The organism is Serratia sp. UGAL515B_01 (genome assembly GCF_033095805.1).
Taxonomy (GTDB): domain Bacteria; phylum Pseudomonadota; class Gammaproteobacteria; order Enterobacterales; family Enterobacteriaceae; genus Chania.
Genome location: NZ_CP109901.1, coordinates 1,726,244 through 1,841,586, shown reverse-complemented (window position 1 = coordinate 1,841,586; position 115,343 = coordinate 1,726,244). Strand labels below are relative to the sequence as shown.

Below are 115,343 nucleotides of genomic sequence, written 5' to 3'. Positions count from 1 at the left end.
GGCTTCGATGAAACCGGGCAGCGTTATTGTTGATCTGGCTGCTCAGACCGGTGGTAACTGTGAACTGACGGTAGCCGATCGAATAACCGTGACTGACAACGGTGTAAAGATAATTGGTTATACTGACCTGCCGAGCCGCCTGCCGACACAGTCGTCACAGCTTTACGGTACCAATCTGGTTAACCTTCTGAAACTGTTGTCGAAAGAGAAAGACGGCGAAATCAATATCGATTTTGAAGACACCGTGATCCGTGGCGTGACCGTGGTACGTGATGGTGAGATCACTTGGCCAGCACCACCAATTCAGGTTTCTGCTCAGCCTCAGCAGGCGCAATCAACTGCACCAATCGAAAAAGTAGAAAAAAAACCAACATCGCCATGGGTGAAATACTGCCTAATCGCGTTGGCGATTGTGTTGTTTGGCTGGTTCGCCAACTCAGCACCGAAAGAGTTCCTTTCTCACTTTACGGTGTTCGCGCTGGCCTGTGTGGTAGGTTACTACGTGGTCTGGAATGTCAGTCATGCTTTGCATACGCCATTGATGTCGGTTACTAACGCGATCTCAGGAATTATTGTGGTTGGTGCCTTATTGCAGATCGGCCATGGCGGATGGGTGACGTTTTTCTCCTTTATCGCCGTGCTGATTGCCAGCATCAACATTTTTGGTGGATTCACCGTCACTCAGCGCATGCTGAAGATGTTCCGCAAAAACTAAGGGGTAGCAAAAATGTCTGGTGGATTAGTTACAGCAGCATACATTGTTGCCGCTATTTTGTTCATTTTCAGCCTGGCAGGGCTTTCGCGCCATGAAACATCTAAACAGGGTAACCTGTTCGGTGTTGCCGGGATGGCGATAGCGTTGATCGCCACCATCCTCGGGCCAGATTCAGGCAACGTGGGCTGGATTATTATTGCCATGATCATCGGCGGTACCATCGGTATTTATCTGGCGAAGAAAGTTGAAATGACCGAAATGCCAGAACTGGTGGCTGTGCTGCACAGCTTCGTGGGTTTGGCTGCTGTGTTAGTTGGCTTTAACAGTTATCTGGATCATGGGGCTGCCATGGAGCCGGTGATGGTGAGTATTCATCTTACCGAAGTATTCCTGGGGATCTTCATTGGTGCAGTAACCTTTACCGGTTCTATTGTTGCATTCGGCAAACTGCGCGGCATTATCTCTTCTAAACCGCTGATGTTGCCGCATCGTCATAAACTGAACCTGGCAGCGCTGGTTGTTTCCTTCCTATTGCTGATGATGTTTGTTCGTACCAACAGCGTTGGGTTGGAAGTATTCGCACTGCTGATCATGACCGTGATTGCGTTGATTTTCGGCTGGCATTTGGTTGCCTCTATCGGCGGGGCAGATATGCCAGTTGTGGTATCGATGCTTAACTCTTACTCAGGTTGGGCAGCGGCAGCGGCAGGCTTTATGTTGAGCAACGACCTGTTAATAGTAACCGGTGCCTTAGTGGGCTCTTCAGGTGCCATCCTGTCGTACATCATGTGTAAGGCAATGAACCGTTCCTTTATCAGTGTGATCGCCGGTGGTTTCGGTACTGATGGTTCTTCTACCGGTAATGCGGACGAGATGGGTGAATACCGTGAAACCACAGCGGAAGAAGTGGCTGAACAGTTGAAGAACTCAACTTCTGTTATTATCACTCCAGGCTATGGTATGGCGGTCGCACAGGCGCAATATCCGGTGGCGGAAATCACCGAGAAACTTCGCGCACGCGGTATCATAGTGCGTTTTGGTATTCACCCGGTTGCTGGGCGTTTGCCAGGCCATATGAACGTGCTGTTGGCGGAAGCCAAGGTACCTTATGATGTGGTGCTGGAAATGGATGAAATCAACGAAGATTTCCCAGACACCGATACCGTGTTGGTCATTGGTGCTAACGATACGGTAAACCCAGCTGCGCTGGAAGATCCGCGTAGCCCAATTGCCGGTATGCCAGTGTTGGAAGTGTGGAAAGCGCAAAACGTTATTGCTTTCAAACGCTCAATGAATACAGGTTATGCGGGGGTGCAGAATCCGTTGTTCTTTAAAGAAAACACCCAAATGCTGTTTGGCGATGCCAAAGAGAGTGTGGAAGCGATTTTACGAGCACTGTAATTCGCTACCGTAGTCATTAGTGGTGAAAGCACGGGTCGATGCAATGGTTCGTGCTTTTTTTTGCCTGAAAAACAGCCGGAGTACTGTTTCTAATACTTAATTTAACAAATTTTGTTCACTACTTAAGCATTTCGACACATCAGATCACCATACTGGGGCACAATGAGGTATCTTATATCCCGATTTCATCCATTTAACGGGATCCTAGACCACTATGATTATCAAACCTAAGGTTCGCGGTTTTATCTGCACCACCACTCATCCAGTGGGTTGCGAAGCCAATGTTCGTCGTCAGATTGCCTATACCAAAGCGCAGGGCAAGATTACCAATGGCCCTAAACGTGTGTTGGTGATCGGTGCATCTACCGGTTATGGTCTGGCTTCCCGAATTGCCACTGCGTTTGGTAGCAGTGCCGCTACCATCGGCGTGTTCTTCGAGAAAGCCGGCACCGAGAGCAAACCAGCCACTGCGGGTTGGTATAACTCAGCCGCCTTTGACAAGGCAGCAAAAGAAGAGGGGCTTTACGCGAAAAGCGTGAATGGCGACGCTTTTTCGAACGAATGCCGCGCCAAGGTCATTGAACTGATTAAAGCCGATTTAGGCCAAATCGATCTGGTAGTTTACTCACTCGCATCGCCAGTACGTAAAATGCCTGACACGGGTGAAGTGGTGCGCTCAGCGTTGAAACCTATTGGTGAGGTTTATACCACCACAGCAATTGATACCAATAAAGATCAAATCATCACCGCAACGGTTGAACCTGCAACTGAAGAAGAAATCCAGAACACTATCACCGTTATGGGCGGGCAGGATTGGGAACTTTGGATGTCAGCCTTGGAAGAATCCGGTGTGCTGGCTGAGGGTGCCAAGTCTGTCGCTTACTCCTACATTGGTACCGACCTTACTTGGCCAATCTACTGGCATGGTACGTTAGGCCGTGCCAAAGAAGATTTAGATCGTGCTGCAACGGCTATCCGTGGCGATTTGGTGGCTAAAGGTGGAACCGCTCATGTTGCTGTGTTGAAATCCGTTGTCACCCAAGCTTCTTCAGCGATCCCTGTTATGCCACTGTATATCTCTATGGCATTTAAGATCATGAAGGAAAAGGGTATTCATGAAGGGTGCATAGAACAGGTTTACCGATTAATGCGTAATCGTCTGTATAGCGATGATATGCCGCTGGATGATCATGCACGTATCCGGATGGACGATTGGGAATTGCGTGATGATGTGCAACAGGCCTGCCGCGATTTGTGGCCGTCAATCACTTCAGAAAATCTGAGCGAACTGACCGACTATACGGGCTATAAGCAAGAATTCTTGCGCTTGTTTGGTTTTGGTTTGGAAGAAGTTGATTACGATGCGGATGTTAACCCAGACGTACGCTTTGATGTTGTTGAACTCTGAGTTTATGCCATCAATCTGAGGGCCCTTTTGGGCCCTTTTTACTTTTAGGCTAAAGCCTCATCCAAAGAAGCTAATGCTACCCGGGTGGAAAGAGCATGCAAGGCAATGCCATGCAGCATTTCACTGACTGTCGTTGATGCATCAGTTAATACTGTCACTTTCTGGTAGTCGTCTGAACGTCGAGACAGCGCAGTATGGGTGACGCAATTCTGTGTCATCATGCCGCAAAGTATCAGCTCGTCTACACCCAATTGTTGCAATGTTTCATGCAGCTGTGTGGCTTCAAAACTGTCCGCAAAATGTTTAATGATTACAGGTGCATCTGGGGCAGCAGCCAAAATTTTAGCGTGGATTTTGACACCATCTGTCCCCTTGTTAAAGAAGGGAGCGATGCCCTGTTTAGGATCAGCTATATGTTGTACGTGAACAACAGGGATCCCCTTGGCTTTAGCCTTGCCGATTGCCTTCACGACAGCAGAAAGGGTGGTTTCGGTATTGGCTAATGGGAATGCCCCGCCTGGGAAATAATCGTTTTGTAAGTCGATAATAATCAGCGCTGGTTTACTCATGATCTATCCTCAGACATATCAAAAAAGGCAGCTATTTAGCCACCTTGTAAGATGCAGGGCTGTTATCAGCCGTAGCTATAATAAATCCTAATCATTGTGTTCGTCATTTACATCCAAAACGATCGGACAGTTGAATCCTTCAGGCTTAAGCGCCAGCAGGTCACATTTAAGGTGATCGATCACATGTTCTGCGGTATTACCGATAAACGCGGCGGAAATTCCCGTTCTGCCAAGCGTTCCCAATACTACAACTCCGGCTTTCAGGTGCTCAGCCAGATCTGGGATCACCTCTTCAGGAAGACCTTTTTCAACGTGTGTAAACTCTTCGCTGATATGGAATTTTTGCCTTAACGCTTTCATGGCAATCAAATGCTGTCCACGGATTGCATCGTTATAGACACTGGGGTCGAAATCAGGTAACTCGATGGCGATATTGATAGGTGTAACCGGATAGGCACTGACCAGATGAACTTCGGTCTGATCGACGTTTTGTGCCAGTTCCAGGCTTTCCTTTACCAATCTAAGGTTAAGCGGGTCGTGATAAGGTTCTTCACTGGAGAGGTTAACTGCCACTAACGCTTTTCCCCCCTCAGGCCAAGGCTGATCTTTTACCATCCAAACTGGGCAAGGACATTTCCGCAACAGGTGCCAATCGGTTGGTGTAAAAATCATCGACTCCAGTCTGTCGTGCTGATGGGCCATCTTCAATAATAAATCGTGATTGCCGCTCAAGACTTCTTGAATGATTGCCTCGTAAGGTCTGTTGTGCCACACCACCTTTATTTCGATGGGGACACCGTCGGCAAGATAGAAACGACATTGTTCATTGATCCACGCTACGCGTTGGCTAATCACGCCTTGCCGCATTGCTGTCCTCTCATCGGGGGAAAGGAGGGTGGTCATTTCGTAAGAGAAGTCATAAATAGGAAGGAAGGCTTTAATACGCCCACCGTTCCGCTTGACCAGATAAACCGCACGGCGGAGTGCCGGTTGGTCGTCCTGATTAGGGTCAATAGCCACCAGAAGATTCTGATACATCGCCATAAGGCCTCCATACAGCTGTAGCTCAACAGCTTGCTCAATTACAGAGTAACCCAACATTGAAAAAGAGAACAGCGACAGAGAAGTCACGGGCCAAAAATTTCAGAAAATTGTTAGCCCAAAGGAAGATCAAGAACTTACTGAAACGTTAATCCGCGCTGCTCCAGCCAGTTGTGACAATGCGTCTGCATTTTCGATGGTAATATATTTACCTTTAACGCTGAGGATTTCACTTTTCTGAAAGCGGCCCAGAAGCCTGCTGATGGTTTCAACCGTGAGTCCAAGGTAGTTACCGATATCGCCACGAGTCATGGTCAAACGGAATTCACGTGGCGAAAAACCGCGTTCAGCAAAACGGCGAGACAGGTTATACACGAATGCGGCGAGCCGCTCTTCAGCATTTTTCTTCGAGAGTAACAGGATCATATCCTGGTCGCCTTTGATTTCACCACTCATCAAACGCATGATTTGTTGACGCAGATTGGGCATTTTACCTGAAAGGTCGTCTAACGTTTCAAAAGGGATCTCGCATACCATTGAGGTTTCTAACGCTTGAGCAAAGCTCGGATGCTTCAACCCGCCAATAGCGTCAAAACCAACCAAATCACCAGCTAAATGGAACCCGGTAATTTGTTCATCACCTTGTTCGGTGATGGTGTAACTTTTGATGGTTCCAGAGCGGATCGCGTACAATGACTTGAGTTCGTCGCCTGCTTTGAACAGCGTCTGGCCTTTCTGAATTGGCTTTTTCCTTTCGATGATGTTATCAAGCTGGTCGAGCTCATGTGTGTTGAGAGTAAAAGGAATACACAGTTGGCTGATGCTACAGTCTTGGCAATGGATTGCACACCCACCAGACTGGATTCGACGAATCACGCGTTTTTCCGGGATCATAGATTACGCTCATGCAGTAATTGATATGAGTCAATTTTAACATCTTTTGCGCTGGGTTATAAGTAGAGTGATACCCAGATTAGTGACATTATGTGTAAATTTCACACTACATTACCGCTGATTATGCTGAAATTTCACGATTTACAATCAAAATAATTCGAGAAAGCCAGTTTAAGTTGAACAATCCAGCATATGTTTAATACGTGATATTTTTTTATCAATTATTAGCCATTTAATAGTGAGGTACACTGTCATAGTCGCAATGTTCGTCGCTAGTTTCCGAAGAGCCTATAATAGATGCGGTGGGAACTGCTATGTTTGCAAAAAACCTTCGTGTTTGAGCAGCCAGTGCTTACGTTCAACACCACCCGCATAGCCAGTAAGAGCACCTTGTGAACCAATCACTCGGTGGCAGGGGACGACGATACTGATAGGGTTAGAGCCATTAGCCATACCAACTGCACGTGCAGCTGTTGGCCGCCCAATACGCCTGGCCAATTCCCCATAAGTGATAATTTCTCCACAAGGGATTTTCCGCAATTGTTGCCAGACGGTACGTTGGAACTCAGTACCTGCGGTCATCACTGGCACACTGTCGATAGCCGCCAGTTCACCTGAGAAGTAGCGTTGCACAATCTCCGTCAGGCCCCCTGGGTTGCTTTTTTCCTGTAACGTGAACGGGACTCTTCGATAGTGAGTGTTCAATAGTTTCATTAAACGAGTCTCATGATCTGTCCAGTCAAGTGCCCGCATATGCCCCGATTCGTCACCGATCAACACCAGCTCACCGATCGGCGTCGGCATACGGTCAATGAAAAAAGTCTGCATCTCGTTTACTCCTTGCGTTTAATGCAAAGATTATTACATGAAAAAGGAAGTTATGATGGCGGATTTCGGACATGAAGTCAGCTATGTCCTTGATGACTGAAATTGGTCGCCAACGGCACACGATTTCTAATAATATAAAGACGAGCATCGTTTTACGATTCATTGTAATCAACTGAAATAAAAGCATTTTATAATTAAACTTTCCTAAAAGAAAATCCGTTAACCATAACATTTGGCAGAAAACGCTGTTTTATCTATTTGGGCAGTCAACAGCAAAAGAGTGATAAATAATGCTGACAGGAATGGCCAAATAAACCAAGTGTTGGCTCGTCTATTCACAACGGTAGGAATGGAATTCCAGGTTAGGGAAGAAGTGTTGAGGCGGTGGGTGGCAGATGGTGCCCCTTGATTGCCAGTGTTGCCGTCGACAACACCAGAAGTGAAGGGGCACCACTTTGGTTACAACGTCAAAGCATCATAGTTTTTCCGGCGGTAATTGAACGCGGATAGTGCCCAGAGCACCACAAACAGGGCAATTGCAGCATAACCGACACTGCCCATGTTGCTGTTAAGGATCTCAACGCCACGCCAAAAATTTCCTTGCAGGTCCAGCTTATCGGCCAGCAAACCCAATCCTTCTAACCCACCGATCACTAGGGCTATTACCACGCTGGAAGCGGTGATGGTCATGTTGTAATACAGCTTGCGCACCGGTTTATTAAATGCCCAGCCGTAGGCACCAATCATCACAAAATTATCCAGCGAGTCGATCAATGCCATGCCGCTGGCAAACAGTAATGGGAAAACCATGATCGACCATACCGACATGCCTGACGTGGCACCTGCGGCAGAAATCCCCAGTAATCCTACCTCTGTGGCGGTATCAAAACCCAACCCAAACAAAAACCCGATCAGGTACATATGCCAGCTTTTATTCACCAGATTAAAAGCAAAACTGAACAGGCGGTTCATAACGCCGCCGGTGTTGTGGGTAATCAGCGCGATATCTTGTTCTATCAGTTTCTCACCGTGCTTGACCCGGCGAAAAGTGCGATAAACATCGCGGAAAATAAGCCAGTTGAGCAGTGCCATCACCAGCAGGAACAACGATGAGATTAACGTGCCCAGCGTTGAACCATACAGATGTAGCCACCCCATATGGTCACCAAAAGTCAGAGAGGTAGCGGCAATGGCAGCACAAGCCAAAATCACGATAGTGGAATGTCCCAGTGAAAAGAATGCCCCAACGGAGACCGGGCGTTGCCCTTGCTGCATCAGTTTGCGGGTGACGTTATCAATAGCGGCGATATGGTCAGCATCTACCGCATGGCGTAGGCCGTAGCCATAAGCCAATAAGGCCGCAGTGAGCAGGGCCGGATAGTGGCGAAAAGCCATAAAAGCCACCACCCAGGCGAGTAGATTCACCCCAATGAGCGCCCATAATAGCCAAAAGGCACGGGCTCGTGTCTGGAAAGATGCGCGGTTAATCATGCTAGATCCTGTCAGGGTTTAAAGTGGAATGTGCTTCACGTTGCGCGCAAGCAACAAGTGCCTGGCCAAAAGCCAGTCCACCATCGCCAGCAGGCAGTTTGTGTGGAAGCAATACATGCAGCGGGGCCAGATGGTGCTGCAAACGTTGACGCAACAAACGGTTGTGCATTACGCCACCGCTTAATGCAACATGATGAATGCTATATTGGTTGGCAAAGTGTTTTGCCAAGCGGGCAAACCCCGTTGCCAGCGCATCATGGAATGCCCAGGCCTGTTGCGAGGTGGGAGCTTTCCAGTTCAGCCACTGGTGCCAGAAGCGGGCTAAATCAAGTTGGTTGCCCTGCAACGGCAGAGTCACTGGGTGTGGACAAGGGCCGCTCTGCTGGGCAAGGACCTCAAGGCGGCAAGCGGCTTCGCCCTCCCAACTCTGCTGTTCAGGCGCACAGCCGAGCACGGCAGCCGCAGCGTCAAACAACCGACCGCAAGAAGAGGCCTGAGGGGCATTAATCCCCGCCGTAATAGCTTTCAATAGCGGCTGCCACGGGCGCGCCAAAAGTCCACTGGCCTGGGGATAGCTCTGCCAATCCGTGACGAAACGTGCAAAGTGTGCCAACTGATTACGCCAGGGTTGTGTTGCAGCCAGATCGCCACCGGGCAGTGCTACTGCCGGGAGCCCACCAAGGTGACGGCAACGGCGATAGTCGAACAGTAAACATTCTCCGCCCCACAGTGCACCGTCTTGACCATATCCGATGCCATCTAATGCAAGGCCGATAACCTCGCCCTCTTCCATTGGCCAGTCATGTTCGCCAAGACAGGCAGCCAAATGGGCATGATGATGCAAAACAGGTGTAGTCGGCAGCGATTGCCGTGCTGCCCATTGGTGGCTAACGTAGTCGGGATGAATGTCGGCAGCCAGGCGTTGAGGCTGGCAATGGTAGAGCTGGCTGAAATGATTTATGGCCTGTTGCCACTGTTGTTGCACATCCTCCCGCTCAAGATTACCAAAATGTGTACTAAGAATGGCCTGGTTGCCCTGAATCAGGCAAAAGGTATTCTTGCGATCGCCGCCGACCGCCAGCAATGGCGACTGTGGCGGGAAACCGGCGGGGAGCGGAAGAGCATCGGGAACAAAGCCACGTGCTCGGCGCAGCGTTTCATAACCATCCGGTAGCAGACGCACCAGCGAATCATCTGCACGTTGTAAAATTTCACGGTCGTGCAGCAGAAAGAGGTCAGCAATCCCCGCCAAATCTGCCAATACTTGGGTATTGTCCAATGCAGGGGCACAGCCAGCGGCATTGCCAGACGTCATCACCAGTGGGCGCTGTATGGCCTGCATCAACAGATGTTGCAGAGGGTTGGAGGCAAGCATTATTCCAACTTCATCCAACCCCGGAGCAACCGCTGGGCAAAAGGGGGAAGGTTGTTTCAGTGGTACCAGAACGATGGGGGCTGCAGGGGAGGTTAACAAAGCCTCTAACTGCTTTAGGTCGGTATTATAAGTGCATCGTGCCAGCCAACTGGCATTTGGCAGCATGACTGCCAGCGGTTTTCCGGGCCGCCGTTTGCGCACTCTCAAGCGTGCGATGGCCTGCGGGTTAGTCGCATCACAGGCGAGATGAAAACCACCGATGCCTTTTATGGCAACAACTTTACCCGATCTCATCGCTGCTAGCGCATGTTGTAGCGCTGCTTCTCCGCGAAAACGGACCGTATCTTCAGCCGTAACGCAGAACAGCTGCGGCCCACATACTTCACAAGCCACTGGCTGGGCATGAAAACGACGATCCCTTGCTGAATGGTACTCTTGGGCACAGTCAGGACAAAGATCGAAGGTTGCCATACTGGTTGCTGGGCGATCATAAGGCATGGTGCGGATAATCGTAAAACGCGGGCCACAATGGGTACAGTTGATAAATGGGTAGCGATAACGGCGATTTTCTGGATCATTCATTTCTTGCAGGCAATGCGGACAGGTGGCTGCATCCGGTATAACCTGTGTATCCATACTGCCAGAGCGGCTAGCACGGATACTGAACTCCGTCGGAGCCTGTAGCCAGGTAAACGCTTGTTGTTCGATAGATTCTATCTGCGCCAGAGGCGGAGCATGATGACGCAGAACGTGGAGGAAAAGGTCGGTATCTAGCGGCTTAACCAAGCGGATCTCAACCCCGGCACTGTCGTTCCATACTTCGCCGCACAGGTTGAGCTGTTCGGCCAACTGCCAGACGAACGGCCGAAAGCCGACCCCCTGTACTTTACCGCTGATCCGCAGTAGCAATCCTGAATGGGACATAGTTGATTACCTTCAGTGGTACCTAGGGCGCAGCAGATGCCGCGCCACTCGTTGCTGCTATACCAGGTCTTCTGCGGCACTGCGTAGGCGGGCTTTCATATCGCTATAGCTCTGTTGCGCATAGTTTTCTGCCCAGTTCTGATCGGCAATCGCTTCTACTTTCACTGCGCAGTACTTGGTTTCTGGTGTTTTGGAGATCGGGTCCAAGTTTTCCTGTGTCAGCTCATTACAAGCACCAATCCACCATTGGTAGGTCATATATACCGCCCCCTGATTAATGCGCTCGTTGTAGTTGGCACGGGTGATCACCTTGCCACGGCGTGAAGCAACCCATACCAGTTGCTGGTCAGCGATACCCAATGCGCTCGCGTCCTGCGGATTGATTTGTACAAAGCCGGGTTCATCCGCCAACGTTTGCAATGCTGCGCAGTTTCCGGTCATAGAACGGCACGAATAGTGTCCCACCTCACGCACGGTGCTCAAGATTAAGGGGTAGCTGGCATCAGGCACTTCAGCAGGTGGACGCCAGGCTGTGGCAAACAATTGCCCTTTACCGGAAGGGGTCGTGAACAAATTGTCCTGATACAAATAAGGTGTTCCTGGGCTTTCCAACGTGGTACACGGCCACTGTACATGCCCGAGTTCACCTATTTTTTCATAAGTTGCACCGTAAAATAGGGGGCACAGCTCGCGCATTTCGTCCCAAATCTGCTGATTGTTATCATAATGCATCGGATACCCCAACTCAGTGGCTATCAGGCAGATAATTTCCCAGTCACGTTTGACGTTATATTGCGGTTCAATGGCCTTTTCGAAACGTTGGAAGCCACGGTCGGCGCAAGAGAAGATGCCGCTATGTTCCCCCCAAGAGGTGGCGGGCAAGATCACGTCGGCCTTTTCAGCGGTTTTGGTCATAAAGATGTCCTGTACCACCACAAACTCAAGTTCGTCGAACGCGCTACGCACCATGCTCAAATCGGCCTCGGTTTGTAACGGATCTTCCCCCATGATGTAGTAGGCTTTGACTTTACCTTCATGAGCCAAGTGTGGTATTTCCGTGATGCGGTAACCTACCTCCGGGTCCATCTTGGCGGCATCAATTCCCCAAGCCTTCGCGAATTTGGCGCGTACATTAGCGTCAGTGACGGCCTGATAGCCAGGGAACTCGTTCGGCAGTACCCCCATATCACAGGCACCTTGAACGTTATTCTGCCCGCGCACCGGCCCTACACCCACGTTAGCTCGTCCAAGATTACCGGTGAGTAGAGCCAAACTGGCAATGCCTTTCACCACGTCCACCGCCTGACCAAACTGGGTGACGCCCATCCCCCACATAATGGTGGCGGAAGGGGCACTAGCGTATGTCCGCATTGCCTGACGGATTTGCTGTGCGCTGACGCCAGTCAAGTGTTCTACCGCTTCTGGTGCGTAATCGGCGAGCTGTTGACGATAAGCGTCGAAACCCTCGGTATATTTTGCAACGTAATCGCGGTCATACAGATTTTCTTCAATCAGCACATAAGCGAATGCATTGATCAGTGCCATGTTGCAGCCGTTGTTGATTTGCAAATGCTGATCGGCAATGCGCGCGGTCTCTATGCGGCGTGGATCGCAGACCACGATCTTCGCGCCTTTCTCTTTAGCTTTCAGCACCCGGCGAGCTACGATCGGGTGCGATTCTGCACAGTTATAGCCGATGATCAGCAGACATTTAGAGTTTTCAATATCACCAATCGAGTTGCTCATCGCACCATTGCCGAGCGTAGCCTTCAAACCGGCGACCGAAGGGCCGTGGCACACCCGGGCACAGCAGTCGATATTGTTGGTGCCGATCACCGCACGAGCGAATTTTTGCATCACATAGTTGGTTTCATTACCGGTACCGCGTGATGAACCAGTATGCATAATGGCGCCTGGCCCATATTTTTGTTTGATTTCTTTCAGCCGCAGTGCCGTATAACGAATGGCTTCATCCCAACTGACTGCCTCAAATTTTCCGCCTTTCTCTCGACGGATCAGTGGTTGACTCAGGCGAGGTGTGAGCAGTTTAGTGTCATTGAGAAAATCCCAGCCGTAATAACCTTTCAGACACAGTTCACCCTGATTGGTAACACCGTTAGCCGCTTCGGCACGGATGATTTTGCCGTTATTGACCACCAGTTTCATTTTGCAGCCTGCACCACAGTAAGGGCAGACAGTGGTAATTTTTTCCATCTTTTCAGTTCCTAAAACAGTGATGACATAGTGTCGAGCGCGGCACGGCGACGTTTCTCGGCGTTCATTTCCTGTAACATATTGCGGTCTACACAATGCAGTGCATTGGTAGGGCAGGTTTCCATACAGGCAGGACCGTTCTCACGGCCAATACAAAGATCGCATTTATGGGCTTCGGCTTTCTCTGAGACGTGACTTAGTGTTGCTCCATTCTGGCGGATGATTGGATGGGTGATTACCTCCATTGCACCGTAGGGACATGCCACAACGCAGGTTTTACAGCCGATGCAACATTCCTGTTTGACTAACACCATGTTATCAGTTCGGCTGATAGCGCCATTGGGACAGACGTTAGCACAAGGAGCATCTTCACATTGACGACACAGTACGGCAGTACTAACGTTTACGCCTTTGATCACATGAATACGGGGGGCGAAAGTCGCGGTGTTCAGTAGAGAAATATCCTGGTTCTCGCTGTGCGCCATGACGCAGGCAATCTCGCAGGTACGGCAGCCGATGCACTTTTTGGGGTCGGCGATAATAAACCGGTTCATTAATAACTCCTGGGTAAGCCGATTGTGACCATGTGTATGTTCTGCTTCTGGCTATACACAAAACGTGCCATAAAATAAAAAACCTATAAAAATAGATAGTTACGGTTTTTAATGGTGGCATATCGACACAGTCTCGACACAAGTGACGTTGCCAATGTCAGTCATTCGTCATTTTCAGTTGCGCAAACCCTCCCGTGCCTCCCCAACTATTCAGCCGCTGGTGCAAAGTACTAACAGCTTGCCGAACAGCTGCACTGAGTGGATAGTAAAATGCCACTACATCAGGCTGTATGCCGATAAAAGTAATCTCTGGCACGTCTGCTTGCAGTTGCTCAATCAGCACATTTAGCGGTAGGTTATGGGTCGTCATGATGAACATCTCGGCGATATCCTGTTGATCAATAATACGTATTTCCCCCGGGGTTAATCCCATATCGGTGGCATCAACGATCACCAATCGCTCAGGGCACAACGCGCGAATATGCCCGATGTCATTTTCTGGTACCGCACCACCATCGATAACCGTCCAGCCCGGCGGTGGTGCGCTAGCGCAAAGTTCTGCCAGCAAGGGACCGGCCCCGTCATCACCCATCATGCAATTGCCAACACACAACAGAACGTTAGTCATGGTGTCTCCGAACCATCAGGTAAACGGCAGGTTCGTTTTCGATGGATTGCAACAAGGCGATTAATCGTTGACTCCAGTCCTGTTGTTCGGGGAGCATCCGTGGAATGGCCTTGCTCAATGCAGTAGCCAGAAGATGGGTATGACTACTGTCGATACAGATCTCACCAAAACGCTCAATGCCCTCCAACTTGTGTCTGGCGTCACTGCCAGCAGGCAACTGACCGACCCAACGGCGAAAGCCTGCAAAAGGGCAACTGAGTTTGGCTTCTAGGCAGTCTATTACGCCCAAATGGTGGCCAATCGCCAAACTGTAATAGATCACCTCCTGGGCTTGCGGCGGCGCTTTCTTCTCCTGTACAAACTTGCGGCTCAGGGAATAAAACACCACGGTAGATGCATCAATACTCATAGCCTTAGCTCCCCTGTTTGCACACGACGATAAATCGCCAACAGATTGCCCATGATCTCGCTTAACCGCAGATCGTCCTGTTGTTGCAGGTAGTGGTTAACACGCTGTTCCAAAGAAACGGGATCTTCTGTTGTCAGCAACTGCATAAATTGATCAGCGATCTGGCGACCATAGCGGTAACCCGCCATACGGCGGGCCTCGCGATCTAACAAGACGCGCAGCGGCTGTGGCAGGGCAGGATGCAAGATCTCTGAGCCTTGTCCTTGGGTTTCATCATGCTGTTGGCCTTTGATTTTCTGCTCCAGCAGTCCTAGCGCCATAGCGAAACCGTAAAGCGTGGCGGCTGGCGTGGGTGGGCAACCGGGGATATACACATCAACTGGCACAATTTGGTCTGTGCCGCCCCACACGCAGTACAGATCGTGGAAGATACCCCCGCTATTACCACAGGCTCCATAAGAGATACAGATTTTGGGGTCGGGAGAGGCTTGCCAGGCACGGATCGCTGGGATGCGCATGGCACGCGTCACGGCCCCGGTAAACAACAAAATGTCGGCATGGCGTGGGGAGGGAACCACTTTGATACCAAAGCGTTCGGCATCAAATAATGGAGAGATGGCGGCAAAAATTTCAATCTCGCAGCCGTTACAGCCGCCGCAGTCCACCCGGTAAACATAAGCGGAGCGGCGAATGTCACGCAGCAGCGTGGTTTTCAATTTGGCGATGCTTTTGTCGAGGGTGATGGGTACCGGTAAGCCATTCTCATCCCTCGGGCCGATCAGTATTTGGTTCATCAGATAACCTCTCGAGTCAGGTGACGCCCAACATCAATGCTGTCAGCCTGTATCATGCTCTGTTGCTGCTTACAGGATGCGCAGGTTTCAAACCGCGCGCGTAAGGATGCACTTGCTGGCAGAGTGCCGCTTAACAGGGTGAGGGCATAATCAATTTCTTTTTGTGTGGCATAAGGCTTACCGCACTGACGACAATGACAGATGGCAAAATCCGCTTGCTGGTACAAATCTTCTTTGCGCCAGACTGCCAGTTCGAACTGTTGCGATAACCTGATCGCAGTGGTTGGACAAACCTCCTCACAACGGGCGCAGAAAATACAGCGACCAAGAAACAGCTGCCAACGCAGCGTACCTGAGGTGGTATCGGTGGTCATTGTCAGCGCATTGGAGGGGCAAGCATTGGTGCAGGCTCCACAGGCAATGCATTGCTGTGGGTGGTACTCGGGTTTACCGCGAAAATTTGGGTCAACCTCTAACGGTTGCGCCGGATAAGCCGTAGTGGCATGACCGGTTTTCAACACTTTCCTGATCAGTTTCAGCATGATGGGTTCCTGTTAAAACGGCTTGTTTTTCCGCTCGATACCATAGCGTTCTATCTCTTTGTACGGCACCACGATGGACTTGCGTTTGCGAACGTCGACAATGGTCATGCGATCGGTGCAGGAATAGCAGGGATCAAGGCTGCCGATAATCAACGGTGCGTCGGAAACGGTGTTGCCGCGCAGCATGTAACGCAGCGTGGGCCAATTGGCGTAGGTGGCTGCGCGGCAGCGCCAGCGGAACAGCTTCTGATTGTCGCCGGTCATGCTCCAGTGAATGTCATCGCCACGCGGTGCCTCGGCAAAACCCAGCGCAAAGCGGTGTGGAATATAGCGAAAACCTTCAACCACCAGCGGTCCCGTAGGCAGGTTTTGTAGGCCAAACTCGATGATATCGAGCGAGTTGAAGACTTCGTTAATGCGTACCTTCAGGCGGGAGTAAACGTCGCAGCCATCTTCAACACATCTCACTACCGGCAGTTTTGCGTAGCCGGCAAATGGGTGATCGAGCCGCGTATCGCGCCGATGACCGCTACCACGGATCATCGGACCAACATTGCTGTAATCGCGGGCTACCTGCGGTTCGAGGCGCCCAATCCCCACGCTACGCTGTTCGGTATTTGGTGTACCCAATAAGATGTCGACCAGATCGCGTAGTTCACTACGCATTCCAGCCGCCAGTTGTAGGGTCTGCAGCATGTCTTGTTTCAGAATATCGCGGCGGATGCCTCCAATCAGATTCATGCCATAGGTTTTGCGTGCCCCGGTCAATATTTCCGCCATCTTCATTGACTGTTCACGCACGCGGAAGAACTGCATGAAGCCCGAGTCAAAACCAACAAAGTGGCAGGCCAACCCTAGATTCAGCAGGTGGCTATGCAGACGCTCCACTTCAAGCAGGATCGAGCGGATCATCTGTGCGCGTTCTGGCACCTGAATGCCCATGGCATTTTCCACCGAGCTAGTGTAGGCCACGCTGTGGGTAAAACCACAGATGCCGCATACCCGGTCAGAAAGGAAGGTCACTTCGTTATAGCCCATACGGGTTTCTGCCAGTTTTTCCATGCCACGATGCACGTAAAACAAGCGGTAATCAGCATCGATAATGTCTTCACCATCAACGAAAAGACGAAAGTGCCCGGGTTCATCCGAGGTAATGTGCAGCGGGCCAATCGGCACCACATTGGCTTTGGCACCTGCCAAGCTCTCAAACGGATAGGTTTCCATATCGGTGGTCGGTGCTGGGCGTTGGCGATAATCCATAGCATCTTTGCGTAACGGATAGAGATCGTCTGGCCAGTCATCAGGCAGAACCAACCGCCGCTCATCCGGCAGACCTATTGGGCGCAAGCCATACATATCACGCACTTCGCGCTCGCCCCACACGGCGGCGGGAACGCGGGGGGTGACAGAGGGGAATTCCAGCGTCTGAGCATCCACCTCGGTGCGAACGGTGATCCAGCATTTGGTGCCTTGCTCCATCGACAGCACGTAATACAGCGCGTAATGACCACACAGCGTCCGCTCATCGTTACCAAATAGGACGGAGAGCCAGCCACCTTGTTGGTAATAGAGCCATTCCACTACCTCCGGCAACGCATTGAGTTTAACGGTGACGGTTAACTGATCGGCAGTTTGCCATTCGGCTGCCAGTACGGCGGCTGGAAACTGCAGCTGCAGCGCCGTCAAATAGTGTTGGCCAACTTGTTGATTAATCATTATTGCCTCTGTTATTTTTCAGCCGACAACCAGCCAGGAAACCAGTGCCAGAAAAGCTAACCCGAACCCGGCCCAGGTGGTATGTCCGGTTTTCAGGAAACGTAAACGTGCCACGCTGTTTTCGATAACGGCGATCAGCACCACTGCACAAAGCAGCTTCAGCAGTGCCATCACCAGCGCTATGACCAAGTGCAGCGTAGTTAAGGTCGTTGCTTGTCCCCAAGGAATGAAAACGCCGAGAAACAGTTGCAACACCACTAATTGTTTGAGGCTGATACCCCATTTCAGGATGCCAAGCGCCACGCCGGAATATTCCGTCAGCGGGCCTTCCTGCAACTCCTGTTCGGCTTCGGCCATATCGAACGGCAATTTGCCCATTTCAATAAAGGTGGCAAAGGCGCAGGCCAACGCTGCAAGCAGCAGCGGCAGCCAGGCAAGGTGCGGTAGGGTCAGTACGCCCTGGACCATCGCGCTCAACTGCGTGGAACCGGCAACCAGTGCCGTAACCCACAAACCGAGTAACAGGATTGGCTCAACCAGAATGCCGAGTACTGCCTCACGACTGGCTCCTATTGCAGTGAATGGACTGCCGGTGTCCAGTCCAGCAATAACGAACAGGAAGCGCACCACGGCAAACAGATAGATCAGCGTGATCAGATCGCCGATGGCGGGTAAGGGCGAGGCAACGATCAGCATGGGTAATGCACAGGCAATCGCCAGCAAGGTGCCAGTCAGCAGATAGGGCATCAGTTGGAACACTGTACCGGATGCCGCGGGTGCCAGATTCTGGCGTTTAAGCAGCTTGGCGATATCGCGGTATTCCTGTAGTAAGCCTGGGCCTCGGCGGCTGTGGATACGGGCACGCAACATACGGCTGATCCCGGAAAATAGCGGGGCTACCGCCAGCAGGATGACCGCTTGCAGCAGGCCAAATAGTGCGGTGGAATAAGTCATTGTCATCTCCTCAGGCAAAGGCCACAACGAGCAGCACCGCCAGCTCTAGCGCGGCAAAGCCACGGCAGAACGCCACAAATCCGTTACAGTGTAACGAATGATGCATATTTTTTGATGATAACCAGCGGCGCAGTTGATAGAACGGGGCGAACATCACGCGCAACGGCTGGGCAAAACCGCTAGCAGAGATCACCATTGTTGCTTCATGGCCATACCCACAGGCCCAGGCTTCCCCTTGTTGACGCTTAGGTTGGCGGTGAGCCTGATAACGCAACGCAATCAGCAGCGGCAGCAACGGCATCGCCAGTAATAACAGGGCGATCAGCGGCGTTGAAACCACGGCGTTGGACGTTAAAGGGGCCTGGTTCAAGGTGTTGGCAACCAGATCAGCAAACAAGGGGATAAGCCAAGGCGAGCCGATACCGCATACCAAACACAGCAGTGCAGGTAGCAGATGGCTAAAGGTTAACCAGGGATTGGCTGGAAAAGCGTTAGCCGCAGCTTCGCTGCGCGGTGCCCCCAGGCAGGTGACGCCAAACACTTTGCTAACGCACATCAGGGCCAATGCACCGGTAATCGCCAGTATCACCGCTAGCAGCGGACCGAACAGATGACCAACAAAGGTTGGTGCCACGCTGAGCTGGAACAATCCCTGATAGATCATCCATTCACTGGCAAAACCGTTCAATGGTGGTAAGGCGGCCATGGAAACCAGCCCGACAATCAGAGCCAGTCCAGTCCAAGGCATCAGCCGTGCCAGACCGCCCATTCTTTCCATATCTTTCAATCCAGTTTGATGTTCTATCGCGCCCGCAGCTAACAACAGCGCACTCTTGAATAAACTATGATTAAGCAGATGGAATAACCCGCCGATTAAACACAGTGCTGCCAACAGCGGGAGTTGCAGTGACAGACCTACCATTGCGCCGCCGATGCCTAGTAGAATGATGCCGATATTTTCTAGCGTGTGATAAGCCAGTAACCGCCGTAGGTCGTGCTCCATCAGCGCATACAGCCCCCCCAGAAAAGCGGTACAGGCAGCAAGAATCAGCACCAGCAGGCCCCACCACAGTGGCGGCGTTCCCAACAGATCCAAGCCAATTTTCGCTATACCAAACAGACCAACCTTCATTAACGCGGAGGAGAACAGCATTGCCGCCGATGCGGGCGCATGGCTATGGGATCCTGGTACCCAGGCGTGTAGCGGCATGATCCCGGCATAAATACCAAACCCCGCCAAAGTCAGCAGAAATACCGCTGTGCGCACTCCTTCGGGCAATACTGTGGCGCGGATCACGCTGAACTGTATGCTATGGCTATGGAAATAGACCAGCGCAAAAGCAACGATCAACAGCAAAGTCGCCAACCGCGTCAACAGGAAATAGCTCTGTCCAGTGCTCTGACTTTTACTGTCTGCCTTTTTAACGATCAGAAAATAGCTACACAGTGCTGCCAGCTCTAACAGCAAGAGCAGCGCCGCAGCATTATCGGCCATCACTGCGGCACTGAGTGCTGCTAACATCAAATTGGCCCATACCCCCATCCACCTATTGATCTGATTTTTCAGTGTGGGCAACCAGCCTGCGTGAAATAGCCCCGCACACAGTCCGCAGAGTGCGATCACTAGTAAAAGCAATGCGTCAAGAGCACGAATTTCCACTGCATAATTCAGCCATGGCAAGTGGGTGCTGCCCGGAGTCATAAATAACATCTGTAGTGCCGACAGCAGTGTTGCAACGGCACACAACGCTGTGCCCACGCCGAGCAACAGGTTGCAGCGTGGCGAAGATGCCAGCAACCAACTCAATAACGCGAACAGTAGATAACCGATGAATGCCAGCGAAAGTAGCAGCAACGGGTTGGAAAAAATGGCTGTCATAGTGGGCTAGATCCTTTGCTGGATTGTGGGGAACTCACCAGAGGCAGATCGGCATTAAGGGCCTGCATGGCGTTGCGCCTTTTCTGCTCACTGGCAAGCTGCATGTCACGATCGTTCACTAACCGAATAGCTTGTGTTGGACAAGTACGAATACAGGCCGGACCTTCGGCGCTGAAGGCACAAAGATCGCATTTGACCGCCACGGCGCGAACACCAGGATGGCAATCCAGGAACATACTGATGGGACGAGGCGCACTGGGAGCAGGCAATGCCAGCGCGGTATTGCAATCTGCAGGGATCGCCAGCGGCGTACTGCCACCAAAGCCAATTGCACCGAATGGGCAGGCAATCCCACAAAGTTTGCAACTGACGCACAGGCTCTCGTTGAGCACGATGGCATCATCCTGATGGCGGATTGCATTGACCGGACACACTTGAGCGCAAGGTGCATCTTCACACTGATGGCACATCACTGGCGTTGAAGCTTGGGCATTGCGTATTACTTGCAAACGCGGCATTGCCTGTAGACCCAGTAGTCGGTGTTCTGTCGAACAACTTGCCATGCAGGTATTACAACCAATACATAATTTAGGGTCCGCAATAATAAAGCGGTTCATGCACACTCCTTGCTTCGTCACTTTTGACGAAATCTGCAGTAAAAAATGACATTTCGACATTTGAGTATCAGTAATCAGACTGATAGGGTGATTTTTTTCAGGGCGTCATGAATAGCGTGGTCGTTATGTAAGGAGTCATACAGACATTGATAAATTACAGCGATCTTATCTAGGTAGTGGTCCAATACCGCCTGCATGTCGTGGCTATTGACTTCACCATCAATATTGCCATTTTCATCTAGCATGGCATGGGCGAAGGGGGCGAAGTTTTCAGCTTCGTGGGATTTGGCCAGATTAATGCTGTAGCAGATATCACGACTGTAAAAATCATCGCCAAGTTGGATGCGGACAATGAAGTAGTTAAATAAAAGAAAACGTAGATCGCCCTCTTGGCTATATGTAAATCTATGATTAATATTGATTTTACTTGTGGTGACGGCCTTGGTTAACGTCTTGTGATAGGTTTGCCATTGTGTCTTCAAGCAGTGGTTCATACTGGCAATGTAATCGGCTTGTCGGGTTACTTCATGGATTTTACTCATTATCGTCACTCGATATGGTTAATTTTACTGAATAAAGCATGAATCGTGCCAAAATGATTATCGAGTCACCGTTTCCTTTAAATTCAATTGATTTTGGGCTCTTTCAGCCCCTTCTCTTCCTCTGATAAAGATCTGTATTAATGTCGATGACATGACATTCAGCAAATATGTGATTTATGTCATTCGTTTTTGGCACTGTAATTGCAAGGTTATCTCTTTATGCCCGGATTCATTCAATACAGGTGGGTTTAATGCATGAAATAACGCTGTGTCAGCACGCGCTGGAGATCATGCAGCAGCATGCACAACAAAATTCTGCGCAACGTATTACGGCGGTGTGGTTGGAAATTGGTGCATTTTCCTGCGTGGAAGCGGAATCACTCAGGTTCTGCTTCGATATGGTATGCCGTGGCACTTTGGCAGAAGGCTGTGAATTGCATTTGCAGGAACAACAAGCGCAGTGCTGGTGCCATGACTGTCAGGCAGACGTTCAGTTGCTGGTCCCTCAAGTGTTGGTCTGCCCACACTGTTCCGGGCGCAACCTGCGGGTGATAGCTGATGACGGTATGCAAATAAAACGTCTTGAAATCGAATAATTGAAGGGGAATTAACATGTGCAGTACTTGCGGTTGTGCCCACGGTGAAGTGACGATTGAAAATGAGGTAAAAATCCCGTTTCGCCCACAGAGAAGCGTGCAGGGCAAACTGCATTATGGTTTGGGGATAGCGGGAACCCATGCGCCTGGCATCAGCCAACGTCGGATGCTGGAGATAGAAACCAGTGTACTCGACAAGAATGATCGTCTGGCAGCGCAAAACCGACGGCACTTTGCCCAGCAACGTATTTTGGCACTGAATCTGGTCTCCAGTCCCGGCTCTGGCAAAACCACCCTGTTAACCGAAACCCTGTTACGGCTGCGTGGTATGCGGGAATGTGCAGTGGTGGAGGGGGATCAGCAAACCAGTAATGATGCAGAACGCATTCGTGCTACCGGCGTGGCGGCGATACAGGTCAATACCGGTAAAGGTTGTCACCTTGATGCGCAAATGGTTCAGGATGCGGTGCAATGCCTGGCTTTAAAACCCAACAGCCTGCTGTTTATCGAGAACGTAGGTAATTTGGTTTGCCCAGCCAGTTTCGATCTGGGAGAGCGACATAAAGTTGCGGTGTTATCCGTTACCGAGGGGGAAGACAAACCACTGAAGTACCCGCATATGTTCGCCGCTGCCAATCTGATGTTACTCAACAAAATCGATCTGCTGCCGTATGTGAACTTTGATGTTGCTACCTGCATTGCCAATGCTCGCCAGGTAAATCCCACCATCGAAGTGATTACCCTGTCGGCAACCGGTGGCGAAGGGATGGAAGCCTGGCTGACATGGTTGGAGGAGCAGTTATGTGCATAGGCGTCCCCGGTCAGATTGTGGCATTGCATGAAGAGCAGCCTCAATACGCCTGGGCAGAGGTTTGCGGCGTGCAGCGTGAAGTGAATATTGCGCTGGTATGCCAAGCCAATCAACCCCTCGAAGCGCTGCTCGGTTGTTGGGTACTGATCCACGTCGGTTTTGCCATGAACCGCCTCGATCGCCAGGAGGCCGAGGAGATGTTGGCAGCGTTACAGGCTATGGGGGAAGTAGAGCCTGATGTTGCACTGTTTTTAGCAGGGGAAGGCAATCATGGAGTACGTTGATGAATTCCGCGATCCGCAACGTGTGAAATCACTATTACGGCATATTGTGCGACGTGCCGAACAGTTGCCGTTCAGTGCTGAACGGCCGCTGCAGATTATGGAGGTTTGTGGTGGTCATACCCATGCTATTTTTCGTTTTGGTTTGGATAAATTGCTACCGCCACAGATTGAGTTTATCCATGGGCCAGGTTGCCCAGTGTGTGTGTTGCCGATGGGGCGTATTGATGCTTGCAGCGAGATTGCCAAACATCCTGAAGTGATTTTCTGCACGTTTGGCGACGCACTCCGGGTGCCCGGCAAACAGGGTTCACTATTACAGGCCCGTGAACAGGGCGCGGATGTGCGCGTAGTGTATTCGCCGCTGGACGCTTTGACATTGGCTAAGCAAAACCCGCAGCGGCAGGTCGTATTTTTTGCACTGGGTTTTGAAACTACCATGCCGGTGACCGCGCTGACGTTACAACAGGCAAAGCGGGAGGGATTGCAAAACTTCAGCGTATTTTGTCAACACATTAGCCTGATGCCAACGCTGCGCAGTCTTCTACAACAGCCTGACGTATGTATTGATGGTTTTCTGGCTCCTGGCCATGTCAGCATGGTGATTGGTACTGCACCATACCTTTTTATCAATCAACAATACCGTAAGCCTCTGGTGGTGGCTGGTTTTGAACCATTGGATATTTTACAGGGGGTAATGATGCTGATTGAGCAGTGTTGCTGCCAACAGTACAAGATCGAGAATCAATACCGCCGCGTGGTAGCGGAACAGGGGAATTTATTGGCACAGCAGGCCATCAGTGAGGTGTTTGCTTTTGGCGGTGACAGTGAATGGCGTGGTTTGGGTATCATTATCGAGTCCGGTATCAGTTTAAAACCCGCCTATGAAAAATTTGACGCTGAACTGCGATTTCGTCCGCAACAGCACCAAACGATGGACCATCCTCAAGCCTGCTGTGGTCGTGTGTTAACGGGGCGCTGTAAACCTGCTGATTGCCCGCTGTTTGGCCGGATATGTACGCCACAAAATGCGTTTGGCGCATTAATGGTCTCTTCTGAAGGTGCCTGTGCTGCCTGGTATCAATACCGGCGTGAGATAGATGAGGTTTCGGCATGAATAAGGTGATCACTATGGCCCACGGTAGTGGCGGGGAGGCTATGCAGCAATTGCTGGAGGAGGTATTTCTGCCCGCATTTGCCAATCCGCAATTGAACCAACGGGAAGATCAGGCAAGGCTGGATTTGGCCGCTTTGGTACAGCAGGGTGATCGGCTGGCATTTACCACGGATAGTTACGTAATCGATCCGATTTTCTTTCCCGGCGGCGATATCGGTAAATTGGCGGTCTGCGGCACGGCTAACGATCTTGCCGTGAGCGGAGCATGCGCACGCTATCTATCCTGTGGTTTCATTTTAGAAGAGGGGTTACCAATGGCGGATTTGCAGCGGGTGGTGGCTTCAATGGCAAGCACTGCGCAACAGGCGGGTATTGCAATAGTGACTGGCGATACTAAGGTGGTACAACGCGGTGTCGCCGATAAAATGTTTATCAATACTGCCGGGCTCGGAGTGATCCCCACAAACGTCAAGTGGGCCGCCCAGAATATATGTGCTGGTGACGTGGTGATCGTCAGCGGTACGCTGGGCGATCATGGGGCCGCAATCCTGAACCTGCGCGAGAAGTTAGGCATGTCGCTGGATACGATCAGCGATTGCGCCGTGCTGGCACCGTTGATCGACCCCTTACGTACTATCCTTGGGGTACGTGCGCTTCGCGATGCCACTCGCGGGGGCGTGAATGCCGTACTGCACGAATTTGCCCAGGCTGCTGGCGTGGGGATTGATGTAGAAGAAAATCGCTTGCCTGTGACTTCGGCGGTACGTGGGATCTGCGAACTGCTTGGTTTGGAGGCCATTAACTTTGCCAATGAAGGCAAATTAGTGATTGTCACCGCGCCGGAGGCTGAACAGGAAGTACTTGCAGCCTTGCAAGCCCACCCTCTAGGAAGAGCGGCAGCGGTGATTGGCAAAGTAACCGCTGGGCGGCAGATAAGATTGCGGGGCGCTTATGGTATCAATCGGTTACTCGATTTACCCCATTCGGAGCCTTTGCCCCGCATTTGTTGACCCTGTTGGGAGAGAACGCTGTGCTCAGCGTTAAACTTTGTGAAGTTGAACAGTAGGCCTGTGTCTCTTAACTGCCCGTGGTATCGTCGCAAACTCACAAGTTCGTCATCAAGGCGGAGAGTGAAGGACAAAGTGGCCCTTTGTTCAGACCCGACAGCCTTGCTTTGCGCGCAAATGACCGCAAGCGGCTATCGCGTGCAGTTAGGGGGGCATGGCCTAAGACTCGCTACTCAGGCAAGTAATAAACCATGTCGAATCTACGCTTAGAAAAACAGGAATTACTCGAAGTTACCAGAATATTACTTAACCAGCACAGTTTCCACGATCTGTTACTGCAACTGCGTCAGGTATTACAGCGTTGGCAACTTGCTGAAGGTGTAGTGCTGGTATTGTTTGAGCCTAACAGTGAACGCGTCAGCCTATATGGGCTAGACGCCAGTCTACAATCGGTAGGCTATCAGGATGATACCCTGTTGGCGAATGGCCCAGTGAGCAGGCTCAAACATAGCACACTACCGCAGTGCTGGCAGGTAGATGATTTACAGGCACGTTACCCGCAAATCAGTATGTTGGCACTGTATTCATCCTTCTCTGAGTATTGCCTTATGCCGTTGTATGCAGGTGGTCAACTGATCGGCGGTTGCGAATTATTGCGCCGTAGAACACAGCCATTCGGTGATGCCTGCCTAGTGCAATTGCAGACGCTGATGGAACTGGTTGGATTAGCGGTAAAGCAGATTGCTTATCATGAAAAGGCTGAAAGAGAAAAGCGTCAATTGTGCCATGAGCGTGATGATTATCGTATTCTGGTGGACGTTACTAACGCCGTGCTATCTAAACTCAATTTGGATGACTTAATCGGTGAGATCTCAAAAGAAATTCACCATTTCTTCAAGATTGATGCCATCAGCATGGTGTTGTGCTGCGATAACTCAGAACAGGCGATGCTCTACTCTACGCATTATCTGAAGGGGCATATTGCTGAACGTCAACAGTACAGCATTGCTTTGGCAGGCACGCTATCGGAGCAGGTGATGAAAAGTGGTGAAATGCTGCTGGTAAATCTGAAACACTCCGATCCGTTGGGACATCAAGAGCGTCAGTTTTTCGAGCTTTGCCAAGAGCAAATCCAGATAGTGTGCATATTACCACTGATGTTCGGTAAAAAAACGCTGGGGGTGTTGAAGCTGGCGCAATGCCAACCGGATAACTTTAACGCTGTGAATCTTCGTGTACTGCAGCAAATCGCTGAGCGTATCGCTATTGCAGTCGATAATGCGTTGGCCTACCAAGAAATCAGTCGATTAAAAGAGAATTTGGTATACGAAAACCACTATTTGACCGAGCAAATTGACGGTAATAACCCAGATTTTAGCGAGATTGTTGGCCGCAGCGTGGTGATGTCGTCAGTACTCAAACAAGTAGAATTGGTGGCTAAAAGCGACTGTTCCGTGCTGATCCTCGGTGAAACAGGTACAGGTAAAGAGCTTATTGCTCGGGCCATCCATAATCTGAGCGATCGCCGCGATCAGCGTATGGTAAAAATGAACTGTGCAGTGATGCCTGCGGGGCTGCTGGAAAGCGATCTGTTTGGTCATGAAAAGGGGGCATTTACCGGTGCGACTAACCAACGCATGGGGCGTTTTGAGTTGGCAGACAAAGGTACGTTGTTCCTGGATGAAGTGGGGGAAATCCCCATTGAGCTACAGCCAAAGCTGTTGCGGGTATTGCAAGAACGCGAGTTTGAACGGGTAGGGGGCAATAAACTGATCTCGGTGGATGTGCGCATGATTGCTGCTACCAATCGGGATTTGCAGCAAATGGTCCTCGACCGTGAATTCCGTAGCGATCTGTTTTATCGGCTAAATGTTTTCCCCATATTCATTCCCCCTCTGCGTGAACGGCCAGAGGACATCCCACATTTGGTGAAATTCCTGACCTACAAGATTGCCCGCCGCATGAAACGTACTATCAACAGCATTCCAGCAGAAACGCTGCGTACTCTAAGCCGGATGCCGTGGCCGGGAAATGTACGTGAATTAGAAAATGTAATTGAGCGTGCGGTGTTATTAACCCGGGGAACGGTGCTCAATCTGCAACTTACCGAGTTGCAATATTCGCTGTCATCTACGGTATTGTCCCCACCGACTGTTGAACCGTTCCAACAGGGAGAGAACGAGCAACAGCGGATTATGCGCGTATTGAAGGAAACCAATGGCGTTGTGGCAGGCCCGTACGGTGCGGCCCAGCGTCTAGGACTTAAGCGCACCACTCTGTTATCAAAAATGAAAAAACTGGGTATATCGACCAGGTAACCCACAACCTAAAACTCTGTGCTGAGGAATTACACTTAGCACAGAGTTTCACCATGGTAAAACATCAGGCTGGCATTACAGGAACTCACTAACTGTTTCAGGGCTGTGAAGATATTCAATATTAAACGCGTTTGTTTTTACTTTCTTACAAACTGCAATCCACTAAAAATTCCCTTCAGCGGTAGACTTAACTGATAAACAGTCAGTATAAAAACGCAGGGTTAACGTGGCTTATTCAACCAGGAAAAGTAGTAAAAATTATTCTACGATGCGCTTTGGCTGGGTATGCGCAGGAATACTGGTGTGTTTCCTATTACTGGTGTTCAGGGTTGGGTATTTGCAACTGATGGAAAATCAGCAATTGGCCGAGCAGGCCGCTCAACGTTCTATTCGTACTCAGGTGGTGCCAACTAACCGTGCAATGATTACCGACCGAAATGATGCGCCGCTGGCTGTGAGCGTTTCTTCCAAAGATATCGTACTGGATCCTAAACATATTCTCGATACTAACACGGATACCCGTGATGAACGCTGGCAGAGCATGGCCAATGTGTTGCAAGTACCACTGAGCGATATTCAACATCTCATCCAGTCTAATGCACGCAGACGCTTTGTGTATTTGGCACGTAAAGTGGAAGACGGAAACGCAGATTATATTAGGAAACTGCATCTGACTGGTGTTAGTACCGAGCAAGACTTCAGCCGCTTTTATCCAATGGGTCAGGATGCAGCGGGATTAATTGGTATTGTGGGGCAGGATAATCAGGGACTGGAAGGGATCGAGCTAGGATTCAACTCATTGTTGCAAGGCAAGAGCGGTCTGCGGGTTTACCAGAAAGATGGCAGTGGGGCGGTGATAAGTGTTATTAAACGTGTCGACCCTGTGCCACCACCTAACGTAACACTGAGCATCGATAAATTTATCCAGTACGTGCTGTTCTCTAAAATCCGAGATAGTGTGCTTGCCAATCAGGCCGACTCAGGTTGCGCTGTTGTGGTGAAGGTCAATACTGGTGAGATACTCGGTATGGCAAGTTACCCTTCTTTTAACCCGAACAACTATGGTAATACCCCTGCAAAAAATATCCATAATGTTTGCAGCAGTGACAGTTTTGAACCTGGCTCGACGATTAAACCTGTGGTTGTCATGGTCGGATTAGACCACAACATAATTCAGCCTGACACCGTGTTAGACACCACCCCTTATCGAGTGAACGGGCATCTTATCAAAGATGTAGGGCACTGGTCGAAATTGACCATCACCGGTGTGCTGCAAAAATCCAGTGATATTGCAGTTTCACATATTGCGTTGGCTATGCCTGCCAGCACATTACCCGCGGTATACCGCAGTTTCGGCCTTGGGCGGCCTACCACACTAGGCATTGGAAACGAAAGCAGTGGCTATCTACCTACCCATCGAGTCCGGTGGGCGGATATTGAACGAGCGACGTTCTCCTTTGGCTACGGTTTGCGTGTCACTCCCCTGCAAATGGCACGTGAATATGCCACAATCGGCTCTTTCGGTGTCTATCGTCCGCTTTCTATTACCAAAGTGACTCCACCTGTCGTGGGACAGCGGATTATGCCTGAAAACGTGGTAAAAACCGTCGTACATATGATGGAAAGCGATGCTTTGCCTGGTGGAAGTGGCCTCAGCGCCGCGGTTCCTGGTTACCGACTGGCAATCAAAACCGGTACTGCCGAGAAGATTGGGCCAAGTGGTAAATACGATGGGGGGTACATCAATTATACTGCCGGTGTGGCACCTGCCAGCAATCCGCAGGTCGCCCTGGTTGTGATGGTCAACAACCCCAAAGCGGGAAAACATTTTGGGGGCTCGGTAGCAGGTCCGACATTCGGTAAAATCATGGCGCAGGTACTTGAACATATGAATATCCTGCCTGATGCCCAACCACTTAAGGTGATGACAGCCGCGAAGAGTTGAGGCTTTTAGCGAGGGAAAATTTTGTTGAAACAGAACGCGACTCTCTCGCAGTAGAAGTAAAAACGTGAAATAGTCTTGGCCTGCAGTCAACTAATCTGAGGATAACAATGAATACTCTTGATGCCATTCAACAACGCCGTGCTACCAAACAGTTCGACCCTCAACACATAATGTCACTTGATGAAAAGAAAGCACTGCTCAATATTGCCCTGCAAAACGCACCAAGCGCATTTAATCTACAGCATTGGCGCCCGGTTCTGATTGAAGATCGCGCTCAACGCGAAAAGATCCGTCAAGCTGCCTGGGACCAGGCACAAGTTACCGATGCTTCAATGCTAATTGTGCTCTGTGGTGACCTGTCTAGCTGGCAGTCTCAGGCAAAAAATATCTGGGCAGCAGCGGCAGAACCAGTACAACAGTATTTATTGCCTGCTATCGAACAGTATTATCGTGATAAAGAACAGGTTCAGCGCGATGAAGTGATGCGCAGCAGTGGTATCTTTGCACAAACTCTGATGCTGGCGGCCAAGGCGCAAGGCTATGATTCCTGCCCAATGGATGGTTTTGACTTTGATGCCGTTGGCAAGATCATTAACAAACCGGCCCATTATCAGATTGCATTGATGGTGGCCATTGGCAAAGGTATCGGTGAACCTTACCCACGGATTGGCAAATTACCGTTTGATGAGATTGTGAAAATCGACCATTTTTAACCCGTTGGAGCAAGGCGGATATCCTCCGCCTTGCTCCAAGCCTTAGGCTGGCTTTTGCACCACCATCCGTAACTGTTCTACGCAGTTACGGCTCTGTTCGATAAGCTTACCAAACTCTTCGCTGTTAATTTCACTGTGGCTTAACCAACTGACTTTTTGTACTTCCCGATAGCGATAGTGGTAGCCTGAACTGTTTGGTTCTGCTTGCATATCGATATCGAACCACGGCGAGCGTATTTTGCAAGCGTGCGCGGGTTCAACGATTTTGCTGCCCGATAGTTGGATATCGTAGGAGAGGGTCTGAGGGTCATCTATGTAAAGATCCGCCAGTTGCCCTTCTCTGCGATATTTGGATAATTCATTCCATTGTTCGGCAAGATCATCGCGGCTATAAATATACTGGTTCCGAAGAATATCCAGTGCGCTCAGATCAATGAGGCTGGCAGTCACTCGGTAACTTGCAGGGAGAACGAACCGGCTTTCGTCGCGTTTCAGATGACATTCACTGACTTCGTTAGCAAAGTACTGACACAGACCCTTATCCGAACTGGTTCGCCCATGCAAGCGGTCGTTCGCGCTGAGCTGCATCAACGCTGAGTTAGACAGGTCTACGCTACCTGTAACTTTGGAGTTACCGTCTGCAGTAAATTGGTCTTTCTTAACAACATGGATTATGAGCGCTGGTTTTTCCAACGGAATATTGTCCTGCCGTACCTGCCCATCAGCACCCAGTACCAGTGCCCAACGTTGTTGGATGTCTGGCATAATGCGTCCGGGAGCAAAAGACGGGTTAGTTGGGTCTAGCCACCAGGTCTTACCATTCACTTCCGCCCGGACGATTACATGATTGGGAGCAGCAACACCAGGGATCAATAAGCTTGGTGCCACCTTGCCTCGTATAACTAGAGCCGGCTCCGCCTTGATACCGGAAGCGTTGAGCATGGCGCTTAAAAGTATCGCAAGATCCTTACAGTCCCCGTAGCCATGGCGTTCAATTTCTGCCAGGGAAAATGGAATATACCCACGTTCGCTAAGGCGCCAGTCCCCCAGATAACGGTAGTTATCGTAGATATATTGCATAAACGCTGTGACTTGCTCGGGGGCAGGCTTGTGCTTATTGATGGCAACTGCGGCCGCTGCACCTTTGGGTAGTGTGGCTGAGAGGATCTCGTTGTAACGTTTCGCCAAGAGGCCAAAGTTATCCTGAAGGTTAAGCGAGCTTCCCATTTCCACTCGGGGTGGGTTACGCAGATAGCCGTTGTTGGACTCATTGATATAGTTCAAATAGAACGGTGCAGCTTTGAGGCTGATTTTTACACTTTTTTTATCCGCGCTCTGCTCGATATGGTAGGTGTTCATTTGCTCGCTGCGCACAAAAATCGGGCGTTCTGCAATATACTCAGCATCAAAGCGATCGTAACGCACCGGTTCAGGACCAAAGGATAATACATAGTGGAAGTTAGGGCTGAAAGGCTTGGCGGAGATATGTGAACGCACAGTGTAGCTGATACGGCTACCAACACGTAGGTTAGGGAAGGCAAACGAAGTTTGTCGCTCGCGCAGAAAGCCTTGATCAGGATTGGGTGCCATTCGGGTGTCAATCTGCGACTTGTCGAGCGGCACTGGCTTCTCACCTGGTTGAGTCAGCTCAGCTTTTTCGACAACCATGCTGTCGTTTTCGGCGTAATTGAGATTGAGGCGCGAAAGCATCTCACGTCCACTTGGCTTGAGGATAGTGTATGTGTATCTGCTTACGCAGTCTGTACTATTATCCACATTGAATTTACAACGCAATTCAGTCTCGTTAGAGAGTGGTGCTTCGCTAACGGGTTGTAAGGAGGCAAAGAGTGGGGTTGAGACAAGGAGCATACTGCCAGTGAGTAAAGAGAGAGTGAAGGGGAAACGTAGCATTAAGGCCTCTCATTTATTTTTTTCAAAATAATCAATTTGATTGTTGACGATAATTATCCCTAGGCAAGTTGTAATCGATGATTCATTTAAATCCATTGACGGGATTTTGTCATGAAAAGATCAATTTTAAAAGCATAAAGTGCGTCTTTACAATATACTTTCCGCTATTAGTCACTTCCGGCTCAGATAAAGCAATTACAAGCCATCGTGAGTTGCTCCAAAAGTAAAAAGCCGGATAAACATTGTTTATCCGGCTTGAATTAAGTACGTTAATTGTTAGTAGTCAATGGCGTCACGAATAATCGGGCAAGTCATACAGTGGCCACCACCGCGCCCACGTCCCAGCTCGCTACCGACAATCTCGATAACTTCCACACCTTCTTTACGCAGTTGAGTGTTGGTTTTGGTATTACGGTCATACGCGAGAACCACACCAGGAGATAGGGCGACCATGTTATTACCGCTGTCCCATTGCTGACGTTCGGTATCGTAATCGTTACCCTCGGTTTCAACCACACGCAGTTTCTTCAGGTTTAACGCCCCAGCAATCGCTTCGACGAAGGTACCTTTGTCACGGCTGAGCTTCATGCCTGTTGGGCCATCGTCAGGACGCAGAGAGAACGTCTTGATCTGATTGACAATTGCCGGATAAAGCGTAACAACATCGCGATCGCAGAAGGTGAATACCGTATCAAGGTGCATAGCCGCACGCAGTTTCGGCATCGCGGCAATCATAACCCGCTCAACCCCGGAATGTTTATTGGAAAACAATGCCGCTGCCAACTGAGTAATCGCCTGATGAGAAGTACGTTCACTCATACCAATTAGCACAGTTTTGTTACCAATCGGCATTACATCGCCACCTTCTAAGGTTGCGGTACCGTGATGCACGGTTGGATCTCCCCACCAGACGTTGACATTGGCAGAGCCAAAGTCTGGATGGAATTTATAGATCGCTGTTGTCAGAATGGTTTCTTCGTGACGAGCTGGCCAGTACAGTGGGTTAAGGGTAACGCCACCGTAGATCCAACAGGTAGTATCACGGGTATATAAGGTATTCGGTAATGGTGGTAACAGGTATTCGGTAATGCCCACGGCTTCACGGATTAGCTTCAATTCCTCATTGTCGGCATAGCCTTCTTTCGCCAATTCATTGGTAGAAAGACCGCCAATCAGCACTTCAGCCAATGTGCGGGGGGCTAGTCCATCCAAAAAGCTGCGGGTTTCATTCAAAATACCCAACGACACTTCGTTAGGGACAATCTGTTGGTCTAGTATCCACTTTCTGGCTTCTGGAAGGGTTAGAGTTTCAGCCAGCAGATTGTGCATTTCGACCACATCAACGCCGTGTTCACGCATCTTGGTCATAAAGTCAAAATGGTCACGCTTAGCACGTTCTACCCAAAGCACATCGTCGAATAACAGTTCATCACAATTACTTGGTGTCAGCCTGTTATGTGCTTTGCCAGGAGCACAAACCATCACTTTATGTAATTTACCAACTTCTGAATGCACACCAAACTTCGTCTGTGTCTTTTTTTTAGTCGACATAATGTCTTGCCTCGATCAGATAGTAATAACGCCTGTTGCAATGTTGTAGATTGCAATAACTGCGGCGACCATGACGATAACAAAGAGCCCCATTTCAGCCGGGGTGAACATTTTTGCATGCTGTTCACGTTTGGCCATAATGTACAGCACTGTGCCTGGGCCATAGATAATGGCCGATAGCAGCAGATATTTCATTCCACCAGCGTAGATCATAAGTAGTGAATATAACGTAGCGATAACCGCAATGATCAGGTCTTTCTTGTGATCGGCCTTATCGGTTTCATAAGATTCCCCAGTCCATGCCAGTTTTAAGCCGTAGGCGCCAACCAGCAGATAGGGGATCAGCGTCAGTGAACTGGTCAACTCAAGCGCCAATTGGAAGGCGTATTGGCTAAACAGGGTCAGAATGAGAAAGACCTGAATAGTAATGTTGGTTAACCACACGGCTGAGGATGGCACTGAATTGCTGTTCTCAGTAGCAAACACTTTTGGCATGATTTCACTTTTTGCTGCAGAAAACAGCACCTCAGCGGCCAACAGTGACCAAGAGAGGTAAGCACCGAGTACTGAAACAATCAACCCCACACTGATGAAGATCGCACCCCAACGCCCGACAATGGCTTCAAGAACCCCAGCCATGGAAGGTTGTCTCAGAGCAGCCAAATCGGGACGTAACATTACGCCATATGACAACATGGTGATCAGCACTAACAGGCACAGTACGCCAATGAATCCCATTACCGTTGCGATACCAACGTGTTTGCGATCTTTGGCATAACGGGAATAGACGCTGGCACCTTCAATACCTAGGAACACAAACACTGTTACCAGCATGGTGCTGCGAACCTGACTGAACAGAGACTCCGGCTCAGCAGTTGGTACGATAGCCGCTGCGGCATGCCCAACATAGCCATAGTCGTTAAGATGAGACAAATCACCAACGCTTGCCGCGACGTGTGGTGCGCCCCAGAAGTTGAGTGCGAAAACATCAGCTTTGAAAGCAAAAATCAACACAATAACGAAGAGGATTATCGGCAGAATTTTAGCAACAGTGGCAATAGTATTGATAGCTGCCGCGCTTTTGACGCCACGTAGTAGCAGAATATGGAATCCCCACAGGATGACCGAAGCTACGATGACCGCAGAAACAGTATTCCCGTCGCCGAATACGGGAAAGAAGGCTCCAAGTGTGGATTTAATCAATACAAAATAAGAGACGTTACCAATGCAGGTACCAGCCCAAAACCCAAGAGCAGAGGCAAAACCAAGATATTGACCGAATCCTACTTTAGCATAGATAAAAACCCCAGAATCCAAATCGGGTTTTCTTTGAGCCAGAGTCTGGAACACAAAAGCCAGCATTAACATACCGCCGCCGGCAATGCACCAAGCGATGATGGCACCAAACCCCCCCGTTGCACGACCAAAAGTTGCCGGTAGAGAAAATATCCCGGCACCTATCATGGATCCCACGACCAACGCCGTGAGAGACCATAGGGACAATTTATTTGCTGATGAGCTCGTCATAATTTTCCTTACTGACCCTGAGTCAATTAAGTAATGTGTTATTAGGATCGAACGTAACTGACATACTTACGATTAAATCATAGACATAACCGTCGAATTTTCCTGTTGTGAAAAAAACGCTACAATCGATATCAGCATTGTCGCTTTCCCCCCCCCCAAATTCGCACTTTAAACAGAGTAAAAAACCAAATTAAAGGGATAAATCCAGAATTAATGCTTTTAAAGGGAGAAATAAAAATAGTATCTCAGTCTTTATGACCCCTAGGAAAAGCGGGAAATGGTCATATTCATCTCTTGACATATGGCTGAAGATAAAAAAATTTTAAAATCCAGAGGGTATTAATTCTGCTGTCATATCGCATCTGATGAGTGCATTGCATTACTTTGTGAGAAATGAAGGGGGGAGGAGGATGCAACAAGTTAAAGAACGGTAGTGTTAGTCAGCTTCAACTGCATTTTTATTAAAAAAAACCTGGTAATCATCAGGTGCAAGCATAATTTTGAATTGTGCAGTCGAGCGTGTTGTACTAAGGTTATTTTTATAAAAAACAGTAAGGTAAATTAAACTTTACTCTCTATGGGTGGTAGCAATGGCTAGCAATGTCAGTCAGAATGCATTAAAGAGTTTGAGTTGTTTTGCAGCTGTTACGTTCTTTTCAACAAGCCAGATATGTGCTTATGAATGCTTCCTGAATGCTAATACAATGAGCATTCTTTACTTTGTTTCTATAATATCTAAGCCATTGTTCTTTATAATTATTGGTTATATGGATGAGGTGGAGAAACTGACTAAAAGTGACATTGTCACGAAAATTAAATCTATTATTATGATAATGATATTCTGGAACATAGTGCTATCACTACTTAAAACACACTATATACAGCCAGGTTATATCTTACAAAATGGCATCCTCTTGAATATGGGGGTAATATATTTAATTTACCCTGTTATTCTAAAAGCCATCAAAAATTTAAAAGTAACTGCTGCCTTTTTTGCTGGGATTATCGCTATTATTGCGTTGCTAGACATATTTAGTCCACTTGATACTTCAGACGATCCACTTTTTATCTCTAGCTACTCATTTATCTGGGTTTGGGGAGGGTATTATATCATTGGTCACCTCTTGGGAGAGTCACTAGGCAGGAAGTTTACCAAGAAAATCAGTGTACTACTAGCAGCAAAGCTTATGGTTATCCCAATTGGGGTATCCATGTTTTTTTACGAACAATATTTATCAACAAATACACAAATTAGCGTCGCTGGTTGGTTTGTACTAGAACATTTACATTTGCTAGCCATGAGCTTAGCTCTGTTTATCTTGTTTGATAACATCAACATAAAGAGTGGGCTGATAACCCGTATTGTGGAGTTTATCAGCCCGGCAATGGTAGGAGTTTACATCGTTCACTACAGCGTCTTCTACATTATTACTACCCTGTATGATTTCAACAATACAACATTAAAGTTAACACTATTGGTTCTGGTGTTTATCGCTTCGGTATTGGTCTCACGACTCCTGTTATTAAACCGTTTCACGGCCAGAGTTATTTCATTTTGAGTCTGCCACAACTGGGGTAACCGGTATGCGTCGAATATTGATACCGGAAATCCCCAGAGCGAGAGTGAGCAGTGGTGCAGCAATATTGAACACGGCAAACGGCATGTAGGCCATAGTTGAAACCCCCAACACTGCAGCCATATAGGCACCACAAGAGTTCCAGGGGACCAGGGGAGAAGTAACAATACCCGCGTCGGAGACTGCCCTTGAGAGGTTTTCTGGCGCTAATCCTCGTTTAGCGAACTCAGCTTTGAACAGGCGGGTAGGTAGCAGCAAAGCAATGTACTGGTCACCTGCGGTAATGTTCAACCCTATTGCAGTGGCAACCACCGAAGTAAACAAACGGCCAATGGTTCTGGCACGAAGCAACAGCGGTGTAACCAATTTGTTGAGCAGGCCAAAGTCATCCACCATTATGCCGAAGGTGACGGCGCCAAGAATCAGCCAGATCGTCAGCAACATACTGTCCATCCCACCACGTGAGAGTAGGGCATCAATCTGTGCCAACCCTGAATTTTCCTGGAAACCGGTTGCCATAGCCAACCAGATTGCCTTAATGGCAACCAGAGGTGAAACAAGATCAGGCTCAGCAATAAAACGTTCAAGCACCTGCGACTGTAAAAATGGCGTCATAATACCTGCCAGTAAGGCTGAGCTCATGATCGCCAAAGCGGCAGGGACCTTGCAAACAGATAGTATCAATAAGAAAAGCAGAGGTAGCAGATTCCACGGTGTAATATGGAATAGTTCATTAAATCGCGTCAGTTCACTGTTGGTGACCGTATCATCAAAAGCGCTATGTTGGTTCATACCCAGTATAATGAAAGCAATCAGGGCGATGACTGCCGCTGGAATTGTACTCCAGAGTTGGGAGCGAATGTGCTTATAAAGTTCCACGCTATTCAGCTGTGCCGCCAGCACTGTGCTTTCTGACAGTGGAGAAATTTTGTCTCCAACATAGGCACCGGAAATAACTGCCCCTGCGGTGATCTCCGGAGATAGACCAAGCATGTTAGCCAACCCAACTAATCCAACCCCAAGAGTACCCGCTGTTGTCCAGGAACTGCCGATGCTAAGAGATACACCGATGCAGACTAGGAAAGAGATAGGATAGAACCAGTTAGGGCTAATCAACAGGATACCGTAATAGACCATGGTTGGAATGGTACCAGACATGTTCCAAGTACCAATTAATGCCCCAACAGAGAAAAGAATAAATATAGCACCAGATACGGTTGCAATACCTTTGCGGCCAGATTCAGATATTTCCTCCCAAGAATGGCCATTTTTCAAGATGATTATTGAGGTAACCATGGTACTTAAGATGACCCCGACCTGAAGAGGACCGTTGACGGCATTCAACCCAAATATAGCTACCGATGCCCCTACCAATACAATCAAGGTGACGATGGGGATCATGGCATCAAGATAACTCGGGGCTTTTACAGTACGCATTTTTTTATTATTAAGAGCCATATCTACTCCACCGACGGTTGTAACAAGAAGGTTGTTTGAAGCTCATAAGTAACACGCATACCTGCGTTAGCTACTGCGATAAGTATAGCTCGCTGTGCCATATCACAATGATTATTTGCAATATTACAGGCAAACCGGACGCTAGTTGTTACGCGTAATAACATAGGAACAGGTACGGCAGAGGCTGCGAGCGGTAGGTGATATTGGCAGATATCGCGAGCTAATCTATATGCGTGGTGCTATTGCTAAATACTGAATAAGGCTTTGCACCATTCATTAGCGCCTTAAACTTCTATAGAAAGAGGGTGGCATAGTGCCATACATAAATCAGGAAAAACATTGTTGGCAGTTTTCAACTCGTTATCGCAGAGTCTTCATGAACATGGTAACAAAAAAGAGAGAGGTTCATAAAAGGTAACAACTTGATTTTTCTAGCTAATGAAATCGTTTGTATATTTAACATAATATACATTATGCGCACTGAGGTGGCGGTACGTAGAATCTGAGGTTTTGTAGCCAGCTTCCGTTCTCTAACGTGGCAACGCCGACGCTTTGCTCTAGGTAGCCAGTTCTCAGGAACGGTTCCTATCCGCGACACGCATCCATTCCCCTAGAACGACCGCCATACAATGCTGACACAGATCAAGTTGAAGCTGGTGACCATCAGCAAAAGCCGATCCATAACCAGCCTTGCATTAGAATAATTTCTGCCGTTTCCGATAAACGCCGGCCCTCACTCTGCCGAAGCCCTCCAGCAACACCACCCACAATCACTAAGTTGCTACTCTAGCCTAAGTGGTGTCATGGTGAACTCCTTAATCTTCACGTTGGATGATGTATCTTCACACTGCCTTGCTTTAATTATATAATATAATTATTGAAAGTGTTATCGCGAACGTGGATTAGGATGGCAAAGAGAGCTCATGAATAACGCGATTATTGACCAAAAAAAAATGCGTGATGCCGCCAGTGCAGCCGCCGCTGTATTGCGTTCCTTGGCGAATGACGACAGGCTGCTGCTGCTGTGTCACCTCAGTCAGGGAGAAGCTTCCGTGGGGCAAATGGAAAGTGCTCTAGGGATTGGGCAACCGACATTATCACAGCAGTTGGGCGTCATGCGACGCCAGCAACTCGTGGCAACGCGCCGCGAGGGGAAACAAATTTTCTACCGCATTGATGATCCAAATGTGTTGATATTACTCAATACCCTCTATCAACTTTACTGTCCGAAAGATGACGCAGAAGGTGTTAACCATGACCATTAATCCGGTGCAATTCACCCCGCTCTTGAGTTTCTTCGGGGGAGTATTGATCGGCTGTGCAGCCTGGATATTGATCCTGTTCTGCGGACGTATTGCAGGGATCAGCGGCATAATCGGAGGAGTGCTCTCACGAAGCACACCTGATCGTGGCTGGCATCTGGCTTTTCTCGTGGGCATTATCATATCACCCCTCTTGTATGGTCTCGTCTACCCGCTTCCTGCGATCGAAGTTCCTACCTCTTGGCCTATCTTGATTATCGCCGGATTGTTAGTCGGGAGCGGCACCCGCTACGGTTCAGGGTGTACCAGCGGCCATGGAGTTTGCGGTCTATCGCGTTTATCTCCCCGTTCTCTGGTGGCCACACTGACGTTTATGGGTGTTGCTTTTATCACCGTCTGGTTGATGGGTTTGCGGATTTAGTCGAGTCGACTCGCACAGTAAATCGCTTAAGGAGGCATATATGAATCTGTTTTTTTCGCTGTTGGCAGGTGTGATATTTGGTGTTGGGTTACTGGTCAGCGGCATGGCAAACCCTGCCAAGGTGATTGGTTTTCTGGATATTACCCGCGTCTGGGACCCTTCACTGGCTTTTGTGATGGGGGGAGCCATTAGCGTGGGTTTCTTCGCTTTCCGCTCGGTGAAGCGACGCACCCACTCGGTGTGCGGTGGCACGATAAATCTGCCAACTAGCAGACAGGTCGATAAGCGCTTGATTGGGGGGGCTATCCTGTTTGGTATTGGCTGGGGGATGGCAGGCATTTGCCCTGGTCCTGGACTGGTATTACTCGGTGCTGGGGTGAACAAAGGTATCGTCTTTGTTGGCGCAATGGTCGCAGGCATGCTGCTTTTCGAACAGTTTGAGCATACCCGAACAAAGCATCGGGTACCGTAATACTGACCGAGAGGTTTTCAGCTACACATCAGGAAAGCAGCATGGTCATTTCGTTACTGTTAGGTTTATGTGTGGGGGCAGTGCTCGGCATTACAGGTGCCGGCGGCGGAATCTTTGCTATTCCCACCCTGGTGATGGGCATGGGATGGGCACCACAGCAGGCAGCGCCAGTGGCCTTGGTCGCCGTTGCCGGAAGTGCGGCTCTGGGCGCCATCGATGCATGGCGCAAGGGCCTGGTGCGCTACCGCGCCGCTATTGTGATAACACTGGCGGGCGTGCCCATGACGAGTGTTGGGTTATGGGTTGTCCAGCGTTCTTCCCCGACATTATCATATGTGGTAAATACTCTCAGTTTATACTCTAAAAATTCAAGTTGTAGGAACGCGAACAATCTTTTCGTTTCCAGAAGCTGGGTGAGCAGATGCAGCCAATGTGGATAACTTGAAGGATGACGAGTATATTGTGCTGTTATATAATCCTCCCCGAAGTGGTTGATGATATTACGGGGAGGATGCATCTAGGCGGATCTTTTTCGTTCATTAGTCATCCCATCTTGTGCTCATATAAGCTGCAACCAAGCCCATTGTGCTAACAAAAGCCAAGAACCCCATAAAAACCATCATGTTTCCCATAATTCTATCCTCTATATTTAAACGTAATCGATAACGACCTCTGTAGTTAAAAATACACTTAGAAAAGTGTCCATTATATTGATTTACCTCCATTGGTTATTGACGCCTGCCGAGCAGGACGCATTATATTCCCAGAACAATCTGGGCAATTTTGAAATAAATAATCAGGCCAGTACCATCAATAAAGGTAGCGATAAACGGTGCAGATACAACTGCCGGATCGATACCAGCTTTCTTTAGTAACATGGGAATAATGGAGGAGACAATCGCGCTCCAAATGGTAATCGCTACAAGTGTCAGGCTGACTACCAACGTAACATCCATCCCTACGCCCATGATCCAGGCACGTATCCAAGCAGCTATCCCGATAGTAATTGCAATGAGTAATGACGTACTCACCTCTTTACGGATCACTGCGCCTAGGTTACGCAAACTGACTTCGCCTAATGCCATTGCCCGCACCAGTGTTGAAGTGATCTGCGTACCGCTGTTGCCTCCGGTCCCAATCAGCAATGGGATAAAGAAGGCTAAGGCAATAGCCGCCTCCAGCTGCTCCTCAAATGCTTTTAGGACGTTGCCGGTATAAGCCTCTGCGACAAACAACATGAGCAACCAAACGACACGTTTACGCCATAATTCCCAAGGGCTGGTTTCCAGATAGGGTTTATCCAGTGGCAAACTGGCCCCTTGACGTTGTGCATCCTCGGTATATTCATCTGCGATCAAGCGAGCAATTTCTCTTTCACCCAATACACCCACCAAGGTTTTATTCACCACGACAGGTACAACATCCAGCCCTCCCCGACCTAATAAATGAGCGACGTCATTTCTATCATCTTCCGGTGATAGGTGAAGATAGTTGTGGTTCATCATCGACCCTAAAACTCTGTCACCGTCATTGCATTGCAGCAGCGTTTTTACCGACAACATACCCCGCAGATGATAATCGTCAGCAGTAATAAAAATTTGACTAGGTATCTCATCAGTTTTGAGTTGCGACAGGAAGTAATCTTTCGCTTCTTTAACAGAGATATTACCGGATACAGTGATGAAATCATCGCTCATGTAGCTGGCAATAGATGACTCTTCATGCGCAATTGCAGGGGTAACTGCCATCGCTGATGAGTATGGAAGTGATTTAATCATGTTAGTCCCTATTTTCTGTTTGACTTCAACAGTGAATCGCATAGGGGCGTTAACCAAAGAGGGAGTGCAGAAAGCCTATCTCCGCGTCCAGGTTTTAGCACTATACAACGTATCTGAAAAATTCAGAAGTTACCTTGGGCTACACCTTAATCCGATGAAGCCTGTCTTAACCTTGGGCATCTCTCGATGTCGTCAGATCAGTAACCTGTGTTTGTATAGGAGCCTCGCCAAACGAGATACTGCATGTATACTTCGCGGTCATTATAGGCATATCAACACGGATAACTTTCTAAAACGTTCATCTCGTTGAGGTTATATTTAAGAAAAGTCTTTTTGATCCTTCATTCCAAGCACAGCATTGCACTCCGTGGCTCCTGCTCCCCAGAACCGTCTTCTACCTTGTTGGCCTTGGGCCTTTCACACTGTAAGTACAACAGGCTCTAAAGTGATTTTTCTTTCAGTTGCCGCAGAAAAGGCATGCAGTAGACAAGTCACAGATTTGGCTTGTCATAGATAGACTCCTGAAGCAAAATTGTTTCCGGCCTCGAGCAGCCCAATTGAGGCAAACGCGTAGTTGATGTGAATACTATCCTTTAGGAATTTTCTGTTTTTTCAGTCGATTATTTCCAAATGATATTAAGACCTAGGAAAAACCGAGGGTAATTTACTCTAATACGAATCAATTTCACTATCATTCCTGATGTTATTGGATACAATCATGCAGCTTCTGTTTACCAGAAAATTTTTGCTTTCAATAAGGACGACGGTATGAAATTGAATGTCACTTCTCTTATCTCTTTTACCCTGCTTGCCTCATCAATGGCGCTGACTTTCTCAGCCAACGCTGCCGATAACGAACTTGGCCTGGTGGTTTACAACGCTCAACATGAAAATCTGGTGAAATCTTGGGTAGAGGGCTTTACCAAAGACACCGGCATTAAAGTGACTTTGCGTAACGGTGGTGATAGTGAGTTGGGTAACCAGTTGGTACAGGAAGGCAGTGCTTCACCTGCTGACGTTTTTCTGACTGAAAACTCGCCGGCAATGGTACTGGTTGACAATGCAAAGCTGTTAGCACCATTGAATGTAGATACCTCCGCACAGGTTGACCCTCAGTATCGTCCAGACCATGGACGTTGGACTGGTATTGCCGCGCGTTCTACCGTTTTCGTCTACAACCCGGCCAAAATCAGTGAAACCCAGTTACCCGAATCTTTGCTGGATCTGGCGAAACCTGAGTGGAAAGGCCGCTGGGCAGCCTCACCTTCAGGCGCTGATTTCCAGGCTATTGTCAGTGCATTGCTGGAGCTGAAAGGCGAACAAGCTACACGGGAATGGCTGAAAGCGATGAAAACCAATTTCACTGCCTATAAAGGTAACAGTACAGTGATGAAGGCAGTCAATGCTGGCCAGATCGACAGCGGCGTGATTTATCACTACTACCCATTTGTTGACAGTGCTAAGACGGGTGAAAACAGTAAAAATATCAAACTGCACTATTTCCAACAGCAGGACCCAGGTGCTTTTGTCAGCATATCTGGTGGAGGCGTGTTGGCATCCAGCAAGCATCCACAGCAGGCACAAGAGTTTATAAAATGGATCACTGGCAAACAGGGCCAAGAAATTTTGCGTACTAACACCGCTTTTGAATATGCCGTCGGTGTGGGAGCCGCCTCAAATCCTAAGCTGGTACCGCTGAAAGAGCTGAATGCTCCCAAGGTTGAACCCTCTAAGTTGAACAGCAAAAAAGTAGTCGAGCTAATGACCGAGGCTGGCCTGCTGTAAGGCAGATTGTAGGGTGAAAAGGTATTTTTCCGTCATGTCGAATCATTCTTTAGTTACTGCCCTTGCGGCACCAAGCAGATTGCATCAACAACAGCCCGGACTGTGGATTGTCATTTGCGCCCTGCTGCTGTCGTTGTTGGCGCTATTGCCGCTGGGATTTGTGATTAGTGTTGCCATCGACACCGGTTGGCAGACGGTTAAAACTTTAGTTTTTCGGCCTCGAGTCGGGGAATTGCTGACCAATACCCTGTTGCTGATGGTTTTCACCCTACCCCTTTGCGCATTACTTGGCGTAGCTTTGGCGTGGCTAACAGAACGCACCCAGTTGCCAGGCCGCCGTGTCTGGTCTATTTTAGCTACCGCGCCATTAGCGGTACCCGCATTTGTTCAAAGCTATGCCTGGATCAGTTTATGGCCCTCAATGAACGGTCTGGCTGCCGGGGTTTTTATCTCAGTAATTGCCTATTTCCCATTTATCTACTTACCCGTTTCTGCCGTTTTGCGCAGGCTTGACCCGGGGATCGAAGATGTGGCTACCTCACTGGGTACTCGTCCCCTTATGGTTTTTTTCCGTGTTGTTCTGCCTCAACTTAAACTGGCTATATGGGGGGGAAGTCTGCTGGTTGCGTTGCATTTGTTGGCAGAATACGGACTGTACGCCATGATCCGGTTTGATACCTTCACTACCGCTATTTTTGATCAATTCCAGTCCACCTTTAACGGCCCAGCCGCCAATATGCTGGCAGGGGTCTTGGTATTGTGTTGTTTGATGCTCTTGATGGTGGAGGCAGTCAGTCGCGGTCAGGCTCGATATGCACGTGTGGGTTCAGGAAGTGCCCGCAGAAGAACCCTGCATGCTCTTAGCCCGATAGTGAGTCTACTTTGCCAACTGCTTCCGCTGTGCTTGACCCTACTGGCATTAGGTGTACCGTTTGTTACGCTTACGCGCTGGTTGTATCTTGGGGGCGTTGATGTCTGGCACAACAACGACCTGTGGCCCGCTGTTTGGCAAACTCTGACGTTAGCTGCCAGTGGCGCTATCATTATTACTTTGTGTGCTATTCCAATGGCTTGGCTTTCGGTTCGCTATCCCACACGCTTTTACCGTGTACTAGAGGGATGCAATTACGTCACCAGCTCCTTGCCTGGCATTGTCGTTGCATTAGCCTTGGTCACCATCACTATCCATACATTCCGTCCAATATATCAGACAGAAATTACCCTGCTGTTGGCCTATCTGCTGATGTTTATGCCCAGAGCACTGGTTAATTTGCGTGCAGGAATTGCTCAGGCTCCGATTGAACTGGAAAACGTAGCTCGCAGTCTTGGGCGAACACCTTTTCAGGCGTTGTTGAGTACCACCTTACGGTTGGCTGCACCAGGAGCGGCAGCTGGTGCAGCGCTGGTATTTTTAGCGATTACCAACGAACTCACAGCAACTTTACTGCTCGCACCTACGGGCACCCGCACACTGGCAACGGGGTTCTGGGCACTGACCAGTGAAATCGATTATGTTGCCGCTGCACCTTACGCACTGATAATAGTGACATTGTCACTTCCATTAACCTGGCTTTTATATTCGCAATCTAAACGTACGGCAGGATTATGAGCACGCTTGAACTGCATAATATTAGTAAATCCTACAATGGCATTAAGGTGCTTGAAAATATTGACCTTTGCGTAGATGAAGGTAGCCGTACAGCGATTGTTGGTCCTTCCGGTTCTGGAAAAACAACGTTACTACGGATTATTGCGGGGTTCGAAGTCCCGGATCAAGGCCAGCTTTTCTTGCAGGGAAGCCCGTTGGTCAGCCATAAATTGTGGGTTCCTGCTCATCAACGAGGGATCGGATTTGTGCCGCAAGACGGTGCCCTGTTTCCTCACTTCGACGTCGCCGGCAATATTGGTTTCGGGTTAAAAGGCAGTAAACAACAAAAACAATACCGAATCGATACACTGATGGATATGGTCTCCTTGGACCGACGTTTGGCAACCCTATGGCCACACGAGTTGTCTGGAGGGCAACAACAACGTGTGGCATTGGCAAGAGCTCTATCACAACAGCCTAAGCTGATGCTGCTTGATGAACCGTTCTCTGCTTTGGATACCGGACTGCGTGCTGCAACACGAAAAGCCGTTGCCGAGCTACTGGCTGAAGCTAAAGTTGCATCCATTTTGGTCACCCACGATCAAGCCGAAGCACTGTCATTCGCCGATCAAGTTGCCGTAATGCGTTATGGGTCGTTGGCGCAAGTGGGAGACCCACAGGAACTGTATCTACGCCCGGTAGATGAACCTACAGCTACTTTCCTAGGAGAAACTTTAGTGCTGTCTGCCTATCTGGAACAGGGATGGGCGGACTGTGTTCTCGGGCGAGTGGCCGTTGACGATCCTCTGCGTAGTGGCCATGCGCGTATTATGTTACGCCCGGAACAGATCCAGATTGGACTCGTTCCGCAACCATCACAACGCCAAGCCATTGTGACCAGCATTGACTTTGCGGGGTTTGTTTCCACTCTCAGTCTGTTGATGGATAGCAGTCATGAAACCGTAGAGATTAAGGCTATCAGCAGAGGGACGATATATCCTGGAGCCAACGTCAGCCTCAATATTCTTGGTCAGGCACACATATTCAGCCGCTGAAGCACATGCTTCAACGGCAACTTCGGTCATGACGTGATTTTTTTGGCATCAGTAGGTAATTTACCACCGCCTCATCTACGCAACGGTTAATCCCGGTTAGTGCTAGCGTATGCCCGTCCCCCTCGCGGGTTATGAGTGGGCTGTTAAATGCAGCGGACATCTGGCGGGCATTTCGATAAGGCGTTATAGGATCATAACGTTGAGCAACAAACAGCAAGGGCGGTAACGCTGCGGCAGGAACCGGAACGTGGGGTTTATCCTTGCCTGGATAGGGCCAGAAATCGCAGGTATCAAGAGGATACTCATGTAAGAGTAGATAATTGGGAAATGAGGCGGCAGTATTGATTTGTTGGCTCTGCCTACGCAACATCTGCCTGTCAGCATTAGGTCTTGCCGTATCTGAACAGGTAATAACCATCCGTGCATCATCAGTGTAAGGGCTATAATTTTCGTCGATCAGTCCGGTTTCCTGATCGTCAGCTGTGCCAGAATCTATTTTGCGCAACGCATTGGCAAGTTCAGGCCAGCGTTCTCGCCATGGTAGTAAATTACGGGTCAGCGTCACTACATCCTCTGAAGAGATCTCATAGCCAGATTGTGTTACGAATGGTGCGCTATGCAATTTACGCAACATCGCATGGTAAGTCTGTACGGATTTATTGGATTCACGGGATAGTTGGCAAGAATGGTTTTTTTCACAATAATCAGAAAAATGCGTAAAGCTTTGCTGAAGGCCTCGTTGCTGATTGATGCGTTGTGTAAAATAATCGTCCGACAGATCGACGACGCCATCAAGCACCAAAGCACGGGTTTTCTTTGGAAAACGCTCAGCGTATAGCTCAGCAACTTTGGTACCATAAGAATAGGCTACGGCGGTCAGTTCGCGTTCACCTAATGCTTGACGGATGGTATCCAAATCATTGACCGCTTCGTGAGTGCCTATGTGTTGTACTACCTCTGCCCCTGTCTGTTTGATACACGCATCAACGATGTTACGTGCTTGCTGTTCAATTCCGGAAATATCGTTTTCATCCGGTAACAGGGTCTCTTCACTTCCCGTTTGCTGGCAAGATATTTTGGGAATTGATTGCCCCACTCCTCGCGGATCGTAACCAATAATGTCGTAAGACTTCTGTAATTTCAAAGCGGCCTCTTTTTCAGCAAGTTGCGGGTTGATCCCCGGCCGTCCAGGCCCACCTTGAATAATAACCACGCTACCTTTCCTTGGCCCTATGGCAGGCAATCTTGTTAGCGCCAGTCGTACACTATGTGTTGCCTGCTTGGCAGTCTTCTGATAGTTCAGCGGAGCTTCAACATAACCACATTGTAAAGAGGCTGGAGGTGGAACATCGTTGAACCAGTGCCGAAAGGGTGTGCTGCTACAAGGTTGCCATTCGATAGTGGTTTTGACTGGACTTGTTTTAACCAAATGCCTGGCATTGGCAGGCGTTTGTACCGCGACAGCCAGCAAAAGAATAATGCGGAATGCAGACATGACGAAGTCCTTTTAGCAAAAGGTATTATTATGATTTTAACTGTCTGACATTAAACAACTTACTAACGAAATGTGAAAGCGATAACACGATGGATTTACGCTAAGCGCGATGCCAAGAGACCGAGACGGTCTTCGCAAAATACTTCCAAACGCATCAGTATTAGCCTTATCTCTATGGGTTCGAGATCCGCCATATTGCTGAATCGTTAGGTGGCCCGGTGCAAGGAAGGCGTGAGAATATAAAATATGACTGCGCGGTTTACCACCTGCCAGCGATCACTGATTAAGTTTGCGGGTATATCAGAGCCACGTTAAAGTTGAGGCAGGGAAAAACAGTTGAGGAACAGGAACATGATTATTTTTGTCACGGGTGCTACCTCCGGATTTGGTGAAGCCATTGCCCGTAAGTTTGCGCGCGAAGGCCATCAGGTGATTGCCGCTGGTCGCCGGTTGGAGCGTCTGCAAGCTTTGCAGGCAGAGTTAGGTGAAGCACTGCATATTGTGCCTCTAGATGTTCGTAACCGCACTGCCATTCAACAGGCCATCGAAACGTTGCCAGCTTCGTTGCATAATATCGATGTTCTGGTCAACAATGCCGGTCTGGCGCTAGGCCTAGAGCCTGCTCATAAAGCTAATGTCGACGATTGGGAAACCATGATCGATACCAATACCAAAGGGCTGGTAAACATGACGCGCGCCTTACTGCCCGCAATGGTGGAACGCGATGTTGGCCATGTGATTAATATTGGTTCTACCGCTGCCAACTGGCCTTACGCCGGGGGGAACGTTTACGGTGCTACCAAGGCTTTCGTGAAGCAGTTTAGCTTGGGGTTACGCGCTGACCTACACGGCACCCACATTCGCGTCACCGATATCGAACCGGGTATGGTAGGCGGCACAGAATTCTCTAATGTACGATTCAAGGGCGATGACGGTAAAGTGGGTAAAACCTATCAAGGCGCCGATGCGCTTACGCCAGAAGATATTGCCGAGTCAGTATTTTGGGTAGCTAGCCTGCCGGTGCGTGTCAATATAAATACGCTGGAGATGATGCCGGTCTGTCAGTCTTTCGCTGGACTGAATATTTATCGCGAGTCCTAACCTGTTTGTTAGGCTGTGCATAATAGTGAACAGGTGGGGGTGATGACCGTTGAGCGCAGGGATGCGCGATACGAGCCCCAAGGAAGGGTTCACGGCGTGTCGCCGTTCCTCATCATTCCCACCTGCCGGCAGCATGATGTGTAGCGGTATTAAGGACACCTATTTAGGCTGTTCGCCAACCAGAAACAATGATCAGCATGCCCAGTAATGCTATACCCGCTCCTAACCAGTCCATTGAAGAAAGTCTCACGCCATCGACTATCCGTAGCCATAGCAAGGCAGTTGCCACATACACACCACCGTAGGCAGCATAGACACGCCCACTGGCTGCAGGATGTAGCGTCAGTAGCCAGACAAACATCATCAGGCTGGCGGCTGCGGGCAATAGTAACCAGATACTGCCGCTTTTCTTTAACCATAGATAAGGTAAAAAGCAGCCGACAATTTCAGCCAATGCAGTGGCAAAGAACAACAACGTAATTTTTAACATTACCGATACAATCTCTCTGTAAATTAAACGAATGTAGCTGCGTGCTGGCGTCTGGCAGGATCACGATGATATATTTGACCACATTAACAGCTGGTGCTGCTGAACAGGGCAACACTAATTTATTAGGGTGAAACAATGAAATTATCTTCTATTCAACAAGCGCTACGCAGGATGCTACCGGTTACTATGCTGATTTTCGCAGGAGCCTGGCAGGTCCCTCTGTTTGCGGCTACCTGTACCGAAGGCAGTACCTGTGTAACCGTTGATGGCAGTGGTGGCGCAGCAATGAGCAAAGAGCAAGCTCGCGAAAGTAAAGAACAGTGGGATGAGACCAAGTCTTTGCGTAAAAAGGTAAATACTCGCACTGAGAAAGAATTTGACAAGCAAGATCGGGCCATTGACGATGAAGAACAGTGTAATGACATTAATAACGTGAATGCTTATTGGGAACAAAGCACCCGCAAATGCATTGATCGCAAAACTGGGCACCGGATCAACTTGTAATCGATAAATAAGCTTAAACCATTCCCATTAAAGCTGCTATCTCAAATAAGGATTGAATGATGAAAAAAGCGCTTCTAGTAGGTGTTCTGTTTCTGACTGTCGCTCCACTGGCCGCTTTTGCCTCATGTGAGAGTGTGAAGACTGACATTACACAAAAAATTGTTAACAACGGCGTTCCAGAGTCTGGCTTTAAATTAGACATTGTGCCAAACGATAAGGCCAATCAAGCGGGTGGGCAGGTTGTTGGTCATTGCGAACAAGATACGCATAAAATTGTTTACACTCGCTTAAAACAATAGCGATGTAAATGTCATAGTAGCTCAATCCGTTACCAGTCAAGATACAAAAAACACGCAATAATCTGTTTGCGCGCGCGTCGCGGCGCGCCCTCCTCTGTTTATTTTTAACCTACGCCTTTTCAGCTTCTTCATCCTCGTTTTGTGGCCGATGACGTGCCGGGATCAGCATGGCTGCAGCCAGTGCAAACAACGATATCAATGCTGAAATCAGAAATACCCAGTGCAATGAAACGGCAACTTGCTCGGTAATATCCGTTAATATATTTGTCGGCATCGCTTTACGTACCGCAGGATCCATCAGTAATTGTAGAGGATCGTCAATTTGCGGCAAACGCATTTGCAGGTTGATATTAAGCGTTGCCCCCAGTATCGCAGTACCTATTGCTGAGCCTACCATTCTGGTAAATACCGTACAGGCTGTAGCTATACCTCGAATGCTGAAATGTGCCGCATTTTGTACCGAAACCAAAAACGTAGTGTTACATAACCCCATACCAGCCCCAACCATAAAGGCAGCCACTCGCCCCCACAACAGGCCACCAGAAGACTGCAATAGCAGCAAGATCAACCCGCCAACAACCAACAGCAACGCACCAAACAATGCAGTGGTACGATAAGAGGTCAACAGCATCAAACGACTACTCAGCGTGCTGGCCAACGGCCAGCCGATCGACATAAGTGCCAGTGTAGTACCTGCCTCAAGCGGAGTTCCCCCCTTAACAGCTTGAATAAAAGTTGGCACAAAGGCGCTGATGCCCATCATTGCTGCTCCTATGGCAATCCCGCCAATATTACCCGCCACGATCACGCGGTTTTGCCACAATGCCAGAGGAAATAATGGCTCAGGTGCGCGACGCTCCTGGCGAACCAACAGTATTAAGGAAATTAATGCCAAGGTTAGCAGTGGGATCACCCATATACCGAATATTTCTGCCTGTAACAGCGCAAGTAGCAAAGCAGCGACAAAAATCGTCAACCAGGCTGTACCTGCGAGATCTAATACGTGCTTGCAAACTTTTTGGTGAGCAGGCAAATAACGCCCTAGGAAAAGCATAGCTAGCAAACCAATCGGCAAATTTACCCAAAAAACCAATGCCCACGGCAGATGTTGCACAATAAATGCGCCAAGTAATGGGCCAATAATTGCGGAAAAACCCCAAACGCTGGAAATGTAGCCCATTACTTTTGGCCGTTCGGTTGAACTGTAAATATCGCCGATAATGGTGGTGGCAATTGGCATGATTGCTCCAGCGCCAAGGCCCTGAAGCAGGCGAAAACCGATCAACCAGTACATATTGTGCGAGAAACCGCACAAGATAGAACCAAGTAGAAACAAAGTAGCACCAAAGAAAAAAATGCGTTTTCGCCCATATAAATCTGCCAACCGTCCATATATAGGTATGGTGATAGCCTGTGCTAATAGGTAGACAGAGAATACCCACCCTAACAGAGAAAAACCGCCAAGATCGCCGATAATGGTTGGCATAGCCGTAGCCACAATGGTCGCTTCAACAGCAGACATAAACATTGCCAGCATACAGGCGGTTAAGATCAGAGGGCGGTGGGGAACTGGGGCATAAGAAACGTTATCGGTCATTAGGTTATCGAAAGCCATTTTCTTAAAATTTTACCAAGTATAACAGCCAGCTAATGCTCTGTGACTTGTCAAAATTTGTTCTTTGTTTATCTTGGGTTAGAAAGCATTATTCGACCAAATTGTGACATTGTCACATCTCACCTACCCCTGTATGTTTATATGCCCAGATAACAGAGGCGACAAATGTATCGTTGCACAATCATCGTCAACAATAATGCCGGTAAACCAGCATCGACACGTTGCAACTTATGTGCACGGAGCAAGGCGTGAGCGGTGAAGTTTGGTGGACCCAATAAGCGGCGAATAACGCAACAATGCGCGCAAATAGCTCCGGCCCAGCGGGTCGCATCCCACATGCTCGTTCTCTGCGTTGTTGGACTTGAACAGAGGCCCGGGCTTTTGGGTCTGCGACGGCACCACTGGCAATTTCTAGTACTTCATCAGGCTGGATATATCCAGATATTGTGCGAGTTCGCGCTGTTCAGCACGCGGCAGATAAGGGATTTCGCCTAATAATGGCGCTGGAATGCGCTGCTGTAAGACACTGATAGTCTCTGCATAATGAGGCATTCCAGGATTGATGCGGTTTGCCACCCAGCCCAATAATGGTAAGCCATCATTAATTATCGATTGCACAGTCAAGATCGCATGACTGACACAACCTAACTTGATACCCACCACCAAAATAATCGGTAACTGTTCTTGCACCACCCACTCTGCGTAGGGTCGGAGATCGTTCATCAGCACACGCCAACCATCGCTACCTTCAACCACGACAGTATCTGCCCTGCTAGCAAGATGTTCCAACCCTCGACTCATTAGACCATAGTCAATGTCTTGGGCGGTATTTGCATAGAACGTCTCATCCAGGCAGGTAATTGGATTTACTTCTTCGTATGACAACGGCAGTGTAGAAGATCCCTGCAAAACCAAAGCATCTCTATTCCGAATGCCTACACTGGTTTCCAAGCAACTCGCGGCAATAGGCTTATAGCCTGCAACTGAAAGACCTTGTGCGGCAAATGCCTGCAATAATCCGCGGGAAACAACGGTCTTACCCACGTCGGTATCCGTGCTTGTAACAAATAAACGTTTTAACATGAGTAAATCGCCCTGAGATACTTCATTAACAAAAGAACCGCTATTGAGTACAGCGAGAATGGTTAAACAAGGAAAAGTCTAGGGGATGCTAATTAGTAGCAGCTTGAGATAGCTCAATCTTTTGTCGCTAAATAATAAGAATTTCTGATATAAAGAGCTTATCTCCATCACATTGCCCGTTGCAGATGCACCAGTCAGACTGAGCACGTTGTTTAGATACATTTTGCCGCTTAACATTAAATCACTTGGGTAGAAATTAACCTTGCAGCAATTTTACTAATAACGAACCGTTATACAGCGCATCTTTGACCAATGCAGCACCCGGCATGGTACCGTGATTGAAAAACTGCGTAGGTTCAACTTTGACATTTTTACTGTAAGCAGGTAAGGATTGTTGTTGTATACAAGCGAAGATGGTCGGATGGAGAATTTCAGCAGCGCGATTAAGTGGTGAGCCAACCAATATTTTATCAGGATTAAAGATATTGACCATTATCGCCACAATGCGCCCGACGCTATGACCCACACCAAGAATGATATCCTTAGCTAATGGGTCTCCTGCCAAAGCCGCATCGCAAAGAGACTCTACAGTCAAAGGGGCATGATGTAACAGAGATGTCATAGTCCCTCCTAGTCGATGCTGAGCGATGTCTAGAATGTTTTCTATACTGGCAACCGTTTCCAAGCAGCCTTGATTACCGCAATAACAACGTTTACCAAAAGGATCCACTTGGGTGTGTCCTATTTCCACTACGCTGCTGCCAGCATGCAATACACGCCCATTGATGATGACACCAGCGCCGACATTTTGGTCAATCACGACCTGGATCACGTTCTGGCTACCACGTGATGCCCCATACAGGGCTTCGGCCATTGTCCAAGCACTGATGTCATGCTGTAAATAAACAGGCAGTCCTGTCAATTTTTCAAGTGTCGGTCCTAACGCCATCTTGTTCACCTTGTAAAATGGCATCTGGTGAACAACACCAGTAGAGGTATCAACCATACCGGGCAAGGTGATGGCGATTGCCGTTAATCGCTCTAGTTTACTTTGGTGGCGTATGAAGAAACGATCTATCTCGCCCAAAATGCGTTGCAGCAACGGTTCGGGATGTTCAGCCCCCAGTGGCAAGAGTTCTTCAACTACCATTTTGCTGCTGAGCTCGCGCAACGCTAATGTGATTGTACCGCGGCTGATACGGACAGATAGGTAGTGCCAGGCTTCGGTATCCAGCACCAAACCTACGGCTGGACGACCACGGCTGCCGACTTCTTGAAATTCAGTTTCTTTGACCAAGTGTGCGTCAAGCAATTCACGCACAATTTTGGTGATACTGGCAGGTGCAAGTTGTGCCTGCTTGGACAATTCAATACGGGAAATTGGCCCAAGGGAATCGATTAGACGATAAACTGCCCCTGCATTTGTCTGCTTGATTTGCTCAATATGCCCGGGTTGCCCTTCTGCGATCACAAACCTACTCCTAATATTTTTCACGTATCTAAATGAAGACTAAGGGTATCGTGAGTTTTTTGGAATTAAGCGTCAACTATTTGATTCATTATGTGATTCATAGCACAACCTAATGAATTGTCAGCCGAAAAAACATCAGATCCGTGCTTTTTTTGACGATGACTAATGTGTTGGTTGCAGCGTTCATAAAATTTTTAGTGATTGTGATAGATTTTTCTCGGAAAGAACCCCCTGAGAATATTAATGCTGGCAGGTCAATCAAGAGATACAGCCTAGACAAAAAGCCACCCTCTTCTTATCATCAGAGGCTTAAGATGATTTTTAGCCTCTCCCATCCGGTAAGGAAATACTGTGACAACCCCTTCGCGTTTTGCAGCTAGTGAACCGTCAGTACTCTCTGCAAATAGCGAGCCAAAGACGCAACGTTCAACGTTAAGTAAACTCCCCTATATCGAACGCGGTACTCCCCAATTCATGCGCGTCACGTTGGCTTTATTCTCTGCCGGGCTTGCGACATTTGCTCTACTTTACTGCGTACAACCTATATTGCCGGTTCTTTCTCAAGACTTTGGCATATCTCCAGCCGAAAGTAGCCTTTCTCTCTCTTTTTCCACCGGGCTGTTGGCCATTGGCTTGATGTTTACTGGCCCATTATCCGATGCGATTGGACGTAAATCGGTGATGGTAGTGGCTTTGTTGTTGGCAGCAATCTGCACACTAATATGTTCTTTCATGAGCAGTTGGCACGGTATATTGCTAATGCGGGCATTAATTGGACTTTCATTAAGTGGGGTTGCAGCGGTTGGCATGACCTATCTCAGTGAGGAGATCCATCCTAGTTTCGTTGCCTTTTCGATGGGGTTGTATATCAGTGGCAACTCAATTGGTGGAATGAGTGGACGCCTAGTGACGGGTGTAATCAGTGATTTTTTCTCTTGGCGGGTCTCGCTGGCAGTGATTGGGCTGTTTGCTCTGGCCGCTGCCTGTATGTTCTGGCGTATTCTTCCCGCCTCCAAACATTTTCGAGCCAGTTCATTGCGCCCGCGCACGTTGTTAATTAACTTCAAATTACACTGGCATGATAAGGGATTACCGCTGTTGTTTGCTGAAGGCTTCCTGCTAATGGGAAGTTTTGTCACTATGTTTAATTACATTGGTTACCGTTTACTAGATAGCCCTTACCAACTAAGCCAAGCGATTGTTGGTTTGTTATCGGTCGTTTACCTTACCGGCTCATATAGTTCGCCGAAGGCCGGTGCACTGACATCTCGGTTTGGTCGTGGCCCTGTATTGCAGGTTTCGATTCTTATTATGCTGATCGGGATACTTATAACCGCCTTGGCGCCACTATCAATAATTTTTTTAGGAATGATGTTATTTACCGCGGGTTTCTTTGCTTCACATTCGGTCGCCAGCAGTTGGATTGGTCGGCGAGCACGCCGAGCCAAGGGGCAGGCCTCCTCTCTTTATCTGTTCTGTTATTACGTTGGTTCTAGTGTTGCAGGTACATTAGGTGGTGTGTTCTGGCACATTATTGGCTGGAGCGGCGTAGTGTTCTTTATCAGCTTCATGTTGCTTTTAGCTCTACTCGTTGCCTATTTTTTGAAAAAACTCCCTGAAGCTATTAGCTTTTGACAATTTATCCTTATATACCGTAGATGGATTTTTCCCTATAAAGCTTTGCTTGCTGGGTATTAAAAATGATTCGGTGGCTGAAGTTTTCACTTTTTATTATTCTATAACAAATGTATGTTGTAACTAAAAATGAGGTGATTATGGATAGGTATGACCTTATTGGTCGAATGAACTTACGTTTTGCCGAATTAGAGCAGTTGCTTTCCTTACTCCACCAGCAAATTCAGCCACTACGTTTGCTGGCTGCTCGTGTATTCAGTCTGCCTGAAATCGAAAAAGGTCAGGAACACAACGCTGTCGAACAGATCCAAGTAGAACAACATGTTGGTCAGGCAGCTCGTGATTTAGCACTAGAGCATTATCAGCGGTTGTTTATCCACCATAGCCCACAACATGTCAGCAGCAAAGCGGCCGTCCGATTACCCGGCGTGATTTGTCTCGCCGTTGAGCAGACGGAGTATCTCGCTATACAGCAACTCATTGCACAGATAAATCGCCTGAAAGCAGAGTTGGAACAGATTATTACCATAGAATCAGGGCTGGCACCTGAACAGCGCTTTGACTTTGTACACAACCACTTGAGAGGGTTGATCACACTTAGCGCATATCGTTCGATCACCCTGCTCACCAACCCAGACTCCGTTCGCTTCGGCTGGGCAAACAAAAACATTATCAAGAATGTAAAACGCGACGATATTCTTGCTCAGTTGGAGAAAAGCATCAAAGCCGGGCGTTCTGTCCCACCATACAGTAGCGAACAGTGGGCCGAATTGGTGAGCAGAGAATGGAACGACATTAGCCGTTTGCCGCAAAATGCCGTGTTGAAAATCAAACGGCCGGTAAAAGTACAACCGATCGCTCGCGTGTGGTATCAGCCGCAACAGAAACAGGTACAACACCCCTGCCCATTGCCCTTGATCGCACTATGTCAGCAAGATTTTGGGGCGCAAGTACCCAAAATTGGTGATTTGCTCAATTACGATGCCACAAAAATCAAACACAAATACAAACCGGACGCAAAGCCTCTACGCTTGGTAGTAAAACGCCTTCATCTGTATCTAGGCTAGGCAGTCCCTTAGACTCTAAATAATTCGAATTACGGTCCAAAGTGATGATTTTGGACCGTAATCAAACCGCGTTCACAATCTTTAACTCATGAAAGGCATACTCATCAGCCGACAGTTACCGATAATATTGAAGTATGTTCATTTTTCCATACTGCCGACCATATCTTCTGGCCGCACCCACTCATCAAACTGTTGCTCCGTAAGGTAACCCAGCATTAAGGCCGAAGCTTTTAGCGTTATCCCTTCTTTGTGGGCCTTTTTGGCAATCTCAGCGGCTTTATCATAACCAATGTGAGTATTCAGCGCCGTCACCAGCATCAGAGATTCGTTGAGCAGTTGGCTGATGCGTTCGCGATTCGGTTCAATCCCAACAGCACAGTGCTCATTGAAACTACGCATGCCATCAGCCAATAGTCGCACCGACTGCAGATAATTGTGGATTACCATCGGGCGAAACACGTTCAATTCAAAATTACCGGATGCACCACCAATATTCACAGACACATCGTTACCTAACACCTGAGCACAAAGCATGGTCATTGCCTCACACTGTGTGGGGTTGACCTTCCCTGGCATAATTGAACTTCCAGGCTCGTTTTCCGGGATCGCGATTTCACCGATCCCACAGCGAGGGCCAGAGGCCAACCAACGTACATCATTGGCAATTTTCATCAACGAAGCAGCCAACCCTTTCAGTGCCCCGTGCCCATGCACCAGGGCGTCGCAGGTTGCCAGAGCTTCAAATTTGTTAGGTGCTGTAACGAAAGGCTGTGCTGTCAGTTCTGCCAACTTTTGGGCTACGCGTAAGGCATATTCTGGGTGAGTATTTAGCCCGGTACCGACCGCTGTTCCCCCCAATGCCAATTCACAGATATGCGCTAAGCTGTTTTCGATGTGCTTAAGATTATATTTCAGCATCGCAGCCCAGCCAGAAATCTCCTGGCCGAGTGTCAATGGCGTTGCATCCTGTAAATGCGTACGACCTATTTTGACAACATCGTGGAAAGCTTCAGCCTTAGCATTCATTGTGCTATGCAAATTCTTCAGTTCAGGGATCAGATGTTCACGCACAGCGATCACAGCTGCAACATGCATCGCAGTGGGGAAAACGTCGTTCGAGCTTTGGCTTTTGTTGACATCATCATTAGGATGTATTTTCCGCCCCTCCCCTCGCACACCACCCAATAATTCGCTAGCGCGGTTTGCCAATACCTCATTCATATTCATATTGGTCTGAGTACCAGAACCAGTTTGCCAAATAGACAGAGGAAACTCCCCAGAGTGTTTATCTGCCAACACTTCATCTGCTGCCTGAATAATAGCGCTCCCACGTTCGGCAGGCAGTAATCCCAAGTCCATATTGACACTGGCAGCCGCACGCTTGGTTAACGCCAACGCATGGATCAGTGTGCTGGGCATTTTCTCTGAAGAAATATGGAAGTGTTCTAACGAACGTTGCGTTTGCGCGCCCCAAAGCCGATTGCTAGGAACTTCAATGGGACCCATTGAGTCTTTTTCAATACGAATACCTGCCATCACAACCTCCTTTGCACAATCACTGAAAGTGAAGAAATACCAATGAGCAAAAACCCGTTGGTAAGCCCTTAGTATAGTGAGATAGTAATTATTCGCATTACCACTCTGAATTATGCGCATTTTTAGACATCGCGACTTGCATGTGCTTGCCTCGCATTGTTTACTTAGCGCAATTTTCTCGAGTAAGCAGGACATTAATCATGCAAAAAATGGTCAATACCATACAAAATTACGCATGGGGCAGTTTTGATGCGTTAACCCGACTTTATGACATTGCCAATCCAGCAGGTAAGCCTATGGCGGAGTTGTGGATGGGGGCACACCCTAAAAGCAGTTCACAAGTTGAGGATGCCGCAGGAAATCTGCAATCACTGCGTGACATGATTGATACAGACCAACCAAAACAGCTGGGTGCCAATGTAGCACAGCGTTTTGGTGAATTACCTTTCCTGTTTAAAGTACTGTGTGCGGAACAACCACTATCCATTCAAGTTCACCCAAGTAAAACCGCCGCCGAGTCAGGTTTTGCCAAAGAGAATGTCGCAGGTATTCCTCTGGATGCCGCTGAACGCAACTATAAAGATCCCAATCATAAACCGGAGCTGGTTTTTGCCTTGACGCCTTTTCTGGCTATGAATGGCTTCCGCGAGCTTTCAGATATCGTTTCTTTGCTGCAGCCTATTTCAGGTGCACATCATGATATCGCTACTTTTCTCCAACAACCCGATACCGCCCACCTAGCGACCCTATTTGCCAGTCTGCTGGGCATGAGCGGCGAGCAGAAGACCCGAGCCCTTGGTGTTTTAAAAGCCGCGTTAAACAATCAACATGGAGAGCCGTGGGAGACGATTCGTTTTATCGCCCGTTTTTATCCCGACGATAACGGATTGTTCTCTCCTCTGTTACTTAATGTTGTCAAACTGGCTCCCGGTGAAGCCATGTTCTTGTATGCCGAAACACCGCATGCTTACTTGAATGGCGTAGCGCTTGAAGTGATGGCTAACTCGGATAACGTATTGCGTGCTGGCTTAACGCCAAAATTCATTGATATTCCTGAGTTGCTTGCCAATCTGCAGTTTCGCCCGCAACCCGCGTCAGGCTTACTGACTCAGCCAGAAAAACGTGGCAATGAGTTGTTCTTCCCTATTCCCGTTGATGATTTCGCTTTCTCCTTACACGATCTTTCCGCTACGACTCAGCCACTCAACCAGAATAGTGCCGCTATCGTGTTCTGCGTAGACGGTGCTGCTACCCTGGAAAAACTGGGCCAACAGGTAACGCTAACACCCGGTGAATCCTGCTTTATTGCTGCCTTTGAGTCCCCAGTTAACGTGACTGGCAGTGGTCGTATTGCCCGCGTTTATAATAATTTGTCTTAACTCCCGGTAAACTTTGGCAAATAAGTTGCCAAAGTTTACCGGTTACCGCCACAATAAAACGCCTACGGGCTTTTTTACAGTCACAACTTGCCCATCCATCTTATTTATCTAGATGGCTTAAAAAAGGATGAACAGAACTATGAAAAAATCGTTAGTCGCTGCCAGCATCATTGTTGTTCTCGGTGCTGCATGGACCGGAGCTTCCTGGTACACCGGCAAGTTGATAGAGCAGCGGATGGGGGAAATGGTCGAAATCGCAAACAGCGAACTGAAGTCTTACCTGCCAAACGCTGGGATAAAACTAAGTTTTGAAAACTACCAGCGAGGGCTGTTCAGTAGCCAGGCTCGTTATGTTTTACGCGCTGATGACTCCGTCCCAACGGATAACGCCCAGTTGAAACCAGGTGAAGAAATCGCTTTTCTTGAAACGATCAGTCATGGCCCATTTCCTGTAGCCCAGTTAAAAAAACTCTATCTACTCCCGAGCTTGGCCTCGGTTCATTCTAAACTGGAAAACACGCCAAGACTCAAAACACTGTTTGAAATAACCAAAGGACAATCGCTGTTTTCTGCTGAAACACGCATTGCCTTCAGCGGTGACACTGCAACAACGATTGATGTAATCCCGGTTGAGTTCAGGGGAGACAAAAACTCACTGAGGTTCAGCGGCGCTAAAATTAATGCCGACGTTGGCCGTGATATGAAAACAACCGTACTAGATGTCACCAACGACAGCACCATCATCAGTGCACCAAATCAGTTCGGTCAGATCGGCCAGATAAGACTCCAAGGGCTGATGCTAACAGGCAATACACATCAGAATCAGTTCAATCTGAGCCTAGGCGAGCAAGCTGTTAACCTTAAGCAGTTGAATGTCAGTATCGATGGAAAAGAAACCTTGTCGATGGAAGGCATAAAGCTGGCTACCCAATTCGATGAGCAGGACAGCAAACTGGATGGGCAAATCAATTACGCGCTAGATGCCATTAAGATTCAGGGGAACAATTTTGGCTCTGGTAAACTGCTGCTGAAGATCAACAATCTAGATGACAAAGGAGTGAAAGAGTTTAGCGAACGCTACAATCAGCAAACAATGGCCTTGTTGCAGCATGGAGAAATGCTGTCACCGGAAGACTATCAGCAGCAATCAGCAGCCTTGCTGTTAAAGAACTTGCCACTACTGCTGAAAGGCAACCCAAGTCTAAGTATTGCGCCGCTCAGTTGGCAAAACAGCAAAGGCGAAAGTTCGTTTACGCTCAGTATTGATTTCCTTGATCCGGCTCAGGCCAGCACGACAGCAGAAACATCTGAACAACCACTCGTTCGCTTCGTGAAGAAAATTGATGCAAACCTGAAAATTCCAGTATCAATGGCTGCAGAAGCCATGGCGCAAACAGCAAAACTGCAAGGGCATAGTGAAGCAGATGCACAAAAAATGGCACAGATGCAACTGCAGCAGTTGGCTACATTAGGACAAGCACTCCAGCTCATCACACTAAAAGACGATATCATCAGCAACAGCTTCCATTATGCAGATAATCAGATTGAGCTCAATGGTAAGAAAATGTCCTTACCTGCATTCACTGGGCTGTTTGGTATAGCAGGTGATGAAGGAGATGACTACCTGCAATCAGAACAACCAGATGAAGTTACACCACCAGAAAATTCTGGCGAAACACCAAAATCCGAGCAGCCAGATGAAGCTCCACAAGTAGAGCAACCCGGCGAAACACCAAAATCCGAGCAGCCGGATCAAGCTCCACAAGCAGAGCAACCCGCCGAAGCACCAAAATCCGAGCAGCCGGATCAAGCTCCACAAGCAGAGCAACCCGCCGAAGCACCAAAATCCGAGCAGCCGGATCAAGCTCCACAAGCAGAGCAACCCGCCGAAGCACCAAAATCCGAGCAGCCGGATCAAGCTCCACAAGTAGAACAACCCGCCGAAGCACCAAAATCCGAGCAGCCGGATCAAGCTCCACAAGTAGAACAACCCGCCGAAGCACCAAAATCCGAGCAGCCGGATGAAGCCGCTGCTCACTAGGTAAGCCAGGCTAATTAGTTTTAGGCCAATAAAACATCCCAGAGGCTCAAACAATAATGAGCCTCTGTATTTCTCGAACCATTGAGAATGTCCAACAGCAAGCCGTCCTCCCACCACGCTATCTACAAATCCACAAACGACTCACAATCTCAGACTGTCATTCATTCTGTCGTTAGTTTGTGACCTCTAGACTACATACCTTAGATGCTCAATAACCCCTTACCAAAAAATGCAATTCCAGTAAGTGATAAAAATATTTTTCTTTGAGTGCATCCAGAACCGCGCATCAAACGTCTCTATCAGAGAAATTAAACACTCAAAGAAGTAAATAATGATGAGAGTTCTTTTTATTCCAGTACTTATCGGCTTCATGGCATTTTCAGCCTTTGCTTCTGATATCTCAATAAAAGAGACGTCATTAGGCCAAGTTTACACCAATAGCCAAGGTATGACGCTTTACCACTTTGATAGCGACAAGGAAGGTCAATCTAGCTGCTATGACGAGTGTGCCAAAGCTTGGCTTCCACTGTTGGTCACAGGTGAGAGCTCAAGATCCCCAGGTTTAGGAAAAATTGAACGTAAAGATGGAAAGTTTCAATGGGCATTGAACCGTCGTCCACTTTACCTATGGCATAAAGATCAGCATCCAGGAGATATTACAGGGGCTGGTGTTAAAAACACCTGGTCTCTTGCATGCTCCATGAAATGCTCATGCAGATCCCCTCTTGATAAGAGTCGGTGGCAAGATTACATTCTGCGGCGATAGTGTATCATCGCCGATACGCTGCAACAGCCTGGAAGCCGCACTACGGCCAACGTCGCGAGCAGAACTGGAAATAAAGGTCAACGGAGGTTCTGTCAATTCGGCCTCAGGTACATCGCCAAAACCTATCAGCGCGACCTGTTGACCATAAAAACTATCCATTCCTTCAGAACCAATGCTGCGCCCGCTGCGTACGATACCAAAGTAGGCCCCCAAAGCGACAGAGGCTTTATGGCACATAAGTGCGCTGATATTTGGGTGCTGCCTTAATAGATTTTCTGCAGCTTCTGCGGAAGTTTTCTGATGGCAATCACATTCAACGATCCATTCAGAACGGAACGGCAGCCCATATTGCACCAGCGTGGCACAGAATCCCCCTAATCTTTCCGCACGAGTCAGAGAGTCACTGTATCCGCCTAGGTAAGCGATCTGACTGTGTCCCCGTTTAATAAGTAATTCGGTAGCCATTTTCGCTGCCTGCATATTATCTGGGCGAACAACATCCACCCCCTCTAATCCGCTCGAACGTGCGGCACACACAAGCGGAACTCCCTGCTCTGCGGCTTTCTCTTTCAGATGGGGCACAGAACGTACACCACTGGCAAGTACCATACCGTCAACACCGTGCTCCAATAACGTATCAAAACAGCGCATAAGTCCTTTGCCATCGCGTCCACTCTGGGTAAGGAACAACACTTTACCGTGGGTTTCCAGTATCTCACTGAGACCAGCAGTCATTTCAGCATAAAAAGGTTCGCAAATATCACGCAATATAAGACCGATGACGCCGGATTCTCCTCCACGCAACGTTGCTGCCTGGCGATTGCGAACATAGCCGAGTTGTTCAATCGCATGATTTACACGCGTCATGGTGGAGTGAGAAATGCGACCTTTACCGCTCAAAACCAAAGAAACGGTGGTCACGGATACGCCTGCCAATTGCGCAACATCAGTAATAGTGATTTTTTTAATCGTCATAACCTCTGTAAAGCAACGTCCCGATGGCACATATCGAATGCCTTGTAGAGTAAAACGTTTTACCTGCCTTTGTATTGTCGCTGCAAAGCGTGATTCTAAATTGTGATTGATGGCTCATTTTTGCTTGGTAAAACGTTTTATCTTGTTTTTACCTAAATCAGATGCCAAAAACATTGCAAGCTTTTTCGCCAGGAGTCGTCAGTTATGCCAGCTGCTAAAAAACAAAAAATCACGCTTTGGGAGTTTTTCCAAAGCTTAGGCAAAACATTCATGTTGCCTGTCGCACTGCTTTCATTCTGCGGGATCATGCTGGGGATCGGCAGTTCACTGAGTAGTCGGGATGTTATTACTCTGCTACCGTTTATCGGCCATCCCGCATTTCAGTTGCTTTTCACCTGGATGAGTAAAATCGGTTCTTTTGCCTTCAGCTTTCTGCCGGTGATGTTCGCTATCGCCATCCCATTAGGTATGGCGCGTGACAACAAAGGCGTGGCCGCTTTTTCGGGTTTTGTGGGTTTTGCCGTACTTAACCTGGCAACCAACTTCTATCTGACAACCGCTGGTATACTTCCAACCACCGACGCGCTGGTACTGAAAGCCAACAACATACAGAACATTCTCGGAATTCAATCGATTGATACGGGGATACTTGGCGCAGTGATCGTAGGTATTATCGTTTACCTACTGCATGAACGTTTCAACACTATCCGTCTGCCAGATGCATTGGCTTTCTTTGGCGGTACCCGCTTTGTCCCTATCGTCACTACGGTAGTTCTTGGGCTGTGTGGTCTGCTTATCCCGTTGATCTGGCCATGGTTTGCTGCCGGTATCAACGGTCTGGGCCGTATGATAAACGGTGCAGGTATATTTGGGCCAATGATCTTTGGTTCCGGTGAGCGTTTGCTGTTGCCATTCGGTCTGCACCACATTCTGGTCGCCCTCATTCGTTTTACCGAAGCAGGCGGCACACTCGACGTTTGTGGCCGTGAAGTCAGCGGTGCACTGACAATTTTTCAGGCCCAACTCTCTTGCCCAACGACTCACGGCTTTGCTGAAAGCGCAACACGCTTCCTGTCACAGGGTAAAATGCCCTCCTTCCTTGGTGGTCTACCCGGTGCTGCACTGGCCATGTACCACTGCGCAAAACCAGAGAATCGTCATAAAATTAAGGGGTTGCTGATTTCTGGTGTCGTTGCTTGCGTTGTTGGTGGTACGACTGAACCTATTGAATTCCTGTTCCTATTTGTTGCCCCATTTTTATACCTGATCCATGCCATCCTTACCGGCCTAGGCTTCACTGTCATGGCCCTATTGGGGGTCACGATCGGCAATACTGACGGCAACATCATCGATTTCGTGGTATTCGGTATCCTGCACGGTACGGCAACCAAGTGGTACCTAGTACCCGTAGTCGCGGCAATTTGGTTCGCGGTTTACTATGCAATTTTCCGCTTTTCCATCCAGCATTTTAACATCAAGACGCCAGGCCGTGAGAATGAAGCGGTGGCAACACAAACTGCCCCGATTGGCTCGGTGGGAAAATCAGGCTACAACGTGCCCGCTATCCTTGCTGCGCTAGGAGGCAAAGAAAATATTGTTTCATTAGATAACTGTATTACTCGCCTGCGCATGTCTGTCAACGACATCAACAAAGTGGATGACGCAGCACTAAAAGCCAACCGTGCTATCGGTATTATCCGTCTTAACGAACATAACCTGCAGGTGGTGATCGGCCCTCAGGTACAGTCGGTAAAAGATGAACTAGATTCGTTGATTGCCACAGCATAATTTTTCTCTCGGGCGCAGACTGCTGCGCCCCTATGCGGAGTTACTCATGTTTGATTTTTCTACTCCAGTCGACCGCCATGGTACCTGGTGTACACAATGGGACTACATTGCCGACCGATTTGGCAGTGCCGACCTGCTGCCTTTTACTATCTCTGATATGGATTTCTCCACCGCTCCCTGCATACTGGACGTTTTGCAGCAACGCCTACAGCACGGCGTATTGGGTTATAGCCGCTGGCAACACGAAGACTTTCTTGGCGCAGTGAGACATTGGTATCATCAGCGATTTAATACGTCTGTCGACACTTCGCTTGCAGTATATGGCCCGTCAGTGATTTACATGGTGGCACAGATGATCCGTATCTGGTCTGAGCCAGGTGAGTATATCGTCACCCACACCCCAGCCTATGACGCTTTCTATAAGGTGGTTCTTGGGAATCAGCGTCAACTGCTTACTTGTCCCCTGAATAAAGTGGATAACGACTGGCATTGCGATATGGCCCATCTGGAGGCTTTACTGGCCCGGCCACAGACCAAGATCCTGTTGCTTTGTAGCCCACAAAATCCGACGGGCAAAGTATGGCGCCAAGAAGAGCTTCAACAAATGGCTGAACTTTGTGAACGCCACGATGTGAAAGTGATCAGCGATGAAATCCACATGGACATGGTTTGGGGGAAACATCAACATATTCCTTGGAGTCAGGTAGCAACAACATCTTGGGCACTGCTGACCTCGGGTTCTAAGACGTTCAATATTCCCGCTCTCACCGGTGCCTACGGTTTGATCAGCGATAAGCATGCACGGGAAAGTTATACCTTGGCATTAAAAAACCGCGACGGGCTCTCCTCCCCTGCGGTAATGGCAGTCGCCGCTCATATTGCCGCTTATCGTCATGGCGAACCATGGCTAGATGCTTTACGTGAATATCTGCAACAAAATCTGGCTTACGTCGCTGAACGATTACATCAGTCTTTCCCTCAACTGAACTGGCAACCGCCACAAGCAACTTACCTGGCCTGGATTGATTTAAGACCGCTAGGGATTGACGATCACCAGTTACAACAAGTGTTGATAGATCGTGAGAAAGTGGCCATCATGCCCGGCTTCACCTACGGCGAAGAAGGCCGTGGCTTCCTGCGGCTAAACATCGGTTGCCCACGCAGCAAAGTAGAAGCTGGAATGGATAAACTCATTGCCGCATTAGAATTTGTGTTAGCAAACGCCTGACTTGGTGAAAGACGAGGTGCGGGGGGCGAGCACTTCCCCCCTGTTCAAGTACACTGACGAATGGTGAGATCAACATCTCTCGCTTAGCGTTCGAAGCTTAACGCAGCCTCATCCCTCACTTACCCTAAAACACCCGCTTGAAGGGTTTTACCGTGACTTCTCCATACACGCCAGCATCGACATAAGGGTCATGTGCTGCCCATAATTGCGCCTCTTCCAATGAGGCAAATTCGGCAATCACGGTAGATCCGGTGAATCCAGCTTGGCCTGGATCATTACTGTCAACTGCTGGGTTAGGGCCAGCGGCAACAAGTCGGCCTTCGTCACGTAATGCTTGCAGACGAGCCAGATGAGCGGGACGAACTGCCAAACGTTGTTCCAGCGTATTGGGCCGGTCTTGAGCATAGATCAGATAAAGCATATTTCACCTTTAAAATCATGTTTATAAAATAGCGGTAACAAAGTAGCCTAAAACGCCATGTAAAGGAACACTGTTGTATTGCAACAATTGTTGCCAATCCAGCTTGGTTATGAATCAAATCGACTAGAAGTATTTATGCACGGTTAATTAAAGAATACGGCCTTTTACGCTCAATAACGTCAATCAGTGCCCATAAAAGCAAGAGTTCTCTTTTCCTTATTGAATATGATTGCTATTTGCATTTAGAATTGGCAAACCAGAGGAAACGAACCATTATGCTGCTAAAAAAGATGTTCCCTATTCGCCGTATTTCCGTGCCAATTGTGTTTTCCGTTGGCTTACATAGCGCTTTGGTGGCAGCTTTGCTTTATGCCTCTGCCAAAGAAGTGATAACACTGCCTAAACAGGAAGATGCTCCTGTCAGCGTCATGATGGTCAACATGGCTGCTCTGGCTGAACCTCCGCCTCCCACTGCTGCAGAGCCACAGCCACAAGAGGAAGCAGAACCGGAGCCAATTCCTGAGCCACCAGTGCCGATACCTGTAGCGCTCCCAAAACCTGTACCTGAGAAACCAAAGCCCAAACCCAAAAAACCAAAAGTTGAGAAAACTGTTCAACGTGAAATAAAAAAAACTAACACAGAAGAACCTTCCGAGTCCCAGAATCAATCGGAGGCTAAGCCAATCGATAAAGCGCCGGTCAAACAGGCTCCCTCAGCCCCAGCTCCAGGAAACTCCCTGAAAGTGGAACCGAAGGTACTGAGTCTTTCTAAACCTATATATCCTCCACGTGCTCGGGCATTGCAAATTGAAGGGAAGGTTAAGGTACTATACGATATTGACAGCGATGGACGAATAACTAACCTCCGTATCTTGTCAGCAGAACCGAGTAACATGTTTGAACGTGAAGTGAAGCAGGCAATGCGTAAATGGCGATATGAAGCAAAGCCAGCACAGAATCTGACGAAAACAATCGTTTTCAAAATAGATGGCTCTACAGACTTAAACTGATAGCGAATAAAGACAAAAGAAGGTCGTTCAAGCGACCTTCTTTCACTCGGCGATTCACTTTTGAGGGTTGGCGTTGAAGTTGGTTTTACCTTCTGGCAAAGCGCGTGGGCTGCCAACTTCATTCACCGCAACATAGGTGAAGACAGCTTCAGTCGCACGGTACCGTTGACCTATTGGAGCAGAGGAAACCTTCTTTACCCAAACTTCAATATTAACGGTAATAGAAGTCCGCCCGGTTCGTATACAGTTGGCATAACAACAGACGACATCACCAACAGCGACCGGCTTCAGGAAAGTGATCCCATCTACCCGCACGGTCACTACGCGGCCTTCCGCAATTTCTTTGGCAAGAATCGCTCCACCAATATCCATTTGCGACATTAACCAACCGCCGAAAATATCACCATTAGCATTGGTATCTGCTGGCATTGCCAGCGTTCGCAGCACCAGTTCACCACCGGGCAAAGAGAGTTGTTCTGTCATTACATCTGCTTATCAAAAATTATCAAATCATATGCCCACGGTACTCGTACTCAAATAGCCACCAGCTGCACTCACATACCGTTCAGGGACACAACCTCTATAGCCTATTATTTCTTCTGTTCTTCCTGCATATGGCGATAAATATAAATACCACTGAGCAGGGTAAAGACCAGCATCAGTGCCGTGAGGCCAAAGACTTTAAAATTCACCCAGACACTTTGTGGCAGCCAAAACGCCACATAGATATTGGCTAAACCACAGGCTAAAAAGAAAATAGCCCATGCCATATTGAGATTTCCCCACACATTATCAGGGAGCGTCAGCTCTTTACCCAACATACGTTGAATCAGCGGCTTTTTCAGCACCAGTTGGCTGATGAGTAGTGCCAAAGCAAACAGAACGTAAATCACGGTGACTTTCCACTTTATAAACAAGTCATTATGGAAAACCAGGGTTAGCGTGCCGAAAATGGCTACCATCGCGAAGGTGATCAGCGTCATCTTCTCTACCTTACGATATCTCAGCCAGGTAAATATCAAAGCCAGGGCGGTGGCTACAATTAGTGCCCCAGAGGCGACATAGATATCATAGAGTTTATAAAAAGCAAAAAAGACAATCAGTGGTAAAAAATCAAGAAACTGCTTCATAAATCAATCCATAATAAGTTTATCAGCAGACTATACCGGATTTGGCGTGTTCTGTGTACCGCAGAAAAGTGCAATGCTCGCGTACAGTTAAGGGGGGGCACAGCCTAGATGTTCATAGATGAGGCTGTTAAGAGCAACATGGCCTAACGCTTCGGCATGCAGTTGATGAATTGAGCCCTGTTTGTTACACCGTCACGTAAAGTTACGTTTGGTAGAGCGTGAAACAACGAACTTCACTACCCTGCTGGCTAGGCTTCACAAAATGAGTATAACCAGGAGCTTATTCTGATGCCCGCTCTCTCAGTTAGGCCTTACCATCTAGGAAACAAAAAAGGCACACCGTAGTGTGCCCTGCATTCAACTCTAACTTAATTGCGTAATAACATATAAAGACGATACAGATAAATCAGTAGTATCGCAGAAACCAGATTGCTCAGTGCGGTTAGAGCCACGCTGGCAACGTTAGGGGTCAAAACAGACAAATGGCTGACCATAAACAGTATCAGCAGTTTGGCAGCCAGCCAGAGCATCATTGCCGGAATGATGACTTTGGCATTAGCAAAAGCCAGCTTGCAACTCAATCTGAGTGAAGCGAATACGCCTTTTTTATCTGCAACACATACCACAGGAGCCAATGAAAACGAGATTGCCAAGATCACACCAGGTATGATGAACAGCGTCAGCCCAAGTTGAATCAGCAATGTGCAGATAAACAACAACAATAGCAAACGTGGCAATTGTGGCGCAGAAATACCAATAGCGCGCAACGCACTGGTACGCTGGCCTTCAGAAACTAGGCGAATTAGCGTCAACATTCCACCGACCAATAGCAGGTTGCCAACTAACGCAGAAAAGGTCGCTGCAGCTGACACCTTAAGCAAAACTACCTGCTGTTCTGGTGTCATTTGCTGAATGATTTCCTGAATCCCCATACCGGCGGTTGAGGTTAAATCACTCTCTGTCGCACTCAGGATCTTAAGCTGTTCAATATCCGGACTGAAAGCCTGATTGAGCAGTACAGAAATAAATGATGTCAGCAGTGCCAACAACAAGATACTGGCAGCCTGATTACGAAAAAAATTAAAACTGTCACGGTACAACGTGTTGGCCGTGATAGGCATGGAGACTCCTTGGCATCGAGAACAAAGATAAATCAGTGGGGGATTGTACCCTGTTCCGCCCCACTGTGGCACCCCATGCGTTACATAGCGCTGATATCTTGAGCCATTATTTTGTCTGTCCACGTTAAGAGCGAAGAAGAAGATACAGATAAAGGCGGCAAACCAAAATGCTCACGAGCTCTATCTTGTTTCGGGCTGGTACTGCGACAGTTCGTCCTAATGCAAGTTCAGATAATGTACTAGGACAAGGATCGTTCAACGCAAATAACGATACCCAGTTGGGCCTAACTTTCGGTTATATGGTAACAGACAATATCGGTGTTGAATTATTGGCTGCTACACCATTCCGCCATAAAGTTTCCCTGAACGGCGCCGCTGTCGACGGAACTCTTGCTACAGTTCGTCAACTACCACCCACGCTAATGGCACAATATTATTTCGGGGACAAGCAGGACAAGTTGCGACCTTATCTGGGTGTCGGTGTCAACTACACCACATTCTTCAAACAGGAATTTAACGATTACGGCAAGAGCGCAGGTCTAAGCAATCTTGACGTGAAAGACTCATGGGGTGTTGCCGGGCAGGCTGGTCTAGATTATAACCTTGATGAGCATTGGATGTTGAACATGTCTGTATGGTGGATGAACATTGAAACCAAAGTTCGTTTCGATGTTGCTGGTGCGCCAAGTCAAAGTATAGACACACGCCTGGATCCGTTCGTATTCATGTTCGGTGCAGGTTATCGATTCTAATCTACCCTGCTTAGCAAGGTTCCTTTGAACACCTTAGATTGTTGATAAAGTCCTGGTCCTAAGGTCAGGACTTTGCTCTAAAAGCCAGTGTTAAAGCAGACTGACAACCGAGCTTAAAATACTTTCACCCCATCAACTGAAAGTTGATGCATTCATTTTCATCAAGTGCCTTTAGTCAATCACTTTTATACAACTTAACGACAGAGAAAAGGTTTCACCTTTGTTGTTCTGTGCGTACACTCAATATTGGTAGCTTGCGAGTGGAATTTTTCGCCTTTATGACAACATTTTATACTGTAATGAGTTGGCTCTTGGTATTCGGTTACTGGCTGGTGATCGCGGGAGTGACACTGCGTATCCTTATGAAGCGACGTGCAGTTCCTTCAGCGATGGTTTGGCTGCTAGTTATCTACATTCTGCCATTAGTCGGTATCGTAGCCTATTTATCCTTCGGTGAATTACACTTAGGAAAACGCCGTGCTGAACGAGCCAAGGCGATGTGGCCTTCCACAGCCCGGTGGTTGAATGAGCTCAAAGAAAGTAATCGAATATTTGCAACGGACTACAGTGAAGTTGCGCGCCCATTATTCGAACTTTGCCATCGTCGGCAAGGCATTGATGGGGTCAAAGGTAACCAGTTGCAGTTGCTGACTACAACTGATGAGATATTTGATGCGCTGATCCGCGATATCGGACTGGCGCGTAATAATATTGAAATGGTGTTCTATATTTGGCAACCAGGAGGACAGGCCAACCTGGTAGCAGAGTCCTTGATGGCCGCATCACGACGTGGCGTGCATTGCCGTTTGCTGTTAGATTCCGCAGGTAGTGTGCAATTTTTCCGTAGTCCTTACCCTGCAATGATGCGCAATGCCGGTATAGAGGTCGTTGAGGCGCTTAAGGTTAGCCTTTTCCGCGTGTTCCTTCGCAGAATGGATTTGCGACAACATCGCAAAATGGTGCTGATCGATAACTACATCGCCTATACCGGCAGTATGAATATGGTCGATCCACGTTACTTTAAGCAGGATGCAGGTGTTGGCCAGTGGATTGATTTGATGGCTCGGATGGAAGGCCCCATTGCAACAAGCATGGGTATTGTGTACGCCTGCGATTGGGAGATCGAAACAGGGAGGCGTATCTTACCCCCTCCCCCTGATGTCAACATCATGCCGTTCGAACAGGAAAGCGGTCATACCATTCAGGTGATAGCCTCTGGTCCAGGGTTTCCTGATGAGATGATCCATCAAGCACTGCTGACGGCGGTTTATTCCGCTCGTGAACAGTTGATTATGACAACCCCTTATTTCGTTCCCAGTGACGATCTGTTGCACGCTATCTGCACTGCGGCATTACGAGGCGTAGACGTCAGTCTTATCGTACCGCATGACAACGATTCCATGATGGTTCGCTGGGCCAGCCATTCGTTCTTTTCAGAATTACTAGACGCAGGCGTGAAAATTTATCAGTTTAAAGGTGGGTTACTGCACACCAAGAGTGTATTGGTCGATGGTCAACTTAGCCTTGTTGGGACGGTTAATCTGGACATGCGTAGCCTATGGTTAAACTTTGAAATCACGTTGGTTATGGACGACGACGGATTTGGCAGCGAACTGGCTTGCGTACAAGATGACTATATCGCCCGTTCACAACTTTTAGATGGCAAACAATGGGCTGAACGCCCATTTTGGCATCGTATTCTGGAACGTATTTTCTACTTTTTCAGCCCACTGCTGTAAAAGCGATAACGAGCATGGTTTAATAATGCCAAATTATTTGTGACCAGGATTTTCTATGGACTTGAACAATCGCCTTACTGACGATGAAACGCTTGAGCAAGCTTACGATATATTCCTTGAGCTGGCAGGCGACAACCTTGATCCGGCAGATATTCTGCTGTTCAATTTGCAGTTTGAAGAACGCGGAGGTGCTGAGCTTTACGATCCCGCTGAAGATTGGCTTGAGCATGTGGATTACGATCTGAACCCAGACTTTTTCGCTGAAGTTGTGATTGGTCTTGCGGACAGCGATGGTGAGCCAATTAACGATGTGTTTGCACGCGTGCTGATTTGCCGCGAAAAAGATCATAAACTCTGTCACATTCTATGGAAAGAATAACCACGTCAAAAATAAAACTGCACTTTTACTGGTTGGAATTCCAACTTTCAAGGTGCAGTTCGATTAACTATTCTTCATTTAGAATCAGACAATCATAACGGGTCGACCTTCAAACAAGACACCGCATGGCGAAAACTACCTTCCAGTAACGGGCGTGTTTTTGCACACTCCGGCCCAGCAATCGGACAGCGGGTGCGGAATACGCAACCGGAAGGTGGATTAATTGGCGATGGCAACTCTCCCTCCAGCAGTTGGATCTGTTTTTGCTTTTGTTTATCCGGGTCAGGGATCGGCACAGCAGACATCAACGCCTTGGTATAAGGATGTTGCGGGTTGTGGTAAACCTCGTCATAGGTTCCCAGTTCCACTGCGTGGCCTAGGTACATCACCAGCACACGATCGGAAATATGCTTCACTACCGCCAGATCGTGGGCAATAAAGATCAATGACAGTCCCATTTCTCGCTGTAGTTGCTGCAACAAATTCACCACTTGCGCCTGAATGGAAACATCCAGTGCAGAAACAGGCTCATCGCAGATCACCAGTTTAGGTTCCAGTATCAAGGCCCGAGCAATACCAATTCGCTGACACTGTCCACCTGAAAACTCGTGCGGATAACGGTTGATCAAATTTGGTAATAAACCAACTTTCATCATCATCGTCTTAACTTTGTCCTTCACTTCCTGGCGTGGCATTTTAGGATTATAGGTACGTAACGGTTCGGCAATGATATCGCCAATCGTCATACGTGGATTAAGTGAAGCCAACGGATCCTGAAAAATCATCTGAATGTCACAGCGGGTTTTACGCCAATCCGCTTCATTCATTCCCAGTAAATCTTTACCCAACCAGGTAACGCTACCGCTGGTCGCCTTCACCAGACCAATAATGGCGCGAGCGAAGGTGGACTTTCCGCAGCCAGACTCGCCAACGACACCGAGCGTTTCCCCCTCAAACAGGCGTAATGTAACCCCATCAACAGCCTTTAACGTCTTTGGTGCCTGCCAAAACCACTGCTTATCATCATGAATGTCGAAATGAACCTTCAGGTCTACGACTTCAAGTAACGCTCTTTTATCGGTTGCAGTCATACCAGGGCCTCCTCCGGCTTAAAGCAGGCACGAAGGCGCCCTTCACCAAACTGCTCCAAAGGCGGAGTACTCAAGCACTGTTCCATCGCATAAGGGCAACGCGGTTGGAACGGGCATCCCTTTGGTAAACGCAGTAAATTTGGTGGGTTACCAGGAATGGTCATTAACGTTTCACCTTCAGCATCTAGACGAGGCACGGCATTAAGCAGGCCGATAGAGTACGGGTGACTCGGGTGGTAGAACACATCACGGGCGCTGCCATATTCCATGGTGCGTCCGGCATACATGACCAGTACCTTGTTACAAATCCCGGCTACAACGCCTAAATCATGGGTAATCATAATGATTGCCGTATTAAACTCACGTTTGAGTTCGTTCAATAGTGTCATGATTTGCGCCTGTACGGTAACATCCAGCGCAGTGGTCGGTTCATCAGCAATCAGAAGTTTCGGTCGGCATAACAGTGCCATTGCAATCATCACCCGCTGACGCATTCCCCCTGAAAACTCATGCGGAAACATACGCATGCGTTTACGCGCCTCTGGCATTTTTACAGCATCCAACATGCGTACAGACTCTTCAAACGCTGCGCTTTTGCTCATTTTTTTATGCAGCATCAGTACTTCCATCAGTTGTTCCCCCACGCGCATATAGGGGTTCAGCGACGTCATTGGATCTTGAAATATCATAGATATTTCTTCGGCCCGTAGCTTATTGAGCTCATTTTCCGGCAAGTTAAGGATTTCTCGACCATGAAACTTTGCCGAGCCAGCAATACGACCATTGCTGGCCAGCAATCCCATCAGTGCAAAAGCAGTCTGTGATTTCCCCGAACCAGACTCCCCAACAATACCCAGGGTTTCTCCTGCACGTAGATCGAAGTTCAGGTCATTTACTGCCGTAACATCGCCATCGGGTGTGGAAAAAGTTACACGCAGGTCTTTTACGTCCAGCAGCAATGGCGTTCCAGCATCACATTCTGTTTGCCATACTTGCTTGTCAATAATGTTCATGATTGCACTCCTTAGCGATCTTTCGGGTCGAGGGCGTCACGTAAACCATCGCCGATAAAGTTGAAACAAAAAAGAGTGACAACCAGGAAACCCACTGGAAACAGCAGCAACCACGGTGAAACTTCCATCGAGTTGGCTCCATCGCTTAATAAGGCCCCCCAACTGCTCAGTGGTTCTTGTGTTCCTAATCCCAGAAAACTCAGGAAGGATTCAAACAGGATCATGCTGGGTACCAAAAGTGATGCGTAAACGACCACCACACCCAACACGTTTGGCACAATGTGACGCAGCACGATACTGCGAGTCGATACACCGCACACCAAAGCGGCTTCGATAAACTCTTTGCGCTTCAGACTCAACGTCTGACCGCGCACAATACGCGCCATGTCCAACCAGGAAACCATGCCTATCGCCACAAAGATCAGCAGAATATTTTGCCCGAAGAAGGTCACCAGCAGGATCACAAAGAACATAAATGGGAAGGAATTGAGGACCTCCAGTAAACGCATCATGACAGAGTCCGTTTTACCACCCAGATAACCCGACAGGGAACCGTATAATGTACCTACTACAACAGCAATCAGCGCTGCCGCCACACCAACCATCAGCGAGACACGTCCGCCTATGGCCACTCGCACCAATAAATCACGCCCCGAGGAATCGGTGCCAAAGTAATGTGCCGATCCCCATTCCGGCGGGAATGACATCATGCTCCAATCAGTATCATCGTAGGTAAAAGGCGATAACCAAGGTGCGCAGATCACAAACAGGGTAATCAGCGCCAAAACAAATAGGCTGGTCACCGCCGCGCGGTTATGCATAAAACGGCGACGCGCATCTTGCCACAGGCTGCGCCCTTCAACTTCAAGTTTGGCACTGAAATTCTCCAGAGCTTCGCTGTTCTTTTTTGTCAACATCTTGCGTGCTCCAGAATTAGTAACGGATTTTCGGATCGATCACGGCATACAGCACATCAACGATCGCGTTGAACAATATGGTTAAACCGCCAACCAGAATGGTCAGGCTCAGTACCAATGAGTAGTCCCGGTTTAATGCACCGTTCACAAATAATTGCCCAATACCGGGTAAACCGAAGATAGTTTCGATCACCATCGAACCGGTGATAATCCCAACAAAGGCGGGGCCTAAATAGGACAGCACTGGCAGCATCGCGGGCTTTAGCGCATGGCGAAAAATGATACGCCGCATCGGCAGCCCTTTCGCTCGCGCAGTGCGGATAAAGTTGGAGTGCAATACTTCAATCATCGAACCACGGGTTATACGTGCGATGCTGGCAATATACGACAGAGAGAGAGCAACCATCGGCAGGATAATGAACTTAGGTGCCCCACCATTCCATCCGCCTCCGGGTAACCATTTCAGTGTAATAGCAAAAATCAGTACCAATAACGGCGCCACCACAAAGCTGGGGATCACGACCCCGGTCATGGCAAACCCCATTACCGTATAGTCCCACTTGGTATTCTGATTCAAGGCGGCAACAACCCCCGCACTCACTCCCAATATCACCGCCAAGAGGAAAGCGGCAAAACCCAGTTTGGCAGAGACTGGAAATGAGGCTGCGACCAAGTCATTCACCGTATAATCTTTGTATTTAAACGAAGGGCCAAAATCCCCTTGTGACAGTTGCGCCAAATAATGACCATACTGTTTCCAGATCGGATCGTTGAGATGGTATTTCGCTTCGATATTAGCCATCACTTCAGGCGGCAGCGCACGCTCTCCGGTGAAAGGGCTGCCGGGGGCGAGACGCATCATAAAGAATGAAATGGTGATAAGGATAAATAGTGTCGGGATCGCCTCTAACAGGCGACGAATTATAAATTTAAGCATTGCCCTAACCCTGTGCTTCAGCCTGATAACGGCTTATTGTTCTTAACGTGGGCAGGCAGCCTTTGCAGCCTGCCTGCCCTTACCGCATCAATGCTTGATGATGTACAGGTTTTTTTGGTACACATTATCAAGCGGGTCTTTACCGGTGTAGCCGCCAACGTAAGGTTTCACCAGACGAGCATTGACATAGTAATAGATCGGAACAATAGCAGAATCTTTATCCAATTGGGTTTCGGCTTGCTGGTAAAGTGCTATGCGTTCATCTTTGGTTTTGGCCGATATGGCCTTAGCCATTATTTGGTCGAAAGCAGCGCTTTTATAGTGAGGCGTGTTGTTGCTGCTGTCTGAAACCATCATATTCAGGAAGGAGCTCGGCTCGTTGTAATCGGCACACCAAGCAGCTCTAGAAACGTCATAATTGCCCTGATGGCGGCTATCCAGGAAGGTCTTCCACTCCTGATTTACCAGTTTCACTTCCACACCCAGGTTTTTCTTCCAAATAGAAGCTGCAGCGATTGCCAATTTTTTGTGCAGATCGGAAGTGTTGTATAACAACGAAAAGGTCAGCGGTTTATCTGGGCCATAACCTGCCTCAGCCAGCAGTCTCTTTGCCTCTTCGTTGCGTTTTTCCTGTGTCCAACCGAACCATTCAGGCGGTGTTAATTTCGCACCATCGGTATACGGCGGAGTAAAACCATAAGCTGGCACGTCACCCTGGTTCTTCACTTTATTGGTAATGATATCGCGGTCCATCCCCAGCTTGAGCGCTTCACGCACGCGAGCATCGGTAAATGGTGCTTTCTGGTTGTTGATCTCGTAATAGTAGGAACACAAGTAAGGATCAACATGAACTTCGTCTGGGATCTCTTTTTTAAGCTTCTGGAACAATTCGATCGGCAAATTGTTATACGTCATGTCGATTTCGCCAGTACGATAACGGTTCACGTCTGTAACTTCTGAGGAAATTGGTAGGAAGGTGACCTTATTAATAATAGTTTTCGCGTTGTCCCAATACTCCGGGTTACGTTCAAGCACAATGCGTTCGTTAACCACCCAGTCTTTCAGCTTATAGGCACCATTACTGACATAATTCTGTGGCAGCGTCCATTTCTCACCAAACTTCTCAACGACGTCTTTATACACAGGCTTCATCGCATAGTGCGGGGTCATTTCTACCAGATAAGGCACCGGTTCGGTCAGGGTGACCTGGAAGGTATGGTCGTCGAGTGCCTTTACGCCCAGCGTGGATTTATCTTTTTTACCGGCAATAATGTCGTCAACGTTTTCTACGTGAGCATACTGCAGGTAGCTGGCATAAGGGGACGCAGTTTTAGGATCGACAATACGCTGCCAGCTATAAACAAAATCCTGTGCCGTTACCGGCTGACCGTTCGACCACTTGGCATCTTTGCGCAGGTGGAATGTCCACACTTTAAAATCTTTGTTATCCCAACGTTCGGCAACACCCGGTACAATTGAACCATCCAAATCATTGTTCGCCAGCCCTTCAAGCAGATCGCGGGTAATATTGTTCTCTGGTACACCTTCTATTTTATGCGGATCAAGAGATTGCACTTCTGAACCGTTGTTTCTAACAATTTCCTGTTTCTCTGCCAACTGAACGCCCGCAGGTACATCAGCAGCTAATACATTTCCAGTTGCTATAACACCTAACGCAACAATAATGCCTGCAGCCAGGTGTGATTTTTTCGTGATGTTGATCATTTATAACCTCCCATTTTTATTATCACAGATCCGACGAGGGATCTGCGTTGCCCATTAATCAGGTGCTGTTGTGGTTTAAGTGCCGTGGAACGATACCGTCGTGCCTGGCTCTGCATTACCCGCCATAGCTGGGCACCGGTCATTCACTTCGTTACTTTTGATGAAATTGCGGAGCATTTCACTTTTGCCTACTTCACCACCAGCAAAATGCCTCTACAATTGTCGATGGAAATTAGAACAATAATGTTAAAACTAAAGTAAATTTCGTGCCGGCATAGCGTAGATTGGCACGTAAAACCACCTAAAATAGATACTTAGTTTACAATATGCACAATTCAAAGAATAAACACTTTCTTATTATGGATTGCACTCTAATATCATCTGCAATGATATGAAACAACCCCCCCAGGATACAGTGGACAAATTTTCAGCATCTATTAGGTTTTTAGGGCAAGAAACGGGAAGAGTAAGGCATTAGCAGGGTTATATAGCTTCCTCCTTCAATGCATGGCCCAGCTATTTTTTAACAGCTCTTTGGGGTTTACGAACCCCAAAGAGCTTACTCGGATAAGTGACTGAGGTGACAACACCGTTAGAGCTTGCATGATGACAGGTACAAAAGCCTATCGGCGTTCCGCATCATAGTTGTGGTTATAATAATCCGGGGAATATGGCCTTGATGCCTGTGACAATAAACTCGATGCCCAATGCCATTAGCAATAATCCCATGATTCGCGTAATAACGTTGATACCAGTCTGACCAAGTAGGCGTACCAATAACGGAGCGGCCCTAAACAAAAGCCAACAACAAAAGGCGAACAAGGCAACCGCAAGGCTAAAACCTAACAGGTTTGGCCAACTGTGATATCGTGAACTCCAAACGATGGTTGAACTAATTGCCCCTGGACCTGCCATCAATGGCAATGCCAAGGGGACAACCCCGATGCTTTCACGAATTGCACTTTCTGACTTTTCCTGCTTGTTCTGTTTGTCTTCACCCAATTTGCCGCTGATCATCGACATAGCAATACTGACTACCAGTATTCCACCGGCAATACGGAACGAATCTATGGAAATACCAAACACGCGCAGTATCGCCTCCCCCAAAAACAGCGACGTCCACAAAATAATTGCTACCGATAGGTTGGCCGTCAGGTTGGTTTTGTTACGTCCAGCCTCCGCCTGATAACTGGTCATACTGATAAATACCGGTAGAATACCTACAGGGTTTACCAGTGCAAACAAGCCAACAAAAAACTTAATGTAGCCGGAAAAATCCAACATAGATTGGCCCACGAAGAACTCCGCATTTAATAGCTGTAAAAAGAGAGGCTGCTGATGCGTGCTAATGTAATAGAATTGAGTCGGGTAATCCATCCACATACCAACAGCATTTCTCCTACCTCGTTATATTGTTACAAAACAATTATTGATCTCCCCCAAATCATTTCGAACAGCGGCTACACATGGGCGATAAGGCTCTTTAACCCGGTGTGTACGATAAATAAAATATCTGGAGCAAATGACCAAACTCTATCGGAAGCAGATTTGAGCACTAGTTGAGCACTGCATGCCGCTTCCAGAAAGGAATGAAGCCTTCATATTGGCCAAATAAACAACAAACACTGCTACATAGTGTAGAACGACGATTATCGTCATTAGGGTTTTAAGTGTGAAAACGTGAACAACAACCATCTTGTTGATAATTGTTCTCAAAATGGCAAGCTGAATGGTGTCAGCATGACCTTTTTATGATTTAAATCACAAAATATCTCTTTAGGAATAGTTAAGATCACTGAAAGTAGCCAGAAGCAAAGAAGATGTCGAATATGATAATCGGTGATTTGGCTCTGCCTCCCAATAAAATCATTCCGATAGTCTGTAAAGCTCTTTAAGTAAATCAGCAACACGGGTCACTAAAAACGGGAACCCATAGCTTTTCACAGGCATCGTATCCTCCCTCTGCCTATACTAGTTGCTCGAACGGCTTATTTACTGAAAGAGTTTAACATTATCAGGAGAGCATTATGGCTGTAACGAATGTCGCCGAACTGAACGAGTTAGTAGCACGTGTCAAAAAAGCCCAGCGCGAGTATGCCAACTTCTCACAAGAGCAAGTGGATAAAATTTTTCGCGCCGCAGCCCTCGCCGCTGCTGATGCACGTATTCCGCTAGCTAAAATGGCCGTTGATGAATCAGGTATGGGGATTGTTGAAGATAAAGTCATTAAAAACCACTTCGCATCTGAATATATTTATAACGCCTATAAAGATGAGAAAACCTGCGGTATTCTCTCCGAAGACGACACTTTTGGCACTATCACCATTGCTGAACCGATTGGCCTGATTTGTGGCATCGTTCCTACCACTAATCCAACGTCTACCGCCATTTTCAAAGCTCTTATCAGCTTAAAAACACGTAACGGTATCATTTTCTCCCCACACCCTCGTGCTAAAAATGCCACTAATAAAGCGGCAGACATCGTTCTGCAGGCGGCTATCGCTGCTGGAGCACCAAAAGACATTATAGGCTGGATCGATCAACCTACTGTTGATCTGTCCAACCAATTAATGCACCACCCTGATATCAATTTGATATTGGCAACAGGTGGGCCTGGTATGGTTAAGGCCGCATACAGCTCGGGTAAACCCGCCATTGGTGTCGGTGCTGGTAACACGCCCGTCGTTGTTGATGAAACTGCGGACATTAAGCGTGTTGTAGCTTCAATCCTGATGTCAAAAACCTTCGACAGTGGCGTGATTTGCGCTTCTGAACAATCGGTTATCGTAGTCGACTCCGTTTATGAGGCTGTTCGCCAACGTTTTGCTTCACATGGTGGTTACCTGTTGCAAGGCAAAGAGTTGAAAGCAGTACAAGACATCATTCTGAAGAACGGTGCCCTTAACGCCGCGATTGTTGGCCAGTCTGCGGTTAAAATCGCCGAAATGGCTGGCATCAGCGTGCCCGCTAATACTAAAATCCTGATCGGTGAAGTGAAATTAGTTGATGAATCTGAACCTTTCGCGCACGAAAAATTATCACCTACCTTGGCAATGTATCGAGCCAAAGATTTCGAAGACGCCGTCAGCAAAGCAGAGAAATTGGTTGCCATGGGCGGCATTGGCCACACTTCTTGCTTGTATACCGATCAGGATAACCAGGATCAGCGTGTTACCTACTTTGGCGAAAAGATGAAGACTGCACGTATCCTTATTAATACTCCTGCTTCTCAGGGGGGGATCGGCGATCTGTATAATTTTAAACTCGCTCCGTCACTGACGTTAGGCTGCGGTTCATGGGGTGGAAACTCTATCTCTGAAAACGTTGGCCCAAAACACTTGATCAACAAGAAAACGGTAGCGAAGCGAGCAGAAAACATGTTGTGGCACAAACTTCCCAAATCAATCTATTTCCGCCGTGGCTCACTGCCTATCGCGTTGGAAGAAGTGGCTTCCGATGGTGCAAAGCGTGCTTTCATCGTTACAGACCGTTACCTGTTCAATAACGGCTATGCCGACCAGATCACCAACGTTCTGAAATCGCACGGTATTGAAACTGAAGTGTTCTTTGAAGTAGAAGCTGACCCGACGCTGAGTATCGTTCGTAAAGGTGCTGAGCAAATGAATCTCTTCAAACCAGACGTGATCATTGCGCTTGGTGGTGGTTCACCAATGGATGCCGCAAAAATTATGTGGGTATTGTATGAGCATCCCGAAACCCATTTTGAAGATCTGGCGCTACGCTTTATGGATATCCGTAAGCGTATCTACAAGTTCCCGAAAATGGGCGTGAAAGCGAAGATGGTCGCGGTCACTACTACTTCAGGTACCGGTTCCGAAGTCACCCCGTTCGCCGTTGTGACCGATGATGCTACTGGCCAGAAATACCCATTGGCAGACTATGCTCTGACGCCGGATATGGCTATCGTAGACGCCAACCTGGTAATGAACATGCCTAAATCCCTGTGTGCCTTCGGTGGCTTGGATGCAGTCACTCATGCGTTGGAAGCCTATGTGTCTGTTCTAGCCAATGAATACTCCGATGGCCAGGCGTTGCAAGCCCTGAAACTGCTGAAAGAATATCTACCAGCCAGCTATAAAGAAGGGGCGAAAAATCCAGTTGCCCGCGAACGTGTTCACAACGCTGCAACTATCGCTGGTATTGCATTCGCTAACGCCTTCCTTGGAGTATGCCACTCAATGGCCCACAAACTGGGTTCAGAGTTCCATATTCCACATGGCTTGGCTAATGCCATGTTGATTTCTAATGTTATCCGCTATAACGCCAACGATAATCCAACCAAGCAGACCGCATTCAGCCAGTATGACCGCCCACAGGCGCGTCGTCGCTATGCAGAGATCGCAGACCACCTCGGCCTGAGTGCCCCCGGTGATCGTACCGCTCAGAAAATCGAAAAACTTCTGAAATGGTTGGATGAAATCAAAGCGGAATTAGGTATCCCTGCGTCTATCCGTGAGGCTGGTGTGCAAGAAGCCGATTTCCTAGCGAAAGTCGACAAACTGTCTGAAGATGCGTTTGATGACCAATGTACTGGTGCAAACCCTCGTTATCCATTGATCGCTGAACTTAAGCAAATCATGTTGGATACTTTCTATGGTCGCGAATTCAGTGAAGCGACAGAAGAAGCTGCGGTGGCCACGCCTGTTGCCGCTAAAGCAGAAAAAAAGTCTAAGAAATAACCTTTATCTGCGTTGACGCTTAGTATTTGTCAACCAAACGCTAAAGATGGCCGCAACGGTTAACCTTGCGGCCTATTTTTTGGCTTTGTCTAATAGTTGACCTAAATATTCGAATTATCTAAAAGCGGGCAACACACAGCCCTGAAGAGAACGACTAACAAAACAACAGGCTTCCTACTTGAAGTATTACGGGTCCAGTATGCCAACCCCTAAGGCTATTCAGCCTGAGCAGCGTTAACCATTATAACTCCTTACGTCATGCCCTTTTCAATCTGTTACCACGAGACGCTGAATTAACTGATGTCCTTTGTTATAGCAAGCAAGGGCTTTCAACTGGCTTGGGATTCATTCAAAATGCAACCTGTCGTTCCCCTATTCATATGCGTCCAAAACACATTAGATGCCTCTTTATAACGAAAATTGTATCAGATTTCGCCCTTCTCACTCATACAGGTTATCAGCTTGTTTGCAACTCATCGACGTATCCCAAGATGTAAAAAGGTTTTATGCTTCCTTTCCTATTCCTATCAGCTCTTACCATGCTTGTGACATACCATCGTGCGAAGTAAAGTAACCTAAACGCGTTCAAACGCCACTGAAAGTCGTTGAGCACCGTGCAAGGCGTAAGCCTTCGAAACAGTCTGCCAAATAAATCGACGATATGTTCAAATGCTACCTACCACTGGGTAGTATCCAAAAAACCTATATCCAGTATTGTCAGGCTATTGGTTCTGCCACCTCATCTCGGACAATTAAGCAACACAGTCTAATTATGAAAAGCTGTTTTATTACTCGATGAGCCACATTATCGTCACCATTCAGGAAAAAACTATTTCTTTACATACACAGTACCAAGATTTTCGCAAATCAACCCATTTCCTACTCTGCGCAAGAAATAGTGAATATCAATTATTAATTTCACCAGAAGGTCCTTACATTGCCGATAATACAGCAAGTGAACATCCAAGCTTTCTGCAGCCTCGCATAGAAATTTGAGGTATTCAACACGCACGCAAGCCACAGTCAGGCGGAACAGGACTCATGATGACAAGCCAGCAAGAAATAACCTGATTTTAAGTGTAACTTTAGTCTACTGATTAACCGAATTTACGTCTCTTAACAAGTTTTTTCGATTACTATCTGCCATTAATTAATACCAATGATTAATTAAACTCATTAATTACTATACTTTGATGCTAGAATTGCATGTATGTTAGTTGAACTCTTTAACTACCATGATGTTATCTCTGCCTACAGATACTATTGAAGTTACCCTTGGGCAATCTCGTATTATTTAGAGCATATGTAGACGTACTCTTCAATTCGCTACCAAGATTGTAGACATTGCAGAATGGGTGTTAAAGCATTTTAGCTATTGGCTACAGCCTTAATTGAAATCTTTAACAATCCAGCCAAGGCTAGCGTTATCGTTAACCTTACTTGCTTTACAATTTTTGTGCGTCCGTTATGGTGATAAAATCTAAAAATCTGTCGGTATACTGTTGCAAAACCTAATTCTAACAAGTTAATAAAAAGATTTTTTAACCCAACAAACACAGGAGCTTTGCTGAAATTTTGACTTAATCGCATGTAGCGTAATAGCAAGAACCACTCGATTTATTACTCAGACGTTTCTCAGTATGGCTTTTTTAAAAGGTAAATTTAGTGACTCTTGTTGATTTGGCTATTGCAGAAAAGAAGAGAGCACTCTATTATTATCGTGACGGCACCACTAATATAATTGAGACTAGGACAATGAGCGAAGCATTAAAGATTTTGAACAACATCCGTACTCTACGTGCGCAAGCCAGAGAATGTAGTCTGGAAACGTTAGAAGAGATGCTTGAGAAACTGGAAGTTGTTGTTAACGAACGCCGTGAAGAAGATAGCCAAGCCCAAGCAGAAATTGAAGAACGCACTCGTAAACTGCAACAATACCGTGAAATGTTGATCGCCGATGGTATTGATCCAAACGAGTTGCTGCAAACAATGGGCGCAAATAAAGCCACTAGTAAAGCAAAACGCGCTGCTCGGCCAGCTAAATACCATTATAAAGATGAAAACGGCGAAATGAAAACCTGGACAGGCCAGGGTCGTACTCCTGCAGTAATAAAAAAAGCTATCGAAGAACAGGGTAAATCTCTGGATGACTTCCTGCTGTAATGCATCTCAGCTTGTGTCAAAAGGCTCCGTTTCTCGGGGCCTTTTTCTTATGGCCTCAATATTTCTACGCCTTTTACCACACGGTATTATTTTAATCACAACCGTAGGTTGTCAACAAAAGAGAAGAACTCGAAATACTTTATAATTCTTGTTTTTCATCCCTTACTGAACGGTATAAAAACCTTGTATCCCTTAGTACGCGCTTTACCCTCCAGTTACGCCTGTTCGACTATAACAATGGCAAAGTTAAACTAGACATCAACGATACAGATATCCATGCTATTGTTAGGTTTTGGCATTCTCATATTTTTATGCGCTGTGATAGCCAAAAACGCTTCCAAGGTCGAATATTTTCGGGCAGCTTAACTGGACTGATTTTTACGGGTGTTTTTTAACCGTACTATTCGCATCAAGTTAAGGAAAAATCTCCAGCAAACATCTAATCACCTAAGCAATATCGTCAATGTTGGTAAAATCACTGTACATTTCACCACTATTATATACATCGATACTCTCGCCTACCCCACAATGGTGAATTTAAACAAAACCATGTCAGGGCGTTCCCAAGGCTCATGGGCCATAAAAATCTCAGCTCGATGACAAAGCTCGTTGCTTTTTTGAACGCCGTATACAGCGTATTCGATGATCTACCAAGTCTTCTATCTAAAAGGGAGGCTCGTGATCAAGGCAATAAACAGAATTAGATAAAAAATGCAGTAGATGCCCTAATTTATTATTACGTACCCTTAAAGAATATTTAAGTAATTAATAACGTTTAGCTCAGCAAACTCCAAAGGTTCAGCCAAAGAATAGCGCCCCTTGGCTTGAGCACCAAGATTAATGACACGTTCAAACTGATGCTCGACAACAGTTAGCAATACCAGCATAGAAGACCAAATCGAGTTTAACGAAGGCAAATAATAGGTTAAGTTGTGTTTATTTGAGATAAACATCATTATAGTCATTCAGATTATTGCGACTACAACTTGGTGTATCACGGTTAACAAACGCTCAGTTACGTGATGCCTAATAAACCTTGTAGCGTTTGTAACCTGCGTTTTATTCTTAGTTCTAAATAACTGACCTAACCGATGCACCTCGACCAATACCATAATAAGTAAAACCACGCGCCTGCATACGTTCTGGATCAAAAAGATTACGCCCGTCAAAAATCACCGGTTGCTTCAGCGCTTGTTTAATAACGTCAAAATCAGGTGCACGGAAATTCTGCCATTCAGTACAGATAACTAGAGCATCAGCCCCCTGCAATGCAGCCTCTTTAGTACCCATCAACTTCAGATCCTTACGATGCCCGTAGATACGCTGCGCTTCGTCCATTGCCTCAGGGTCATAAGCCTGTACATTAGCACCGGACTGCCAGAGCGTTTCCATCAATATACGGCTGGAAGCCTCTCGCATATCGTCAGTATTAGGCTTAAACGATAGCCCCCATAGAGCAAAAGTTTTACCTTTTATTCCATTCCCGTAATGCCGCTCAATAAACTGTGTAAGCTTATATTTTTGCCGGGAGTTCACCAGCTCTACTGCCTGCAGTAACTTAGGTTGATAGCCAATATTCTCAGCCGTGCGTATAAGTGCCTGAACATCTTTCGGGAAACAAGAGCCGCCGTAACCGCACCCTGGATAAATAAAGTGATAACCGATACGAGAATCAGAGCCAATACCTTGACGAACTTTTTCGATATCAGCCCCAAGCATTTCTGCCAGATTAGAAATTTCGTTCATAAAGCTGATTTTGGTTGCCAACATACAGTTAGCAGCATACTTGGTAAGTTCTGCGCTACGAATGTCCATCAGGATTATGCGGTCATGATTACGGTTAAACGGTTCATATAGTTCACGAAGCTGCTCAACGACGGCCTTGTTATCAGTACCTATTACAATACGCTCAGGGCGCATGCAATCTGCAATAGCAGCACCTTCCTTCAGAAACTCAGGGTTAGAAACCACATCAAATGTCAAGTTGCTTCCACGATTACGTAAAGTTTCATTCATGACTTTCCGTACTTTATCAGCAGTACCAACCGGTACGGTTGATTTATCGATCACAACTTTGTGTTCAGTCATGTGTTCGGCAATAGTTCGCACTACAGCTTCCACATACTGAAGATCAGCAGAACCGTCTTCATCAGGTGGGGTTCCTACCGCAATAAACTGGATAGCTCCATGGGCGACGCCAACTTTGGCATCAGTGCTGAAATGCAGACGACCCGCTTCATAGTTTTGCTTCACCAAAAGAGCGAGGCCCGGTTCAAAAATAGGGATATTCCCTTTTTTCAGATTTTCGACCTTACTTTCATCAATGTCGATGCATATTACATCGTGGCCAACTTCTGCTAAAACGGCAGATTGCACCAAACCAACATAGCCAACACCAAAAACCGTCACCTTCATCCCGACATCCTATTTTTTAATATTTACGACGTTATTTCTGTTCTTCAGCTAACAAACGTTTTAGCCAAACTGAGAATTCTTTCCCCAAACTGGTATGCCGCAAACTATACTCGACGAAAGCTTGCATATAGCCCAGCTTATTGCCGCAATCATGGCTTACACCTTTGAGGTGATAGGCCTCAACAGGCTCTTTTTCCATCAACATATCGATGGCATCAGTAAGCTGAATCTCATCTCCAGCTCCTGGAGGAGTTTTTGCTAAGAACGCCCAGATATTAGCGGAAAGGACATAACGCCCCACAATAGCCAAATTAGATGGTGCCACTTCTGGCTGAGGTTTTTCTACCACACCAATCATAGGTGCGCTTTCACCAGGCTGTAGCGCATATCCTTCACAATCAACCACACCATAGCTTTCCACATTACTATAAGGAACAGGCTCAACCATGATCTGACTCACGCCGGATTTCTCAAAACGCTGCAACATTTCGTAAAGATTATCTTTTTTCAAATCGGCGCTATAATCCGCAAGGATAACGTCAGGTAACACAACGGCAATCGGCTCTTCTCCCACCAACGGATAGGCGCAAAGAATGGCATGGCCAAGACCTTTGGCAACCCCCTGCCGTACTTGCATCACCGTAACCCCTTTAGGGCAGATGGATTGAACTTCATCCAGCAATTGGCGCTTCACCCGCTTTTCAAGCATGGCCTCCAGTTCAAAACTGGTATCAAAATGATTCTCAATAGAGTTTTTAGATGAATGAGTAACCAGAATTATTTCGTTGATACCTGCTGAGATACATTCATTTACCACATACTGAATTAATGGTTTATCAACCAGTGGCAACATCTCTTTCGGAATAGCTTTAGTTGCAGGTAGCATCCGTGTCCCTAAACCAGCTACAGGGATAACCGCCTTTCGGACTTTATAATTTAAAGTAGACATATTTTTCTCTCTATACTGCTAAATAGGTGTTCTTAATACCGCTACACATCACGCTTCTGCCAAGTGGGAATGATGAAGAACGCCGATACACCGTGCTAGCTGGGGGTTCGTATCGCACGTCCCTGAGTTCAACGGTCGGCTAACCTGCATCTCTGGCACCTGTAGCACTATTATGCGCAGCTATTTAGGCTGTGTCCCTTAATTGCCCATGGTGCAAAACAAACGCGAAAGTCATCATCACAGCGAAAGGACGAACTAAGTGTGGTTCGCTATTTTGAGCACAAAAACATACAATAGACGGGCTTGTGCTTGAAGAACTTTAGCTGCTTTTGCAGCCCAAGTACTGTGCTTGCTAGACTTCAGGGGCTTAACTGAACTTCCCAAGCCCACAATTGCTTGGCGTAAACTAGGCTTATACAAAATCATAGCAGGTTAAACAACCTGCCCCGAGCGTTAGTCCAAGTTCAGGTAGTAAATAAACACTATATTGGCCAAGAGAGAATTCTGACGTTAAATAGACGTATTGAATAGTAGTAAATTGTTTCAAAATCGATTTGTTGATGTTCTATTCAACACTCATCATCAAACGTAATTTCCCCCCCCTTCCCCATACTTGGCATTGCCAAGCTTCACAACGCTGATTTATCTGATTCATGTAAGCTGTGTCAAGTGTTCCTAAAGGCACACCATTATTTAATTGAATTTGGTTATCCCCTGTATTTACATTAGCATGCAAACCGGCAGAAACCAGAACCAGGTTTTTATATTCAGCATTGTAGTAACCCACCAATATAGGAAATTGCCCCTCGAGCCTACCTTGTCGTAATAATTGGTTAACTTGTTTCAGCAATGAAGACATTTGTGGCAAACGATGTTGTTGATTTGCTAGGTGGTCTTGCAATAACCCATTGAATAAAGAGCGTAATAACAACGCAGCCATGACTCCATTTTTACCTGCTTGAGTAACATCCAAGCAATAAAACGCGAGATCTTTTTCCGACAACGCTGCAATATCCAACACTAATCCAGGATTTTCACTGGTTGTTAGTTGCCGATAATTAATGCGGCAACCAGCAATTATCTGCTGTACCGGAGGCTGTAACTGTTTGAGTAATCTTACCGCCTCAGAGGGATTTTGACTTAAAGCGTCCCAATCTTGAAACAATTCGGCTTCTTCAATTGCCTGAGAAGTAAACATATTCGGATACAGACAAGCTAGAACAGCCTCACGTAAGCGGTTCAAATCGGTAATTGGCTTTAATAAAACATCCTGCACTCCCAACCGTAATACTTTAGCGATATCAGCCATTTTATCCGTAGCAGATATAACCAATATCGGGATCTGTACTCCTTGCAGGCGCAGATGCGAAACAAACTCGATGCCATCCATTTCCGGCATAGCAATATCGCAAAGGATAAGGTCAGGATTCACTTCATCAACAGCACTAAGCCCTAATAAGCCATTAGAAGCTTCACTGGTCTGAGCTCCCAGTGATTCGAGATAGCCGACAAGCACGGAACGGAAGACCTGTTCGTCCTCCACGATTAAGATGCGCTTGTTTACAAGTGGTAATGCCATCGGCAGAGCCTCTTCCCTAGTGATGATGTAATAGTGGCTCATTATGGTTACTTGTGCCTGCCGAAAATGCCCTTTTCAGCATCATTCTTACCTAAGAGCCGGTAATTATTTATTTTTTATTAATGGTGCCAGGACATCCATCTGTTTCTCGACGGCCAATCGTCCAGCCTCAATCGCCTCGCTGGCGCGATGAAAATCCAAGGTAGATATTTGTGGGCAATAAGGTTGTATTAGCACATCTGGCGGGTCGCTAGCCATACGAGATCTTTTCACTCGATTCTCTAACATCTGAATAGATGTGCTCATGATTTCCATTGCCGTGGGTGTGAGACTGGTTTTTTTAAGCATCATCCTATTGATGCGTTGCCTCATACGCTCGCGCCAGTTTCCCACATCAAAACTACCTACTTCTTTAATATCGCTGGGCATCGAAAACAAATCCTGTTGCATCAAGTGTGCATCATGTTGTAAATCGACGGCAATAACAATATCTGCCCCCATAGCCCTAGCCAGTGAGATAGGAACCGGATTAACCAAAGCGCCATCGACTAACCAATAGCCTTCGAACCATACTGGTGCCAGTAGGCCGGGCATGCTGCAGGAAGCACGAATAGCCTGATGGATATCCCCATTTGTCATCCATAGTTCGCGGCCGGTACTGAGATTGGTGGTGACTGCGCCAAATTTAAGTGAGCAATCGGCAAAATCATCAAATTTCAACAGTTGTGCAACAGCATTGAATACCCGTTCTCCACGTAAAAGCCCGCCACGTCGCCAAGAGAGATCCATGAGTTTAATCACGTCCCAATAGCCGAATGAGCGGACCCAATGCTCAAGAGCATGCAACCGATGACTGGCAAAAGCGGCACCGACAAGCGCCCCTACGGAACATCCAGCAACAATATCAGCTTCAATACCCATTTTTTTCAACGTATTAAGTACTCCAATATGTGCCCAACCTTTAGCTGCGCCAGCCCCTAAGGCTAATCCAACTTTAATCTTTCGCATGCTGGCCTGTCCTTCATCCAGTGATTTTTTTCAGCCCAATTTCAGGCTACATTGCCACTTGTGAATGATGTTAGGTATCATAGGTGCTCTATGATGCTCTATCGTCTTCACCTTATTTTTATATTATACGAACTAATCAGCCTGAGGCGTTATTTTTGACTAATCTATGCCCATGTGGCAGTAGACTTAGCTACATAAAGTGCTGTCAGCCTTATATAACAGGTATAGAGCACGCTTTGTCTCCTGGCATACTCATGCGATCAAGATATACCGCCTATGTCAAACAAGACGTAGACTATCTCATTTCTACTTGGCACCCAGATTGCAACGCCGAGGGATGGCGAGATGGAATTATCGGCAGTTTTAGCAACACAGAATGGCTTGGGCTAAAAGTGTTAGAAGAAACTGCGGGTGATAGCTGTGATGAAGGATTTGTTGAATTCATCGCCCATTTTAACGATGAGGATACCAAAAACAAAGTTATGCATGAGCGTTCACGCTTTCTTCGCATTGAGCAACGCTGGTACTATATCGATGGAACCAGGCCCCAAACGGGAAGGAATGCCCTTTGCCCATGTGGTTCAGGCAAAAAATATAAAAAGTGTTGCGGGCAATAAGCCTGCGAGTTAAGTATCAGACAGGATCCACACACTTATGCCACACCAAAATGTACAAAGAAAAATTTTACGCACAATTTGTCCAGATGCAAAAGGCCTGATCGCCAAGATAACCAATATCTGTTACAAGCACGAATTGAACATTGTTCAGAACAATGAGTTTGTCGATCACCTTACCGGTCGTTTCTTTATGCGCACCGAACTGGAGGGGATTTTCAATGATGTAACACTGTTGACCGATCTCGATGGCGCTTTGCCAATGGGCTCAGAACGTGAACTACACTGCGCAGGCCGCAGGCGCATTGTTGTGTTAGTGACCAAAGAAGCTCACTGCCTGGGTGATTTGTTAATGAAAAGCACCTATGGCGGCCTTGATGTCGAAATTTCTGCCGTTATTGGCAACCACACTACGCTACAAACCTTAGTAGAACGGTTTGATATTCCTTTCCATCTTGTCAGTCATGAAGGCCTCACGCGTGAAGAGCACGATCTCAAGATGATTGCTCAGATCGACCAGTATCAACCCGATTATGTTGTTCTAGCAAAATATATGCGCGTTCTCACCCCTGCTTTCGTGCAGCATTATCCAAACCAAGTGATAAACATTCACCATTCATTCCTGCCAGCCTTTATTGGTGCCCGACCTTATCATCAGGCTTATGAACGTGGCGTGAAGATCATCGGTGCCACAGCGCATTATGTTAACGACTGCCTGGATGAAGGCCCTATCATTATGCAAGACGTTATCCATGTCGATCATACCTACTCAGCAGATGATATGATGCGCGCTGGTCGCGATGTCGAAAAAAACGTTCTTAGCCGTGCGCTATATCATGTTTTGGCGCAGCGTGTTTTCGTCTACGGTAACCGCACAGTCATCCTGTAGCGGTTAAAGTATGCGGTGTATTCCGTTCACGGAAGCACCGCCAAGAATAAAAAAACGGCAAACAGTTCACTTTCTGCATTTCAATACTTTACACAAGCGCTTCATTTGATATGATGCGCCCCGCTTAGCAAGACAGATTTTTGCAAGCGTTAGTACTTGGTGGGGTTCCCGAGCGGCCAAAGGGAGCAGACTGTAAATCTGCCGTCACAGACTTCGAAGGTTCGAATCCTTCCCCCACCACCAAGCTAGACCTTAGCAATAAGGTAATAGCAGCAAAAGCAGCCAGATTAAAACATTAGGAAGCTGACAGCTTTCAGCATAGCTAGAGTCTCGCCGAGAAAGAAAATTTCTTAAAGGTGAAGAGTAAATAAGCGCATAATTTAACCAAGTAAAACCTTGATAACAAGGTAAGTTCAGTGAAATCACGCACATCAAACTCATTCACAGAAGGTTATACAAAGATAACCTACTAACAGCAAAAGTTATAATCATGGTGGGGTTCCCGAGCGGCCAAAGGGAGCAGACTGTAAATCTGCCGTCACAGACTTCGAAGGTTCGAATCCTTCCCCCACCACCATCTAACTTTTCGTCACAAGCGCCTGCAAAGTTATCTCTCTCTCTAATCTATTGAACTCCGACTAACAATTCGCTATACCACTGACTACGTTGATAAAGTAAAGGAAAAGTGAATGCATAAGAACATTTGCGTCTTCTGTGGCGCCAGCGAAGGTAATGACCCAGCTTATGTCGAGAATGCACGCCAACTAGGGCACTCTATTGCTGCTCAAGGACGGCGTTTGGTCTATGGTGGCGGTAAGAAAGGATTAATGGGTACTGTCGCAAATGCCGTACTCGAGGCGGGGGGTGAGGCCATAGGCGTTATTCCTCAGCGCTTGGTTGAAGCAGAAACAGCACATCGTGGTTTGACAGAATTAGAAGTTGTCTCAGATATGCATACTCGCAAAGCGCGGATGGCAGAACTGGCTGATGGGTTTATTGCGTTGCCAGGGGGAATTGGCACCTTAGAAGAACTGTTTGAGGTCTGGACATGGGGACAGATCGGTTACCACAACAAACCGGTTGGCTTACTAGACGTAAATGGTTATTACCGCCCATTGATACACTTCCTGAAACAGGTGGCAGATCAAGGTTTTATGCGTCACGATTACCTCAACACTTTGCATATCAATGATTCGCCATTAGCTTTAATACAACAGTTCGACGATTATCAGCCTAAACATTATGATCGCTGGGCAAAATAACCCCCCAACCAGCGGCATAAGGCCGCTGGCCTGCGTTACATTCCTGGTTGAACTCTGCTACTATCTGAACACGATTTTCTGCTAAAAACGGCTGCCACATGAAGTTTGTCTCTTTTAATATCAATGGACTGCGTGCGCGTCCGCATCAATTGACCGCGATTATTGAACAACATCAACCCGATGTCATCGGCCTACAGGAAACAAAAGTTCATGATGATATGTTTCCGCTTGCGGAGGTCAGTAAGCACGGCTATCACGTGTTTTATCATGGGCAGAAAGGTCACTACGGTGTTGCATTATTGACCAAAGCTGAGCCTATTGCTGTTCGCCGTGGTTTCCCAACCGACGAGGAAGACGCACAACGCCGTATTATTATGGCCGATTTGGCAACGCCACAGGGAACACTAACCGTCATTAATGGCTATTTTCCCCAAGGGGAAAGTCGCGATCATCCCACCAAATTCCCAGCTAAAAACCGCTTCTATCAAGATCTGCAAGATTATCTAGAACAACAACTTTCTGCAGATTCCCCTGTATTGATTATGGGTGACATGAACATCAGCCCTAGCGATTTTGATATCGGCATTGGTGAAGATAGTCGCAAAAGATGGCTGCGAACAGGTAAATGCTCCTTCCTTCCAGAAGAGCGTGAATGGATGAACCGCCTTCTAGATTGGGGCTTGGTTGATACCTACCGCCATGCCAATCCAGATCGCAATGACCAATTCTCCTGGTTTGACTATCGTTCTCGTGGTTTTGATGAAAACCGTGGTCTGCGTATCGATTTGCTTCTAGCCAGCACACCATTGGCAGAGCGGTGTACAGCCACTGGGATTGATTATCAAATTCGAGGAATGGAGAAACCCTCAGATCATGCACCAGTCTGGGCCGAGTTTGCTTTGTAATCTACGTACCCCGTTTGCTTACAGGGAATTGATGTTCACCCCATGAAAATCATTGATGTTGTCGCTGCAATTATCGAGAAAGACCACAAGATCCTGATTGCGCAACGTGATAATAGCAGCGATCAAGCTGGCCTCTGGGAATTTCCTGGTGGCAAGGTCGATGAGAATGAAAGCCAACAGCAAGCACTGGCACGTGAGCTACTCGAAGAATTAAGCATCGTGGCCCACGTTGGAAGTTATGTTGCCAGTAATCAATGGCAACAGGGCGAAAGGATCATTCGCTTACATGCATGGCGTGTTGGAACTTTCAACGGGAATTTTCAGCTACACTGCCATTCAGCACTTGTTTGGGTAACGCCACAGCAAGCAAGAGATTACCCCATGGCACCTGCTGATGTGCCGCTACTTGAAAGCTACCTTACCTCATTATCCTCATAGGGGCTTTTACGGCCCCTTTTCGTTAAATACTCAAATTTAAAATCAATCAATTAACATAACAGGCGCTAATCACTCACTGTTCTCCTTTGCCTTGCTGGCACCTTTTTTACGTTTTTTCGATCCCGACGATTGTGGAGGTGGCAAGCCACGAAACGCAATGCTGGCTCGATTTTGCTTAGCCTGTTGGATCAACGCGTGCAACGTCTCTTCTAAAGGTTGCATGAAGTCCTGATAACGGCAGGACTTCTCACTGATTTGCGTCAGTGTGGCCTCCCATTGTGCGGTCATATCAGGCCGTGCCGCCAAGTCAGGCAATGAGTGAATTAATGCCCGCCCAGTTTCGCTTGAGTGAATGTAGCGACCTTTTTTGTAGAGAAATGCTCGTTTGAATAACAACTCGATAATACCTGCTCGTGTTGCTTCGGTGCCTAAACCATCGGTCGCCCGCAGGATTTTCTTTAACGCTTTATCTTGCACAAAACGAGAAATCCCAGTCATGGCAGAAAGTAAACTGGCATCGGTAAAGGGCCTTGGTGGTTGAGTCTGCCGTTCAACTACTTCACCACGCTCACACAACAACTCGTCGCCTTTAGCAACCACAGGCAATGGCGCACCCTCATTTTCCTCATCACGCTCTTTACTACCTAACAAAGTTCGCCAACCAGCCTCAGCCAGGAAGCGAGCTTTGGCAATAAACTTCCCTCCAGCGATATCCAATTCGATCACACATTTGCGGAAAATGGCATCTGGACAGAATTGCATAAGATACTGACGAGCCACCAAGCCATAAATATTCAGTTCCTCTTTGCTCAAATTGGCCTTACTGGCTCGAGCTGTAGGAATAATAGCATGATGCGCATCTACTTTTTTATCATCCCAACAGCGATTGCGGCGTTCATCATCAATAACCGGCTGAGGATAAAGCTCCGGCTGATGTACGCCAATAGCATTTAATACCGCATGACGTCCGGCAAAATGTTCCTCAGGTAAATAGCGACAGTCTGAACGTGGGTAGGTGATCAATTTATGGGTTTCATACAATCGCTGACAGATGTCCAGAACTTGTTGGGCACTTAAATTAAAACGTTTTGCGGCTTCGATTTGAAGTGTGGAAAGAGAAAACGGCAACGGAGCTGTATCTGATTCCCGTTTATCATTATAGGAAGTTACCTGAGCGGGTTGCCCTTCAATACGCTTAACAACGTGCTCAGCCAAAGCACGATGAAGTAAACGCCCTTCTTCATCCTGATAAGGCTCACAGGACTCACTTGGTTGCCACAGAGCAACAAAGCGTTCCTCCTTTGGCGTAACAATATGCGCTTTCACTTCAAAAAAATCTTTCGGCACGAAATTTTCAATCTCTTCGTCGCGACGAACCACCAGCCCCAATACCGGCGTTTGCACTCGTCCAACCGAAAGGACGCCATCATACCCTGCGCTACGCCCTAGCAATGTATAAGCGCGGGTCATATTGATGCCATACAACCAATCGGCACGCGCTCGGGCCAGTGCTGAAACGCACAAGGGGATGAAATCACGATTATCACGCAAACGTTCTATCGCACGTTCAACCGCCTGTGGGTTAAGATCGTTAATCAGGCAACGCCGCACACACTGCCTCTTCTCTGGCGTCAACGCAAGATAATCAAGGACCTCATCAACCAATAATTGTCCTTCTCGATCGGGGTCTCCTGCGTGGATCACTTCATCTGCTTGAGCCAGTAATTTTTTTATTGCATTCAATTGCTTACTAACAGAAGACCTTGGTTGCAGCAACCATTTTTGCGGGATAATAGGCAGGTCAGCCAACGACCAACGTGCATAGCGGCTGTCGTAAACATCAGGTTGTGCCTGCTCTAATAGGTGCCCGACACACCAAGTCACTACATCGTTGCTGCCACAGGCAATAAATCCATCCCCCCGACGATGCGGTTTGGGTAATACATCCGCAATAGCACGCGCCAAACTCGGCTTTTCGGCAATAAACAGTCGCATTATTCACCGTTATTATGGCTATACATCATCAAGAACTCGCTTGCCTCAGCATAGTTTCCACGGAAAATGATACGCTGAGTTTTCTTCGCTAATTGATAGCGGTACATCGGATCATAATAGTGTTGCAATAAGGGGATAAGCCATTTTTGATGAGCGTCACTGCTGCCCCCAGATTGTTGCAACTGAAGCGCCGACGTCAATTGCTGGCTGAGCTGTTGGAAACGTTCCAGCCCCAAGCGACGACGAATGGCAAACAAACCATGATGCAGATACTCACCATAGTGCTGAAAGCCTTGTTGCTCACCATAAGCCTGTTCAAAAGCTTGACGCATCTTATCAATATACTCGTCCTGCAGCCGGGCTACCCGCACTTCAAACGGGTCATCAATGACCACCAGAGGAGCTTGCTGCATACTATTGAACAAGCCCAACGGTAAATTGTTGGAACCGATAATCCGGCCTTCGTCTTCCAGCACCCAATGGCGACAACCAGCATGCTGTTTTTTCAACATTTTTACTGCTAATTGATTTTCAAAATTAATCTGCGTGGACTGTTTCACCAGCGTTCTACCAAAAGATGAACCGCGATGACAAGCAATGCCCTCCAAATCAATACCCTCACTCAACTCATTGATCAATAAAGTTTTACCACAACCAGTATTACCTCCAACGATAATCATCGGTAGGGATACTGCAGTTTCGAGCGTGTCGAGCAGAAAACGACGTAATGCCTTATATCCCCCTAGAACTCGTGGATAATCAACGCCAGCCTCACGCAGCCATTGCTGAACCAATTGAGAACGTAGCCCACCGCGAAAACAGTAAAGATAACCTTCAGGCTGCTTGATACATCGTTCTATCCAAGCCAGGGTACGCTCTTCACGCAGTTTACCAGTCACCAAACTATGGCCTAGAGCGACCGCCTGCTCCTGACCATGCTGTTTAAAACAAGTCCCTACCGCCTGGCGTTCACTGTCATTCATCAATGGCAGGTTGATAGCCGAAGGAAATGCACCTTGTAGAAACTCTATGGGGGCACGGACATCAATAAGCGTCACATCCTGCAAAAAAAGGCGCTGATAGTCTTTTGTATCCATACGGGTTTGCACAGTTGTTACCACACTAGACCACCTCTACCAGCGACTTGCCTGGCTGAGCAACATGCAATTCACCGATCGCACTCATGGTGATACCGTGGCGGGCTGCAATTGCCATAACGTCAGACTCTGCTTCAGGCAAAACGGCCAGTAACAGCCCGCCAGATGTTTGCGGATCGCAAAGCAGCTGACGCTGCAGGTCACTCAAAGAGCCAATGAGATGCCCATAGCTGTCAAAATTACGCCCTGTGCCACCTGGTACGCAGCCTTCGCTAATGTAATGCTCAACATCAGGTAACTTGGGTATGTGATCAAACCATAGCGTTGCCTGCAACTCTGATCCCTGGCACATTTCAGTGAGGTGGCCAAGTAATCCAAAACCGGTAACATCAGTCATTGCTGTAACACCAGCTACTTCAGCAAAATCAGCCCCAGGCTTATTCAATTGACACATAACCTGCGTCGCGAGCCCTTCATGTTCTGGCCGTAATTTGCTTTTTTTCTCTGCTGTCGTTAACACACCTATTCCTAATGGTTTTGTTAGGAAAAGTTTGGATCCTGCCTGCGCAGAACTGTTTTTCTTGACGCGTTCAGTACTGACTATCCCCGTCACTGCCAAGCCGAAAATCGGTTCTGGCGCATCAATTGAATGCCCCCCAGCCAACGCAATACCGGCTTGTTGGCAAGCATACCGCCCACCATCAATCACCTGTTGTGCCACTTCTGCTGGCAGTGTTGCTACAGGCCAACCTAGTATAGCGATTGCCATGATCGGCTTGCCACCCATCGCATAAACATCACTGATCGCATTTGCTGCAGCAATACGGCCAAAATCGAACGGATTATCAACGATCGGCATAAAAAAGTCGGTGGTACTGATAATCCCAACACCATTGCCAATGTCATACACCGCGGCATCATCACGTGTTTCATTACCCACCAACAAATGTGGATCGATAAACTTTTTCTGTTCGCTGTGCAGTATCGTTTCAAGAACTTTTGGTGAAATTTTACAACCACAGCCAGCGCCATGGCTGTACTGAGTTAATCGGATGGCCGACGATATCATAGTCCACTCCCTTTGAGTCATACACTACAAGGATTATCACAATGAAGCATAGGGTATCGCTTGCCAAGATGATTGGTAAGAGCAGGTTGATATTATGCGTTCGACCCGCTCAGAAACAGTACAAAATTGTGGGGTGTTGCGCACTTTGCAGCACCCTCTCCGACGATTATGATCAGAAATAACTGACGAAAGGTGAGCTATCAGGTGCGACAACTTTAGTTGATGCTTTCAGTTGCGGAGTACCAAGATAAAGAAAACCAACAATCTCATCTTGTTCACGACACGAAAAAGCCTCTCTGACCAAGGGATTTTTTGTCCAGACGCCAGTGCGCCAAATGCCATTAAAGCCTTGTGCAAGAGCAGCCATTTGCATGGCCTGCACTGCACAACCGGCTGACACAACCTGTTCCCAATGAGGAACTTTCAGATTTTTGCTACAGTGTGCCACCACGGCGATAATCAACGGTGCTCGGAAAGGGGCCTGTTTTGCCTTCTCAATTGAACTTTCATCCATTTGCTCCTGCGTTGCTGCCCTTTGCAATAACTCACTGAAACGTTCCAATCCACTGCTCTCGATCAATACGAAACGCCAAGGCTGTAATGCACCGTGGTCGGGGGCTCGTAAACCAGCATTAATGATATTCTGACGCACCTCACCAGCAGGTGCTGGCGCTACCAAGCGTGATGCCGAGCGGCGATTCAGCAAAAGATCTAGCGCATCCATTTTAACTCCCGATAACAATTTTCATTTAAATCACGTTAACATAGCTCAGCAGGGAGTTACAGCCTCTGCAATACTGTATGTACAAGCGATTTAAAGCTGACATTTCTTCATCCACTTATTAGGATAGCGAGATATTCTCGACTCTTGTTGGAGAGAGCACATGCGCACATTGTGGCGATTCACTGCGGGTATTTTCAAATGGTCATGGAACCTGCTTAATTTTGTCAGGGAACTGATCCTAAACTTGTTTCTGATCCTACTGATCCTGGTTGGCGTCGGTATTTATTTTTCATTCCAAAGCAGTACACCAGTAGAAGCCCATCATGGCGCATTGTTGGTTGACCTCAGAGGTGTTGTCGTTGACCAACCTTCAATGAACAACCGCGTTCGTCAGTTAGGACGAGAATTATTAGGTGCATCTAGTAACCGCTTGCAGGAGAACTCACTGTTTGACCTTGTGGATACGATCCGCGATGCCAAGGATGATAAAAACATCACTGGCATGGTATTACAGTTGAATGACTTTGCCGGAGCTGATCAGCCATCGTTACAATACATAGGCAAAGCACTACGCGAATTTCGTGACAGTGGTAAACCCATCTATGCCATTGGCGATAGCTATAATCAGACACAATATTACTTAGCCAGCTACGCCACCAAAATTTATCTCTCGCCACAGGGGGCTGTCGAACTGCATGGCTTTGCCACTAACAACCTTTACTACAAGTCACTGTTAGAAAAACTTAAGGTCACGGCCAACATATTCCGCGTTGGTAGTTATAAGTCTGCCGTGGAACCCTTGATCCGTGACGACATGTCACCAGAAGCGCGCGAAGCAGATAGCCGCTGGGTAGAAGGACTGTGGCAAAACTATCTGATGACAGTTGCAGCAAATCGACAACTCACGCCTGAACAGCTTTTTCCTGGAGCTATGGGGATACTTCAAGGTTTACAAGCTGTGGGGGGTAACACGGCTAAATTCGCTTTAAATAACAAATTGGTTGACGAGTTGGCATCACGAACGGCAATAGAAAGTGAATTGGTGAAAGCCTTCGGTTGGGACAAAAAAATTAATAATTTCAATGCGGTCAGCGTCTATGATTATCAACCTAAGCAAACGCTAGACAAAGGTGGGGAAATAGCCATCATCCTTGCGAACGGGGCAATTATGGACGGCCAACGGACTCCAGGAACCGTAGGTGGAGATTCGACCGCAGCAGAATTACGCCAAGCTCGCCTAGACCCGAAAATCAAGGCCGTCGTTTTGCGCGTTAATAGTCCCGGCGGCAGCGTTAGTGCCTCGGAGGTAGTTCGTTCTGAGCTATCTGCTGTTCGTGCTGCTGGTAAACCCGTGGTGGTCTCCATGGGAGGTATGGCTGCATCTGGAGGATACTGGATTTCAGCTCCGGCAGACTATATTATCGCCAGCCCTAGCACGCTTACAGGCTCGATCGGTATCTTCGGTGTTATTAATACATATGAAAATACGCTTAGTAGTATTGGAGTTCATACCGACGGTGTTGCAACTTCGCCATTAGCCGATCTTGCAGTAACCAAAGCATTACCGTCTGCTTTCTCACAGATGATGCAGTTAAACATTGAAAATGGTTATAAGAACTTTATCGATCTGGTCTCTAGCACACGTAAAATGACACCAGAACAGGTTGATCAAATCGCTCAAGGTCATGTGTGGATTGGCAGTGACGCTAAGAAAAATGGCTTGGTTGATCAATTAGGTGACTTTGACGATGCGGTTAAAAAAGCGGCAGAACTGGCTAAATTACCAGAATGGCAACTTAGCTGGTTTATCGATAACCCGAGTCTGGCAGATATATTCTTCAGCCAGTTTGGCATTTCAATCCACGCAATGTTGCCAGCAGCAATTCAATCAATGCTACCAGCCCCGCTCGCCTCAGTTGCTATGGCGCTGAAAGAACAGCCAGGCCTGTTTAATAACCTGAACGACCCGCAGCATCGTTATGCAATATGCCTAACATGCGGAGATGTTCGTTAATCATCCAATCTCCCGCCCGGCAAGCCGCCGGGCTTTTTTTTTTGGCTATTACCCCTTTATAATTCAGCCTATTAGGTGCCATAAAAGTTTTGTTATGCAAAAAAAATCCATTTACGTTGCTTATACTGGTGGAACTATTGGTATGCAACGATCCGAACACGGCTATATCCCAGTTTCAGGTCATCTACAGCATCAACTGGCACTTATGCCTGAATTCCACAGAGAGGAAATGCCTAATTTTATCATTCACGAATACCTACCGTTGATCGACTCTTCAGATATGACGCCTGAAGATTGGCAGCATATCGCCGATGATGTTAAAAATAATTATGACCAATATGACGGTTTCGTGATCCTGCATGGCACCGATACCATGGCGTTTACGGCTTCTGCACTCTCTTTCATGCTAGAGAATCTTGATAAACCGGTTATTGTGACAGGGTCACAAATACCTTTGGCTGAACTGCGTTCCGATGGTCAAACCAATCTGTTGAATGCACTTTACTTGGCTGCAAATTATCCGATAAATGAAGTCAGTCTATTCTTCAATAACAAACTGTTTCGTGGCAACCGCACGACGAAGGCGCATGCCGACGGTTTTGATGCTTTTGCCTCACCGAATTTTCCTCCTCTCCTTGAGGCAGGGATACATATCCGCCGCCAACCAGGCATCTCATCGCCAGTTTGCAATGGGGATTTACTGGTACATGGCATCACACCTCAACCGATCGGTGTCGTCACGATATACCCCGGAATTTCCGGTGCTGTTGTGCGTAACTTTTTGCTTCAACCAGTAAAAGCTCTGATTTTACGTTCTTATGGTGTGGGCAACGCTCCACAGCAAGCTGAATTAATAGATGAATTGCGTGATGCCTCTGATCGTGGAATCGTGGTCGTCAACCTGACACAGTGTATTTCTGGTCGTGTCAATATGGAAGGCTATGCCACGGGTAATGCCCTAGCCCAAGCAGGAGTGATCAGCGGTTTTGATATGACCGTAGAAGCCGCATTGACCAAATTGCATTATCTCTTGAGCCAGGCACTTACACCTGAAGAAATTCGTATTCAGATGCAGCAGGACTTACGTGGTGAACTTAACACCTCAGGTTAACAAAATTTTGGAATCAAGATGAAAACCGCCTTATTGCTGATTGATCTACAAAACGATTTTTGCCCAGGTGGCGCTTTAGCTGTGGCAGAAGGCGATGCCACTATTGCAATAGCCAATATGGCAATCGAAGCGTGTCTTTCCCGTAACGAAGTTATCGTTGCCAGCCAGGATTGGCACCCAGCAAATCACCGTAGCTTTGCGGAAAATTCACGCACACAAATTGGCTCACTCGGTGAGTTGATGGGGTTACAGCAGGTATGGTGGCCAGTGCATTGCGTACAAGAAACCTACGGTGCAGAACTTCATGCCCAACTAAATCAGCAATACATCACAGCCATTTTTCGAAAAGGTGAAAATCCTGATATCGATAGTTACAGTGCTTTCTTCGATAACGGTCATAAAACGCAGACAGCATTGGACAAATGGCTTAAATCCCAAGGGATCACAAATCTTGCCATTATGGGTTTAGCAACTGATTATTGTGTTAAGTACAGTGTGCTGGATGCTTTGAGCTTGGGCTATCAAACACAAGTAATTATCGATGGTTGTCGCGGTGTCAATTTGCAACCACAAAACAGCCAGCAGGCGTTGACAGAAATGCAAGATGCTGGAGCACAGCTCGTTACACTGTCACAGTTTGTTCTGCAGTGAACTTGGTGATTCTTTTCACAAAAGAGTTTTTCTTTACAAGGGCGATACTCTCATCGCCCTGTTGTTTTATTTTACTCTGGTTTCAGTTTAGCCAGGGGCTCCGCAACAAACTGCTGTTTTAATTCTTGTTTGCTTTTCATTACGATATTCCCATCAGTGCCGATACTCATATGTTGAGGTTCGACATTATTCATTGACTGCCAAAGCATCACAGCCTGTAGGCTATGTTCCTTTTGTTCTGGCGTCAAGGCGACTCCATCAGGCCATTTACCTAGTTCAACAGCCTGGACTAATCGCTGGTAAATTTCCGGCGTTATGGCCGCGATCAGATCTTTTACTTCCATCAGAGCAGCTCCTTACTCATGGCTGAATAAACTGGCCATACTTAAAATAATACATACGTTGAATGCACCTCATACCTCTTATGGCATCATCATTTGTACATCCAAGAATTTTCTGGCTTAGCGCTTTCCTGCAACTTGAATTAGTTAAAGGAGAGGATAATTAGCTGAATCGATTTTTTGTTCTAATAACTTGTTAACCCGTAGTTTGCTCACCGCTTTCACCGTCTGTGAAAGCCAATGACGCAGAATTCACACAATAACGTTCACCTGTCGGTTGCGGACCATCAGGGAATACGTGACCCAAATGTGCATCGCAGTGACCACAACGGATCTCTACACGATGCATATTATTTGATTTATCATCAAGATAACGGATTGCATCATCAGACACTGGTTGATAAAAACTTGGCCAACCACAGCCTGAATCATACTTACTGTCGGAGTAAAATAACGGGGCATTGCAGCACAAGCAATGGTATACACCTTCACGCTTGTTGTGCAGCAGTTTTCCTGAATATGGTGCTTCAGTCCCGCGTTCTTGTGTCACATAGCGTTGGATTTCGTTCAGTTGATTACGCGGTTGGTTGGGGTTTGTCTCTTTATCCATCTGTGCTGTTCCCAGAATGCAGATCATTACTACGTCAACGATGCTCAATGATAACGAAAAATTAACAACGTTGCAGACCTTTTTCGCCTAGACTGTAGCGCACAAGAGGTATGCCGCAATTATGTGGGATTTTTTCACAAATTTTGCACATACGGACTTTATACTTAGCGATCAGCCCCCATATCGCTTCTGAGACCGGACGAAAATGGAATGTGCAATTCGTGTGCAAAACCGAGTCGATGGTTTGACTTGTCGCAACAATTGACACGATTCCGCTTGACGCTCGGTAAGGTTTTTGTAATTTTACAACTAACCTTTTATTCACTAACAAATAGCTGGTGGAATATATGACTATCAAAGTAGGTATCAACGGTTTTGGCCGTATCGGTCGCATTGTTTTCCGTGCTGCTCAGGAACGTTCTGACATTGAAATCGTTGCAATCAACGACCTGTTAGACGCTGATTACATGGCTTACATGCTCAAGTATGACTCTACCCATGGCCGTTTCAACGGTACTGTAGAAGTTAAAAATGGCCATCTGGTTGTGAATGGCAAAACCATCCGTTGTACCTCAGAAAAAGATCCAGCAAATCTGAAGTGGAATGAAGTCAACGTTGACGTCGTTGCTGAAGCAACTGGCATCTTCCTGACTGACGAAACTGCACGTAAGCACATCGCAGCAGGCGCGAAGAAAGTTGTCCTGACAGGTCCTTCTAAGGACGATACCCCAATGTTTGTTATGGGTGTAAACCACAAGTCATATGCTGGCCAAGAAATCGTGTCTAACGCTTCTTGTACCACTAACTGCTTGGCTCCACTTGCTAAAGTTATCAACGACAAATTCGGCATCGTTGAAGCGCTTATGACTACAGTGCATGCGACTACTGCAACTCAGAAAACCGTTGATGGCCCGTCTCACAAAGACTGGCGCGGTGGCCGTGGTGCAGCTCAAAACATCATCCCTTCCTCCACCGGCGCAGCTAAAGCTGTAGGTAAAGTAATTCCAGAGCTGAACGGTAAATTAACCGGGATGTCGTTCCGCGTACCGACTCCAAACGTGTCTGTCGTTGACCTGACTGCTCGCCTGGCAAAACCAGCCTCCTACAAAGAAATCTGTGATGCTATGAAAGCCGCTTCTGAAGGTGAACTGAAGGGCATCATGGGCTATACCGAAGATGAAGTTGTCTCTACCGATTTTAACGGTGAGAAACTGACCTCAGTATTTGATGCCAAAGCCGGTATTGCACTTAACGACACCTTTGTAAAACTGGTTTCTTGGTATGATAACGAAACTGGTTACTCTAACAAAGTACTGGACTTGATCGCTCACATCTCCAAGTAATGTCATGATGCGAAGCTGAGTATAAAGAGGCGACATTTTTGTCGCCCTTTTTGTACCCATTGCTTTCAGCTGCAGCATCGTTATCTGTTCTCATCCCTTAAAATTTTTAACTTCCTTAAACGAAGGATGAATGAAAAGGCAACATAGTGAAGGCGCATAAGCCCTCCGCAGCTTGAAGAAAGATGGGTATGTTTTTCGCGGCAAAAAGAAGGCTACAGCATGAATGAAAAAATCTTCACCCTACCCATTACCGAACAACTCACACCTTTCATTAGTCAGAGAAACCTGGAAGAATTACCCGTTATAGTCGTATCACACCCTAAAGTACGCGCAGCGATTGCATTGCAAGGCGCACATTTGCTCACTTGGCAACCGAATGGCGATGAACCTGTTATTTGGCTGAGTAATAATACACCATTCCAAAAAGGTATTGCGATCCGTGGTGGTGTCCCCATCTGCTGGCCATGGTTTGGTCCTGCAGGTCACCCATCTCATGGTTTTGCACGTAATCAGCCATGGCAGCTCACCGCGCATGACGAAGATGAAAATAGTGTTATTCTGGCTTTCACTCTCAAAGATAACGAGCAAACCCGCAAACTGTGGCCACATGCGTTCACACTAATTGCACGCTTCAGACTTGGCGAAGAATGTGAGATTGAGCTGGAATCACATGGCGATTATCAGGCTACAGCAGCACTACACTCTTACTTTCAGATTGGGAATATCAGCACGATTAAAGTTACCGGTTTGGGTGAGCACTATATTGATAAAGTCGCTAACGGCATTGAATCACAGCAAATTAGTGATTTGGTCTTTACCGGGCAAACCGATCGTATTTATACCCAAGCAACGGCCTGCAATCTGATTCAAGATCCTGTGTTGCAACGAACTATCGAAGTCAACCATCAACATATGAGTGATGTCATTACGTGGAATCCCGGCGTCAAACTGTCTTGCAGTATGGCCGATATGACTGATGATGGCTACAAAACCATGGTCTGCGTCGAAACCGGGCGCATATCAAAACCTCTGATAGCTTCTGGTGAACAACCCGCTCGTTTGGCGGTTAAATTCCGCAGCCGTAAAAACAGTTAAATTTTGCTCAAAAGAAATGCACTATAGAATGTCAAAAGGGGCTATAACGCCCCTTTTTAGTGCAGCTCACGCTCATTTTTAGTGCATTATAGCTCTAGAAACTATAACTCACGCCGGTTAGCACAATCCCAGTGTATGATTTATCTACCATTGGACTGTCCTTAACTTCGTTAGACAATCTGATATAACGCCCTGTCACGAACGCATTCCAGTTCTGATTAAATTTATAATTCGCCGTTAATTCCATATAAGCCGCCAAGCTATTTCCTGGCTCATAGCTATCTAAACCGCTGCGTTGTGATTCATTTTCACTCACGCCATAGTAGTGCTTGGTATGGTTTTTACTGCTCCACGTAACCCCGATCCCCGGCACAAACGTCCAGTTATCTGGCGCGAACCGATACAGATATGCCGCATCACCCAGCATACCGTTGCTGTTATTCAACGTATCGCCTGATAACACCGTACGGATAGTTCCCCACTCGGCATTATGGGAATAAGCCAAACCTGCCATCAGGGTGCTACGACGCCGATCTAAGCGCTTCATACGCTCATCATCGCTATCGCCAGGTTTAAAATACTGAGGAAGGTAGTAGGCCGTGAGACTTAGCTTATTTTGCCGATCATTCCACAGATAATACCCCGCAGTGAGGCTACGGAAATAAAAGTTATCATCTTCATAGTTAATGATAGGTACAGGGTAAACTTTGGTTTTATAGCCACGGTAAGGCTCTGGCGTAACCAGCGCAGCTGCGCCGAGTGAGAAATTTCCCGCTTGGGCTGTATGCACATAGGCTATGGCGGAAACGATGATTGCTAGCGTTTTGAGTTGAGAGATTTTCACTGGTTTTTTCCATACATAACGTGGTGTAAATATCACCCCCAGTCTATGTGAAAATGTAATTTCCTGCCTGATATTTACAAAATAAAACAGTTCAGAACGAATAACTTAACGTGGAAACATTAATTATTGACCGTTAAATCATGTCTTTTTTTTGCCACAACCCGCATCAGATAAGGCATTCGACAACCGTCTAAGTAACTGAGTCATTGAAATGACTTAAAAAAAACCATTTTTCTTGCAGGAAATTTTTCAGTATGCAACTACGCTTAAATCAGAAGGTGAATTTATCATGAGCTCAGTGGCAATAAAGCGCAACTCGCGATAATAAGCACTCCAAGTTGGCATACGAGTTGCTGTACTCATGTGAGTTCACTCTTTCGGGAGCAAGAATATAAACACCAGCTCCTTTTAACCTGTGCTAATAACGAAAGGACGGGCATCGCCATGAACATATTTGATCACTATCGCCAGCGTTACGAAGCTGCCAAGGACGAAGAGTTTACACTGCAGGAGTTTCTTACCATTTGCAGGCAAGATCGCAGTGCTTACGCCAATGCGGCGGAACGTCTCCTTATGGCTATCGGTGAACCCGTCATGGTGGACACCGCGCTTGAATCACGCATGTCACGTTTGTTTTCCAACCGTGTGATAGCCCGCTATCCAGCATTTGAGGAATTTTACGGCATGGAGGAAGCTATCGAACAGATCGTTTCTTACCTAAAACATGCCGCACAAGGTCTGGAAGAGAAAAAACAAATTCTCTATCTCTTGGGGCCCGTTGGGGGAGGAAAATCATCGCTGGCAGAACGTCTGAAAGCCTTGATGCAACTCGTGCCTATTTACACCCTGAGTGCCAACGGTGAGCGCAGCCCGGTGAACGACCACCCGTTGTGCCTGTTTAACCCTCAGGAAGATGCAAGCATTCTAGAAAAAGAATACAACATCCCAACTCGCTATCTTGGTACCATCATGTCTCCGTGGGCCGCCAAACGCCTGCACGAGTTTGGCGGCGATATCACAAAATTCAAAGTTGTGAAGGTTCGCCCTTCTATACTTGATCAAATTGCGATCGCCAAAACCGAACCCGGTGATGAAAACAATCAGGATATTTCTGCATTGGTCGGCAAAGTGGATATCCGTAAACTCGAAAACCACGCGCAGAACGATCCTGATGCTTATGGCTACTCCGGTGCATTATGCCGCGCTAACCAGGGGATCATGGAGTTCGTAGAGATGTTTAAAGCACCGATCAAGGTGCTACACCCTCTGCTGACTGCCACCCAGGAAGGTAATTATAATGGTACTGAAGGTATTTCTGCACTACCGTTCAGCGGCATTATCTTGGCACACTCAAACGAATCAGAATGGGTGACTTTCCGAAACAACAAAAATAATGAGGCCTTCCTTGACCGTGTCTACATCGTCAAAGTGCCTTACTGCTTGCGAGTATCGGAAGAGATTAAAATCTACGATAAACTGCTTGATCATAGTGAATTAACCCATGCGCCCTGTGCTCCTGGTACCTTGGAAACCCTGGCTCGCTTTACCGTCCTATCACGGCTGAAAGAACCAGAAAACTCAAGTATTTACTCGAAGATGCGTGTCTATGATGGTGAAAGTCTGAAAGACACCGATCCAAAAGCCAAGTCGTACCAGGAATACCGCGATTATGCTGGGGTTGATGAAGGTATGAATGGTCTTTCGACACGTTTCGCCTTCAAGATCCTGTCTCGGGTATTCAACTTTGATCATGTTGAAGTTGCTGCCAACCCAGTGCACTTATTCTATGTACTGGAGCAACAGATCGAACGTGAACAATTCCCACAGGATGTTGCTGAAAAATACCTTGAGCATCTGAAAGGCTATCTGATCCCTAAATATGCCGAATTTATCGGCAAAGAAATTCAGACTGCTTACCTGGAATCTTATTCCGAATATGGCCAGAATATTTTCGACCGTTATGTGACCTACGCGGACTTTTGGATCCAGGATCAAGAGTATAGAGATCCAGACACTGGCCAGTTGTTTGATCGCGAGTCTTTGAATGCTGAGCTGGAAAAGATCGAGAAACCCGCTGGTATCAGCAATCCTAAAGACTTCCGCAACGAAATCGTCAATTTTGTCCTACGGGCACGTGCCAATAACAGTGGTCGGAACCCGAACTGGACCAGTTACGAGAAGCTGCGCACGGTTATCGAGAAGAAAATGTTCTCGAACACTGAAGAGTTACTGCCTGTCATTTCCTTTAATGCTAAAACCTCAACGGACGAGCAGAAAAAACACGATGATTTCGTCGACCGTATGATGGAAAAAGGCTATACACGCAAACAGGTTCGCTTGCTGTGCGAATGGTATCTGCGGGTAAGAAAATCTTCATGATGTCAGCGATATGACGTCATAGATAGCCTGTATACCCAATCTTCGATTGCGGCTAGTTGGTTAGAGTGTGCTCCCCCGTCGTCTGTACGATTGGGGGAGGCACATACCCCAAGGAGGCTGCAAATTGCAAAATACAGGGTAGAGAAAGGAAAGTTGGCAACGTTGTTTGGGGGATGTATGGCGTATTTCATTGACCGACGGCTTAATGGTAAAAACAAGAGCATGGTGAACCGCCAGCGCTTCTTACGTCGTTACAAGTCACAAATTAAACAGTCGATCGCCGAAGCCATCAATAAGCGTTCGGTTACCGACGTGGATAGCGGTGAATCTGTCTCGATTCCCTCAGGTGATATCAGCGAGCCTATGTTTCATCAGGGGCGTGGCGGTACGCATCATCGTGTTCATCCGGGTAATGATCACTTCGTACAAAACGACCGTGTCGAACGCCCGCAAGGTGGCGGCGGCGGCGGAAGTGGCCAAGGAAATGCAAGTCAAAATGGCGAGGGGCAGGATGAGTTTGTATTTCAGATATCCAAAGATGAATATCTAGATTTATTGTTTGAAGATCTCGCGCTGCCTAATCTAAAGAAAAATCAGTATAAGCAACTTACTGAATACAAAACGCACCGTGCCGGTTATACCGCTAACGGTGTACCTGCCAATATTAGCGTTGTGCGCTCACTGCAAAATTCTTTAGCACGGCGAACAGCCATGACTGCTGGCAAACGGCGTGCATTACACGAACTTGAAGATAGTCTCTCGCAGTTGGAAAATACCGAGCCGGTGCAGTTGCTTGAAGAAGAGCGTCTTCGCAAAGAGATCGCTGAACTGAGGAAGAAAATCGAAAGTGTGCCGTTTATCGATACTTTCGATCTGCGTTACAAGAATTACGAACGCCGCCCTGAGCCCTCCAGTCAGGCAGTGATGTTTTGTCTGATGGATGTTTCAGGATCAATGGATCAGGCGACTAAAGACATGGCAAAGCGCTTTTATATTCTACTGTACCTGTTCCTCAGCAGAACTTATAAGAACGTTGATGTCGTTTACATTCGCCATCATACCCAGGCTAAAGAGGTCGATGAGCAGGAGTTCTTTTACTCTCAGGAAACAGGTGGCACTATTGTATCAAGTGCGTTAAAACTGATGAGTGAAGTCGTCGAAGAGCGTTACGACCCTGCACAATGGAATATCTATGCGGCTCAAGCTTCAGACGGTGATAACTGGGCAGATGACTCCCCACTATGCTACGAGCTGTTGGCAAAGAATATTTTGCCCGTAGTACGCTATTATAGTTACATCGAAATCACCCGCCGTGCTCACCAAACACTATGGCGTGAATATGAGCAACTGCAAATGACATTTGAAAACTTTGCGATGCAACATATTCGTGAACCAGATGATATCTACCCAGTATTTAGAGAGTTGTTCCACAAGCAGACGGCATAAAAAACCTATTTTACAAATAAAAACAGCCAGTTAACTCTTGTTTTCTGGCTGTTTTTTTATGTTCTTGAGTGATGCGGTAGATCATTATTGATCAATGAGTTATGTTTAGTTTTGGGGAAAGATACTGACGAAAAAAATATTGAATGCTCATTTTATTTGCTAATTTTTAACCTTAGCCATCTGATGTGATAGAGATACTTTAATGAGCAAAGGCATATAAGCACCTGTTTACAGAGGGAAAATGAGTAAACTGCAAGAAATCATTGAGATACTTAGCTCTGGGGACGATGGCATCACAAACGCCCTTATCAAGACAAAGGTTTTTTTGTATTCAATCGGAAAAAAGGAGCTTGCTACATGGGTCAACCATGAACTTAATGGTTACTCGGACAAATCAACCTTGCCTGATTATAGGATAGTCCCGGCGCGAATTTTGGTGAATGCAGATAATGGTAGGCGTAGCTATACTAGTTTCGCTCTTCCTCTAAGACACTTGCCGCCAGATCAGTTTAAAGAAGCCAATAGAGTATCAGTCAAAGAACCAATAGGCCAAATAGAGCATCTTGTCACCAGCAGTAAAGATAGGACTACCTTAAAACAGCCTATTTCATTAGAGAACGCATACTACTTTGCAAAAAGCATAGATAAAAGTTACGAAATAACAGAATGTTATAAAGAAATTGCCCTGCATAACTTTACTAATATCTTAACTCAAGTGAGATCTCGCTTGCTCGATTTCCTCTTGGAGTTCTCTGATCAAGCACAAAGTTTGCCTAGTGAAAAGGACATGGGTGAAAAAATGAAAGATATTGATGCTGCAAGCATTTTCAACAACGCTATCTTTGGTCCTAATGCAGTGATTAACTTTGGAAACAAAAACTCATTCAATATCTCCAACCATGTAAATCAGAATGACCTCAAGTCTCTAGAAACGGCATTGCTTAAAGAAGGCCTTACTCAAGAAGATGTTGATGACCTAAAAATTGCTATTGCAGCTGATGGTGAAGTTCCACCGGGTAACACATTTTTCGGACCCAAAGTTAGTGTATGGTTTTCAAGCATGATAACTAAAGCCGCGGAGTCAACCTGGGCAGTAGGCGTTGAAACTGCAACTACTGTACTAACTTCTGCATTAAAACAATATTTTGGTTTGAATGAATAGTACGCCGTCATGGGGTGTCGGGGATCGGAGGTTCGAATCCTCTCATGCCGACCAAATAACCCTAGAAAAACCAACCTATTACGGTTGGTTTTTTTATGCCTGAAAAATAAGTGGTGTAAAACCGGTGTAGGTTTGGTGTAAAACAAAAACTAGATACCTCCTGGAACCATCATTACTCCGGCGCTACTGGCCACTCAATATCGGGAGCTTTTTCGATATCAACGCGACTCAGAGCTAGGCGATACTTCTTCCAGCTGATTAACTCCTTTTTGTTAGCATCGGTTGCCACGCTTAGATCTAAAGCATCCTGCCGCCAAGCAATTTCATACGTTGCTGTTGTAAACCGCTGTGTTTTTTCAGCAGCAGCAAAAGCCATGAGCTGGCCTTTTGAGGGCGGCGGGTTTGCGAGTATTTTTGCCTCCTCCTCGCTAATCTGAATCATGCCAGGTTTTATGTAGTCATCCTGGCTACCGTCTGCTGTATACGCATAAACCTGATCATTTTCGTCTTTGTAATATTTGTAGTCCATCAATAAAGCTCCAGTAATGTGTAGTTTGATGTTGCCAGTGGCTTATAGCTGTATGTCTGGCCAGGTGGAACGATAACGCTGATAAAACGATGCTCCCCTGCAGTGTTTGATCCGGCTGAGAACTCAATACCCTGAACGACGATGCTTGACGCATAAAGGCCCAGGGGAACATTTCGAACACACATTGCTACCATGATCGGGCGATTGCTATTGTTAGAGTAACTCGAACCTACCGCTCTTGATGCCGTTACATCATGCCAAAGTTGATAAAGGCCAAGACTTGCGTTCTGGCCAACAGCATCAGTAACTGCTTTCTGGCTCATTATTGCCGTATTACTGGCCCCGGTTGTTTGAGAGAGGTTGGTAACTCTAGCTGCGGGAACTGAACCCGAAGTCATGACGCCACTGTCGTAGAATCCCCAAATAAAGCCAAACTGGGAAGAATAAGCCCCTGTGATATTTGCGTTATTAATCAGAAAACAGAGGTTTTTATTTGGGTTAAAAACATAAGTTTCGGCTGGTGAGCTGGCAAAAATAGCGCTGTCTGCGATTCCCCTTTGGCTGCTTTGTTGCCAGTGCATCAGTAACTGCTTTTTGGCTCATGATTGCTGATGTTGACGCGCCAGTTGCCTGCG

98 protein-coding genes, 3 tRNA genes, 3 pseudogenes and 1 riboswitch (1 of these 105 cut by a window edge) are annotated in these 115,343 nt (G+C 47.4%); of the genes and pseudogenes, 51 read left to right on the top strand and 53 right to left on the bottom strand.

The genetic code is table 11. The features are described from left to right. The 3 genes from pntA to fabV form a co-directional block, all read left to right on the top strand. A protein-coding gene (gene pntA, locus OK023_RS08490; RefSeq protein ID WP_317696901.1) for a Re/Si-specific NAD(P)(+) transhydrogenase subunit alpha crosses the window boundary here: on the top strand, window positions 1-715 show its final stretch. Its footprint begins 815 nt before the window's first position; only the last 715 of its 1,530 coding nucleotides appear in the window; its start codon lies beyond the left edge, outside the window; it ends in the stop codon at window positions 713-715. A gap of 12 nt (window positions 716-727) precedes the next feature. Further along, entirely contained in the window at window positions 728-2,116 is a 1,389-nt protein-coding gene (gene pntB, locus OK023_RS08485) for a Re/Si-specific NAD(P)(+) transhydrogenase subunit beta (RefSeq protein WP_317696899.1), read from the top strand. 214 nt (window positions 2,117-2,330) lie between these two features. Continuing rightward, window positions 2,331-3,524, top strand: a complete 1,194-nt coding sequence (gene fabV / locus OK023_RS08480) for an enoyl-ACP reductase FabV (RefSeq protein ID WP_317696897.1) — start codon at window positions 2,331-2,333, stop codon at window positions 3,522-3,524. Window positions 3,525-3,568: 44 nt separating this feature from the next. Here fabV and OK023_RS08475 read toward each other — a convergent pair whose 3' ends face one another. The 17 genes from OK023_RS08475 to OK023_RS08395 all read right to left on the bottom strand — a co-directional run bounded on the left by OK023_RS08475 (window position 3,569) and on the right by OK023_RS08395 (window position 21,495). Then, window positions 3,569-4,093 carry a cysteine hydrolase family protein gene (locus OK023_RS08475; protein WP_317696894.1) on the bottom strand — a complete coding sequence of 175 codons (525 nt, stop codon included), beginning with the start codon at window positions 4,091-4,093 and terminating at the stop codon, window positions 3,569-3,571. Between the two features lie 87 nt (window positions 4,094-4,180). Next, window positions 4,181-5,137, bottom strand: coding sequence for a universal stress protein UspE (gene uspE, locus OK023_RS08470; RefSeq protein ID WP_317696891.1), 957 nt, complete (start codon window positions 5,135-5,137; stop codon window positions 4,181-4,183). A gap of 126 nt (window positions 5,138-5,263) precedes the next feature. Next, on the bottom strand, window positions 5,264-6,028 hold the full coding sequence (locus tag OK023_RS08465) for an FNR family transcription factor (protein WP_317696890.1): 765 nt from the start codon (window positions 6,026-6,028) through the stop codon (window positions 5,264-5,266). 312 nt (window positions 6,029-6,340) lie between these two features. Beyond that, complete coding sequence (gene ogt, locus OK023_RS08460; protein WP_317696887.1) at window positions 6,341-6,856, bottom strand: methylated-DNA--[protein]-cysteine S-methyltransferase; 516 nt, start codon at window positions 6,854-6,856, stop codon at window positions 6,341-6,343. A 459-nt stretch (window positions 6,857-7,315) separates the two neighbouring features. Continuing rightward, window positions 7,316-8,347 carry a HoxN/HupN/NixA family nickel/cobalt transporter gene (locus tag OK023_RS08455; RefSeq protein ID WP_317696885.1) on the bottom strand — a complete coding sequence of 344 codons (1,032 nt, stop codon included), beginning with the start codon at window positions 8,345-8,347 and terminating at the stop codon, window positions 7,316-7,318. A gap of 1 nt (window position 8,348) precedes the next feature. After that, entirely contained in the window at window positions 8,349-10,646 is a 2,298-nt protein-coding gene (gene hypF, locus OK023_RS08450) for a carbamoyltransferase HypF (protein WP_317696883.1), read from the bottom strand. A 57-nt stretch (window positions 10,647-10,703) separates the two neighbouring features. Continuing rightward, complete coding sequence (gene fdhF, locus OK023_RS08445; RefSeq protein ID WP_317696881.1) at window positions 10,704-12,860, bottom strand: formate dehydrogenase subunit alpha; 2,157 nt, start codon at window positions 12,858-12,860, stop codon at window positions 10,704-10,706. 11 nt (window positions 12,861-12,871) lie between these two features. Then, complete coding sequence (gene hydN, locus OK023_RS08440; RefSeq protein ID WP_317696879.1) at window positions 12,872-13,414, bottom strand: electron transport protein HydN; 543 nt, start codon at window positions 13,412-13,414, stop codon at window positions 12,872-12,874. A gap of 157 nt (window positions 13,415-13,571) precedes the next feature. After that, window positions 13,572-14,042 (bottom strand): hydrogenase maturation peptidase HycI, encoded by a 471-nt coding sequence (hycI, locus tag OK023_RS08435; protein WP_317696877.1) that lies wholly within the window; start codon window positions 14,040-14,042, stop codon window positions 13,572-13,574. After that, window positions 14,035-14,451, bottom strand: a complete 417-nt coding sequence (locus OK023_RS08430) for a formate hydrogenlyase maturation HycH family protein (protein ID WP_317696875.1) — start codon at window positions 14,449-14,451, stop codon at window positions 14,035-14,037. The genes hycI and OK023_RS08430 overlap by 8 nt, the downstream gene beginning before the upstream one ends. Then, a complete protein-coding gene (locus tag OK023_RS08425) occupies window positions 14,448-15,245 on the bottom strand; it encodes an NADH-quinone oxidoreductase subunit B family protein (protein ID WP_317696873.1) in 798 nt (265 codons plus the stop codon). The genes OK023_RS08430 and OK023_RS08425 overlap by 4 nt, the downstream gene beginning before the upstream one ends. Then, on the bottom strand, window positions 15,245-15,787 hold the full coding sequence (locus tag OK023_RS08420) for a formate hydrogenlyase complex iron-sulfur subunit (RefSeq protein WP_317696871.1): 543 nt from the start codon (window positions 15,785-15,787) through the stop codon (window positions 15,245-15,247). Before OK023_RS08420 ends, OK023_RS08425 begins: the two co-directional genes overlap by 1 nt. Before the next feature lie 12 nt (window positions 15,788-15,799). Further along, on the bottom strand, window positions 15,800-17,503 hold the full coding sequence (locus OK023_RS08415) for a hydrogenase large subunit (RefSeq protein ID WP_317696868.1): 1,704 nt from the start codon (window positions 17,501-17,503) through the stop codon (window positions 15,800-15,802). A gap of 18 nt (window positions 17,504-17,521) precedes the next feature. Then, entirely contained in the window at window positions 17,522-18,457 is a 936-nt protein-coding gene (locus OK023_RS08410; RefSeq protein WP_317696865.1) for a respiratory chain complex I subunit 1 family protein, read from the bottom strand. Window positions 18,458-18,467: 10 nt separating this feature from the next. Then, window positions 18,468-20,336 (bottom strand): proton-conducting transporter membrane subunit, encoded by a 1,869-nt coding sequence (locus OK023_RS08405; protein WP_317696862.1) that lies wholly within the window; start codon window positions 20,334-20,336, stop codon window positions 18,468-18,470. Continuing rightward, on the bottom strand, window positions 20,333-20,953 hold the full coding sequence (locus tag OK023_RS08400; RefSeq protein WP_317696859.1) for a 4Fe-4S dicluster domain-containing protein: 621 nt from the start codon (window positions 20,951-20,953) through the stop codon (window positions 20,333-20,335). Before OK023_RS08400 ends, OK023_RS08405 begins: the two co-directional genes overlap by 4 nt. Window positions 20,954-21,027: 74 nt before the next feature. Further along, window positions 21,028-21,495 carry a formate hydrogenlyase regulator HycA gene (locus OK023_RS08395; RefSeq protein ID WP_317696857.1) on the bottom strand — a complete coding sequence of 156 codons (468 nt, stop codon included), beginning with the start codon at window positions 21,493-21,495 and terminating at the stop codon, window positions 21,028-21,030. Between the two features lie 251 nt (window positions 21,496-21,746). On the opposite strand from OK023_RS08395, the gene hypA reads away from it, so the two are divergent. The 8 genes from hypA (at window position 21,747) to OK023_RS08355 (ending at window position 30,283) form a co-directional block, all read left to right on the top strand. Then, window positions 21,747-22,091, top strand: coding sequence for a hydrogenase maturation nickel metallochaperone HypA (gene hypA / locus OK023_RS08390; protein WP_317696855.1), 345 nt, complete (start codon window positions 21,747-21,749; stop codon window positions 22,089-22,091). Window positions 22,092-22,107: 16 nt separating this feature from the next. Beyond that, window positions 22,108-22,902: a hydrogenase nickel incorporation protein HypB gene (gene hypB / locus OK023_RS08385; RefSeq protein ID WP_317696853.1), complete on the top strand. Its 795-nt coding sequence runs from the start codon at window positions 22,108-22,110 to the stop codon at window positions 22,900-22,902. Next, window positions 22,893-23,186 (top strand): HypC/HybG/HupF family hydrogenase formation chaperone, encoded by a 294-nt coding sequence (locus OK023_RS08380; protein ID WP_317696851.1) that lies wholly within the window; start codon window positions 22,893-22,895, stop codon window positions 23,184-23,186. Before hypB ends, OK023_RS08380 begins: the two co-directional genes overlap by 10 nt. Continuing rightward, on the top strand, window positions 23,173-24,300 hold the full coding sequence (gene hypD / locus OK023_RS08375) for a hydrogenase formation protein HypD (RefSeq protein WP_317696849.1): 1,128 nt from the start codon (window positions 23,173-23,175) through the stop codon (window positions 24,298-24,300). Before OK023_RS08380 ends, hypD begins: the two co-directional genes overlap by 14 nt. Next, entirely contained in the window at window positions 24,297-25,310 is a 1,014-nt protein-coding gene (gene hypE / locus OK023_RS08370; protein WP_317696847.1) for a hydrogenase expression/formation protein HypE, read from the top strand. Before hypD ends, hypE begins: the two co-directional genes overlap by 4 nt. 248 nt (window positions 25,311-25,558) lie before the next feature. After that, window positions 25,559-27,625, top strand: coding sequence for a formate hydrogenlyase transcriptional activator FlhA (gene flhA, locus OK023_RS08365; RefSeq protein WP_317696844.1), 2,067 nt, complete (start codon window positions 25,559-25,561; stop codon window positions 27,623-27,625). A gap of 268 nt (window positions 27,626-27,893) precedes the next feature. Further along, window positions 27,894-29,570, top strand: coding sequence for a penicillin-binding transpeptidase domain-containing protein (locus OK023_RS08360; protein ID WP_411569417.1), 1,677 nt, complete (start codon window positions 27,894-27,896; stop codon window positions 29,568-29,570). Window positions 29,571-29,677: 107 nt separating this feature from the next. Then, window positions 29,678-30,283: a nitroreductase family protein gene (locus OK023_RS08355; RefSeq protein ID WP_317696838.1), complete on the top strand. Its 606-nt coding sequence runs from the start codon at window positions 29,678-29,680 to the stop codon at window positions 30,281-30,283. A 42-nt stretch (window positions 30,284-30,325) separates the two neighbouring features. Here the strand turns inward: OK023_RS08355 and OK023_RS08350 are convergent, their stop codons facing one another. The 3 genes from OK023_RS08350 to OK023_RS08340 all read right to left on the bottom strand — a co-directional run bounded on the left by OK023_RS08350 (window position 30,326) and on the right by OK023_RS08340 (window position 35,272). Continuing rightward, window positions 30,326-32,194 carry a DUF3857 domain-containing transglutaminase family protein gene (locus OK023_RS08350; RefSeq protein WP_317696835.1) on the bottom strand — a complete coding sequence of 623 codons (1,869 nt, stop codon included), beginning with the start codon at window positions 32,192-32,194 and terminating at the stop codon, window positions 30,326-30,328. A 276-nt stretch (window positions 32,195-32,470) separates the two neighbouring features. After that, entirely contained in the window at window positions 32,471-33,745 is a 1,275-nt protein-coding gene (arcA, locus tag OK023_RS08345; protein ID WP_317696834.1) for an arginine deiminase, read from the bottom strand. Between the two features lie 15 nt (window positions 33,746-33,760). Continuing rightward, window positions 33,761-35,272: an amino acid permease gene (locus tag OK023_RS08340; RefSeq protein ID WP_317696832.1), complete on the bottom strand. Its 1,512-nt coding sequence runs from the start codon at window positions 35,270-35,272 to the stop codon at window positions 33,761-33,763. A gap of 590 nt (window positions 35,273-35,862) precedes the next feature. Here OK023_RS08340 and OK023_RS08335 point away from each other — a divergent pair. Beyond that, complete coding sequence (locus OK023_RS08335) at window positions 35,863-36,831, top strand: acyltransferase family protein (protein WP_317696830.1); 969 nt, start codon at window positions 35,863-35,865, stop codon at window positions 36,829-36,831. Here OK023_RS08335 and OK023_RS08330 read toward each other — a convergent pair. Then, the gene (locus OK023_RS08330) at window positions 36,823-38,307 is read right to left on the bottom strand and encodes a Na+/H+ antiporter NhaC family protein (RefSeq protein ID WP_317696828.1); all 1,485 of its coding nucleotides are present in this window, start codon (window positions 38,305-38,307) and stop codon (window positions 36,823-36,825) included. The genes OK023_RS08335 and OK023_RS08330 overlap by 9 nt on opposite strands. Window positions 38,308-39,230: 923 nt before the next feature. Here OK023_RS08330 and OK023_RS08325 point away from each other — a divergent pair. From OK023_RS08325 to OK023_RS08310, 4 genes are read left to right on the top strand one after another with little or no spacing between them, the layout of a single operon-like run. Beyond that, complete coding sequence (locus OK023_RS08325; RefSeq protein WP_317696826.1) at window positions 39,231-39,572, top strand: metalloregulator ArsR/SmtB family transcription factor; 342 nt, start codon at window positions 39,231-39,233, stop codon at window positions 39,570-39,572. After that, the gene (locus OK023_RS08320; protein ID WP_317696823.1) at window positions 39,562-39,990 is read left to right on the top strand and encodes a YeeE/YedE family protein; all 429 of its coding nucleotides are present in this window, start codon (window positions 39,562-39,564) and stop codon (window positions 39,988-39,990) included. The genes OK023_RS08325 and OK023_RS08320 overlap by 11 nt, the downstream gene beginning before the upstream one ends. A 40-nt stretch (window positions 39,991-40,030) precedes the next feature. Then, on the top strand, window positions 40,031-40,462 hold the full coding sequence (locus OK023_RS08315) for a DUF6691 family protein (protein WP_317696821.1): 432 nt from the start codon (window positions 40,031-40,033) through the stop codon (window positions 40,460-40,462). 41 nt (window positions 40,463-40,503) lie between these two features. Continuing rightward, complete coding sequence (locus OK023_RS08310) at window positions 40,504-40,902, top strand: sulfite exporter TauE/SafE family protein (RefSeq protein WP_317696819.1); 399 nt, start codon at window positions 40,504-40,506, stop codon at window positions 40,900-40,902. 99 nt (window positions 40,903-41,001) lie between these two features. Here OK023_RS08310 and mgtS read toward each other — a convergent pair whose 3' ends face one another. Both mgtS and OK023_RS08300 read right to left on the bottom strand, forming a co-directional pair. Next, entirely contained in the window at window positions 41,002-41,082 is an 81-nt protein-coding gene (gene mgtS / locus OK023_RS08305) for a protein MgtS (RefSeq protein WP_411569416.1), read from the bottom strand. Between the two features lie 135 nt (window positions 41,083-41,217). After that, window positions 41,218-42,240, bottom strand: a complete 1,023-nt coding sequence (locus tag OK023_RS08300) for a magnesium transporter (protein WP_317696816.1) — start codon at window positions 42,238-42,240, stop codon at window positions 41,218-41,220. 72 nt (window positions 42,241-42,312) lie between these two features. Continuing rightward, window positions 42,313-42,483: riboswitch (M-box (ykoK) riboswitch) on the bottom strand. A gap of 576 nt (window positions 42,484-43,059) precedes the next feature. Between OK023_RS08300 and OK023_RS08295 the strand changes: the two genes are divergently transcribed. Genes OK023_RS08295 through OK023_RS08285 form a run of 3 tightly spaced genes read left to right on the top strand, consistent with a single transcriptional unit; the run spans window position 43,060 to window position 46,668 of the window. Then, a complete protein-coding gene (locus OK023_RS08295; protein WP_411569415.1) occupies window positions 43,060-44,025 on the top strand; it encodes an iron ABC transporter substrate-binding protein in 966 nt (321 codons plus the stop codon). Between the two features lie 34 nt (window positions 44,026-44,059). Next, entirely contained in the window at window positions 44,060-45,634 is a 1,575-nt protein-coding gene (locus OK023_RS08290) for an iron ABC transporter permease (protein WP_317696812.1), read from the top strand. After that, the gene (locus OK023_RS08285; RefSeq protein ID WP_317696810.1) at window positions 45,631-46,668 is read left to right on the top strand and encodes an ABC transporter ATP-binding protein; all 1,038 of its coding nucleotides are present in this window, start codon (window positions 45,631-45,633) and stop codon (window positions 46,666-46,668) included. The genes OK023_RS08290 and OK023_RS08285 overlap by 4 nt, the downstream gene beginning before the upstream one ends. Window positions 46,669-46,678: 10 nt before the next feature. Here OK023_RS08285 and OK023_RS08280 read toward each other — a convergent pair whose 3' ends face one another. After that, window positions 46,679-48,163 carry an alpha/beta hydrolase gene (locus tag OK023_RS08280; protein ID WP_317696807.1) on the bottom strand — a complete coding sequence of 495 codons (1,485 nt, stop codon included), beginning with the start codon at window positions 48,161-48,163 and terminating at the stop codon, window positions 46,679-46,681. A gap of 351 nt (window positions 48,164-48,514) precedes the next feature. Between OK023_RS08280 and ydfG the strand changes: the two genes are divergently transcribed. Next, window positions 48,515-49,264, top strand: coding sequence for a bifunctional NADP-dependent 3-hydroxy acid dehydrogenase/3-hydroxypropionate dehydrogenase YdfG (ydfG, locus tag OK023_RS08275; protein ID WP_317696805.1), 750 nt, complete (start codon window positions 48,515-48,517; stop codon window positions 49,262-49,264). Window positions 49,265-49,427: 163 nt separating this feature from the next. On the opposite strand, the gene OK023_RS08270 is transcribed toward ydfG, so the two are convergent. Then, window positions 49,428-49,754 (bottom strand): YnfA family protein, encoded by a 327-nt coding sequence (locus OK023_RS08270; RefSeq protein ID WP_317696802.1) that lies wholly within the window; start codon window positions 49,752-49,754, stop codon window positions 49,428-49,430. A gap of 135 nt (window positions 49,755-49,889) precedes the next feature. On the opposite strand from OK023_RS08270, the gene OK023_RS08265 reads away from it, so the two are divergent. Then, window positions 49,890-50,258, top strand: a complete 369-nt coding sequence (locus tag OK023_RS08265) for a DUF1283 family protein (protein WP_411569396.1) — start codon at window positions 49,890-49,892, stop codon at window positions 50,256-50,258. Window positions 50,259-50,317: 59 nt separating this feature from the next. Further along, window positions 50,318-50,557: a DUF1161 domain-containing protein gene (locus OK023_RS08260; RefSeq protein ID WP_317697573.1), complete on the top strand. Its 240-nt coding sequence runs from the start codon at window positions 50,318-50,320 to the stop codon at window positions 50,555-50,557. A gap of 109 nt (window positions 50,558-50,666) precedes the next feature. Here the strand turns inward: OK023_RS08260 and OK023_RS08255 are convergent, their stop codons facing one another. The 3 genes from OK023_RS08255 to OK023_RS08245 form a co-directional block, all read right to left on the bottom strand. After that, on the bottom strand, window positions 50,667-52,154 hold the full coding sequence (locus OK023_RS08255) for an MDR family MFS transporter (protein WP_317697571.1): 1,488 nt from the start codon (window positions 52,152-52,154) through the stop codon (window positions 50,667-50,669). Window positions 52,155-52,583: 429 nt separating this feature from the next. Continuing rightward, window positions 52,584-53,255 carry a dethiobiotin synthase gene (gene bioD / locus OK023_RS08250; RefSeq protein WP_317696799.1) on the bottom strand — a complete coding sequence of 224 codons (672 nt, stop codon included), beginning with the start codon at window positions 53,253-53,255 and terminating at the stop codon, window positions 52,584-52,586. Window positions 53,256-53,511: 256 nt separating this feature from the next. Continuing rightward, window positions 53,512-54,726, bottom strand: coding sequence for an ROK family transcriptional regulator (locus OK023_RS08245; RefSeq protein ID WP_317696796.1), 1,215 nt, complete (start codon window positions 54,724-54,726; stop codon window positions 53,512-53,514). Between the two features lie 351 nt (window positions 54,727-55,077). On the opposite strand from OK023_RS08245, the gene OK023_RS08240 reads away from it, so the two are divergent. Continuing rightward, entirely contained in the window at window positions 55,078-56,361 is a 1,284-nt protein-coding gene (locus OK023_RS08240; protein ID WP_317696793.1) for an MFS transporter, read from the top strand. 140 nt (window positions 56,362-56,501) lie between these two features. Continuing rightward, window positions 56,502-57,428 (top strand): DNA replication terminus site-binding protein, encoded by a 927-nt coding sequence (gene tus, locus OK023_RS08235; RefSeq protein ID WP_317696790.1) that lies wholly within the window; start codon window positions 56,502-56,504, stop codon window positions 57,426-57,428. A gap of 138 nt (window positions 57,429-57,566) precedes the next feature. On the opposite strand, the gene fumC is transcribed toward tus, so the two are convergent. After that, window positions 57,567-58,964, bottom strand: a complete 1,398-nt coding sequence (gene fumC, locus OK023_RS08230) for a class II fumarate hydratase (protein ID WP_317696787.1) — start codon at window positions 58,962-58,964, stop codon at window positions 57,567-57,569. Window positions 58,965-59,164: 200 nt separating this feature from the next. On the opposite strand from fumC, the gene manA reads away from it, so the two are divergent. The 3 genes and pseudogenes from manA to OK023_RS08215 all read left to right on the top strand — a co-directional run bounded on the left by manA (window position 59,165) and on the right by OK023_RS08215 (window position 63,150). Then, entirely contained in the window at window positions 59,165-60,343 is a 1,179-nt protein-coding gene (gene manA, locus OK023_RS08225; RefSeq protein ID WP_317696785.1) for a mannose-6-phosphate isomerase, read from the top strand. A 139-nt stretch (window positions 60,344-60,482) separates the two neighbouring features. Then, window positions 60,483-62,003, top strand: a pseudogene (locus OK023_RS08220) (YdgA family protein); the annotation flags it as partial. 712 nt (window positions 62,004-62,715) lie between these two features. Continuing rightward, window positions 62,716-63,150, top strand: a complete 435-nt coding sequence (locus OK023_RS08215) for a hypothetical protein (protein ID WP_317696780.1) — start codon at window positions 62,716-62,718, stop codon at window positions 63,148-63,150. On the opposite strand, the gene OK023_RS08210 is transcribed toward OK023_RS08215, so the two are convergent. Next, complete coding sequence (locus OK023_RS08210) at window positions 63,094-64,125, bottom strand: Mal regulon transcriptional regulator MalI (protein ID WP_317696778.1); 1,032 nt, start codon at window positions 64,123-64,125, stop codon at window positions 63,094-63,096. The two genes, OK023_RS08215 and OK023_RS08210, sit on opposite strands and share 57 nt — an antisense overlap. 204 nt (window positions 64,126-64,329) lie before the next feature. Here OK023_RS08210 and malX point away from each other — a divergent pair, with 204 nt between their 5' ends. Together malX and OK023_RS08200 are read left to right on the top strand one after the other, a co-directional pair. Next, a complete protein-coding gene (gene malX / locus OK023_RS08205; RefSeq protein WP_317696775.1) occupies window positions 64,330-65,913 on the top strand; it encodes a maltose/glucose-specific PTS transporter subunit IIBC in 1,584 nt (527 codons plus the stop codon). Between the two features lie 46 nt (window positions 65,914-65,959). Continuing rightward, complete coding sequence (locus tag OK023_RS08200; RefSeq protein WP_317696773.1) at window positions 65,960-67,141, top strand: MalY/PatB family protein; 1,182 nt, start codon at window positions 65,960-65,962, stop codon at window positions 67,139-67,141. A gap of 124 nt (window positions 67,142-67,265) precedes the next feature. On the opposite strand, the gene OK023_RS08195 is transcribed toward OK023_RS08200, so the two are convergent. After that, on the bottom strand, window positions 67,266-67,562 hold the full coding sequence (locus tag OK023_RS08195) for a YciI family protein (protein WP_317696770.1): 297 nt from the start codon (window positions 67,560-67,562) through the stop codon (window positions 67,266-67,268). A gap of 275 nt (window positions 67,563-67,837) precedes the next feature. Here OK023_RS08195 and tonB point away from each other — a divergent pair, with 275 nt between their 5' ends. Next, the gene (gene tonB / locus OK023_RS08190; RefSeq protein WP_317696768.1) at window positions 67,838-68,572 is read left to right on the top strand and encodes a TonB system transport protein TonB; all 735 of its coding nucleotides are present in this window, start codon (window positions 67,838-67,840) and stop codon (window positions 68,570-68,572) included. 54 nt (window positions 68,573-68,626) lie between these two features. Here tonB and yciA read toward each other — a convergent pair whose 3' ends face one another. From yciA to OK023_RS08175, 3 genes are all read right to left on the bottom strand, one after another. Then, entirely contained in the window at window positions 68,627-69,055 is a 429-nt protein-coding gene (gene yciA, locus OK023_RS08185) for an acyl-CoA thioester hydrolase YciA (protein ID WP_317696767.1), read from the bottom strand. Window positions 69,056-69,162: 107 nt separating this feature from the next. Then, window positions 69,163-69,702, bottom strand: coding sequence for a septation protein A (locus tag OK023_RS08180; protein WP_317696764.1), 540 nt, complete (start codon window positions 69,700-69,702; stop codon window positions 69,163-69,165). Between the two features lie 368 nt (window positions 69,703-70,070). Continuing rightward, window positions 70,071-70,823 (bottom strand): YciC family protein, encoded by a 753-nt coding sequence (locus tag OK023_RS08175; protein WP_317696761.1) that lies wholly within the window; start codon window positions 70,821-70,823, stop codon window positions 70,071-70,073. A gap of 185 nt (window positions 70,824-71,008) precedes the next feature. On the opposite strand from OK023_RS08175, the pseudogene ompW reads away from it, so the two are divergent. The 3 genes and pseudogenes from ompW to OK023_RS08160 all read left to right on the top strand — a co-directional run. Next, a pseudogene (gene ompW, locus OK023_RS08170) lies at window positions 71,009-71,575 on the top strand (outer membrane protein OmpW); the annotation flags it as partial. Window positions 71,576-71,853: 278 nt separating this feature from the next. Beyond that, on the top strand, window positions 71,854-73,314 hold the full coding sequence (gene cls, locus OK023_RS08165) for a cardiolipin synthase (protein ID WP_317696756.1): 1,461 nt from the start codon (window positions 71,854-71,856) through the stop codon (window positions 73,312-73,314). A gap of 55 nt (window positions 73,315-73,369) precedes the next feature. After that, on the top strand, window positions 73,370-73,693 hold the full coding sequence (locus OK023_RS08160; RefSeq protein ID WP_317696754.1) for an HI1450 family dsDNA-mimic protein: 324 nt from the start codon (window positions 73,370-73,372) through the stop codon (window positions 73,691-73,693). Window positions 73,694-73,785: 92 nt separating this feature from the next. On the opposite strand, the gene oppF is transcribed toward OK023_RS08160, so the two are convergent. From oppF to OK023_RS08130, 6 genes are all read right to left on the bottom strand, one after another. Further along, window positions 73,786-74,784 carry a murein tripeptide/oligopeptide ABC transporter ATP binding protein OppF gene (oppF, locus tag OK023_RS08155; protein WP_317696752.1) on the bottom strand — a complete coding sequence of 333 codons (999 nt, stop codon included), beginning with the start codon at window positions 74,782-74,784 and terminating at the stop codon, window positions 73,786-73,788. Next, on the bottom strand, window positions 74,781-75,797 hold the full coding sequence (locus OK023_RS08150; RefSeq protein WP_317696750.1) for an ABC transporter ATP-binding protein: 1,017 nt from the start codon (window positions 75,795-75,797) through the stop codon (window positions 74,781-74,783). Before OK023_RS08150 ends, oppF begins: the two co-directional genes overlap by 4 nt. An 11-nt stretch (window positions 75,798-75,808) precedes the next feature. Further along, window positions 75,809-76,714 carry an oligopeptide ABC transporter permease OppC gene (gene oppC / locus OK023_RS08145; RefSeq protein WP_317696748.1) on the bottom strand — a complete coding sequence of 302 codons (906 nt, stop codon included), beginning with the start codon at window positions 76,712-76,714 and terminating at the stop codon, window positions 75,809-75,811. Between the two features lie 16 nt (window positions 76,715-76,730). Further along, window positions 76,731-77,651 (bottom strand): oligopeptide ABC transporter permease OppB, encoded by a 921-nt coding sequence (gene oppB / locus OK023_RS08140; protein WP_317696745.1) that lies wholly within the window; start codon window positions 77,649-77,651, stop codon window positions 76,731-76,733. Window positions 77,652-77,738: 87 nt separating this feature from the next. Beyond that, window positions 77,739-79,376 carry an oligopeptide ABC transporter substrate-binding protein OppA gene (gene oppA, locus OK023_RS08135; RefSeq protein WP_317696743.1) on the bottom strand — a complete coding sequence of 546 codons (1,638 nt, stop codon included), beginning with the start codon at window positions 79,374-79,376 and terminating at the stop codon, window positions 77,739-77,741. A 651-nt stretch (window positions 79,377-80,027) separates the two neighbouring features. After that, window positions 80,028-80,672 (bottom strand): YchE family NAAT transporter, encoded by a 645-nt coding sequence (locus OK023_RS08130; RefSeq protein WP_317696741.1) that lies wholly within the window; start codon window positions 80,670-80,672, stop codon window positions 80,028-80,030. Window positions 80,673-81,403: 731 nt separating this feature from the next. On the opposite strand from OK023_RS08130, the gene adhE reads away from it, so the two are divergent. Together adhE and hns are read left to right on the top strand one after the other, a co-directional pair. Continuing rightward, complete coding sequence (gene adhE / locus OK023_RS08125; protein WP_317696739.1) at window positions 81,404-84,076, top strand: bifunctional acetaldehyde-CoA/alcohol dehydrogenase; 2,673 nt, start codon at window positions 81,404-81,406, stop codon at window positions 84,074-84,076. Between the two features lie 1,755 nt (window positions 84,077-85,831). Continuing rightward, on the top strand, window positions 85,832-86,239 hold the full coding sequence (gene hns / locus OK023_RS08120) for a histone-like nucleoid-structuring protein H-NS (RefSeq protein WP_317697569.1): 408 nt from the start codon (window positions 85,832-85,834) through the stop codon (window positions 86,237-86,239). A gap of 1,071 nt (window positions 86,240-87,310) precedes the next feature. Here the strand turns inward: hns and OK023_RS08115 are convergent. From OK023_RS08115 to rssA, 4 genes are all read right to left on the bottom strand, one after another. After that, window positions 87,311-88,654 (bottom strand): UDP-glucose/GDP-mannose dehydrogenase family protein, encoded by a 1,344-nt coding sequence (locus OK023_RS08115; RefSeq protein ID WP_317696737.1) that lies wholly within the window; start codon window positions 88,652-88,654, stop codon window positions 87,311-87,313. A gap of 31 nt (window positions 88,655-88,685) precedes the next feature. Continuing rightward, window positions 88,686-89,603 carry a UTP--glucose-1-phosphate uridylyltransferase GalU gene (galU, locus tag OK023_RS08110; protein WP_317696735.1) on the bottom strand — a complete coding sequence of 306 codons (918 nt, stop codon included), beginning with the start codon at window positions 89,601-89,603 and terminating at the stop codon, window positions 88,686-88,688. Window positions 89,604-90,168: 565 nt separating this feature from the next. Then, complete coding sequence (rssB, locus tag OK023_RS08105) at window positions 90,169-91,182, bottom strand: two-component system response regulator RssB (RefSeq protein WP_317697566.1); 1,014 nt, start codon at window positions 91,180-91,182, stop codon at window positions 90,169-90,171. 105 nt (window positions 91,183-91,287) lie between these two features. Continuing rightward, a complete protein-coding gene (gene rssA / locus OK023_RS08100) occupies window positions 91,288-92,190 on the bottom strand; it encodes a patatin-like phospholipase RssA (protein WP_317696733.1) in 903 nt (300 codons plus the stop codon). Window positions 92,191-92,345: 155 nt separating this feature from the next. On the opposite strand from rssA, the gene OK023_RS08095 reads away from it, so the two are divergent. The 7 genes from OK023_RS08095 (at window position 92,346) to OK023_RS08065 (ending at window position 96,298) form a co-directional block, all read left to right on the top strand. Further along, window positions 92,346-92,807 carry a YchJ family protein gene (locus tag OK023_RS08095; protein ID WP_317696731.1) on the top strand — a complete coding sequence of 154 codons (462 nt, stop codon included), beginning with the start codon at window positions 92,346-92,348 and terminating at the stop codon, window positions 92,805-92,807. Between the two features lie 37 nt (window positions 92,808-92,844). Then, entirely contained in the window at window positions 92,845-93,693 is an 849-nt protein-coding gene (gene purU / locus OK023_RS08090; protein WP_317696729.1) for a formyltetrahydrofolate deformylase, read from the top strand. Window positions 93,694-93,851: 158 nt separating this feature from the next. After that, window positions 93,852-93,936, top strand: a tRNA-Tyr gene (locus OK023_RS08085). A 249-nt stretch (window positions 93,937-94,185) separates the two neighbouring features. Next, window positions 94,186-94,270: transfer RNA gene (locus tag OK023_RS08080), tRNA-Tyr, on the top strand. A 112-nt stretch (window positions 94,271-94,382) separates the two neighbouring features. Beyond that, the gene (locus OK023_RS08075) at window positions 94,383-94,955 is read left to right on the top strand and encodes a TIGR00730 family Rossman fold protein (protein ID WP_317696727.1); all 573 of its coding nucleotides are present in this window, start codon (window positions 94,383-94,385) and stop codon (window positions 94,953-94,955) included. A gap of 98 nt (window positions 94,956-95,053) precedes the next feature. After that, window positions 95,054-95,860, top strand: a complete 807-nt coding sequence (gene xthA / locus OK023_RS08070; protein WP_317696725.1) for an exodeoxyribonuclease III — start codon at window positions 95,054-95,056, stop codon at window positions 95,858-95,860. A gap of 42 nt (window positions 95,861-95,902) precedes the next feature. Further along, the gene (locus tag OK023_RS08065) at window positions 95,903-96,298 is read left to right on the top strand and encodes a pyrimidine (deoxy)nucleoside triphosphate diphosphatase (RefSeq protein ID WP_317696723.1); all 396 of its coding nucleotides are present in this window, start codon (window positions 95,903-95,905) and stop codon (window positions 96,296-96,298) included. 69 nt (window positions 96,299-96,367) lie between these two features. On the opposite strand, the gene OK023_RS08060 is transcribed toward OK023_RS08065, so the two are convergent. From OK023_RS08060 to OK023_RS08045, 4 genes are all read right to left on the bottom strand, one after another. After that, window positions 96,368-98,293, bottom strand: a complete 1,926-nt coding sequence (locus tag OK023_RS08060; RefSeq protein WP_317696721.1) for a DNA topoisomerase III — start codon at window positions 98,291-98,293, stop codon at window positions 96,368-96,370. Continuing rightward, the gene (mnmH, locus tag OK023_RS08055; RefSeq protein ID WP_317696718.1) at window positions 98,293-99,390 is read right to left on the bottom strand and encodes a tRNA 2-selenouridine(34) synthase MnmH; all 1,098 of its coding nucleotides are present in this window, start codon (window positions 99,388-99,390) and stop codon (window positions 98,293-98,295) included. Before mnmH ends, OK023_RS08060 begins: the two co-directional genes overlap by 1 nt. A 25-nt stretch (window positions 99,391-99,415) precedes the next feature. Beyond that, window positions 99,416-100,456 carry a selenide, water dikinase SelD gene (gene selD, locus OK023_RS08050; protein ID WP_411569414.1) on the bottom strand — a complete coding sequence of 347 codons (1,041 nt, stop codon included), beginning with the start codon at window positions 100,454-100,456 and terminating at the stop codon, window positions 99,416-99,418. A 175-nt stretch (window positions 100,457-100,631) separates the two neighbouring features. Then, on the bottom strand, window positions 100,632-101,183 hold the full coding sequence (locus OK023_RS08045; RefSeq protein WP_317696712.1) for an NAD(P)H nitroreductase: 552 nt from the start codon (window positions 101,181-101,183) through the stop codon (window positions 100,632-100,634). Window positions 101,184-101,343: 160 nt separating this feature from the next. On the opposite strand from OK023_RS08045, the gene sppA reads away from it, so the two are divergent. From sppA to pncA, 3 genes are all read left to right on the top strand, one after another. Continuing rightward, window positions 101,344-103,197: a signal peptide peptidase SppA gene (sppA, locus tag OK023_RS08040; RefSeq protein ID WP_317696710.1), complete on the top strand. Its 1,854-nt coding sequence runs from the start codon at window positions 101,344-101,346 to the stop codon at window positions 103,195-103,197. Window positions 103,198-103,291: 94 nt separating this feature from the next. Then, a complete protein-coding gene (ansA, locus tag OK023_RS08035) occupies window positions 103,292-104,308 on the top strand; it encodes an asparaginase (RefSeq protein WP_317696708.1) in 1,017 nt (338 codons plus the stop codon). 18 nt (window positions 104,309-104,326) lie between these two features. Beyond that, window positions 104,327-104,959 carry a bifunctional nicotinamidase/pyrazinamidase gene (pncA, locus tag OK023_RS08030; RefSeq protein WP_317696706.1) on the top strand — a complete coding sequence of 211 codons (633 nt, stop codon included), beginning with the start codon at window positions 104,327-104,329 and terminating at the stop codon, window positions 104,957-104,959. 71 nt (window positions 104,960-105,030) lie between these two features. Here pncA and OK023_RS08025 read toward each other — a convergent pair whose 3' ends face one another. Next, window positions 105,031-105,303, bottom strand: a complete 273-nt coding sequence (locus OK023_RS08025) for a YeaC family protein (protein ID WP_317696704.1) — start codon at window positions 105,301-105,303, stop codon at window positions 105,031-105,033. A gap of 193 nt (window positions 105,304-105,496) precedes the next feature. Then, window positions 105,497-105,910, bottom strand: coding sequence for a peptide-methionine (R)-S-oxide reductase MsrB (gene msrB / locus OK023_RS08020; protein ID WP_317696702.1), 414 nt, complete (start codon window positions 105,908-105,910; stop codon window positions 105,497-105,499). A 347-nt stretch (window positions 105,911-106,257) separates the two neighbouring features. Here msrB and gapA point away from each other — a divergent pair, with 347 nt between their 5' ends. Both gapA and OK023_RS08010 read left to right on the top strand, forming a co-directional pair. After that, window positions 106,258-107,253, top strand: a complete 996-nt coding sequence (gene gapA, locus OK023_RS08015) for a glyceraldehyde-3-phosphate dehydrogenase (RefSeq protein WP_317696700.1) — start codon at window positions 106,258-106,260, stop codon at window positions 107,251-107,253. Window positions 107,254-107,472: 219 nt separating this feature from the next. After that, on the top strand, window positions 107,473-108,348 hold the full coding sequence (locus OK023_RS08010) for a D-hexose-6-phosphate mutarotase (protein WP_317696698.1): 876 nt from the start codon (window positions 107,473-107,475) through the stop codon (window positions 108,346-108,348). Between the two features lie 94 nt (window positions 108,349-108,442). Here the strand turns inward: OK023_RS08010 and OK023_RS08005 are convergent, their stop codons facing one another. Continuing rightward, on the bottom strand, window positions 108,443-109,192 hold the full coding sequence (locus OK023_RS08005) for a MipA/OmpV family protein (protein ID WP_317696696.1): 750 nt from the start codon (window positions 109,190-109,192) through the stop codon (window positions 108,443-108,445). A gap of 444 nt (window positions 109,193-109,636) precedes the next feature. On the opposite strand from OK023_RS08005, the gene yeaG reads away from it, so the two are divergent. From yeaG to OK023_RS07990, 4 genes and pseudogenes are all read left to right on the top strand, one after another. Next, complete coding sequence (gene yeaG, locus OK023_RS08000) at window positions 109,637-111,571, top strand: protein kinase YeaG (protein WP_317696694.1); 1,935 nt, start codon at window positions 109,637-109,639, stop codon at window positions 111,569-111,571. Between the two features lie 177 nt (window positions 111,572-111,748). Further along, window positions 111,749-113,017 carry a YeaH/YhbH family protein gene (locus tag OK023_RS07995; protein ID WP_317696692.1) on the top strand — a complete coding sequence of 423 codons (1,269 nt, stop codon included), beginning with the start codon at window positions 111,749-111,751 and terminating at the stop codon, window positions 113,015-113,017. A 241-nt stretch (window positions 113,018-113,258) separates the two neighbouring features. Next, window positions 113,259-113,783: pseudogene (locus OK023_RS19195) on the top strand (hypothetical protein); the annotation flags it as partial. A 310-nt stretch (window positions 113,784-114,093) separates the two neighbouring features. Beyond that, window positions 114,094-114,233 (top strand) — tRNA-Pro (locus tag OK023_RS07990). Between the two features lie 118 nt (window positions 114,234-114,351). Here the strand turns inward: OK023_RS07990 and OK023_RS07985 are convergent. Together OK023_RS07985 and OK023_RS07980 are read right to left on the bottom strand one after the other, a co-directional pair. Then, window positions 114,352-114,708: a tail fiber assembly protein gene (locus tag OK023_RS07985; RefSeq protein WP_317696690.1), complete on the bottom strand. Its 357-nt coding sequence runs from the start codon at window positions 114,706-114,708 to the stop codon at window positions 114,352-114,354. Next, entirely contained in the window at window positions 114,708-115,106 is a 399-nt protein-coding gene (locus tag OK023_RS07980) for a hypothetical protein (protein ID WP_317696688.1), read from the bottom strand. Before OK023_RS07980 ends, OK023_RS07985 begins: the two co-directional genes overlap by 1 nt. Window positions 115,107-115,343: the final 237 nt, after the last annotated feature.

Excerpts from the sequence above, each read along its gene's own strand:
- fabV (WP_317696897.1), top strand. The coding sequence starts at position 2,331 with ATGATTATCAAACCTAAGGTTCGCGGTTTTATCTGCACCACCACTCAT.
- hypA (WP_317696855.1), top strand. The coding sequence starts at position 21,747 with ATGCATGAAATAACGCTGTGTCAGCACGCGCTGGAGATCATGCAGCAG.
- malX (WP_317696775.1), top strand. The coding sequence starts at position 64,330 with ATGCCAGCTGCTAAAAAACAAAAAATCACGCTTTGGGAGTTTTTCCAA.
- oppF (WP_317696752.1), bottom strand. The coding sequence starts at position 74,784 with ATGACTGCAACCGATAAAAGAGCGTTACTTGAAGTCGTAGACCTGAAG.
- OK023_RS08160 (WP_317696754.1), top strand. The coding sequence starts at position 73,370 with ATGGACTTGAACAATCGCCTTACTGACGATGAAACGCTTGAGCAAGCT.
- fumC (WP_317696787.1), bottom strand. The coding sequence starts at position 58,964 with ATGGCAGGTATTCGTATTGAAAAAGACTCAATGGGTCCCATTGAAGTT.
- OK023_RS08065 (WP_317696723.1), top strand. The coding sequence starts at position 95,903 with ATGAAAATCATTGATGTTGTCGCTGCAATTATCGAGAAAGACCACAAG.
- cls (WP_317696756.1), top strand. The coding sequence starts at position 71,854 with ATGACAACATTTTATACTGTAATGAGTTGGCTCTTGGTATTCGGTTAC.
- sppA (WP_317696710.1), top strand. The coding sequence starts at position 101,344 with ATGCGCACATTGTGGCGATTCACTGCGGGTATTTTCAAATGGTCATGG.
- hns (WP_317697569.1), top strand. The coding sequence starts at position 85,832 with ATGAGCGAAGCATTAAAGATTTTGAACAACATCCGTACTCTACGTGCG.
- OK023_RS08410 (WP_317696865.1), bottom strand. The coding sequence starts at position 18,457 with ATGACTTATTCCACCGCACTATTTGGCCTGCTGCAAGCGGTCATCCTG.
- OK023_RS08265 (WP_411569396.1), top strand. The coding sequence starts at position 49,890 with ATGAAATTATCTTCTATTCAACAAGCGCTACGCAGGATGCTACCGGTT.
- fdhF (WP_317696881.1), bottom strand. The coding sequence starts at position 12,860 with ATGGAAAAAATTACCACTGTCTGCCCTTACTGTGGTGCAGGCTGCAAA.
- OK023_RS08215 (WP_317696780.1), top strand. The coding sequence starts at position 62,716 with ATGATGAGAGTTCTTTTTATTCCAGTACTTATCGGCTTCATGGCATTT.
- galU (WP_317696735.1), bottom strand. The coding sequence starts at position 89,603 with ATGTCTACTTTAAATTATAAAGTCCGAAAGGCGGTTATCCCTGTAGCT.
- manA (WP_317696785.1), top strand. The coding sequence starts at position 59,165 with ATGCAAAAAATGGTCAATACCATACAAAATTACGCATGGGGCAGTTTT.
- OK023_RS08420 (WP_317696871.1), bottom strand. The coding sequence starts at position 15,787 with ATGCTGAAACTGATCAGGAAAGTGTTGAAAACCGGTCATGCCACTACG.
- gapA (WP_317696700.1), top strand. The coding sequence starts at position 106,258 with ATGACTATCAAAGTAGGTATCAACGGTTTTGGCCGTATCGGTCGCATT.
- OK023_RS08380 (WP_317696851.1), top strand. The coding sequence starts at position 22,893 with ATGTGCATAGGCGTCCCCGGTCAGATTGTGGCATTGCATGAAGAGCAG.
- bioD (WP_317696799.1), bottom strand. The coding sequence starts at position 53,255 with ATGTTAAAACGTTTATTTGTTACAAGCACGGATACCGACGTGGGTAAG.
- ogt (WP_317696887.1), bottom strand. The coding sequence starts at position 6,856 with ATGCAGACTTTTTTCATTGACCGTATGCCGACGCCGATCGGTGAGCTG.
- OK023_RS08340 (WP_317696832.1), bottom strand. The coding sequence starts at position 35,272 with ATGACGAGCTCATCAGCAAATAAATTGTCCCTATGGTCTCTCACGGCG.
- hypB (WP_317696853.1), top strand. The coding sequence starts at position 22,108 with ATGTGCAGTACTTGCGGTTGTGCCCACGGTGAAGTGACGATTGAAAAT.
- msrB (WP_317696702.1), bottom strand. The coding sequence starts at position 105,910 with ATGGATAAAGAGACAAACCCCAACCAACCGCGTAATCAACTGAACGAA.
- OK023_RS08415 (WP_317696868.1), bottom strand. The coding sequence starts at position 17,503 with ATGATTAATCAACAAGTTGGCCAACACTATTTGACGGCGCTGCAGCTG.
- OK023_RS08195 (WP_317696770.1), bottom strand. The coding sequence starts at position 67,562 with ATGCTTTATCTGATCTATGCTCAAGACCGGCCCAATACGCTGGAACAA.
- OK023_RS08315 (WP_317696821.1), top strand. The coding sequence starts at position 40,031 with ATGAATCTGTTTTTTTCGCTGTTGGCAGGTGTGATATTTGGTGTTGGG.
- oppB (WP_317696745.1), bottom strand. The coding sequence starts at position 77,651 with ATGCTTAAATTTATAATTCGTCGCCTGTTAGAGGCGATCCCGACACTA.
- OK023_RS08330 (WP_317696828.1), bottom strand. The coding sequence starts at position 38,307 with ATGGCTCTTAATAATAAAAAAATGCGTACTGTAAAAGCCCCGAGTTAT.
- OK023_RS08175 (WP_317696761.1), bottom strand. The coding sequence starts at position 70,823 with ATGCCTATCACGGCCAACACGTTGTACCGTGACAGTTTTAATTTTTTT.
- oppA (WP_317696743.1), bottom strand. The coding sequence starts at position 79,376 with ATGATCAACATCACGAAAAAATCACACCTGGCTGCAGGCATTATTGTT.
- OK023_RS08060 (WP_317696721.1), bottom strand. The coding sequence starts at position 98,293 with ATGCGACTGTTTATTGCCGAAAAGCCGAGTTTGGCGCGTGCTATTGCG.
- purU (WP_317696729.1), top strand. The coding sequence starts at position 92,845 with ATGCCACACCAAAATGTACAAAGAAAAATTTTACGCACAATTTGTCCA.
- OK023_RS08310 (WP_317696819.1), top strand. The coding sequence starts at position 40,504 with ATGGTCATTTCGTTACTGTTAGGTTTATGTGTGGGGGCAGTGCTCGGC.
- hypE (WP_317696847.1), top strand. The coding sequence starts at position 24,297 with ATGAATAAGGTGATCACTATGGCCCACGGTAGTGGCGGGGAGGCTATG.
- yciA (WP_317696767.1), bottom strand. The coding sequence starts at position 69,055 with ATGACAGAACAACTCTCTTTGCCCGGTGGTGAACTGGTGCTGCGAACG.
- tonB (WP_317696768.1), top strand. The coding sequence starts at position 67,838 with ATGCTGCTAAAAAAGATGTTCCCTATTCGCCGTATTTCCGTGCCAATT.
- OK023_RS08290 (WP_317696812.1), top strand. The coding sequence starts at position 44,060 with ATGTCGAATCATTCTTTAGTTACTGCCCTTGCGGCACCAAGCAGATTG.
- OK023_RS08455 (WP_317696885.1), bottom strand. The coding sequence starts at position 8,347 with ATGATTAACCGCGCATCTTTCCAGACACGAGCCCGTGCCTTTTGGCTA.
- OK023_RS08045 (WP_317696712.1), bottom strand. The coding sequence starts at position 101,183 with ATGGATGCGCTAGATCTTTTGCTGAATCGCCGCTCGGCATCACGCTTG.
- ansA (WP_317696708.1), top strand. The coding sequence starts at position 103,292 with ATGCAAAAAAAATCCATTTACGTTGCTTATACTGGTGGAACTATTGGT.
- tus (WP_317696790.1), top strand. The coding sequence starts at position 56,502 with ATGGATAGGTATGACCTTATTGGTCGAATGAACTTACGTTTTGCCGAA.
- rssB (WP_317697566.1), bottom strand. The coding sequence starts at position 91,182 with ATGGCATTACCACTTGTAAACAAGCGCATCTTAATCGTGGAGGACGAA.
- ydfG (WP_317696805.1), top strand. The coding sequence starts at position 48,515 with ATGATTATTTTTGTCACGGGTGCTACCTCCGGATTTGGTGAAGCCATT.
- OK023_RS07980 (WP_317696688.1), bottom strand. The coding sequence starts at position 115,106 with ATGACTTCGGGTTCAGTTCCCGCAGCTAGAGTTACCAACCTCTCTCAA.
- OK023_RS08300 (WP_317696816.1), bottom strand. The coding sequence starts at position 42,240 with ATGATTAAATCACTTCCATACTCATCAGCGATGGCAGTTACCCCTGCA.
- mgtS (WP_411569416.1), bottom strand. The coding sequence starts at position 41,082 with ATGGTTTTTATGGGGTTCTTGGCTTTTGTTAGCACAATGGGCTTGGTT.
- rssA (WP_317696733.1), bottom strand. The coding sequence starts at position 92,190 with ATGCGAAAGATTAAAGTTGGATTAGCCTTAGGGGCTGGCGCAGCTAAA.
- OK023_RS08180 (WP_317696764.1), bottom strand. The coding sequence starts at position 69,702 with ATGAAGCAGTTTCTTGATTTTTTACCACTGATTGTCTTTTTTGCTTTT.
- OK023_RS08295 (WP_411569415.1), top strand. The coding sequence starts at position 43,060 with ATGGCGCTGACTTTCTCAGCCAACGCTGCCGATAACGAACTTGGCCTG.
- OK023_RS08320 (WP_317696823.1), top strand. The coding sequence starts at position 39,562 with ATGACCATTAATCCGGTGCAATTCACCCCGCTCTTGAGTTTCTTCGGG.
- OK023_RS08465 (WP_317696890.1), bottom strand. The coding sequence starts at position 6,028 with ATGATCCCGGAAAAACGCGTGATTCGTCGAATCCAGTCTGGTGGGTGT.
- OK023_RS08335 (WP_317696830.1), top strand. The coding sequence starts at position 35,863 with ATGGCTAGCAATGTCAGTCAGAATGCATTAAAGAGTTTGAGTTGTTTT.
- OK023_RS08260 (WP_317697573.1), top strand. The coding sequence starts at position 50,318 with ATGAAAAAAGCGCTTCTAGTAGGTGTTCTGTTTCTGACTGTCGCTCCA.
- OK023_RS08350 (WP_317696835.1), bottom strand. The coding sequence starts at position 32,194 with ATGCTACGTTTCCCCTTCACTCTCTCTTTACTCACTGGCAGTATGCTC.
- oppC (WP_317696748.1), bottom strand. The coding sequence starts at position 76,714 with ATGTTGACAAAAAAGAACAGCGAAGCTCTGGAGAATTTCAGTGCCAAA.
- hydN (WP_317696879.1), bottom strand. The coding sequence starts at position 13,414 with ATGAACCGGTTTATTATCGCCGACCCCAAAAAGTGCATCGGCTGCCGT.
- OK023_RS08025 (WP_317696704.1), bottom strand. The coding sequence starts at position 105,303 with ATGGAAGTAAAAGATCTGATCGCGGCCATAACGCCGGAAATTTACCAG.
- pntB (WP_317696899.1), top strand. The coding sequence starts at position 728 with ATGTCTGGTGGATTAGTTACAGCAGCATACATTGTTGCCGCTATTTTG.
- OK023_RS08255 (WP_317697571.1), bottom strand. The coding sequence starts at position 52,154 with ATGACCGATAACGTTTCTTATGCCCCAGTTCCCCACCGCCCTCTGATC.
- OK023_RS08200 (WP_317696773.1), top strand. The coding sequence starts at position 65,960 with ATGTTTGATTTTTCTACTCCAGTCGACCGCCATGGTACCTGGTGTACA.
- hypD (WP_317696849.1), top strand. The coding sequence starts at position 23,173 with ATGGAGTACGTTGATGAATTCCGCGATCCGCAACGTGTGAAATCACTA.
- OK023_RS08010 (WP_317696698.1), top strand. The coding sequence starts at position 107,473 with ATGAATGAAAAAATCTTCACCCTACCCATTACCGAACAACTCACACCT.
- xthA (WP_317696725.1), top strand. The coding sequence starts at position 95,054 with ATGAAGTTTGTCTCTTTTAATATCAATGGACTGCGTGCGCGTCCGCAT.
- OK023_RS08395 (WP_317696857.1), bottom strand. The coding sequence starts at position 21,495 with ATGAGTAAAATCCATGAAGTAACCCGACAAGCCGATTACATTGCCAGT.
- OK023_RS08405 (WP_317696862.1), bottom strand. The coding sequence starts at position 20,336 with ATGACAGCCATTTTTTCCAACCCGTTGCTGCTACTTTCGCTGGCATTC.
- OK023_RS08355 (WP_317696838.1), top strand. The coding sequence starts at position 29,678 with ATGAATACTCTTGATGCCATTCAACAACGCCGTGCTACCAAACAGTTC.
- OK023_RS08115 (WP_317696737.1), bottom strand. The coding sequence starts at position 88,654 with ATGAAGGTGACGGTTTTTGGTGTTGGCTATGTTGGTTTGGTGCAATCT.
- hycI (WP_317696877.1), bottom strand. The coding sequence starts at position 14,042 with ATGACTAACGTTCTGTTGTGTGTTGGCAATTGCATGATGGGTGATGAC.
- OK023_RS08430 (WP_317696875.1), bottom strand. The coding sequence starts at position 14,451 with ATGAGTATTGATGCATCTACCGTGGTGTTTTATTCCCTGAGCCGCAAG.
- flhA (WP_317696844.1), top strand. The coding sequence starts at position 25,559 with ATGTCGAATCTACGCTTAGAAAAACAGGAATTACTCGAAGTTACCAGA.
- mnmH (WP_317696718.1), bottom strand. The coding sequence starts at position 99,390 with ATGGATACAAAAGACTATCAGCGCCTTTTTTTGCAGGATGTGACGCTT.
- yeaG (WP_317696694.1), top strand. The coding sequence starts at position 109,637 with ATGAACATATTTGATCACTATCGCCAGCGTTACGAAGCTGCCAAGGAC.
- arcA (WP_317696834.1), bottom strand. The coding sequence starts at position 33,745 with ATGTCGACTAAAAAAAAGACACAGACGAAGTTTGGTGTGCATTCAGAA.
- OK023_RS08150 (WP_317696750.1), bottom strand. The coding sequence starts at position 75,797 with ATGAACATTATTGACAAGCAAGTATGGCAAACAGAATGTGATGCTGGA.
- OK023_RS08270 (WP_317696802.1), bottom strand. The coding sequence starts at position 49,754 with ATGTTAAAAATTACGTTGTTGTTCTTTGCCACTGCATTGGCTGAAATT.
- uspE (WP_317696891.1), bottom strand. The coding sequence starts at position 5,137 with ATGGCGATGTATCAGAATCTTCTGGTGGCTATTGACCCTAATCAGGAC.
- OK023_RS08360 (WP_411569417.1), top strand. The coding sequence starts at position 27,894 with ATGCGCTTTGGCTGGGTATGCGCAGGAATACTGGTGTGTTTCCTATTA.
- OK023_RS08075 (WP_317696727.1), top strand. The coding sequence starts at position 94,383 with ATGCATAAGAACATTTGCGTCTTCTGTGGCGCCAGCGAAGGTAATGAC.
- OK023_RS08280 (WP_317696807.1), bottom strand. The coding sequence starts at position 48,163 with ATGTCTGCATTCCGCATTATTCTTTTGCTGGCTGTCGCGGTACAAACG.
- OK023_RS08475 (WP_317696894.1), bottom strand. The coding sequence starts at position 4,093 with ATGAGTAAACCAGCGCTGATTATTATCGACTTACAAAACGATTATTTC.
- OK023_RS07995 (WP_317696692.1), top strand. The coding sequence starts at position 111,749 with ATGGCGTATTTCATTGACCGACGGCTTAATGGTAAAAACAAGAGCATG.
- pncA (WP_317696706.1), top strand. The coding sequence starts at position 104,327 with ATGAAAACCGCCTTATTGCTGATTGATCTACAAAACGATTTTTGCCCA.
- OK023_RS08285 (WP_317696810.1), top strand. The coding sequence starts at position 45,631 with ATGAGCACGCTTGAACTGCATAATATTAGTAAATCCTACAATGGCATT.
- OK023_RS08325 (WP_317696826.1), top strand. The coding sequence starts at position 39,231 with ATGAATAACGCGATTATTGACCAAAAAAAAATGCGTGATGCCGCCAGT.
- OK023_RS08425 (WP_317696873.1), bottom strand. The coding sequence starts at position 15,245 with ATGAACCAAATACTGATCGGCCCGAGGGATGAGAATGGCTTACCGGTA.
- OK023_RS08210 (WP_317696778.1), bottom strand. The coding sequence starts at position 64,125 with ATGACGATTAAAAAAATCACTATTACTGATGTTGCGCAATTGGCAGGC.
- OK023_RS07985 (WP_317696690.1), bottom strand. The coding sequence starts at position 114,708 with ATGGACTACAAATATTACAAAGACGAAAATGATCAGGTTTATGCGTAT.
- hypF (WP_317696883.1), bottom strand. The coding sequence starts at position 10,646 with ATGTCCCATTCAGGATTGCTACTGCGGATCAGCGGTAAAGTACAGGGG.
- OK023_RS08400 (WP_317696859.1), bottom strand. The coding sequence starts at position 20,953 with ATGAACCGCTTTATTATTGCGGACCCTAAATTATGTATTGGTTGTAAT.
- adhE (WP_317696739.1), top strand. The coding sequence starts at position 81,404 with ATGGCTGTAACGAATGTCGCCGAACTGAACGAGTTAGTAGCACGTGTC.